This window comes from Shewanella sp. BJSY2023SW005, from assembly GCF_047314585.1.
Lineage (GTDB): Bacteria > Pseudomonadota > Gammaproteobacteria > Enterobacterales > Shewanellaceae > Shewanella > Shewanella algae.
This window is the reverse complement of record NZ_JBKORJ010000038.1, coordinates 1-100,407: the sequence shown is the minus strand read 5'-3', so window position 1 is coordinate 100,407 and position 100,407 is coordinate 1. Positions and strand designations below refer to the sequence as shown.

The 100,407-nt window shown below is 52.7% G+C and carries 91 protein-coding genes and 3 pseudogenes; 53 read left to right on the top strand and 41 right to left on the bottom strand.

The features are described from left to right. Positions 1-174, top strand: a pseudogene (locus ACMHXI_RS12435) (alpha-amylase family glycosyl hydrolase); the annotation flags it as partial. Between the two features lie 346 nt (positions 175-520). Here ACMHXI_RS12435 and ACMHXI_RS12430 read toward each other — a convergent pair. From ACMHXI_RS12430 to hutI, 3 genes and pseudogenes are all read right to left on the bottom strand, one after another. Next, a complete protein-coding gene (locus ACMHXI_RS12430; protein ID WP_109248582.1) occupies positions 521-2,569 on the bottom strand; it encodes a UvrD-helicase domain-containing protein in 2,049 nt (682 codons plus the stop codon). Positions 2,570-2,630: 61 nt separating this feature from the next. Further along, positions 2,631-2,729 (bottom strand): annotated as a pseudogene (locus ACMHXI_RS12425) (integrase core domain-containing protein); the annotation flags it as partial. A gap of 13 nt (positions 2,730-2,742) precedes the next feature. Further along, the gene (hutI, locus tag ACMHXI_RS12420) at positions 2,743-3,969 is read right to left on the bottom strand and encodes an imidazolonepropionase (protein ID WP_145839843.1); all 1,227 of its coding nucleotides are present in this window, start codon (positions 3,967-3,969) and stop codon (positions 2,743-2,745) included. Positions 3,970-4,115: 146 nt separating this feature from the next. Between hutI and hutC the strand changes: the two genes are divergently transcribed. From hutC to hutH, 3 genes are read left to right on the top strand one after another with little or no spacing between them, the layout of a single operon-like run. Next, positions 4,116-4,838 (top strand): histidine utilization repressor, encoded by a 723-nt coding sequence (gene hutC / locus ACMHXI_RS12415; protein WP_107111050.1) that lies wholly within the window; start codon positions 4,116-4,118, stop codon positions 4,836-4,838. 47 nt (positions 4,839-4,885) lie between these two features. Next, on the top strand, positions 4,886-6,556 hold the full coding sequence (gene hutU / locus ACMHXI_RS12410) for a urocanate hydratase (protein ID WP_413735071.1): 1,671 nt from the start codon (positions 4,886-4,888) through the stop codon (positions 6,554-6,556). Continuing rightward, positions 6,556-8,097 carry a histidine ammonia-lyase gene (hutH, locus tag ACMHXI_RS12405; protein ID WP_413735069.1) on the top strand — a complete coding sequence of 514 codons (1,542 nt, stop codon included), beginning with the start codon at positions 6,556-6,558 and terminating at the stop codon, positions 8,095-8,097. Before hutU ends, hutH begins: the two co-directional genes overlap by 1 nt. Before the next feature lie 124 nt (positions 8,098-8,221). Here the strand turns inward: hutH and ACMHXI_RS12400 are convergent, their stop codons facing one another. Beyond that, positions 8,222-8,905 carry a DUF3157 family protein gene (locus ACMHXI_RS12400; RefSeq protein ID WP_045283904.1) on the bottom strand — a complete coding sequence of 228 codons (684 nt, stop codon included), beginning with the start codon at positions 8,903-8,905 and terminating at the stop codon, positions 8,222-8,224. Between the two features lie 511 nt (positions 8,906-9,416). Between ACMHXI_RS12400 and ACMHXI_RS12395 the strand changes: the two genes are divergently transcribed. Continuing rightward, entirely contained in the window at positions 9,417-9,851 is a 435-nt protein-coding gene (locus ACMHXI_RS12395) for a hypothetical protein (protein WP_054745069.1), read from the top strand. A 129-nt stretch (positions 9,852-9,980) separates the two neighbouring features. Further along, on the top strand, positions 9,981-11,261 hold the full coding sequence (locus tag ACMHXI_RS12390; protein ID WP_025889546.1) for a mechanosensitive ion channel family protein: 1,281 nt from the start codon (positions 9,981-9,983) through the stop codon (positions 11,259-11,261). A 30-nt stretch (positions 11,262-11,291) separates the two neighbouring features. Here the strand turns inward: ACMHXI_RS12390 and ACMHXI_RS12385 are convergent, their stop codons facing one another. Then, positions 11,292-11,912, bottom strand: a complete 621-nt coding sequence (locus ACMHXI_RS12385; RefSeq protein ID WP_044733408.1) for a LysE family translocator — start codon at positions 11,910-11,912, stop codon at positions 11,292-11,294. A 64-nt stretch (positions 11,913-11,976) separates the two neighbouring features. Further along, positions 11,977-12,534: a lysophospholipid acyltransferase family protein gene (locus ACMHXI_RS12380; RefSeq protein WP_025889547.1), complete on the bottom strand. Its 558-nt coding sequence runs from the start codon at positions 12,532-12,534 to the stop codon at positions 11,977-11,979. Between the two features lie 443 nt (positions 12,535-12,977). On the opposite strand from ACMHXI_RS12380, the gene ACMHXI_RS12375 reads away from it, so the two are divergent. Together ACMHXI_RS12375 and ACMHXI_RS12370 are read left to right on the top strand one after the other, a co-directional pair. Next, entirely contained in the window at positions 12,978-13,403 is a 426-nt protein-coding gene (locus ACMHXI_RS12375) for a YybH family protein (protein WP_109248577.1), read from the top strand. Between the two features lie 62 nt (positions 13,404-13,465). After that, a complete protein-coding gene (locus tag ACMHXI_RS12370) occupies positions 13,466-14,035 on the top strand; it encodes a DUF3365 domain-containing protein (protein ID WP_208135207.1) in 570 nt (189 codons plus the stop codon). Here ACMHXI_RS12370 and ACMHXI_RS12365 read toward each other — a convergent pair. Both ACMHXI_RS12365 and ACMHXI_RS12360 read right to left on the bottom strand, forming a co-directional pair. Next, a complete protein-coding gene (locus ACMHXI_RS12365; RefSeq protein WP_107353014.1) occupies positions 13,998-14,777 on the bottom strand; it encodes an NRDE family protein in 780 nt (259 codons plus the stop codon). The genes ACMHXI_RS12370 and ACMHXI_RS12365 overlap by 38 nt on opposite strands. A 78-nt stretch (positions 14,778-14,855) precedes the next feature. Continuing rightward, entirely contained in the window at positions 14,856-16,505 is a 1,650-nt protein-coding gene (locus tag ACMHXI_RS12360; RefSeq protein WP_144165295.1) for a metal transporter, read from the bottom strand. A gap of 186 nt (positions 16,506-16,691) precedes the next feature. Here ACMHXI_RS12360 and ACMHXI_RS12355 point away from each other — a divergent pair, with 186 nt between their 5' ends. From ACMHXI_RS12355 to ACMHXI_RS12340, 4 genes are all read left to right on the top strand, one after another. After that, the gene (locus ACMHXI_RS12355) at positions 16,692-17,279 is read left to right on the top strand and encodes a YhgN family NAAT transporter (protein ID WP_028780556.1); all 588 of its coding nucleotides are present in this window, start codon (positions 16,692-16,694) and stop codon (positions 17,277-17,279) included. 32 nt (positions 17,280-17,311) lie between these two features. Continuing rightward, complete coding sequence (locus tag ACMHXI_RS12350) at positions 17,312-19,441, top strand: MGH1-like glycoside hydrolase domain-containing protein (protein ID WP_413735064.1); 2,130 nt, start codon at positions 17,312-17,314, stop codon at positions 19,439-19,441. A gap of 99 nt (positions 19,442-19,540) precedes the next feature. Beyond that, positions 19,541-19,828, top strand: coding sequence for a hypothetical protein (locus ACMHXI_RS12345; protein WP_096142432.1), 288 nt, complete (start codon positions 19,541-19,543; stop codon positions 19,826-19,828). Continuing rightward, on the top strand, positions 19,825-22,644 hold the full coding sequence (locus tag ACMHXI_RS12340; RefSeq protein ID WP_413735062.1) for an immune inhibitor A domain-containing protein: 2,820 nt from the start codon (positions 19,825-19,827) through the stop codon (positions 22,642-22,644). Before ACMHXI_RS12345 ends, ACMHXI_RS12340 begins: the two co-directional genes overlap by 4 nt. 62 nt (positions 22,645-22,706) lie before the next feature. Here ACMHXI_RS12340 and ACMHXI_RS12335 read toward each other — a convergent pair whose 3' ends face one another. Next, positions 22,707-23,285: a chorismate--pyruvate lyase family protein gene (locus ACMHXI_RS12335; RefSeq protein WP_107353018.1), complete on the bottom strand. Its 579-nt coding sequence runs from the start codon at positions 23,283-23,285 to the stop codon at positions 22,707-22,709. Between the two features lie 105 nt (positions 23,286-23,390). Here ACMHXI_RS12335 and ACMHXI_RS12330 point away from each other — a divergent pair, with 105 nt between their 5' ends. Both ACMHXI_RS12330 and rlmF read left to right on the top strand, forming a co-directional pair. After that, positions 23,391-23,798 carry a flagellar basal body-associated protein FliL gene (locus ACMHXI_RS12330; RefSeq protein WP_025010605.1) on the top strand — a complete coding sequence of 136 codons (408 nt, stop codon included), beginning with the start codon at positions 23,391-23,393 and terminating at the stop codon, positions 23,796-23,798. Next, complete coding sequence (gene rlmF, locus ACMHXI_RS12325) at positions 23,791-24,870, top strand: 23S rRNA (adenine(1618)-N(6))-methyltransferase RlmF (RefSeq protein WP_101060190.1); 1,080 nt, start codon at positions 23,791-23,793, stop codon at positions 24,868-24,870. The genes ACMHXI_RS12330 and rlmF overlap by 8 nt, the downstream gene beginning before the upstream one ends. Positions 24,871-24,912: 42 nt before the next feature. Here rlmF and ACMHXI_RS12320 read toward each other — a convergent pair whose 3' ends face one another. Together ACMHXI_RS12320 and ACMHXI_RS12315 are read right to left on the bottom strand one after the other, a co-directional pair. After that, a complete protein-coding gene (locus ACMHXI_RS12320) occupies positions 24,913-25,818 on the bottom strand; it encodes a helix-turn-helix transcriptional regulator (protein WP_025010607.1) in 906 nt (301 codons plus the stop codon). Between the two features lie 24 nt (positions 25,819-25,842). Then, positions 25,843-26,673, bottom strand: coding sequence for a formate dehydrogenase accessory sulfurtransferase FdhD (locus tag ACMHXI_RS12315; protein ID WP_037474977.1), 831 nt, complete (start codon positions 26,671-26,673; stop codon positions 25,843-25,845). 278 nt (positions 26,674-26,951) lie between these two features. Between ACMHXI_RS12315 and ACMHXI_RS12310 the strand changes: the two genes are divergently transcribed. From ACMHXI_RS12310 to ACMHXI_RS12245, 14 genes are all read left to right on the top strand, one after another. Further along, entirely contained in the window at positions 26,952-27,410 is a 459-nt protein-coding gene (locus ACMHXI_RS12310) for a DUF3305 domain-containing protein (RefSeq protein WP_025010609.1), read from the top strand. After that, positions 27,410-28,036 (top strand): DUF3306 domain-containing protein, encoded by a 627-nt coding sequence (locus ACMHXI_RS12305; RefSeq protein WP_096142436.1) that lies wholly within the window; start codon positions 27,410-27,412, stop codon positions 28,034-28,036. The genes ACMHXI_RS12310 and ACMHXI_RS12305 overlap by 1 nt, the downstream gene beginning before the upstream one ends. A 150-nt stretch (positions 28,037-28,186) precedes the next feature. Next, positions 28,187-29,851, top strand: a complete 1,665-nt coding sequence (locus ACMHXI_RS12300; protein WP_107006038.1) for a 4Fe-4S binding protein — start codon at positions 28,187-28,189, stop codon at positions 29,849-29,851. Between the two features lie 10 nt (positions 29,852-29,861). After that, on the top strand, positions 29,862-30,518 hold the full coding sequence (locus ACMHXI_RS12295; protein WP_025889566.1) for a molecular chaperone: 657 nt from the start codon (positions 29,862-29,864) through the stop codon (positions 30,516-30,518). A gap of 75 nt (positions 30,519-30,593) precedes the next feature. Then, the gene (locus tag ACMHXI_RS12290) at positions 30,594-30,791 is read left to right on the top strand and encodes a twin-arginine translocation signal domain-containing protein (protein WP_025010612.1); all 198 of its coding nucleotides are present in this window, start codon (positions 30,594-30,596) and stop codon (positions 30,789-30,791) included. An 18-nt stretch (positions 30,792-30,809) separates the two neighbouring features. Beyond that, positions 30,810-33,659 (top strand): molybdopterin-dependent oxidoreductase, encoded by a 2,850-nt coding sequence (locus ACMHXI_RS12285; RefSeq protein WP_044733399.1) that lies wholly within the window; start codon positions 30,810-30,812, stop codon positions 33,657-33,659. Positions 33,660-33,686: 27 nt separating this feature from the next. Next, entirely contained in the window at positions 33,687-34,283 is a 597-nt protein-coding gene (fdh3B, locus tag ACMHXI_RS12280) for a formate dehydrogenase FDH3 subunit beta (protein ID WP_025010613.1), read from the top strand. A gap of 45 nt (positions 34,284-34,328) precedes the next feature. Further along, on the top strand, positions 34,329-35,333 hold the full coding sequence (locus ACMHXI_RS12275) for a formate dehydrogenase subunit gamma (protein ID WP_044733398.1): 1,005 nt from the start codon (positions 34,329-34,331) through the stop codon (positions 35,331-35,333). 372 nt (positions 35,334-35,705) lie between these two features. Continuing rightward, on the top strand, positions 35,706-35,903 hold the full coding sequence (locus ACMHXI_RS12270; protein ID WP_025010614.1) for a twin-arginine translocation signal domain-containing protein: 198 nt from the start codon (positions 35,706-35,708) through the stop codon (positions 35,901-35,903). Positions 35,904-35,921: 18 nt separating this feature from the next. Further along, positions 35,922-38,774, top strand: a complete 2,853-nt coding sequence (locus tag ACMHXI_RS12265; protein ID WP_025889567.1) for a molybdopterin-dependent oxidoreductase — start codon at positions 35,922-35,924, stop codon at positions 38,772-38,774. Between the two features lie 29 nt (positions 38,775-38,803). Next, positions 38,804-39,373 carry a formate dehydrogenase FDH3 subunit beta gene (gene fdh3B / locus ACMHXI_RS12260; protein WP_025010615.1) on the top strand — a complete coding sequence of 190 codons (570 nt, stop codon included), beginning with the start codon at positions 38,804-38,806 and terminating at the stop codon, positions 39,371-39,373. Between the two features lie 53 nt (positions 39,374-39,426). Continuing rightward, the gene (locus tag ACMHXI_RS12255) at positions 39,427-40,407 is read left to right on the top strand and encodes a formate dehydrogenase subunit gamma (protein WP_044733397.1); all 981 of its coding nucleotides are present in this window, start codon (positions 39,427-39,429) and stop codon (positions 40,405-40,407) included. Between the two features lie 428 nt (positions 40,408-40,835). Beyond that, the gene (locus ACMHXI_RS12250) at positions 40,836-42,422 is read left to right on the top strand and encodes a methyl-accepting chemotaxis protein (protein ID WP_144165311.1); all 1,587 of its coding nucleotides are present in this window, start codon (positions 40,836-40,838) and stop codon (positions 42,420-42,422) included. 257 nt (positions 42,423-42,679) lie between these two features. Further along, positions 42,680-44,017: a coproporphyrinogen III oxidase family protein gene (locus ACMHXI_RS12245; protein WP_413735056.1), complete on the top strand. Its 1,338-nt coding sequence runs from the start codon at positions 42,680-42,682 to the stop codon at positions 44,015-44,017. 75 nt (positions 44,018-44,092) lie between these two features. Here ACMHXI_RS12245 and ACMHXI_RS12240 read toward each other — a convergent pair whose 3' ends face one another. Together ACMHXI_RS12240 and ACMHXI_RS12235 are read right to left on the bottom strand one after the other, a co-directional pair. Then, the gene (locus tag ACMHXI_RS12240) at positions 44,093-44,509 is read right to left on the bottom strand and encodes a GFA family protein (protein ID WP_144165313.1); all 417 of its coding nucleotides are present in this window, start codon (positions 44,507-44,509) and stop codon (positions 44,093-44,095) included. Positions 44,510-44,541: 32 nt separating this feature from the next. Then, positions 44,542-46,362: a M14 family metallopeptidase gene (locus ACMHXI_RS12235; RefSeq protein WP_413735053.1), complete on the bottom strand. Its 1,821-nt coding sequence runs from the start codon at positions 46,360-46,362 to the stop codon at positions 44,542-44,544. A 443-nt stretch (positions 46,363-46,805) separates the two neighbouring features. Between ACMHXI_RS12235 and ACMHXI_RS12230 the strand changes: the two genes are divergently transcribed. Beyond that, entirely contained in the window at positions 46,806-48,458 is a 1,653-nt protein-coding gene (locus ACMHXI_RS12230) for an HAL/PAL/TAL family ammonia-lyase (protein ID WP_107111847.1), read from the top strand. 67 nt (positions 48,459-48,525) lie between these two features. Here ACMHXI_RS12230 and ACMHXI_RS12225 read toward each other — a convergent pair whose 3' ends face one another. Further along, a complete protein-coding gene (locus tag ACMHXI_RS12225) occupies positions 48,526-49,221 on the bottom strand; it encodes a hypothetical protein (protein ID WP_101060204.1) in 696 nt (231 codons plus the stop codon). Between the two features lie 343 nt (positions 49,222-49,564). On the opposite strand from ACMHXI_RS12225, the gene ACMHXI_RS12220 reads away from it, so the two are divergent. The 5 genes from ACMHXI_RS12220 to urdA all read left to right on the top strand — a co-directional run bounded on the left by ACMHXI_RS12220 (position 49,565) and on the right by urdA (position 55,023). After that, positions 49,565-50,305 carry a helix-turn-helix transcriptional regulator gene (locus tag ACMHXI_RS12220; protein ID WP_025010620.1) on the top strand — a complete coding sequence of 247 codons (741 nt, stop codon included), beginning with the start codon at positions 49,565-49,567 and terminating at the stop codon, positions 50,303-50,305. 1 nt (position 50,306) lies between these two features. Further along, complete coding sequence (locus ACMHXI_RS12215; RefSeq protein WP_025010621.1) at positions 50,307-50,969, top strand: response regulator transcription factor; 663 nt, start codon at positions 50,307-50,309, stop codon at positions 50,967-50,969. A gap of 2 nt (positions 50,970-50,971) precedes the next feature. Beyond that, the gene (locus tag ACMHXI_RS12210; RefSeq protein ID WP_109248451.1) at positions 50,972-52,183 is read left to right on the top strand and encodes a sensor histidine kinase; all 1,212 of its coding nucleotides are present in this window, start codon (positions 50,972-50,974) and stop codon (positions 52,181-52,183) included. Between the two features lie 278 nt (positions 52,184-52,461). Further along, positions 52,462-53,226 (top strand): outer membrane protein OmpK, encoded by a 765-nt coding sequence (locus ACMHXI_RS12205; protein WP_109248452.1) that lies wholly within the window; start codon positions 52,462-52,464, stop codon positions 53,224-53,226. Positions 53,227-53,268: 42 nt separating this feature from the next. Continuing rightward, positions 53,269-55,023, top strand: a complete 1,755-nt coding sequence (urdA, locus tag ACMHXI_RS12200; RefSeq protein WP_025010623.1) for a urocanate reductase — start codon at positions 53,269-53,271, stop codon at positions 55,021-55,023. A 62-nt stretch (positions 55,024-55,085) separates the two neighbouring features. Here the strand turns inward: urdA and ACMHXI_RS12195 are convergent, their stop codons facing one another. The 21 genes from ACMHXI_RS12195 to hslR form a co-directional block, all read right to left on the bottom strand. Then, on the bottom strand, positions 55,086-55,427 hold the full coding sequence (locus ACMHXI_RS12195) for a DUF5713 family protein (protein ID WP_028780574.1): 342 nt from the start codon (positions 55,425-55,427) through the stop codon (positions 55,086-55,088). A gap of 20 nt (positions 55,428-55,447) precedes the next feature. Beyond that, the gene (locus ACMHXI_RS12190) at positions 55,448-57,187 is read right to left on the bottom strand and encodes a hypothetical protein (RefSeq protein ID WP_413735049.1); all 1,740 of its coding nucleotides are present in this window, start codon (positions 57,185-57,187) and stop codon (positions 55,448-55,450) included. Between the two features lie 36 nt (positions 57,188-57,223). Further along, a complete protein-coding gene (locus tag ACMHXI_RS12185) occupies positions 57,224-57,637 on the bottom strand; it encodes a hypothetical protein (protein ID WP_025010627.1) in 414 nt (137 codons plus the stop codon). Positions 57,638-57,686: 49 nt separating this feature from the next. Beyond that, positions 57,687-61,679 (bottom strand): IPT/TIG domain-containing protein, encoded by a 3,993-nt coding sequence (locus ACMHXI_RS12180; protein ID WP_345875272.1) that lies wholly within the window; start codon positions 61,677-61,679, stop codon positions 57,687-57,689. Between the two features lie 66 nt (positions 61,680-61,745). Further along, complete coding sequence (locus ACMHXI_RS12175) at positions 61,746-62,426, bottom strand: TadE family protein (protein ID WP_028780577.1); 681 nt, start codon at positions 62,424-62,426, stop codon at positions 61,746-61,748. Next, complete coding sequence (locus ACMHXI_RS12170) at positions 62,423-62,890, bottom strand: tetratricopeptide repeat protein (RefSeq protein ID WP_025010629.1); 468 nt, start codon at positions 62,888-62,890, stop codon at positions 62,423-62,425. The genes ACMHXI_RS12175 and ACMHXI_RS12170 overlap by 4 nt, the downstream gene beginning before the upstream one ends. Continuing rightward, positions 62,875-63,228 carry a DUF192 domain-containing protein gene (locus ACMHXI_RS12165; RefSeq protein WP_025010630.1) on the bottom strand — a complete coding sequence of 118 codons (354 nt, stop codon included), beginning with the start codon at positions 63,226-63,228 and terminating at the stop codon, positions 62,875-62,877. The genes ACMHXI_RS12170 and ACMHXI_RS12165 overlap by 16 nt, the downstream gene beginning before the upstream one ends. After that, the gene (locus tag ACMHXI_RS12160) at positions 63,225-64,088 is read right to left on the bottom strand and encodes a type II secretion system F family protein (RefSeq protein ID WP_044733386.1); all 864 of its coding nucleotides are present in this window, start codon (positions 64,086-64,088) and stop codon (positions 63,225-63,227) included. The genes ACMHXI_RS12165 and ACMHXI_RS12160 overlap by 4 nt, the downstream gene beginning before the upstream one ends. Before the next feature lie 14 nt (positions 64,089-64,102). After that, positions 64,103-64,954 (bottom strand): type II secretion system F family protein, encoded by an 852-nt coding sequence (locus tag ACMHXI_RS12155; RefSeq protein WP_025010632.1) that lies wholly within the window; start codon positions 64,952-64,954, stop codon positions 64,103-64,105. Then, a complete protein-coding gene (locus ACMHXI_RS12150; RefSeq protein WP_025010633.1) occupies positions 64,947-66,653 on the bottom strand; it encodes an ATPase, T2SS/T4P/T4SS family in 1,707 nt (568 codons plus the stop codon). Before ACMHXI_RS12150 ends, ACMHXI_RS12155 begins: the two co-directional genes overlap by 8 nt. A 9-nt stretch (positions 66,654-66,662) precedes the next feature. Next, on the bottom strand, positions 66,663-67,964 hold the full coding sequence (locus ACMHXI_RS12145) for a type II and III secretion system protein family protein (RefSeq protein WP_025010634.1): 1,302 nt from the start codon (positions 67,962-67,964) through the stop codon (positions 66,663-66,665). Then, on the bottom strand, positions 67,961-68,869 hold the full coding sequence (gene cpaB / locus ACMHXI_RS12140; protein ID WP_028780580.1) for a Flp pilus assembly protein CpaB: 909 nt from the start codon (positions 68,867-68,869) through the stop codon (positions 67,961-67,963). Before cpaB ends, ACMHXI_RS12145 begins: the two co-directional genes overlap by 4 nt. 14 nt (positions 68,870-68,883) lie before the next feature. Further along, positions 68,884-69,075, bottom strand: coding sequence for a hypothetical protein (locus tag ACMHXI_RS12135; RefSeq protein WP_025010636.1), 192 nt, complete (start codon positions 69,073-69,075; stop codon positions 68,884-68,886). Between the two features lies 1 nt (position 69,076). Beyond that, positions 69,077-69,733, bottom strand: a complete 657-nt coding sequence (locus ACMHXI_RS12130; protein WP_025010637.1) for a hypothetical protein — start codon at positions 69,731-69,733, stop codon at positions 69,077-69,079. A 2-nt stretch (positions 69,734-69,735) separates the two neighbouring features. Continuing rightward, positions 69,736-70,584, bottom strand: a complete 849-nt coding sequence (locus ACMHXI_RS12125; protein ID WP_159352703.1) for a hypothetical protein — start codon at positions 70,582-70,584, stop codon at positions 69,736-69,738. Continuing rightward, entirely contained in the window at positions 70,584-71,969 is a 1,386-nt protein-coding gene (locus tag ACMHXI_RS12120; protein ID WP_037474985.1) for a Tad domain-containing protein, read from the bottom strand. The genes ACMHXI_RS12125 and ACMHXI_RS12120 overlap by 1 nt, the downstream gene beginning before the upstream one ends. 38 nt (positions 71,970-72,007) lie before the next feature. Continuing rightward, positions 72,008-72,310 carry a Flp family type IVb pilin gene (locus ACMHXI_RS12115; protein WP_025010639.1) on the bottom strand — a complete coding sequence of 101 codons (303 nt, stop codon included), beginning with the start codon at positions 72,308-72,310 and terminating at the stop codon, positions 72,008-72,010. 70 nt (positions 72,311-72,380) lie between these two features. Then, entirely contained in the window at positions 72,381-72,677 is a 297-nt protein-coding gene (locus ACMHXI_RS12110; protein ID WP_025010640.1) for a Flp family type IVb pilin, read from the bottom strand. A 362-nt stretch (positions 72,678-73,039) separates the two neighbouring features. Then, positions 73,040-74,581 carry a phosphoenolpyruvate carboxykinase gene (locus tag ACMHXI_RS12105; protein WP_071238907.1) on the bottom strand — a complete coding sequence of 514 codons (1,542 nt, stop codon included), beginning with the start codon at positions 74,579-74,581 and terminating at the stop codon, positions 73,040-73,042. Between the two features lie 166 nt (positions 74,582-74,747). After that, a complete protein-coding gene (hslO, locus tag ACMHXI_RS12100; RefSeq protein WP_025010642.1) occupies positions 74,748-75,611 on the bottom strand; it encodes an Hsp33 family molecular chaperone HslO in 864 nt (287 codons plus the stop codon). A 19-nt stretch (positions 75,612-75,630) separates the two neighbouring features. Next, the gene (gene hslR / locus ACMHXI_RS12095; RefSeq protein ID WP_093981838.1) at positions 75,631-76,029 is read right to left on the bottom strand and encodes a ribosome-associated heat shock protein Hsp15; all 399 of its coding nucleotides are present in this window, start codon (positions 76,027-76,029) and stop codon (positions 75,631-75,633) included. Between the two features lie 258 nt (positions 76,030-76,287). Between hslR and gspC the strand changes: the two genes are divergently transcribed. The 17 genes from gspC to ACMHXI_RS12010 all read left to right on the top strand — a co-directional run bounded on the left by gspC (position 76,288) and on the right by ACMHXI_RS12010 (position 92,652). Beyond that, positions 76,288-77,202, top strand: a complete 915-nt coding sequence (gspC, locus tag ACMHXI_RS12090) for a type II secretion system protein GspC (RefSeq protein WP_025010644.1) — start codon at positions 76,288-76,290, stop codon at positions 77,200-77,202. Positions 77,203-77,227: 25 nt separating this feature from the next. After that, positions 77,228-79,351, top strand: coding sequence for a type II secretion system secretin GspD (gene gspD, locus ACMHXI_RS12085; RefSeq protein WP_025010645.1), 2,124 nt, complete (start codon positions 77,228-77,230; stop codon positions 79,349-79,351). Then, entirely contained in the window at positions 79,344-80,909 is a 1,566-nt protein-coding gene (gspE, locus tag ACMHXI_RS12080; RefSeq protein ID WP_044733376.1) for a type II secretion system ATPase GspE, read from the top strand. The genes gspD and gspE overlap by 8 nt, the downstream gene beginning before the upstream one ends. 3 nt (positions 80,910-80,912) lie before the next feature. Further along, entirely contained in the window at positions 80,913-82,136 is a 1,224-nt protein-coding gene (gene gspF / locus ACMHXI_RS12075; protein WP_025010646.1) for a type II secretion system inner membrane protein GspF, read from the top strand. Between the two features lie 49 nt (positions 82,137-82,185). Further along, on the top strand, positions 82,186-82,620 hold the full coding sequence (gene gspG / locus ACMHXI_RS12070) for a type II secretion system major pseudopilin GspG (protein ID WP_025010647.1): 435 nt from the start codon (positions 82,186-82,188) through the stop codon (positions 82,618-82,620). A 1-nt stretch (position 82,621) separates the two neighbouring features. Further along, positions 82,622-83,197, top strand: a complete 576-nt coding sequence (gene gspH, locus ACMHXI_RS12065; RefSeq protein WP_115389591.1) for a type II secretion system minor pseudopilin GspH — start codon at positions 82,622-82,624, stop codon at positions 83,195-83,197. Further along, positions 83,184-83,567 (top strand): type II secretion system minor pseudopilin GspI, encoded by a 384-nt coding sequence (gene gspI / locus ACMHXI_RS12060; RefSeq protein ID WP_037467875.1) that lies wholly within the window; start codon positions 83,184-83,186, stop codon positions 83,565-83,567. Before gspH ends, gspI begins: the two co-directional genes overlap by 14 nt. Continuing rightward, a complete protein-coding gene (gene gspJ, locus ACMHXI_RS12055; protein ID WP_025889490.1) occupies positions 83,548-84,285 on the top strand; it encodes a type II secretion system minor pseudopilin GspJ in 738 nt (245 codons plus the stop codon). The genes gspI and gspJ overlap by 20 nt, the downstream gene beginning before the upstream one ends. Further along, positions 84,285-85,277: a type II secretion system minor pseudopilin GspK gene (gene gspK / locus ACMHXI_RS12050; protein WP_071238911.1), complete on the top strand. Its 993-nt coding sequence runs from the start codon at positions 84,285-84,287 to the stop codon at positions 85,275-85,277. The genes gspJ and gspK overlap by 1 nt, the downstream gene beginning before the upstream one ends. 48 nt (positions 85,278-85,325) lie before the next feature. Next, complete coding sequence (gene gspL, locus ACMHXI_RS12045; protein WP_123115493.1) at positions 85,326-86,516, top strand: type II secretion system protein GspL; 1,191 nt, start codon at positions 85,326-85,328, stop codon at positions 86,514-86,516. Continuing rightward, the gene (locus ACMHXI_RS12040; protein ID WP_025010651.1) at positions 86,517-86,996 is read left to right on the top strand and encodes a type II secretion system protein M; all 480 of its coding nucleotides are present in this window, start codon (positions 86,517-86,519) and stop codon (positions 86,994-86,996) included. It begins immediately after the preceding gene. Between the two features lie 9 nt (positions 86,997-87,005). Continuing rightward, the gene (locus tag ACMHXI_RS12035; protein ID WP_071238913.1) at positions 87,006-87,767 is read left to right on the top strand and encodes a type II secretion system protein N; all 762 of its coding nucleotides are present in this window, start codon (positions 87,006-87,008) and stop codon (positions 87,765-87,767) included. Positions 87,768-87,982: 215 nt separating this feature from the next. Continuing rightward, positions 87,983-88,546 carry an ADP compounds hydrolase NudE gene (gene nudE / locus ACMHXI_RS12030; protein WP_342206026.1) on the top strand — a complete coding sequence of 188 codons (564 nt, stop codon included), beginning with the start codon at positions 87,983-87,985 and terminating at the stop codon, positions 88,544-88,546. 61 nt (positions 88,547-88,607) lie between these two features. Beyond that, positions 88,608-89,420 carry a 3'(2'),5'-bisphosphate nucleotidase CysQ gene (gene cysQ / locus ACMHXI_RS12025; protein WP_342206025.1) on the top strand — a complete coding sequence of 271 codons (813 nt, stop codon included), beginning with the start codon at positions 88,608-88,610 and terminating at the stop codon, positions 89,418-89,420. Positions 89,421-89,424: 4 nt separating this feature from the next. Next, positions 89,425-89,862, top strand: a complete 438-nt coding sequence (locus ACMHXI_RS12020) for an N-acetyltransferase (protein WP_342206024.1) — start codon at positions 89,425-89,427, stop codon at positions 89,860-89,862. 313 nt (positions 89,863-90,175) lie between these two features. Next, positions 90,176-90,790: a TetR-like C-terminal domain-containing protein gene (locus ACMHXI_RS12015; RefSeq protein WP_342206023.1), complete on the top strand. Its 615-nt coding sequence runs from the start codon at positions 90,176-90,178 to the stop codon at positions 90,788-90,790. Continuing rightward, the gene (locus tag ACMHXI_RS12010) at positions 90,781-92,652 is read left to right on the top strand and encodes an MFS transporter (RefSeq protein WP_115389596.1); all 1,872 of its coding nucleotides are present in this window, start codon (positions 90,781-90,783) and stop codon (positions 92,650-92,652) included. Before ACMHXI_RS12015 ends, ACMHXI_RS12010 begins: the two co-directional genes overlap by 10 nt. Before the next feature lie 89 nt (positions 92,653-92,741). On the opposite strand, the gene mnmH is transcribed toward ACMHXI_RS12010, so the two are convergent. The 3 genes from mnmH to ACMHXI_RS11995 all read right to left on the bottom strand — a co-directional run bounded on the left by mnmH (position 92,742) and on the right by ACMHXI_RS11995 (position 96,136). Beyond that, entirely contained in the window at positions 92,742-93,857 is a 1,116-nt protein-coding gene (gene mnmH / locus ACMHXI_RS12005; RefSeq protein WP_071238917.1) for a tRNA 2-selenouridine(34) synthase MnmH, read from the bottom strand. Continuing rightward, the gene (gene selD, locus ACMHXI_RS12000; protein WP_045283933.1) at positions 93,854-94,897 is read right to left on the bottom strand and encodes a selenide, water dikinase SelD; all 1,044 of its coding nucleotides are present in this window, start codon (positions 94,895-94,897) and stop codon (positions 93,854-93,856) included. The genes mnmH and selD overlap by 4 nt, the downstream gene beginning before the upstream one ends. A gap of 132 nt (positions 94,898-95,029) precedes the next feature. Then, positions 95,030-96,136 carry an acyl-CoA desaturase gene (locus tag ACMHXI_RS11995; RefSeq protein WP_044733367.1) on the bottom strand — a complete coding sequence of 369 codons (1,107 nt, stop codon included), beginning with the start codon at positions 96,134-96,136 and terminating at the stop codon, positions 95,030-95,032. A gap of 143 nt (positions 96,137-96,279) precedes the next feature. Between ACMHXI_RS11995 and fabR the strand changes: the two genes are divergently transcribed. Continuing rightward, complete coding sequence (gene fabR, locus ACMHXI_RS11990; RefSeq protein ID WP_025010659.1) at positions 96,280-96,894, top strand: HTH-type transcriptional repressor FabR; 615 nt, start codon at positions 96,280-96,282, stop codon at positions 96,892-96,894. Here the strand turns inward: fabR and ACMHXI_RS11985 are convergent. Together ACMHXI_RS11985 and trmA are read right to left on the bottom strand one after the other, a co-directional pair. After that, a pseudogene (locus ACMHXI_RS11985) lies at positions 96,834-97,172 on the bottom strand (transposase); the annotation flags it as partial. The gene fabR and the pseudogene ACMHXI_RS11985 sit on opposite strands and share 61 nt — an antisense overlap. Positions 97,173-97,401: 229 nt before the next feature. Continuing rightward, positions 97,402-98,505, bottom strand: coding sequence for a tRNA (uridine(54)-C5)-methyltransferase TrmA (gene trmA, locus ACMHXI_RS11980; RefSeq protein ID WP_190534186.1), 1,104 nt, complete (start codon positions 98,503-98,505; stop codon positions 97,402-97,404). Positions 98,506-98,670: 165 nt separating this feature from the next. Between trmA and murI the strand changes: the two genes are divergently transcribed. Further along, positions 98,671-99,474 (top strand): glutamate racemase, encoded by an 804-nt coding sequence (gene murI, locus ACMHXI_RS11975; RefSeq protein WP_107111710.1) that lies wholly within the window; start codon positions 98,671-98,673, stop codon positions 99,472-99,474. Between the two features lie 5 nt (positions 99,475-99,479). On the opposite strand, the gene ACMHXI_RS11970 is transcribed toward murI, so the two are convergent. Continuing rightward, positions 99,480-99,929, bottom strand: coding sequence for an RNA recognition motif domain-containing protein (locus ACMHXI_RS11970; RefSeq protein WP_413735034.1), 450 nt, complete (start codon positions 99,927-99,929; stop codon positions 99,480-99,482). Positions 99,930-100,407: the final 478 nt, after the last annotated feature.

Sequence of the window (100,407 nt, the reverse complement as noted above, 5' to 3'; positions counted from 1 at the left end):
CTACTGCTTGAGCTTGGTATCAGTGACGATGCCTGGATAACTTCCGCCAAGGAGTTTCGCCGTCAGTACAGTGGCATGAGTGGCCGATGGGATGCAATGTGTGCCATGAAGGCCAAATATGGCGGTAAATGGTGCCGGGGTAAGCAACAAAGCCAAGCAATACATCCCCATTAACCTTAACCCCTTGGTGATTTTGCATAAGCAGGCTTAAGCCTGCCGTTGGCCTGCCTGGCAATCGTAGTTTTTGTATGAAGCATGCAGATTACTCGCCTCAGAGAGCCTACTTCCCCAAATACGTCGTTATTTATCAGAGACTGCCGCCCTGCAACGTGCTTCCTTGCGGCTCAGAAAGTGTTTTGGATGTCCTGTATGTTTTGTTGCAGCTCGTAAAGTGTTTAGGATGTCCTGTATGTTTGGTATGTTTGTAAAGTGTTTAGGATGTCCTGTATGTTTGTCTAAATTATCTCTGTTAATCAAACATGCAATATTTTGGCTATACCTTGTTTTATTTGTTTTAAATTCATTTGTTAATTAAACCATGTTGGCACAGCAGCAATATGTATGGGTCTATAGTTTTTCCCGCACCTGTGAAAAACGTCAAATCAAATTTGGCTCGACTCAACATAATATAAATTGTGTTAGCGCTAGTGGATTCAGTCAGAGGGGCAAGAACCACTGGGAACTCTCGCCCAGCGATTTCCCAGATATTTACAAATAAAATATCGCTTGCATACTCCAAGTTCTCATCATTGCATATGGTGAAATTTTCCCCTTGTAGTAGCGTTTTGAATCGCTGAAGGCTCGACGAATTCTCATAAAAAATAACTAAAGGAAATGAACTGGAAAACGTCTCCTTAATGTAATCAATTCGGGCCTTTACCAAGTGAACAAAGTCTTCTTCCGCTGATATAAGTCTTAAGCTTGGCTTATTAAAGCCAATTTGATCCTCGAAATAATCTGACTTTATATCTTCAATGCCTCGCCCAAGTATAAGCTGACGATAATTATAACTGACGTTCCCTAGTTCATAGGTTTGTCTGAAGTTATGCCTAAGTTGATAAATATTCAGGTTATCGTTTTTAGTAAAAGTATTTTCAATTGCAAGGTTGTCCCACAAACCAATACCATCAGGGTTTTCAGTTTGAGACTCATCTCCAGCCAAAATACTGTTTTGCGTGCAAAGCCTTATTAACTCAATATCAACTGATGAAACATCCTGAGCTTCATCAACAATAATTGTGTGGAATGGATAATTTCCGAAAAGATTTTTATTGAAGTAAAGTCTTAATATTTCCGCTTCATTTCGATCTCTTGTGGTTTTTACAACAGCTTTAACGAATACCTCTTTGATACTCTCAAGTTCCTTGACTAAAGACTGTTCTGCCAAATGAATCTGCTCATCGAAACGTAACTTAAATTTTTCTATAACTTCCTGATGCCTGTTTTTATATTTACTAAGTTGCTCTCGAATATTAGCCTCGTCACCTAATGACAAAGCGGATTCATTACTTGTTGCATTAAAACCAATTCTTTTGCCCAACCTTCTTAACAAGGACTTTTCGTTTTTCTTAATTATGGCTCTGGTAAGTTTTTCTTTTTCAATAGCTGTATTTTTTCTAAGCTCAGCCTGCTTGTCAGCAATACTTTTTGAATTAACTTTTTTACTTTCTCTTACTTCTTCGGCTTTTTCTAGAAAACTCTTAGCAGCAGAAATAAAGGATGTGTCATTTTTCGTAACCTCACACATTTGATCCCAATAGTTTTGGTTAAGTTGATAACCTAAAGCAAAAAGAGTTTTCGTATCAAAAACGAAATTGAGAATGTCGGAAGCGTTAACAGCTAATTTATTAAGAAAAGATAATTCATCAACGCCCACGCTTGGTGTATTTGAATAGTTTCTTGCGATAAAATCACCAACTGGCAATATAGAAATATCGAAAATATCAATTGCAGCTAATAACTCTTTGAATCGAGGCACCACTTTAGAGTTTTTCACAATCACTTGTATTCTTGTAGGATTTATCTTTTCTTGAACCTCTAGTAACTTGATTTTTTGTAGTACAGTAGTTGATTTACCAGTACCCGCAGGCCCATCTATAATGTAGTCGCCATCGCCATAAATAGCTTTACCTTGCGCTCCTGTTGGTATTATTTCCTTCATTTTCATGAAGTTTTCAGCGTCAACCTTTTCGGAGCTTTCTTCTTCAATATTCTTGCCCTCTAGCTCTGCGAGCGCACTTTTAAAGTATGCTTTACCCTCACCAGAGACATACTTAACATCTCTTAAATCGTCTTTCAAGGGAGTGAAACTACCTATTACACTTGCAATACCCAACGCTGGGCTTTCTTGTCCTAGTTCAAAACCAAGAAACGCTTTTGCTCTAGCATCTGACCAAGAAAAAAGTCTATAGTTCCCAAAATGATTCTTGCCCGTATTAGGTATACCACTTTCATAGAAAAATGATTTGGTTAGATAAATACTGGTTTCATCAAATTTTATTTTATGAAATACAGGCGTATCACTTTTTTGTGAAAAGGTTTCAAAATCTACGGCTAATTCTTTTTTCATTTACAACACCTTGTGACCTTTCCCCGAGATTAGTACCAATCTCTTGATGAGATTTTCCAGCTTATGCTGCTTGCTTGGCATACGCAACAGGCGGCATATAGTTCAGTGAACTATGAGGGCGAACATGGTTGTAGTGTTCACGCCATAGCTCGATTTCGTATCACTGGCCAAACTTATTGATGAATAAGTTTGCCCCCTTTGATGACATCCACCAATGGATTCACGCCGTAGCTGTAGGCGAGTTCCGCTGGGGTTGAGATCCGCCACAGGCAGAAGTCGGCATCCATTCCCTGGCGCAGCATGCCTATGTGCTGTTCGCGGCCCAGAGCGCGGGCGGCGTTGCGGGTGACACCGGCCAAGGCCTCTTCCGGCGTCAGGCGGAACAGGGTGCAGCCCAGGTTGAGCATCAACAGGGTTGAGCAGATGGGAGAAGTCCCCGGGTTGAAGTCGCTGGCCAGCACCATGGGCACCTGATATTGGCGCAGCAAGGCTATCGGTGGCAGCTGGGTTTCCCGCAGGAAGTAAAAGGCGCCGGGCAACAAGGTGGCGCAGGTGCCGCTCTCGGCCAGAGCCTTGACCCCGGCTTCATCCAGATATTCGATATGATCCACAGACTTGGCCCCCAGACGAGCGGCCAGTATTGAGCCGCCCATGTTGGAGAGCTGCTCGGCGTGCAACTTGATATCCAGCCCTTTGGCCTTGGCGGCGCTGAGAATGGCTTCTGTCTGCTGCAGGTCGAAGGCGATATTTTCACAAAACACATCCACGGCATCGGCGAGATCTTCCGCCAATATCTGAGGCAGCATCTCCTCGATTACCAGTTGCACATATTCCTGCTCCCGGCCTTGATATTCTGGTGGGAAGGCGTGGGCGCCCAGGAAGGTGGTGACCACATCCACATGGTGGTGTTTGCCCAGCTCGCGGGCGACCCTGAGCAACTTGAGTTCGGTGGCGGTTTCCAGCCCGTAGCCCGATTTTATCTCCACCGTAGTAACCCCTTCTTTGGCCAGGGCGTTGAGGCGGCGGCGAGCCTCGTCGAACAGTTCGGCCTCGCTGGCCTCACGGCAGGCCTTAACCGTGCTGATAATGCCGCCACCGGCACGGGCGATTTCTTCATAGCTGGCGCCCTTGAGACGCAGCTCGAACTCGTTGGCGCGGTTACCGGCAAACACCAGATGGGTATGGGCATCTATCAACCCGGGGGTCAGCCAGCCGCCTTTGCCCTTGTAAACCGGAGTTGCCAGCACGTCGAAGGCAGGCAGTTCGCTGCGCTTGCCAATCCAGGCTATTTTGCCATCTTTTACTGCCAGGGCCGCGTCGGTGATGGCGCCATAAGCCTCTGATACAGAGGGGTCCATAGTGGCAATATTGATATCTATCCAAACCTGATCCCAGGACATGCTTGCTCCTTGTTGTTTGCCTTAAAGCCGGCCGCGGTGGCGGCAACTGCCGTGATTTTGTGAGCTAACTTGTATTTACTTGTATATACAAGCTAGGATTATAGCCGAGTTTTTCAGCAGATTGAAACCAACACAGAGTCGATTCGATGAGCACAGCCAAGTTCGCCCGCATTAAACAGTACATCTCAGACCGCATTGAGTCAGGCGAATGGGTGGAGCACTCCAGGGTGCCTTCCGAAAACCAACTGGCGGAGCTGTTTGAGTGCAGCCGGATGACGGCCAGACGGGCATTGACCGAGCTGGTGGACAACGGCGTGCTGGAGCGCAGTCAGGGGCTGGGTACCTTTGTGGCCGAGTTCAAGTCGCAGTCATCCATGTTGTCTATCCGTAATATCGCCGATGAGATCAAGGCCCGCGGCCATGGTTACAGCGTGCAGGTGTTGGAGCTGACCGCCATAGAGGCCCTGGCGCCTATCGCCATCGCCCTGGGGTTGGAGACCGGCAGCCGGGTGTTTTACTCGGTGCTGGTGCATTGTGAAGAGGGGTTGCCGCTACAGCTCGAAGAGCGCTTCGTGAATCCCCAGTTAATCCCCGACTATCTGCAGCAGGATTTCAATTTGCAGACCCCTCATGAATATCTGTCGCAGGTGGCGCCTTTGACCGAAGCACGCCACACCATAGAGGCGATAGTCGCCAATGAACAGATACGCGCCCGTTTGACGATTCCCGCCAGCGAGCCCTGTTTACAGATACTGCGCCGCACCTGGTCACGCCAGGGCGTGGTGAGTTTTGCCCGGCTGATCCATCCCGGCAGCCGCTTCCGTCTCGGAGGGCATTTGACCTTCAGAGGCGAACATAAACCTAAATAAAAACAACAAAATAAACCACAAGACAAGCAACAGAGGAATGGAAGTTTATGGATAAGAGACATGATCCGGCGCGCAAAATCATTGCGCCGACCGGCACCACTCTGAACTGTAAGAGCTGGCAGACCGAAGCGCCGCTCAGAATGCTGATGAACAACCTGCATCCGGATGTGGCCGAGCGCCCCGAGGATCTGGTGGTTTACGGCGGCATAGGCCGCGCCGCCCGCGATTGGCAGTGTTTCGACAAAATCGTCGAGGTGCTCAAGCGTCTGGAAGAGGATGAAACCTTGCTGGTGCAATCCGGCAAGCCGGTGGGAGTATTCAAGACCCATAGCGATGCCCCCAGGGTGCTGATCGCCAACTCCAACCTGGTACCCCACTGGGCCAACTGGGAACACTTCAACGAGTTGGACAAGCAAGGGTTGGCTATGTACGGCCAGATGACCGCCGGCTCCTGGATCTACATAGGCACCCAAGGCATAGTCCAGGGCACCTACGAAACCTTTGTGGCCGTGGCCAAGCAGCATTTCGATGGTGAAGCCAAGGGCCGCTGGATCCTGACCGGTGGCCTGGGCGGTATGGGCGGTGCCCAGCCTCTGGCCGGTACCATGGCCGGTTTCTCTGTGCTGGCCTGTGAAGTGGACGAGACCCGTATCGATTTTCGTCTGCGTACCCGTTATCTGGACAAGAAGGCCCATAGCCTGGACGAGGCACTGGCGATGCTGGAAGCCGCCAAGGCCGAGGGCAAGCCGGTTTCCGTCGGTTTGCTGGGCAATGTCGCCGATATCTTCAGTGAGCTGGTTGAGCGCGGCATTACTCCGGATGTAGTGACAGACCAAACTTCGGCGCACGATCCGCTGAATGGCTATCTGCCTCAGGGGTGGACGCTGGAGCAGGCCAAGGAGATGCGCCTCAAAGACGAGGCCGCTGTGGTCAAGGCCGCCAAGGCTTCCATGGCGGTGCAGGTTCAGGCCATGTTGGCGCTACAAAGCCGCGGCGCCGCGACCTTGGACTATGGCAATAACATCCGCCAGATGGCGTTTGACGAAGGCGTGGCCAACGCCTTCGATTTCCCCGGTTTTGTTCCCGCCTATATCAGACCGCTGTTCTGTGAAGGCATTGGCCCGTTCCGCTGGGCGGCGCTCAGTGGTGACCCTGAGGATATCTACAAGACAGATCAGAAGGTGAAAGAGCTGATCCCGGACGACCCACACCTGCACAACTGGCTGGATATGGCTCGTGAACGTATCGCCTTCCAGGGGCTGCCGGCCCGTATTTGCTGGGTTGGCCTCAAAGATCGCGCCCGTCTGGCGCTGGCCTTCAACGAAATGGTGAAAAACGGCGAGCTGTCGGCGCCTGTGGTCATAGGTCGAGATCATCTGGATTCTGGCTCTGTGGCCAGTCCCAACCGGGAAACCGAATCCATGCTCGACGGCTCGGATGCCGTCTCCGACTGGCCGCTGCTTAATGCGCTGCTCAATACTGCCGGTGGCGCCACCTGGGTGTCGCTGCACCATGGTGGGGGTGTCGGCATGGGCTTCAGTCAGCACTCTGGGGTTGTGATCCTCTGTGACGGCAGCGACGCTGCCGCCAAGCGGGTATCCCGGGTATTGTGGAACGATCCGGCCACGGGCGTGATGCGTCACGCCGATGCCGGCTATGAGATTGCCAAGCACTGTGCCAAAGAGCAGGGCCTGGATCTGCCTATGTTGGAGGACTGATGATGACCACTCAAATCACTCTGACACCGGGAAGCCTGACACTGTCTGAACTGCGCAGCATCAGCCGCGCGCCAACCCGGCTGCAATTGCATCCGGAATCGCTGGCAGCTATCAACAGCAGCGCCGCCGTGGTGCAAAAAGTCTTGGATGAGGGCCGAACGGTTTACGGCATCAACACCGGCTTTGGCCTGTTGGCCAACACCAAGATTGCCCCGGCGGACCTGGAACTGCTGCAGCGCTCTATCGTGTTGTCCCACGCCGCCGGTACCGGCCAATTGATGCGGGATGAAACCGTGCGGCTGATGATGGTGTTGAAGATCAACTCACTGTCCCGCGGTTTTTCCGGGATCCGTCTCGAGGTGATCAACTTCCTGATCGCCCTGGTCAATGCCGGTGTCTACCCTTGCGTACCCGAGAAGGGCTCAGTGGGCGCCTCGGGCGACTTGGCGCCGCTGTCGCACATGTGTCTGCCGATCATAGGCGAGGGCGAAGTGCGTTATCAGGGGCGCATCATGCCCGCCATCGAGGGCTTGAGTATCGCCGGTCTGAAACCGATTGAATTGGCTGCCAAAGAGGGCCTGGCCCTGCTCAACGGCACCCAGGCATCGACGGCGCTGGCGCTGGAAGGTTTGTTCCACGCCGAGGATCTGTTTGCCGCTGGCTCTGTGGTCGGCGCCATGAGTGTCGAGGCGGCCATGGGCAGTCGCAGCCCGTTCGACCCGAGAATTCATGCGGTGCGCGGTCAAAAGGGCCAGATAGACTCGGCGGCAGTATTCCGTCATCTGCTGGGGAGCGGCTCTGAGATTGCCGAGTCACACGCCAATTGTGAAAAGGTGCAGGACCCTTACTCCCTGCGCTGTCAGCCACAGGTGATGGGCGCTTGCCTGACGCAGATCCGTCAGGCGGCCGAAGTGCTGGAAATTGAAGCCAACGGCGTGACAGATAACCCGCTGGTGTTTGAAGATACCGGCGAGATCATCTCAGGCGGTAACTTCCATGCCGAACCCGTGGCCATGGCGGCGGATAATCTGGCGCTGGCCATTGCCGAGCTGGGGGCCATCAGTGAGCGCCGTATTGCGCTGCTGATCGATTCCAATCTTTCCAAGCTGCCGCCATTCTTGGTGGAAAACGGTGGAGTTAACTCGGGCTTTATGATTGCCCAGGTGACAGCTGCGGCGCTGGCCAGTGAAAACAAGACCTTTGCTCATCCGGCCTCTGTCGACAGCTTGCCGACCTCGGCCAACCAGGAAGATCATGTTTCCATGGCGACCTTTGCCGCCCGCAGGCTCAGGGATATGGCGGAAAACACCCGCGGAGTGCTGGCAGTGGAACTGCTGGCCGCGGCCCAAGGGCTGGATTTCCGGGCACCGCTGCAGCCAAGCCCGGCGGTAGCCAAGGCCAAGGCTGAACTGCGCGAGCGGGTTACCTTCTATGACAAGGACAGGTACTTCGGTCCGGACATCACCAAGGCCACTGAGCTGCTGGCGAGTGGGCGCTATAACGCCTATCTGCCAAAGGAACTGCTGCCAAGCAGTCTCTGAGCCGGGAAGCGCCGAAAGGGCCAGCAGGCCCTTTGGCATCTGACGGTAAAAGAGTCCGTATAAGAAACACAAAGAGCGCCATTTGGCGCTCTTTGTTTATTGAAAAAAGACAATATACCCGGCGCTACCAGGTATCCAATTCTGTGATCTTCAGATTCAGCAGCTGCTTCTGCCACTGGTTTTTATCTACTCCTTCAACCCAGATCACCGAGGATTGCCGCTGCTGGCCCTTGCGCAGATAGGTTTCCGGCATACGTTTGATGGCACGCCAGACCTGCAGCTCCTCTTCTTTCATCTTGCGGCCCTGATCGTTATAGAAGCTGGCACTGATCAGGACTTCGACCATATCTTCACTGCTGTTGCTGTCAAGCTCGAAGGTCAGGCCCAGTTTGTCGCCTTGCCACTGCACTTGCTGCAGTGAAACGCTGATCCCTTCTCTGGCTGTCTTGCCGAGCAGTCCGGGAGTGGTCATGGCGCTCTGGGTCAGTTGCTCGACCACGGCGGTTTTGCTTGGATCTGGTTTGGCGGCCATTTCCACTGCTGCCGCTGTGGCGGCTGTGGTATGGGCAGCCGTATTCGGCATCTCGGCAACCACTTCTTCAGTGGTCGTTTCGGGTTCGGCGGCGCTGATCACCGCCTCCGTGAGCACATACTCCCAGGTGAAGTCATCTTTGAGTATGACTCTGGCGCCGTTTTCAAGAGTGACTTCGGCCACCTGGGCCGGCTCGGCGATGGCAAAGCTTGAGCTCAGTATCAGTGCCAGGGCGCTGACGGCAAAGCTGGGTTTGAAAAGATTTTGTTTCGACATGAAAAAATTCGCTTGGCTGAATCCTGCGTCAACAATAACCGGGCTAACCTGGGCTGGCAATGACGAAAAACACAAACTTGGTTGCTTGGCATACAGTAAGCTGGGACTGTATGTTCGAGTGCCTGTGCTTGGGGAAGGTGCGAACAAGCCCCATGTGTGCTCTGCGTTGGCTTACCGGCTTGGATACAAGGCGTGGTTCGCAGCAAATGACCTAGTCCTTAGCAATAAGGTGAGGTTGTTGCCCGCTAATGTGTCAGCCTTGACTGCAAAGAGTGTCAGAATTGTCTTGCCGGCGACTTTGGCTCTGGGTATGCCTGAAGGGTAAGGGCATTATGATCTCTTATACTTTGGCTGCGGTAGAGAGTCCTATGACACATCCACCCGGCTTTGTGGCGAATTAAACCATTCAATGAAACAATCGCCAAGTTTGTAACTCTTTGGTCAGCGTTTACTTACAGCATACCCCCCTATATGATCCCGCTCTTAGTCTATTTGATAGTTTGGAGAGGGTATGCCGTCGAATACCAAGGCCTGGTTGTCGAAGGCTCTGCAATTTGGCGGGGGATGCTTTTACCTGTTGCTGGCCTCATGGAGTCTATTCCATGTGGCAGGTTGGGTGGGCACGCTACCTGACCATAGCGAGCACTGTCAGGAATCGATACTGCTGAGTAGTTGGTCGCCGGATAAAGATTGGCAGGCCGACATCAGTTTTTCCAACTGCAGCCTGCACGGGCACGGACATTGGCAGAGCCATCTGGACTTGACTGATCTTGAGTCGGGTGAGCATTTTCCGAGTTTGCTGGTGGTATCCGGTCGCCACGATGAGCTGAAGCTCGACTGGCACAATCACAGAGAGTTATTGATTTCCGGGCTTCCCATAGATCACCTGGAGCACTTCCAGCAGCCATTGGGTGCCGAAGTGGTGCTCGCCTTAAAAGGTGATTGAGCGCACGTTTTCCTGTGCGGACGGGATCGACTGTTCAGCCAAAGTTAACACCTGTATGTTACTCTGCAACCTGACTCAGGTTTGAGTCGGGATGAGTGATTTTTCTCTGAGAGGTTAATTTTGGATAACTTGGACAAAGACTTGAGATTCGAACTGTCACACTGGTTATCGCAGCTGGGTATCGATAGCCAGCCAGCCGACGGTTTGTCCACTTCGCTCATGGTGCTTGCCTGCCTGTTGTTGGCGGGACTGGCTTATTTCATTGTTCGTCGCGGTGTGGTGCGGGCGATGAACCTGGTGATTCAACGTTCCAAGGTCACCTGGGACGACATCTTTATGCGCCACAGAGTGTTGGAAAAGCTGGCCATGCTGGTGCCGGCCCTCGTGCTCAACCTGCTGATCCCCATAGCACTGACAGACCATAAACTGCTGGCCAGTCTGGTCGACAGGCTGCTGAGTGTCTGGCTGGTCGTCTTGCTGATCCGCGCTGCCTATTCGGCATTGGATGCGGTAAACGAGGTGGCGGATGTTAAGCTGATTAGCCGTCGTCTACCGGTGAAGAGCTTTGTGCAGTTGATAAAGCTGTTCCTGTTCTTCGTTGCCATCATTATTTCCATCTCTGTGCTCGCCAACCAGTCTCCTGTCTACTTCCTCAGCGGCTTGGGTGTCGCCACAGGTTTGGTGATGTTGGTGTTCAAGGACACCATTCTGGGGTTTGTTGCCGGTATTCAGCTGGCGGCTAACCGCATGGTCAGCACCGGCGACTGGATCCAGATGGATAAATACGGCGCCGATGGCGCGGTGGAAGAGGTGTCGCTGACAACGGTCAAGGTTCGCAACTGGGACAAGACCATCACAATGATCCCGGCCTATGCGCTGGTATCAGACGCCTTCCGTAACTGGCGTGGTATGTCTGAGTCCGGCGGCCGCCGAATCAAGCGCTCGGTCAACATAGATATCAACAGCATACGTTTCCTGACCGAAGAGGACAGGAAGAAGCTGGAGAAGATTAACCTGTTGAAAGAGTACCTGCCGAAGAAGATCCATGAGATCACTGAATGTAATGCCAAGGTGTCGGATATCGAAATGCCGGTCAATGGCCGCAGGCTGACCAATGTGGGAACCTTCAGAGCCTATCTGCTGGAGTATCTCAAGCACCACGACAAGGTGCATAAGGAGATGACCCTGATGGTGCGGCAGTTGGCACCCACCACCGAAGGTCTGCCGATCGAACTGTATATCTTCACCAATGATACCCGCTGGGCATATTATGAAGATATTCAGTCAGATATCTTCGATCATATCTTTGCCATCTTGCCACAATTCGATCTGCGTGCTTTCCAGGGCCCAACCGGCAATGATATTCGCAGCTTAAAAGATAATGGAGCCGGTGCAAATAAACCCACTTAGGCTTATTTACACCTTCCCTAAAGCCCTTCCTTAATCTTTAACGGCCAATACAGTGGCGAGGGTGACAAACACCCCGCCACTGACGCGATCCAACCAATGCAGCCGTTGGCTGCGCTTAAGCCATGAGGCCAGCACACTGGCCATAGAGGCGTAAATCATCACAAAGCTGAAGTCTACCAAGGCCCAGGTGGAAGCCAATACTGCCAACTGAGGTCCCTGGGGTGCGCTTACATCGATAAACTGTGGAAACAGGGCGGCGAAAAACAGCAGATCCTTGGGATTGCTGATCCCCACCAGAAACGCCTGCCTAAACAGACTGAGAGGATGGCCGTGTCCCTTGGGGCCAACACTTTGCTCGGCCGCATGGGGCTTGGTGAGCAGCAGTTTAATCCCCAGATACATAAGGTAAGCGGCACCGCACCATTTGAGCAGGGTAAAGCCGTATTCGCTGGCATGCAGCAGGGCGCTCAGTCCGGCGATGGAAGCCAACATCAACAGCAAGGCCGCACTGACACTCCCCAAGGCCGTGGCCAGACTGCGGCGTTTACCAAAATGGATCCCGTGAGAGATAGATAACATGGCGATCGGGCCAGGGGAGATGGCTATCAGTAAGATCGCAAACAGGTACAGCAGGAAGGTCTGGTGATCCATAATTTTGTATACAAAGTTTCCGGGTAAGCGTCACTATAGTCCGGTGACGCCTGCCGGACAAGACTCACTTGTCCGCTGAATAGTCCGGAATTGTTTTGGGGAAGCGGCCGCGAATACCGCGGTAGAAGGCGATAAGCTGATCCATGTCTTGCTGCATGTCCGCACTCGGTATCAAAGGCTGATTTATCACTACCGCCTTCTGGCTGAAGTCCAACCCCACGGCCACAATCGGTACCCCTGCCTTGGAGGCGATATGGTAGAAGCCTGTCTTCCAACGTTTCACCGGGCTGCGGGTGCCTTCCGGGGCCAGCGCCAGCTTGAAGTTGGGATCCTGACGATACAACTCGCTGACCGCATCGACCAGATTGTTGTTTTTGCGTCTGTCTACCGGGCTGCCGCCTATGGCTCTGAAAAACCAGCCCCAGGGAGGAATGAAGAGTTGATGCTTGCCGAGAAAGTGGATCTTGGCCGCCAGAGCCCCACGGGCGAGCACACCGAGAATAAAATCCCAGTTACTGGTGTGAGGGGCCACTATCACCAGATATTGCGGGGAGTCGGGCAGTTGTCCGCGAATTTGCCAGCCGAACAGAGAAAGCAGCCATTGGCAGATTTTTTTAAACATAGAGAGATGCCAAACCTTGGGTTGATTAAAGGTATAGTCCAAAAGTGGTCAGGGAGACGTCAGTCCTGTGCTTGGCGAAGACTTTCATTGACTTAACATAAACCTTCACTTAAGCAGTGGCCGAGGGAAAACATGATTTCAGCATTATCCCGTTTGTGCAAGCCTGGGTTCTTCTTCCTGAACACAGCCTGGCCGTCCACATCATACCAAGACAATGATTTACCCAGATCTGTCCCTATCGTACAAGGTAAGATGCGAACGAATCTCATATGTGCTCTGCGTCGGCTTACAGGACTGGATGCAAGGCATGGTTCGTAGCAAATGGCCCTGGTCCTTTGCAAGAAGCACTTCCCAAACAGATAGGTTAGTATCATACATAGAAGCCCAGTGATTGTGGCGACACAGTTTCCGGGTCTTGTTCAGGGAGGTGCAAAGGAGGGAGTATGAAAAAATTAATCTTTGGGCTCCTGTCTGTACTGCTGCTTGCGATCGCCCCGGCCAAAGCGGTACCGACAGATGAAATTACCGAGTTGCTTAATCGTCAGCAACAAGCCTGGAATCAAGGCGACATCAATGCCTATATGTTGGGCTACTGGCACGATCCCAAGCTGAGATTTGTCTCCAAAGGCGAGTTCAGATATGGCTGGGACAAGATGCTGGCCGCCTATCAGCGCAGCTATCCGGATCGCGCGACTATGGGCCAGCTCAAGCTGGAGCTCAAGGATGTGCAGATGTTGAGTAACTATTCCGCCTTGGTGGCCGGTCGTTGGGTACTGCTAAGGCAAAAGGACAGCCCATCCGGGGTCTTTACCCTGTTGCTGGAGAAGAAAGACGACCACTGGGTAATCACTCACGATCACTCATCATGACTTGCATAGGGAATTAGATTTATCTAATATCTATCCATTAAAAAAATCTAATGGAGTGCCCTATGTTGAAACCTACACTTATCGCCTTGCTGGCTTTCGCCGTGGTGAATCAAGCCATCGCCGAGCCGGCAACGGCAGAATTTAAAACCGAGGCAGCCTCGCTGGCCAAGCGCTTTGCCCAAACACTCAAGCCGCAACTGCAGCAAGCTCTGGCCGAAGGTGGCCCGGTGGCAGCCATCGAGGTTTGTTCCCATAAGGCGCCGGAAATTGCCCGCCAGCTCTCGGCCGAGAGTGGTTGGCAGGTGAAACGTGTCAGTCTGAAACCCCGTAATCCGGCGGCCGAGCCGGAGGCTTGGCAGCGACAGGTTTTGCTGTCATTTGATACGCGGGCCGCAGCCGGTGAAGACCCGCAGACTCTGAGCCAGGTTGCCCAGACAGAGTCACAGCTGCGTTTTATGAAGGCCCAGGGCGTAGCACCGCTTTGCCTCACCTGTCATGGCAGCCAATTGGCGCCCGAGGTCAAAACTGCATTGGATGAGCACTACCCGAATGACAGCGCCAGAGGTTATCAGCCGGGGCAGATCCGCGGCGCTATCAGCATAGTGGCTCCGCGTTTGTCAGCGCAAAACTGAACTGCTCCAACCCCAATTGCCGCCCCTTGCCATCATACCTGGCTTCGTAAAAGTTCAGCTGACCCTCGCGGGAGAGGAATATCAGGCTGGTGGCCCGGGTGCCGTATTCCGGGTGGCGAATATAGATGGACGACAGACGCCGCTCCCATTCCAGGCTGACACCTGTGGTTGGCAGGCTGGTGTCCGGCGCCGGGGTCTCATCACGCATTATTGCCAGCAGCTTATCTATATCCGGCTTGGCCGATTGGCTTATCAATCGCTCCAACGCCTGCTCGCCGCGGGCCATCTTGGGCCAGATATCATCCAAGGCACCATTGCTGATGGCGTGAAAGCCCCTGTTCAAGCGGCGCAATGACTTATCCGGGCTGTGATAACACCAAAAGTGCTTGCCCTGGCCGAAAACCAGATTGAAAGGATTATAGTTGTCGCTGTGCTCGCTGAGCCATTGCGGCTCTATTGGCGTTTGGCTATCGAGCGCCTTGAGTACCAACTCCCCGCGGCTGCGCATACCATCCGGCTGAGTGATCGGCTGACGGATATTGGTGAGGCCGGCCACCGTTCCCAGGCGATTACAGCCAAGCCAGGTACCCCCGGCCTGCAGATCCTTACCCGCCAGCAGTTGCTGCTGTGGTGGCCAAAAGTGTGCCGGGGCCGTGGGCCTGTGATGAAACTCATCGCGATTGGCGCAGAGGATCAGCGGATAATCCGGGTGCTGATCCAACGCCAGAAACAGAATGCACATGGGCTGTCCTTATGCCTGGTCTAAATGCGGGCTTATCCCACAAGTTAGCCAACAAAGGCGCCAATTGACAGGGTTAAATCAGTGAGAGCCTTTGTCTTGATGCTCATGGCCATTCTGGTGAGCATGGCTGTGTGAGTCATGGCTGCTCGAACCGTGGCTATGTGAACCATGACTATGTGAACCATGGTTGTGGCCTGAGTCATTGTGTTGTCCCGAGCCATGATCATGGCTGTGGCCTTTGGCCAGCCACATCCCCCGTAAAAACTTGCGTGGCCCCTGACGCAGCAAGCTGCTGGAGTAGAGCAGACACAGCAGCGTCAGCGCCGGGTAGCTTATCTCTTTCGGCAGATCGCCCAGCTCACGCCACTGTGGTTGCCACCAGGCAATGCCGCTAAGCAAAATGAGTAACAGCAACAACATACCGAGCCGTTGGCTCCAGCTCATCAACTTGAGTTGTGACAGGTTAAGCACAGGTGCGGCTATCAGGGTCAATGCTACCGCCAAGGGGCTCCAGCCGCTGTAGGCCAGCGACATCGCCAACACGGCGGCGCCCAGATTACAAAAACGCAGCGGCAGAAACAGCAAGGCCAGCACCAGCACTTGCGCCACCGGATGCGACAGCGGCACTGACGGATGGCCTATCAGATTGGCGAGGATCAGACTGAGCAAGATCCAGGGCGCGCTTCTATCCACCAGATGGGTGAAACCGAAATGCCAGGCCGACTGCGGCACCTTGGCGTGGGGATCGGTCAATTCGACGTGGGCACGGCTCAAAAACAGTCCCAACGCGACAAGAGCGAGTGCTTGCAGCAGGGCAAACTGCCAGCCCAGCAGTACCAAGGTCAGCAACAAGGCTTCGGGGCCGGCGAGACGCTGCAGCCAGCGCCCCGGTAGCGAGGCTTGAGTAGGTGACAGCCCCGCGGCAAAACGTATGCTGGCCAGGGCGTAGGCCGCCAGTAATACCGGGGCCAGTAACAACAGCCAGTGCAGCAGTTGATCTGTGCTGTGGTCATGATGAGCGTGTTGGTGGCCGCCGGAATCCATCATCAGCAGCAATGCCAGCAGGCCTATCCCCAGCAGGCTGCCTATGCCGGCATGGTATTCATATTTGCTGCTTGGGGTCTGCTGCCCATGGCCATGGGGCTGATGCAACACCACATGCAAAATAGAACCTGTGACAAAGGCTTGCAGGTAAACGGTATTATCCAGGCTGAGATGGCTGAGCAGCTGCTCACCGGCGAAGTAGCCCACAGAAGTCAGCGCCATCATGGCCAACAAAACCAGGCTGGCCCAACGAGTGCCGACCTGGGGTTTGAGTAACCACCAAATCGCCAGGCCCACAGGCAGCCTGTGCATGATTACCCCAAGTGCCAACAGGCTGGAGTTGCCTTCCTGTTGTGCCAGCACCATGGCGCCACCATCTGTGATGGTGTGCAGCAACAAGCCGCCGATCCCCAGCGTGAGGGTCAGGTTATGGGTGATCTCTGAATAGCGATGAAACAACTTCTCGCTGGCACTCGGGCCCCAAAGGCCAAGGATTACGAAGATGATCGCCAGTATGCCGCCGTGTTCCAGCAGTTCCGGCAGGATATGGATCAGTACCAGGCCGCCGAGGGAAACAAAAATAAAGCCGTCCAGACCCTTCTGCAAACCGCTTCCTGAAGAGAAGTAGCGATAAAACAGTGGACCCAGGAGCAGGGCGATACAACTGGCGACGAGATAGAGCATGAATTTCACGGCTGAAGTTTAGAGAACGCCATAGTATACCAGCAGCTGCGCAAATGAGCAGTGCCGTTACCTGGAATTTACCTTGAAGGATTTTCCACCCGAGACCAAGGATAAAAGTCCACTGCCGGTGACCAAAAAGTTATACAATAGTCGACTCTATGTTGTTTTGTTGGTGAATGGATATTTATGGATACTCTGTCGGCTGCCGTAATGCTGTTTCTCATTATGGATCCCTTGGGCAACTTGCCTATCTTTGCCTCTATATTGCGTCATATAGAGCCCAAGAAACGCCGCCGAGTGCTGATCAGAGAGCTGATTTTTGCCTTGTTGATCATGCTGTTGTTTCTTTACGCCGGTGAAGCCATCCTGAGTTTCCTCAATCTCAAGTCAGAATCGGTCAGTATTGCCGGTGGCATTATCCTGTTCCTGATAGCCATCAGGATGATCTTCCCTCAACCAGGTGGGGTGGTGGGCCTGGCCGCCGGTGAAGAGCCTTTCATTGTGCCTATGGCGATTCCCTTGATGGCGGGCCCTTCGATTCTGGCGGCGCTGATACTGCTGGCCCATACGGATAGCAGCCGTATGACGGACTGGACCATAGCCTTGGTAGCGGCTTGGGGCGCCAGTGTGGTTATCCTGATGTTCTATAAGCTATTTACCCGGGTGTTGGGTGACAAGGGGCTCACGGCGGTCGAGCGCTTGATGGGCATGGTGCTGGTGATGATTTCGGTGCAGATGTTCCTCGATGGCGTCTCCCGATATTTGAATCCCTGAGTTGTTAACCGTTTTGTTGAGTCGAGGTAGAAGTGCTTAGTTGTGCCCTGATCTGTGCTTTGAGTCTGGCCGCCGGAGATTATGACAATCTCTTGCCCTATCAAGGCACGCCGCAACAAGCACAGGAGCGGGATGTCGCCGGGAATCTGAAGATCCCCGCTGTCTACATGGATATGGGCGCCTGGCATGGGTATCACCTGCCGGATGATCCTGCATTTTATGGCAGCTTCACCGGCCCCTTGATCATCGCTCAGGAATACAGCCTGCATCTGGCGCCCAGCTTGCAGCACCTCAGTGTATTGGAGTTGAGCACAGGGCAGGCTAAGAGTTTTGCCGAAGCGGAGAGACGCCTGTTCAGTCGCCCGGATGGCCTGTATCAGGAATATCGCTGGAAAGATCTCAGCCTCAGCACCAGGCTCTATTTTGCCGATGAGCGCAGCTCACTGATTGAGACTGTGCTGGAAAATACTGGCTCCCAAGCCGGTCAGTGGCAATTGCAGTGGCAGGGAGAGCCCTTCGACAAGGCGGTAGGCAAGCCCTGGATTGCCGGCAGACAATTTGCGACCAATCAACTGGAGTGGCAGTTTCGGCCACTGAGAAAAACCTGGTCGCTGCTGCTCGATGATGCCAAATTCCGCATAAGCTTCCGAGAACCCACCTTCCTGGAAGAGCGGGGGGCTCGGGGGTACCGAGCCAGTTCTGAAGTGCTGAACCTGGCACCCTCTGAGCGACGCAGTTTTCTCAGTGCCCAGCAATATTTTCACACCGCAGCTGAGGCAAAGCCGCTGCAGTGGCCTAAGTTGTTGCAGAGCGCCGAGCGCAACCATAGTCGCTGGGGTTGGCGTCTGGCCAAGTTAGCCGATGGCGACTTGGGACAAAAGCGCATGGCGGCCAGGGCCATCAGCACCCTGGCACATAACTGGCGCAGCCCGGCCGGGGCCCTGCGTCACCACGGGGTAACGCCTTCGGTCACCTATCAATGGTTCAATGGTCTCTGGGCCTGGGATAGCTGGAAACAGGCGGTGGCCTTGGCGCGAGTCGAGCCCTGGCTTGCCAAATCCAATGTGCGGGCGATGTTTGACTATCAATTTGATGAGCAGGATCCCGTCAGGCCCCAGGATGCCGGCAGCATGCCGGATGCGGTGTTTTACAACCAAGATGCGGCCCGCGGCGGTGACGGCGGCAACTGGAATGAGCGGAATGGCAAACCGCCGCTGGCGGCCTGGGCCGTATGGGAGATTTACCTTCAGGACGGTGACAAGGCATTTGTCGCCGAGCTTTACCCAAGACTGATGGCCCTGCATGCCTGGTGGTATCGCAACCGGGATCATGACGGCAATGGCCTGGCGGAATATGGTGCCAATCTGCATCCGTTGCACGGTGAGCCCGGGGCGCTTAATCGTGATGCCATCATTCAGGCGGCAGCCTGGGAGTCCGGGATGGACAATGCGCCTAGATTCGATGCCGATAACAGCCTGCAGGTACTGGAAAACCGCGACGCCAAGGGGCGTTTGCTCGGCTACTCACTCAATCAGGAGAGTGTCGATCTCAATGCATTTCTCTATGCCGATAAGCAGTATCTGGCGCAAATGGCCAGTCTGCTGGGGCGGGAAGCCGAAGCAATGCAACTGCGGCAACAGGCCCAGCGACTGGGACAAGCGATTCGGCAGACGTTTTACGACCCTGCCAGCGGTTTCTTCTACGATGTACGCTTCGATGCCGAGGGCAAGCGGCGATTGCTCAGCGACAATAAGGGCACTGAAGGTTGGATCCCGCTGTGGGCCAGTGTCGCTTCGCCTGAGCAGGCCGAAGCGCTGGTAAAGCGGCAACTTAGGCCAGAAAGCTTCGGCACCCAGGTGCCGTTTCCGACCGTGAGCCGCGACAGCCCAGAGTTTGCCCCCGACAGATACTGGCGCGGGCCGGTATGGCTGGATCAGGCCTTCTTTGCCATCAAGGGGTTGCAGCATTACGGTTACCGGCAACAGGCAAGTGCAATGTCGCGGCGTTTGCTGGCGGCCACTGCCGCCGATAGCCGGGATCTGCCGATACGGGAAAATTACCATCCGCTCAGTGGAGAAGGACTGCATTGCACCAACTTCAGCTGGTCAGCTTCGGTCTTGTTGTTGCTTTATAGTGAAGGTTTGTTGTCTGAGGCTGAATAATCCCTGAATGAGGCGAATTGGTCGCGACTTTCTGCTGTGCAATCTCATGTGCTGCTGTTAATCTTCTGTACTATCTCTGTTAACGATAAGGTGCGACCGGTGCGACTGCCATCAACTCTTGCTATCTGTTTGTTTCTGGGTGCCTGTCAGGCCGGGGACGGCACGGGAACCGACGTCGTTCAGGAAGGAAACCGAGAGGTTAAACCTTTGTTGCCCTGTGGCAGTGGGGCACCTGTAGTAAATCGGGCTAAAATTAAAGCCAGTCTGATAGAGCGCAACATCATCACTCCGCAAATGAGTGAGCAAGAGGCCGAAGCCAAGGTCTCTGAGTATATCCAGCAGCGCAATCAGAAGTTTGAAAAGTGTATTAAGGAGCCCAAGTCATGAGTTTGAAGTCGTTACTGGCCCTGGCCTTGGGGGCATCTTGCCTATTTGGGGCAACGAATGTTTTAGCCGCTACGGCTCCGGCGGATCCTGGAGTGATTAATAAAGAGCAGATCCTCTATTGGCTGGTGAAACGCGGTGAACTCGATGCCGAGGCCTCTGAAGAGGAACGGCAGCAGGCGCTGGCGGCTTATACGGCCAAATCTACCGGTGCAGGCAGCAAGGCCGCACAAGTGCTCAAGGCCAGAGAACAGCAACTGCTGCAACAGGCACGAAGTAATAGCCTGCGTCAAAGCAAGTTAATGCGGGCACAGTCGCGGGTGGCCGATACCGATGTAACCAAGCGGGTCAAGGTGTTGGCCGTGCTGGTGGATTTTCCCGACTTGCCCTATAACAACAATCGCCTGAGTCCAGGCGATACCGAGATGTATTACGCCAACTACTCGGTAGCCCATTACCGTGGTCTGTTGTTTTCCGATGCAGGTTTCCCTGGGCCCCAGGGGCAAACACTGCCCTCAGCCTATCAGTACTATCAAGCGGTTTCCGGCCAGAGCTTTTTCTTCAACGGTGATGTGAAAGGTTGGTTCAGAGCCAGCCAGAATGCCGCCTACTATGGTGCCAACGACCCGAATAACAACAATGACGACAAGGCTGCCACCGAATTGGTGGAAGAGGCGGTCGCGGCTGCAGTTGCTACCATGAGCGCCGCTGAGCTGGCGCAGTATGATATTGAAGATCCTTATGATATCGACGGCGACGGCAACCTGGATGAACCCGATGGGATTTTGGATCATGTGATGATCTTCCATTCCAGCATAGGTGAAGAGGCCGGTGGCGGCGTGCTCGGTGATGATGCCATCTGGTCACACAGATTCTTTGTTCCCTCGGCGCCAGGTCAATATGGCCAGGCTATCCCGGGCAGCAATATGCGTCTGTTCGGTTACACCATTCAGCCGCTGGATGCCGGAACCGGCGTCTGTACCCATGAGTTTGGTCACGACCTCGGTTTACCGGATGAGTATGACACCAGTACCGAAGCCAGCGATGGCTCGCCTGTGGGCCTCTGGTCTCTGATGTCCGGCGGCAGCTGGGCAGGTTCTCCGAGAGGTTCGCAGCCAAGTGGTTTCAGCCCCTATGCCCGTTCATTCCTGCAGGACAGATACAAGGGCCGCTGGGTCAACGAACAATCCCTGGATTATCAGGCGCTGGATAGCAACGGTACTCAAGCGACGCTGGAGCATGCCAATAGCAGTGGCGTAAACCAGTTGGCCATCAAGCTGCCGTCTGATTCCATCGCCTTCACCCCTGCCTATCAGGGGCAATACCAGTACTATTCGAATCAGGGCGATCAGCTCAACAATGCATTGTCGTTCGAGTTGCAACTACCCATGAGTACCAGTTTGACGCTGAAGATGAAGGCCCATTGGCAGATAGAGCAGGACTACGACTATGTGCAGCTGCTGGTGGATGGGGTGCCATTGGCGGGAAGCCATACCAAGAGCAGCAACAGCATCAACAATGCCGCCAATATTATCAGTGGTGACTCGGCGGCCTTGTCCGGTGGTGAGGGGGAACAGGGCTGGCAGGAGATAAGCTTTGATCTCAGCGCCTATGCCGGTATGAGCAAGCAGATAAGCCTGGTGTATCGTACCGATGAGGCGGTCGGTGGCTATGGCTTTGCTGTCGACGATATACGTCTCGAGAGTGACGGCAGTCTGGTCTACAGCGATGATGCCGAGACGGCTCTGGAGACTGTGGTGCTTTCCGGTTTTGTTCGCACCGACGATACTCGCCCAGGCGCGCCGCGGCGTTATCTGCTGCAACTGCGCAACTATCAGGGCGTTGATGCCGGACTGCAGCAGGATAGCTATGAGCCGGGGCTCTTGGTTTGGTATGAAAACTTGGCCTACAGCGATAACAAGGTGGCCGAGCATCCTGGATACGGCCTCATTGGGGTGGTAGATGCGGATCAAAACCTGATAGGTAACCGGGACTCTGAGGTGCAGGTCCGTGATGCCAGTTTCAGTCTCTATCCACAGTCGGCTTTCTTCGGTGATACCCATCTTGGTAACAATAGTCTGTTTGATGACAGCGATGACTATAGTGCACCACTCAAGCCACAGGCTGGCCTGGTGCTGCCCAAGCTGGGTCTTATGGTGCAGCTGCTGACCCAGGAGCAAGACAGCAGCCAGGCGCAGGTGTTGGTGAGTAAACGCGGCGACAGCAACGGCACAGAACTCAGCGCCAGCATTTCGGCCCAGCAGGAAGGTGGCGATGTCAGTTTCAGCGCCAATCTCAGTGGCGGTACTGCACCTTACACTTATCAGTGGGACTTTGGTGTCGGCGGCGTTGGCAGTACCCAAGCGACGCCTCAATACAGCTACAGTGAGTCCGGCATCTACACAGTCACACTGACGGTGACAGACGCCAATAACCGGCAGACCGTGACCAGCTTGCAACTGACTGTCGGCATTCCTCTGTCGGCGCTGTTCGATATCAGTGGTACAGGTTTAACCGTGCAGTTCAATAACCTCAGCCGCGGTGGCAGCGGAGAACTCAGTTATCAATGGGACTTTGGTGATGGCCAGAGCAGCACAGTTGCTTCTCCCTCGCATACCTACAGTGCGGCGGGCAGTTACAGTGTGCGCTTGGTTGTGACTGACTCACAGAATAATCAGAGCAGTAATAGTCGCACCTTGGTGGTCTCCAACCCGGTTGTGCCCAATACTACACAAAGCAGTTCCGGCGGTAGTGGTGGCAGTCTCGGTGGCCTGAGCCTATTGGGGCTGGCACTGATCGCCTGGCGGCGCAGGCGTTGACAGAATAAGGGACGCCTTGGCGTCCCTTATGTTTTGGGGAGTTCAGCAAAGGCTTTGTTTGATTAGGGGGCTAGTGGGCCTTGGTTAATGGCGGCAACCGCCGCCGGCAGGAAAACTTCACCGACAATCAGCTGTTGCTCATGGAAGTGAAAATAACGTCTTCTGCCCCATATTGCCTCAGTGGTGGGTTGTGACAGTGAGTCGGCGAGGGAGGCGATCCTGGATTGGCTGTCGAAACTGGCGACTTCTATGGCGCCGGGTTCAAAGCCGATATCGCCGAACAACAACTCTCCCAGGGGGCGGGTGCCCAACTTGCCCAGTCTCTGCTGTTGCTCCAGCAGCTTTGCCGGGATCAGGGTGCGGCCAAAGACCCAGGGAGTACCGTCCAGGCAGAGCAATACTTCCCTGATCCAGATGGCTTTATGTTCCTTACCCTGCCACTCCCGAGTGGATGAGGGCAGCATGGCTTCGCCGAGCAGTTTGACCTCAAAGTGGTTGCAGCAACTCTTGAGTCTCTTGGTGAGACTGCCGGTCGCCAGCAGCCAATCGTGCAATGGCGCTGCGGGAAGTCGCTGTGATTGCTCTGGCGAAAACCACTGAATTGATTCACCATAAGGAAAGCTTAAACTGGTCACACTCATCGGATACCCGGTACAATATTACAACCCGGGAGTCTATCACGCTTGCCCACAGGCAGATAGATCGCAAGGGGCGTCGGCACAAGTCACGGGAGCTTGATACTCAATATGAAACGCGTTTTGACACTGTTGTTTTTTATGCTGGCAGGCATGTTGCAGCCTGTGATGGCGGCCGATGAAAAGCCCGCCGAAGATACTTATGCTTACTATGGCTTCGAGCCTGAAATAGTGACCAACTATATCTCCAACCGGAAGAAGTTGGGGTTTGTGCGCATCAGTGTTGAGCTTATGGTGAAAGACCCCCAGGACCTGGTGGCCTTGCAACACCATGATCCCCTGCTGCGGGCCGCGATAGTGGAGATTCTCGGTAACCAACCCGAGGACAGGGTCAAGTCGCTTACCGGTAGAGAAGAGATCCGCCGTGAATGTTACGACACAGTCAATCGTTTGCTGGAGCAGGAAACCGGTCGGGCGCTGGTGGTGAATCTGCTGTTTACCAAATACCTGTATGACTGAGGTAAAAAAGCATCGGCTCAACGCCTCGAAAGGCAAGGCCAGGGCCGAGATAAAGGTTAGGACAAGAGTAAAGAAAAAGACCCAAGAGACGACGGTCGGCAAAACCTCGGTTAAAACGGGCGGAAAAGCCAAGGACAAGGGCCTCCATCCGCGCAACCTGCACCGCCAAGGCTATGATTTTACCGCCCTGGCCGCCAGTTATCCTACGCTTGCGCCTCACCTTATCACCACAGACTATGGCCAGGTTTCGATTCCCTTTGCCGAGCCGCAAGCTGTCTTGGCCCTCAATGCCGCCTTGTTGCAGCACCATTATCATATCCAGGATTGGCAGTTGCCCGAGGGCTATCTGTGCCCGCCCATCCCGGGGCGGGTGGACTATCTGCATCATATCGCCGACCTGCTGGCCGAAGGCGGTAAAATTCCCCAAGGCCGGCGTATTCGCGGCCTGGATATAGGCACGGGAGCCAACGGCGTCTACCCCTTGCTTGGCTCAAGTGTCTATGGCTGGCAGTTTGTCGGGGCCGATATCAACCCTGTGGCGCTGGATAATGTCGCCGGCGTTTTACAGCACAACCCCAAGTTGGTCAGCGCCATTGAACTGCGGCTACAGCCCGAACCGGATCAGATATTTCATGGTCTTTTGCAGACGGGAGAGTGTTTTGATTTCAGCCTCTGTAACCCGCCGTTTCATGCCTCGGCCGCCGATGCCCTTAGCGGCAGTGAACGCAAACAGCGCAATTTGGCGGCAAGTCGCGGTGAGCAACATCAGCATCAGGAGCACAAGCTGAACTTCGGCGGTTGTCAGGCCGAGCTTTGGTGCGATGGCGGTGAGCTGGGGTTCCTGCTGCGGATGATTCACGAAAGCCGCGACTATGGCGGACAAGTGCTGTGGTTTTCTTCGCTGGTGTCCAAGGGTGACAACCTCAAACCTTGTCAGCAGGCGTTAAAGCAACTTGGCACCAAAGAGGTCAAGATACTGGAGATGCAGCAGGGCAATAAGCAGACCCGGGTATTGGCCTGGAGTTTCTTTGATGCCGCCGCCAGACGCCAATGGTGGAAGTTCAAGGCTTGAGGCCCACCGCTGGCAGACCTCAAAGTGGATTGAAAATCCGAGTTACTCCGGACTCCAAAGCAGCTGACCACAGTCGGTGAGGTCATAGCCGCCAAGCAGGGCGGCCATCTGCCGGGTGTGGCTGCCGCCGAGCATCTTGAACAGTTGCTGCAACTGGCGGCGGAAGTAGATCCCCTGTGGCATGACGAAGTCGAAAGACTCAGTCACCAAGGGCACAAAGCTCAGGCCGCTTTCCATGGCGACAGCCTGACAGCCGAAACCTATATCGGCATCGCCTCGGGCAATATAACCCGCCAGTTCCCGCTCACTGAAGGCGGTGAGTACTGAGTTGAGCTGCTCAAGCTTGGCGCCCTGTTTCAACAGCCAATGTTCCAGATGTTGCTGGCTACCGGCGCCGCCTTGGCGGGTAACCCAACGCCAGGAGAGTTGCAGTACCTTGCTTTCTTCCTGACACCTGTGGTGCATATCCGGCCGCACAATTAGCCCCTGCTGGCGGTTATAGCCGTGAACCATGATCCATTGCTGGTGGTTGGGATACCCCTTCAGCAACGCCGTATGGCGGATATTGCGCTCTTCCAAACTGCCCCAATGCAAGGTACAGACATCGGCGTAGCCCTTGGACAAGAGCTCCAGCCCCAGGCGGGAACCTGTGGCGCTGTAGCTGATCAGTTCTCGACTGCCTACCTGGGCCATCAACCTGGCCACCTGCATCGACAGCAAGGGGTCATCACTGCCGGTGATCAACAGTCGGTCGGTTAACATGCCACTGTGGCAGGAGTCCATGATCCAACGGTCGATTAATATTTTTGGAAACAGCCATTTACCTGTGATTTTGGTCGCCGGCAGCATACGCTCGTTGGCCATGGCATAGACCTTCTTTTCGTTGAGGTCCAGATACTCGGCCACCTGCTTGGCGCTCATATAGACAAGTTCGCTGGGCTCCGTCATCACATCTCCTTGGTATCTTGGGTATCAGCGTGGATTGCTGGCATCAAACTCGATATTGTCGGCACCATTGTACACCAGGAAATGGCGCCCTTTAGCGCGGGCGACCATGGTGATCCCCAGCTTTTGTGCCAGTTCCAGGCCCATTTGGGTGACACCGCTGCGGGACAAGAGCACAGGGATCCCCATCTTGGCAACCTTGATAACCATCTCGGAAGTGAGCCGCCCCGTGGTGTAGAAAATCTTGTTGTCGCCTCTGTCCTGCTCCAGCCACATCTCACCAGCCAGGGTATCCACCGCATTGTGGCGGCCAACATCTTCGACAAAGGACTTTATCTTATCCGCTTCACACAGACCACAGCCGTGAACTGCGCCGGCATTCTTGTAGGTTTGGTTGTATTCACTGATGTTTTTCAACAGGGAGTAGAGCATGCTCTGCTTCAATTTCGGTTGCGGCAGGACTATGTCGTCCAATCCTTCCATAAAGCCGCCGAAGACAGTGCCCTGGCCACAGCCTGTGGTGACTGTCTTGTCGGCCAGCTTAGCGTCCAGATCCTCAGTCTGCTCACGGGTGATCACGGCAGCGGAAGCCACGTCCCAGTCGACAATCACAGATTCCAGTTGCGATACATCATTGATAAAGCCTTGATTCTTCAGGTAACCCAGTGCCAGGGCCTCGGCTCTTGCACCCAAGGTCATCAGGGTGACTATCGGTCGCCAGTTGAGGTAGACAGTCAGCGGTCTTTCACAGGCGACATACTTCTCCTGCAGTTGGCCATTTTCATCGACCGCAGTCACGGCAATGGTCAAAGGCACCTGGGTATTGGTCTTGATCAATTGGGGTTTGGCACTGGTCATTATCGAACCTTCACAGAGAGCATGGGCCACAGCATAGCAATATTTATACCGTCACAGGATTCAGGCTGCAAAATGCGTGATCCGCAGCAAGTGCCGGCGGCACTCAGGTCATGAATGTCCCAAACCAGATTGCATATTGGACAAAATGTCCTATTTTTAGCCTTAAATAGATGATCAAGTTCAAACTTATTTCTCAAATGGCAACTGGCACTAAAATTGCAAAGTCTTGGGGATCTTACTTATGCCCGAAAATAATCCCATCGGGAGGGAGAGTCAGTATGCAACATTCCGAAAGCGTATGGCCCATGTACGTTTCACTGAAAAAAGTGGAGAAACAGGTCGGTCGTTGGACATCCATCAGCTGGGAGCTGGACCAAATCGTGCCCGCCACCCATGAGGCGCCTCCGGGAGCCAAGCTGGTCCTGTTGGAGTTGTTTCGTGATGAGCGTGCCAGTTACCGCCTTAATCTGGATATGGACAATCCCATGCTTTACATAGTTTGCGACGAAGATGTCGAGGGCAACTGGATCCCAGCCGCCATCTCCGCCGACCAAAATGTCGCAGCCGGTTGTCTCGAAGGGGATACCCCAGTACTGAACATGCCGATGCCGGAGGCGATTGCCTGCTGGATTGAAGCCTTCATTACCCGCCACGGTGAAGTGGAAATCACCGCCCACAGACGTAAACATGTTAACCGCCGCAAGGAATTGGCCGAAGACAACATTCGGAGGCACTGATGGCCGAAAAGAGTGGATTCCTCAGCCGCTGGGCACTGCGTAAGCAGCAAGTACAGGACGGTGAAACCCCTATCGATGAACCGCTGCAAGACGTTCCTCCCCAAGCGGAAGTTGTTGCAGAGGCAGAGCCGGAAACTCAGGCCGCGCTCGAAACTCTGCCAGAGACTGAGTCGCAGGAAGAAAAACTGCTGACTGCCGAAGACTTGCCCGACCCCAGCGGTATCGAGGTTGGCGGCAGTTTCGCCAGCTTTATGGCCAAGAATGTCGACCCGGCAGTCAAGACCGCTGCCCTGCGTACCCTGTGGAAACAACCTCACTTCAATGAAATCGACGGCTTACTCGAGTACGCACTCGATTACAGCAACCAACCCAAGCTAACCGCTGAAGCTTCAGCGGAATTGGCCAAGAAAGTTTTCCGTCACGTACTGGAAAAAGAGGAGCCGGAAGAGACTGAGGAAGCACTGGCCGAAATCGACGCTTCCCTAGGGGATGCCGAGGCCGATGCGCCACAGTTAGCCGAGCAATCTGCGCCACAGTCGCCAACGGACAATTTGGACGGGGATGTGACTGCAGAGGCCCAAAATGCCACAGATGCAGTGGCCGAAACTCATAAGCCGGTTGTTTGACGTCAGTTTAACAGCCTTTAATGCCCATAATTTTGGTATGTGAATTGCTGTGTTCAGGCTATAGCAAGCTGTAAATCAATAATAAAAGCAGCAAGATAAAGAATACGGCCACCGCCATAAACTGTTCAGGAACGCAAAGTGAACAATAGTGTGAGCAATAATCCCGCCCAGCAAGCGCTGCGGCAGGTGCGTCGTGAGGTCAGCCAGCAGACTCAGATTCTGCAAAACCTGATCCCGCCGACCGTAAGTTACACCACAGAGGGGAATGTCCTGGTAATAGGCCCCGAGGATCTGGCTCGGCTGGCGGCAGACAAACTGTCTGCCATGGCCGGTAGAGTGATCTTGGCCAACGAGCCTATCACCAGCCAGGAAGAGGCCCATCTCGAAGCCGTAATGGCTGCCGCCGAAGATGTCGAGAGCTACTACAACAAGCTGATTGGTATCAAAGGCTTCCTCGGTCAATTCCAGGTGAGTGTCGAACATGACAATGGCGCCGCCGAGCTCAGTGTGGTTGCACTGCGCAAGCCGCATTTTGACCTGATCCTCGACCTGAGCCGCGAGCCGCAAATTCAGCTGGAAATGCTGCCACCCGGCTATTTCTATGTGGGTCAGGACCCGGAGAAACTGGCCGAAGCCTTGCAAGAGTTGCCCCAGATGATCGGCCAGTTTGACAAGCCTCGCTATGTCAAGGTCAACGCCGATCTCTGTGCCCATAATCGCAACGGCAATAATGGTTGTAACCGCTGCCTCAACTTCTGTCCGGCCGATGCTATCAAGAGCGTGGCCAAGCAGATTGAGATAGACCCCTATCTGTGCCACGGCGCCGGCAGCTGTACCAATGCCTGTCCAACCGGGGCCATTGCCTATGACCAGCCAACCCCTCAGGCGCTGCATTCATACCTGAACAAGTTGATTTCCCGCTTCCGCGAGCAGGCCCAAACCGCGCCTGTGGTGCTGTTCCATGACATGGGACAGGGCGGCGCCCTGATCAACGACGAGTTGCCGGGCGAGGTTCTGCCGGTAGCACTTGAAGAAGTCACAGTGGCCAGCATGGATCATTGGATGGCTTCTTTGGCCTGGGGTGCGCGCCAGGTGTTGATCCTCAACACCAGTGCCACAGCACCGACTCTGACTCAGATGCTCAAGGGTGAACTGGGATTGGCCAATGCCATTTTGGATGAGATGGGGCAGCCACAAAGGATTCGGGTTATCGACGAAGCCGAGCTTGCCAATCTCTGGCCTATACTGGATGTAAGTCTGGACTGGCCTGTGATAGTGCCTGCGGCGCTCACTGAGGGTAACAAGCGCACCCAGCTGTATGCTGCTATCGATCACCTCAATGAGCAGGCAGCCAATGTTGATACCCAACTGACCATGGGCAATGTTCCTTATGGCCTGGTTAATATCAATGCCGACAAGTGCACCTTGTGTATGTCTTGTGTCGCGACCTGTCCTACCCAGGCGCTGACCGACGGTGGCGACACTCCGGCACTGTATTTTGTCGAGCAGGATTGTGTGCAGTGTGGTCTGTGTGAGGCCGCCTGTCCGGAGAAGGTGATCAGCCTGACTCCTCAGGTCAATCTGGATAAGGCTGCACGGCAGCAGCGCCGGATCCTGAAAGAAGAAGCTCCGTTCGAATGTATTCGTTGTGGAGCGCCGTTCGCGACCCAGTCTATGGTGCACCGGATGCTGGATATGGTCGGAAGCCACAGCGCCTTCAGCGCCAACATTGAGCGTTTGAAGATGTGTGGTGATTGCCGGGTTAAGGATATGTTTGAAGACATACTCCAGGATCCGGAAAAGCAACTGAGATAAGAGATCCGCTATGACCGAAACAGTAAGAGAAGTATCAGAAAACGATCAGCTTAGAGCAGATATCTATCAGCTGCTGGCGGCGCTGCTGAGGCGCCACCCCAGCCCGGAATTGCTGAGTTTTCTTGGCGACCTCGAAGTCGACGCCAATGACGACAGTGATATGACCAAGGCCTGGTTGGCGCTCAAGTTGGCGGCCGTCCAGTTCGACAGTAACCAGCTGGAAGATGAGTATTTCAACATCTTCCTCGGCGTGGGCTCGGGGGAAATCCTGCCCTATGGCAGCTGGTTTATGACAGGTTCGCTGATGGACAAGCCCTTGGCTTTGCTGCGTCAGGACCTGATGCAGCTGGGCTTCGAGCGCGAAGAAAACGTCAAGGAGCCGGAAGATCATGTTGCCGCCCTGTGCGAGGTGATGAGCGTATTGCTGCTGGAGGCTCCGGCCCATCAGCAACTGGCCTTCTACCGTCGCCATATCGGCAGCTGGATCATACGTTTCTTCGATACCTTGTCCCGTTGTCCCTCCGCCGCGTTTTACGCCGTGGTGGCACAACTCGGCCGGGCCTTCTTTGAAACCGAAATCAATGAGTTTGAACAGCTGGTGCTGAGCACGCCCGTGGTGGAAACCCCGGCGGTACAGATCCAGCCCAAGGCCAGCGAGTTGGCCTGAGAATTTGCCCGTGGCAACACGGGCTAAAGCATGCGGGGGAGTTTCCCCCGTCTACCTTCAACACGAGGAGACACTATGAAGAAGCAAGCTTCCGACATGGGTCGTCGTCAACTGCTCAAGGCATTGGCGATCGGCAGTGCGGCAGGCGCGGTTGCGACTGTCAGTGGTCAAGCCTTGGCGGCCAAGCCTGAAGCACCAGAAGTGCCAAAGGGTGAGGGCTACCGTGAGACTGACCATGTGCGCAATTATTACGCCTCACTGCGTAACAAATAACGATAAGGAGAGTGTGTGATGCGATTAACCCGCAAAACAGACCAGGTCGCAGTGGCTGAAAAGCCCGCTCTGGGTCTGAATCGTCGTCAGTTCCTTAAGTCTGCCGGTTTGGCTACCGGTGGGATTGCCGCAGCATCTATGCTGGGCGCAGGAATGATGCGTAAAGCCGAAGCCAAAGATGTTCCTCACGATGCACCCACTGAAGTGAAGCGTACTATCTGCTCTCACTGCTCAGTAGGTTGTGGTATCTACGCCGAAGTGCAAAACGGTGTTTGGACCGGGCAGGAGCCTGCCGTGGACCATCCATTCAACCGCGGTGGTCACTGTGCCAAGGGCGCGTCACTGCGTGAGCACGGCCATGGTGAGAAACGTCTCAAGTATCCAATGAAACTCGAAGGCGGTAAGTGGAAGCGTCTCAGCTGGGAGCAGGCTATCAATGAAGTCGGCGACAAGATGCTGAAGATCCGCGAAGAATCTGGCCCTGACTCTGTGTACTTCATGGGTAGTGCCAAGTTCTCCAACGAGCAGTCTTACCTGTACCGCAAACTCGCAGCCATGTGGGGCACCAACAACGTCGACCACTCGGCGCGTATTTGTCACTCTACCACTGTAGCCGGTGTGGCCAACACCTGGGGCTATGGTGCGCAAACCAACTCCTTCAACGATATGCACAATGCCAAGTGCATGCTGTTTATCGGCTCCAACCCCAGTGAAGCTCACCCTGTGGCGATGCAACACATTCTGGTAGGTAAAGAGCGCGGTGCCAAAGTCATAGTGGTTGATCCACGTTTCACCCGTACTGCAGCCAAGTCTGACGAGTACGTGCATATCCGTCCCGGTACCGACATTCCTTTCATCTACGGTCTGCTGTGGCATATCTTCGAAAATGGCTGGGAAGATCAGAGCTTTATCGATCAGCGTGTGTACGGCATGGAACGTATCCGCGAAGAGGTGAAGAAGTACAATCCTGCCGAGGTTGAGCATGTTGCCGGTGTCGGTGAGGCTCAAATGCGTCGCGTCGCCAAGATGATGGCCGAGCACAAGCCCGGCACTATCGTTTGGTGTATGGGTGGTACTCAGCACCACGTAGGTAACGCCAATACCCGTGCTTACTGTATCCTGCAGTTGGCCCTGGGTAACATGGGTGTTTCCGGTGGTGGTACCAACATCTTCCGTGGTCACGACAACGTACAGGGCGCCACTGACTTTGGTCTGCTGTTCGATAACCTGCCTGGTTACTATGGTCTGACTTCCGGCGCCTGGGCGCACTGGAGCAATGTGTGGGATCTGGATCCTGCCTGGGTCAGCAGCCGTTTCGACCAAGGCGAGTATCTGGGCCAGAAGCCACAGACTTCAGCCGGTATCCCTTGTTCCCGCTGGCACGACGGTGTGCTGGAAGACAAGAACAAGATTGCCCAGAAAGACAATATCCGTCTGGCCTTCTTCTGGGGTCAGTCTGTCAACACCGAAACCCGTGGCCGTGAGGTGCGTGAAGCACTGAACAAGATGGACACTGTGGTCGTCGTTGACCCATTCCCAACCATGGCCGGTGTTATGCACCAGCGTAAAGATGGCGTTTACCTGCTGCCGGCAGCGACTCAGTTCGAAACCTATGGTTCTGTGTCAGCTTCCAACCGTTCACTGCAGTGGCGTTCTCAGGTCATCGACCCGCTGTTCGAATCGCTGCCTGACCATGTGATCATGTACAAGCTGGCCAAGAAATGGGGCGTTGAGAAAGAGTTCTGTAAGCACATCAAGGTCAACGGTGAAGAGCCGCTGGTTGAAGATGTCACCCGCGAGTTCAACCGCGGTATGTGGACCATAGGTTACACAGGTCAGAGCCCTGAGCGTCTGAAGATGCACCAGGAAAACTGGGGTACCTTCGACTTTGATACCCTCGAAGCACCCGGCGGCCCAGCCAAGGGTGAAACTTATGGTCTGCCATGGCCATGTTGGGGCACGCCTGAGATGAAACATCCAGGTACCCAAATCCTCTATCGTACCGACCGTGAAGTCCGCTACGGCGGTGGTAACTTCCGTGCCCGTTACGGTGTTGAGCACAATGGCAACAACATACTTGCCGAAGGTTCCTTCTCCAAAGGCAGTGAGATTCAGGATGGTTACCCTGAGTTTACCGACAAGATGCTCAAGCAGCTGGGTTGGTGGGATGACCTGACCGAAGAAGAGAAGAAACACGCCGAAGGCAAAAACTGGAAAACCGATATTTCCGGTGGTATTCAGCGTGTGGCCATAGCTCACGGCTGTATCCCTTATGGTAACGCCAAGGCCCGTTGTATCGTATGGAACTTCCCGGACGACATTCCGTTGCACCGTGAACCTCTGTACACGCCTCGTCGTGACCTGGTCGCCAAGTACCCCACCTACGAAGACCGTATGGTGGCGCGTCTGCCGACCCTGTACAAGTCAATTCAGGACAAAGACTTCGCCAAAGACTTCCCGCTGGCACTGACCTCTGGTCGTCTGGTGGAATATGAAGGCGGCGGTGAAGAAACCCGTTCCAACCCCTGGCTGGCCGAGTTGCAGCAGGAGATGTTTATTGAGATCAGCCCAGGCGATGCAGCCGACCGCGGTCTACGCGATGGCGACGATGTTTGGGTACACAGCCCAGAAGGCGCCAAGATCAAGGTCAAGGCCATGGTAACGCCAAGGGTGATCAACGGTGAATGTTTCATGCCGTACCACTTCGCCGGTATCTTCGAAGGCGAGAGCCTGGTGAAGAACTATCCGGAAGGTACTGTACCTTACGTTCAGGGTGAATCGGCCAACACGGTTCTGACTTACGGCTATGATGTGGTGACACAGATGCAGGAAACCAAATCCAGCCTGTGCCAGATCACCAAAGCCTAACCGTACTTGATGAGGAGATAAGCCATTATGGCAGTCATGAAATTCTTATGTGACACCAAGCGCTGCATCGAGTGTAACGGTTGCGTCACAGCCTGTAAAAACGAAAACGACTCCGCGCTCGAGTGGGGTATCCAGCGTCGCCGCGTGGTGACCATCAATGATGGTCAGCCCGGTGAAGCGTCCATTTCAGTTGCCTGTATGCACTGTACCGACGCGCCTTGTATGGCCGTTTGTCCTGCAGACTGTTTCTACCGCACTGACGATGGCATAGTGCTGCACAACAAAGATACCTGTATCGGTTGTGGCTACTGCTTCTATGCCTGTCCTTTCGGGGCGCCTCAGTTCCCGAAAAAGACCGCCTTCGGCAGTCGCGGCAAGATGGATAAGTGTACTTTCTGTGCCGGTGGTCCAGAGGAAAACTTCTCTGAAGCCGAGCGTAAGAAGTACGGTGCCAACCGTATCGCCGAAGGTAAGTTGCCTATGTGTGCCGAGCTTTGCTCCACCAAGGCACTGCTGGCCGGTGACGCGGAAGTGGTATCCAACATCTATCGTGAGCGGATGGCCGCCCGGGGTAACCCCAATGTGATTTGGGGCTACAATCCCAAGACCGGTGAGATCAACTGAGACAGAGCGGGGGTGGGCTAAGGCCCACCCTGACGAGGAGTGACTATGTTAATCAAATCACTGCGCAGTCTGTTCGCTCTGCTGGTATTGGTTGCCGGGCTGGGGTTTGCTTCCACAGCCATGGCCGCCGATGAACAGTCGAGCCAGCAACAGGCGCAGGCGCAAACCAGTGAGGCCGATCTTTGGCGCGCGGTAAAATCCGGTGAATCCGGCTATACCACGGCCAAGGGGGTTGAAACCGGCGTGCTGATCAACGTGGCCGGTAATCAGGGCAAGGAGCTGCGCAATCAGTACCTGACACCCATTATGGCGATTGCCGTAGTCGGCGTGTTTGGGGCGTTCGTGCTCTTTTACCTGGTGAATGGACCATCCAAGCTGCACCACGGTTTTTCCGGCAAGTTGGTGTTCCGTTGGAGTAAGGCGGACCTGATCATCCACTGGGTAGTGGCAATCAGTTGTCTTATCCTGATCTTCACCGGGCTCAACATCATGTTGGGCAAGCATGTGCTGCAACCCTATGTCAGTGGCGATATTTGGGCGGCACTGATCTATGGCTCCAAGACGATCCACGATTGGGTCGGGCCACTGTTCATCGCCTCCTGGGCGGTACTGGTGGTGAAATGGATGCCGGATCAGCTGTTCAAGAGCTATGACCTCAAGTGGTTCATGCTGGTGGGTGGCTACATCAACTTCGGCCCCTTCAAGGGTAAGCACCCGGATTCGGGGTTTGCCAACGCCGGTGAGAAGATGTGGTTCTGGACCCTGGCCATTTTCGGTCTGTTTATCAGCATTTCCGGCATCATGATGGTGTTGCCCAACCTGGATTTGCCCCGTGAAGCCTCAATGGCGGCGTTGTTGGTGCATGGTGTCAGTGCCACGCTCATTATCGCCTTCACCATAGTGCATATCTGGATGGCAACCGTACTGTCCGAGGGCGGTATGGAGTGTATGAAGTCCGGTTACTGTGATGAGAACTGGGCGATGCAGCATCACAATGTCTGGTATGACGAAATCAAGGCCAACGGTACGCTCAAATATCGAGATAATTGAGCCCCTGAGCTGATTAAAGACTGCAAACACCCCGGCCTGCCGGGGTGTTTTTTTATGATCTGTTTTTTAACATTGTTTACTTCAAAATCCGCGCGTCACTGATACTTTCGCTATTTTCCTTTTATTGAAAGTTTGAAGCAGTTAACGCTTTGAACAGCCGCTCCCATGGGGCTTACATTCAAACTGTCCCAGATCAAAATCCATCCAGTTGCAAAGCCTTATATTGCCCACGCTTATAGAAGGACTCTATTCATATGTAACGGAGTTTTTACCTTTTTTGTACATGAGTGCAGCTTGAGTTGTTAAAGGGCTGGAGTGCACAAAAGAGAGTCGTGTCACCCGCAACGCGGGTGAAAATTATCAGGAGCGAAGATGAAAGACCAGAAGCCAGATCTGAACCGCAGATCCCTGCTGAAGGCTATCACCATAGGCAGTGCCGCGGGTGCCGCGATTGCTGCTACAGGGGTGAGTGCCGCTCAGGCCAATGAGCCTGTTGAAGCGAAGTCCGCAAAAAAGGGCTATCACGAAACAGCGCATATCCGCAGCTATTACAACAGCCTGCGTAGCTAATCCAGGAGATCTCAAGCGATGAAGTTAACTCGCACATCCAATGTCGCCCCTAAGGCTGACAAACCAAAACTGGGGATCAGCCGTCGTCAGTTTATGAAGAATGCCGGTATTACTGCCGGTGGTATCGCTGCCGCCTCTATGCTGGGTGCCGGCATGATGCGTCGTGCCGAAGCCAAAGATGTACCTCATGATGCGCCTATCGAAGTCAAGCGTACTATTTGTAGTGCCTGTGCCGTAGGTTGTGGTCTGTATGCCGAAGTACAAAACGGTGTTTGGACTGGTCAGGAGCCTGCCTTCGATCACCCATTCAACGCCGGTGGTCACTGTGCCAAAGGTGCTGCACTGCGCGAGCACGGCCATGGTGAGAAGCGTCTCAAGTATCCAATGAAGCTTGAAGGCGGTAAGTGGAAGCGTATCAGCTGGGATCAGGCCATCAACGAAGTTGGTGACAAGATGCTGAAGATCCGCCAGGAATCGGGTCCGGATTCTGTTTACTTTATGGGTAGTGCCAAGTTCTCCAACGAAGGCTGCTACATGTATCGTAAGCTGGCCGCCATGTGGGGTACCAACAACGTCGACCACTCTGCCCGTATTTGTCACTCTACCACTGTAGCCGGTGTGGCCAACACCTGGGGCTATGGTGCGCAAACCAACTCTTTCAACGACATTCAGAATGCCCGCGCCATCTTCTTCATTGGTGCCAACCCTGCAGAAGCGCACCCTGTTTCCATGCAGCACATTCTGATCGCCAAAGAGAAGAACAATGCCAAGCTGATCGTGGTTGATCCACGTTTCTCCCGCACCGCGGCTCATGCCGATCTGCATTGCTCTATCCGTCCGGGTACCGACATTCCATTTATCTACGGTATGTTGTGGCATATCTTCGAAAACGGCTGGGAAGACAAGACTTTCATCAAAGAACGTGTGTTCGAGATGGAAACCATCCGTGCAGAAGCCAAGAAGTTCCCACCTAAAGAAGTGGCCAACATCACTGGCTGTAGCGAAGAGTACCTGTACCAGGCCGCCAAGATGATGGCCGATAACCGTCCAGGCACTGTGGTTTGGTGTATGGGTGGTACCCAGCACCACGTAGGTAATGCCAACACCCGTGCTTACTGTATCCTGCAGTTGGCTCTGGGTAACATGGGTGTTTCCGGTGGTGGTACCAACATCTTCCGTGGTCACGATAACGTACAGGGCGCTACCGACCTGGGTCTGCTGTTCGATAACCTGCCAGGTTACTACGGCCTGACCTCTGCGGCATGGCAACACTGGACCCACGTATGGGATCTGGATATGGAGTGGATGAAGAGCCGCTTCGACCAGGGTACCTACCTGGGCCGCGAACCTATGACGACTCCGGGTATTCCTTGTTCCCGTTGGCACGACGGTGTGTTGGAAGACAAGCAGAAGCTGGCACAGAAAGACAACGTGCGTCTGGCCTTCTTCTGGGGTCAGTCTGTCAACACTGAAACCCGTCAGCGCGACGTGCGAGATGCACTGGACAAGATGGATACAGTTGTTGTTGTTGACCCATTCCCAACTATGGCCGGTGTTATGCACCGTCGTAAGGATGGCGTCTACCTGCTGCCTGCCGCGACTCAGTTTGAGACCCGTGGTTCCATCTCCAACTCAGGCCGTTCTATCCAATGGCGTGAGCAGGTTATCGAGCCGCTGTTTGAGTCCAAGACAGATATCGAAATCATGTATCGTCTGGCACAGAAACTGGGCTTCGCCGAGCAGTACACCAAGCGTATCAAGAAAGAGAATGGTCTGCCTCTGATCGAAGACATCACTCGCGAAATCAACCGCGGTATGTGGACTATCGGTATGTCCGGCCAAAGCCCTGAGCGTTTGAAGCAACACACCATGAACTGGGGCACTTTCTCCAACAAGACTCTGGAAGCCGAAGGTGGCCCATGCAAGGGCGAAACCTATGGTCTGCCTTGGCCATGTTGGGGTACACCTGAGATGAAGCATCCAGGTACCCAGATCCTCTATAACACAAGCAAGCACGTCAAAGACGGTGGCGGTAACTTCCGTGCCCGTTACGGTGTGGAATATCAAGGCAAGAACCTGCTGGCCGAAGGCTCCTTCTCCAAAGGTGCTGAAATCCAGGACGGTTATCCTGAGTTCTCCGACAAGCTGCTCAAGCAATTGGGCTGGTGGGACGAGCTGACTGCTGAAGAGAAAGCCGAAGCCGAAGGCAAGAACTGGAAGACCGACCTTTCAGGCGGTATTGTCCGGGTTGCCATTAAGCACGGTTGTATCCCATTCGGTAACGCCAAGGCCCGTTGTATCGTGTGGACCTTCCCTGATCAGGTGCCAGTACACCGCGAGCCGCTGTACACAGCCCGTCGCGATCTGGTAGCCAAGTACCCAACTTATGACGACATGCAAGTACATCGTCTGCCGACTCTGTACAAGTCTATCCAGGAGAAAGATGTCAGTGGCAAGTACCCACTGGTACTGACTTCCGGTCGTCTGGTGGAATACGAGGGTGGTGGTGAAGAATCACGTTCCAACCCATGGCTGGCCGAGCTGCAGCAGGAGATGTTCGTTGAGATCAACCCTGGTGATGCTGCCGACCGCGGTATCCGTGACGGTGAGAAGGTATGGCTGGAAGGCGCCGAAGGCGGCCGAATTCTGGTTCAAGCCATGGTGACCCCAAGGGTTAAACCAGGTGTGACCTGGATGCCTTACCACTTTGCCGGGATCATGCACGGCGAGAGCCTGGAACCCAACTATCCGGAAGGCACAGTGCCTTACGTATTGGGTGAATCCTGTAACACTGCGCTGACCTATGGTTATGACCCAGTGACTCAGATGCAGGAAACCAAGGCGTCGCTTTGTCAGATCGTCAAAGCATAAGTGCAGCTTAAGCGAGGAGAATTGCCACTATGGCTACAATGAAATTTCTGTGTGATACCAAGCGCTGCATTGAATGTAATGGCTGTGTCACCGCTTGTAAAAACGAAAACGACTCCGCTCTCGAGTGGGGTATCCAACGTCGCCGCGTAGTGACCATCAAAGATGGTCAGCCCGGCGAGGCCTCTATCTCTGTGGCTTGTATGCATTGCAGCGACGCGCCTTGTATGGCCGTGTGTCCTGCCAACTGCTTTTACCGTACCGAAGATGGCATAGTGCTGCACAACAAAGATACCTGTATCGGTTGTGGTTACTGTCTCTATGCCTGTCCATTCGGCGCACCTCAGTTCCCGAAATCAGGTGCCTTCGGCTCCCGCGGCAAGATGGACAAATGTACCTTCTGTGCCGGTGGTCCTGAAGAAAACCATTCGGATGCCGAGCGTCAGAAATACGGTGCCAACCGTATTGCAGAAGGCAAGCTGCCTATGTGTGCCGAACTCTGTGCAACCAAGGCCCTGCTGGCCGGTGATGCGGAAGTGGTTTCCGGCATCTACCGCGAGCGTGTGGCTTATCGCGGTGCCGAAAACGGCGCCTGGAAGTAACAGACGGCACGAATATCCGACCCGGTACTACCGGGTCGGTGAGAGAGGTTAATATGAACAAATGGTTCAAACACATAGGCTTGGCTATTGCGCTCTTGTTCAGTGCGGTTTGCTTTGCCAATGGTGCCGATGCACCTGTGGAACCACAAGCGAGCGACGCCCAGATCTGGGCACAACTCAAGGATGGGGCAACGGGTTACACCACGTCCCAGAGCCAGTTCCACAACCAGCCGATCAACACCTATGATCTGCGGGTACTGGAACTGCGCAGCGACTGGCTGGCCCCCGGGTTGATGCTGGCCCTGTTCGGCATGATCATCATTTTTGCCCTGTTTATCATGGTTAACGGTATTTCCAAACTGCACCATGGTTTCTCCGGCAAGATGGTACATCGCTGGTCCAAGTTTGATGTGAGCATTCACTGGCTGGGGGCGATTCCCTGCTTGCTGCTGATCCTCACCGGCTTGGTGCTGCTGGCCGGGCGTTTCTTCTTCCAGCCTTATCTGGGTGAAGGCTTCTGGGCATCCATGGTCAATGGTGCCAAACAAGTGCACGACGTGATGGCGATTCCCTTCATGTTCGGCTGGGCGCTGATGACTCTGTTGTGGGCCAAGAACCAGTTACCCAAGATGTATGACGTCAAGTGGTTTATGGTCGTGGGCGGGTACATCAACTTCGGTCCTTTCAAGGGCAAACACCCTGATGCCGGCTTTGCCAACGCCGGTGAGAAGATGTGGTTCTGGGCCTTTGCCTTCTTTGGACTGATCATCTCTGCCTCAGGCATGCTGCTGCTGTTCCCCAACCTGTTTGAACCTAGCCGTACCCTGAGCCTGATAGCTCTGGTGTTGCACTCAATCAGTGCCATCATCATATGTGCCTTCTCCATAGTGCATATCTTTATGGCAACTGTTATGTCTGAAGGTGGTATGGAGTGTATGGTTTCCGGTTACTGTGATGAAAACTGGGCAACTCAACACCACAACCTGTGGTATGACGAGATCAAGGCCAACGGTACTCTGAAATACAGAGACTGAGGCCAGCCCTTTGCAGAAAAGCCGTGTCAGTCGACACGGCTTTTTTATCAATAATGAAAAATAAAGCGGTGATTATTTTATTTATGGCACTTATACCTCTAAATAGGTGGTCAAAGTGCCATTTTCTTGAGTGATTGGCATTAATTAACTGTTTTTAATCATTAAATTATTTTAATCCTTAGCTTAATTCTTCTGCTGTTTAACTGTTTTTGTAACAAAATTTCCGATTTGATCCATAAAATAGTTAACGATTTGACTGTTAAAGTGTAAAAAATGCAATTCAAATAAAACAACATTATGTTTATTAAGGATTATTTCAATTTTTAATGACATTATGATGGATTGCTTATTTAATCGCCAATATGTAAAATGGTTCTACAAACGTAACAAAGTTACGCGTATTTTTCTTCATTCAATCAGATACCATCATGATCAACAATACCAGAACCAGTGTGTTATCCATGCTGCCGTCTTTGCTGTCCAGTGTGCTACTGATAGTGATCGGCATCTTTGCTTATCGTGCTTTTTTCCAACTCAATGACGTCAGCGAACGTCTGGTGAATAACAACAATCTGACCGAGACTTTCGCCGGGATCCGCGAAGAGTTCTATCAACTGCGGCTGGCTTCCCTGGTGCACAACACTCAAGGGGTACGCCAGCATCAGGACAGAGTGCATGACCTGATAGCCCGCCTGAGTAAATTCGACACAGCCTTTATGAAGAATGGTGGTGCGCGAATCGCCGTTCTCAAACCCGGAATCGACAGATACACCCGTCTCTACTTCGATGAGCTGGCGCTGGCCGAGCGAACCGGTACAGAGCCGGTACTCACTCCGGTAAGACGAGATCTGGGCCCTGAGGTGAGTGCCGAGATCAATCTGCTGGTGGCGCAGATAACCGAGCGTAACCAGGAATTGGGGCAGATGACGGTTTCCGAGGTGGATAATGCCGAAGTCATTCTGCTTGGTTTGATCCTGTTTGCCATAGTGGCTTCCTTGCTGATGGCACTCCTTATGAGCCGCCATCTGGTGGCCATTGTCAGCCGGATCCAACAATCTGTCGCCAAGCTGGCGGTCGGCGACCTGACCCACAAGATAGGGATCCAGGGCAAGAATGAACTCTGCACTCTGGCGGCCGATCTGGATCAGCTCAGCGACAGATTACAAGTCATGATCCGTGAAATCGCCCAAGCCTCGGAACATATGGCGCAGCAGGTCGGTGAGCTCAATGTTCAGTCTGAGTCCAACTCGGCCGCATTGCAGGCCCACGCCTTGGAAACCGACCAGGTAGTCACCGCGGTTGAAGAGATGAGCGCTACCGCTCAAGGGGTTGCCAACGATGCTGCCTCCGCCGCACAGTTGACCGATAAGGCCAGAGCTCAAGGGGATGAGTCCCGTCAGGCGGTCGAACAGGCTTCCAACAATGTGATGGCGCTGGTCAGCGAAGTCGACAGTGCCTCCCAGACCATTGCCGAGATGGATGAGAGCACCCGTAGAATTGCCGGTGTGCTGGATGTGATAGGTGAGATTGCCGAACAAACCAACCTGCTGGCGCTGAATGCGGCCATCGAAGCGGCCCGCGCCGGTGAGCAGGGACGTGGCTTTGCTGTGGTGGCCGACGAAGTCAGGGCGTTGGCGGCACGCACCCAGGCCAGCACTTCAGAGATCAACAATATGTTGGAACAGCTGCGTCAGGGAGCCGATTCGGCGGTGAATGCCATGAATCGTACTCGCCAGAGCTGTCAGGCAACGGCCGATACCACGACTCTGGTGGCCGAAAGTTTGCAGGGGCTGACCGAGCATGTATTTGATATCAATGGCCTCAGTAGCCAGATAGCCACGGCTGCCGAAGAGCAGAGCTCGGTTTCTGAAGAGATTACCCGCAACCTCAGTGTCATTCGCGAAATGGTGGAAGAGCTAAATCAGAGTGGCAAGGCGACACTCGGCAGCACCGCGGCACTGGCCGCTGCCAAAGATCAGCTCTCCAGCGTGGTCAGACAGTTTAAGCTCAGCTGAAAATAAGGGGTCTGCGGACCCCTTTTTGCTGCCTGGTGTAAAGGCACCCCTCGAAAGGTTGATTTTTCATCCGTTAATACTAAAACATGATCTGCTTAACAAAACGCCACTCTCGATGCTGATAGGTATTGTTAACTTCTAGCCAGTTCACGTTTTGACTCCTGTGCAGGAGGTAGTCTACAAACAGCTGGCAGTACCTTGGAAATCACCTAACTGTTTGTGGTATCTAGGGATTAGCAAAACTAACAGGAAGCCTTATGTCATCAATTATCCAAACTCTCGATCGCCAACTGGTCACTCCATACCAAGCCAATATTACAGTACCCAACTGGATGCTGGGGGCCATGGAGCGGGTGATGCAGTACTATGTTGACAAGAACCTGAGGCTGGACACTATTTCTGCTGATGTGATGCCGGCTCCGGTAGAGGGCAAGAAATACATGCTCTATGCCCATGTGCCTTTCTGCCACACGCTTTGCTCTTACTGTACCTTCCACCGCTTCCTGTTCAAGGAAGACAAGGCCCGTGCCTATTTTGTGGCGCTGCGTAAAGAGATGGATATGGTCAAGCAGTTGGGCTATGACTTCGAGTCCATGTACATAGGCGGCGGCACTACGACTGTGCTGGAAGATGAACTGGCGCGCACTATTGAGTATGCCAAGACCCTGTTCCCTTCCATCAAGGAAGTCTCCTGTGAATCGGATCCCCAACACTTGGACAGCCCGGGCTTTAAACAGCTCAAGGGATTGGTTGACCGCATGTCCATCGGGGTGCAGAGCTTTAATGATGACATCCTCAAGATGACAGACAGGTTGGAAAAGTTTGGCACCGGCCAGCAAACATTCGACAAGATCATGGCTGCCAAAGAGCTGTTTCCTATTATCAATGTCGATTTGATCTTCGGTTTCCGCGGTCAGACAGACGAAGTGATCCAGCATGACTTGGATATGGCTTCCAGACTGGATCCGCGCCAGATCACCACTTATCCCCTGATGATCACCCACCAGACCCGCAAGAGCGTCAAAGGGAAACTGGCTGCGCCTCAGGCCGATATGGCCAACCAGTACCGGATGATCCTCAATACCCTCAATGGCCAGTACAACCAGTTGTCGGCCTGGGCCTTTGGTAAGGCCAACGATGAAGGCTTTGACGAGTACGTTATCGATTACGACGAATACTTGGGTGTGGGTTCAGGCTCATTCAGTTTCCTCAACGATACCCTGCATGTGAATACTTTCTCGCTGCGCAAGTATCAGGAGCGGATCGCCAGCGGCAAGATGGGTGTTGAGCAGCAAAAGCAGTACAGCAAGAAAGATGTAATGCAGTATCGTTTCCTTCTGGGGATGTTCTCCGGTCGTCTGTCGCGCAAGTATTTTTGCGATACCTTCGGCGTGAATCTGGACACAGCCCTGTTCAAAGAGATGAGCTCGATGAAGCTGATTGGCGCCATCAAGAATGATCCCAGCAACCCGGATGAGCTGATCATTACAGACAACGGCAAGATGATGGGCCTGCTGATGATGAAAGAGTTTTATGCCGGTATGGATAATGTCCGGGCGCAGCTGCGTAAGCCGCTGAAGCCTTGTGATATGTAATCTTTGGTTCAATGAATGACAAAAAATCCGCCACAGGGCGGATTTTTTATTGCGCAATAACGCTTCTGCCGACGGCTAGTCGCCTTGACTGCGATTAGCGGGATAACGGGGGCCGTCGTCGCTAATCTCCAGCCAGGCGGGTTTGTTGGCGCAGTAGATATGATATCTGGGTGCCACCCTGTCTGGGTCATCCAAAGAAGCAATACTCAAGCTGATAAATTCTGGATAGTCGAGACTGCGATAACTCAGGCTGGTGCCACAGTTTGGGCAAAAGCCGCGGCGGATCTTGGCCGAAGAGGCATATTCCCGCACGGCTTCACCCTGCCAAGTGAGTTGCTCCAGTTTGACGTCCATCCAACTGCCCACTACAGCCCCTGTGCTCTTACGGCATTGACTGCAGTAACAGTGGTCGACATCGAACGGTTCACCCTCGAGGCGATAACGTATGGCGCCGCACAGGCAGCCTCCCTGTAACTCATCCTGCTGCTTCATCGCTCGACTCCTGGATAGCTTATTGTCAGGGCCTATCTGGCGCGATAGACGGGATAAGCCTGGTAAGCCTTGTCATAGTAAGGGCTGCGTTCGTAGAACCAACGCAACCTGGCCTTGGCATCGGCGGCAAAGGCCGGGTCTTTGAGCGCCTGGTCAAATTCGGCCTGGAGCGCTTTGGAGTTGGCCAGCATCTGTTGTGCCAAAGGTTCAACCGCGTAGTCCTCAATATACTCGGTACGGGTGAATATGGTGTTGAACAGGCCCCACTGTAGCAGTGAGTCGGGCGATTGTGGTTCCAGCAGTATCATCGCCAGATCGCCAAGCGGCTGCTCAGTGCTTATTTTGACGGTACCGGCGGGTAAGGTGAGTTCAACCTTTTCCAGTTTGGCTTTGGCACTGACTCTCTGGCGGCCTTCATAGTCACTGGCGGCAAACTGGGGTTCGCTGAGGCGATACTGTTGCAGCTTCAGTGTTTGAGGTTGCTCCAGGCGGCTCATACGAATGCCGTGTAGCGATAGCTTGGCAATCACCTCTTGCCACTGGGGCGGAATATAGTAAGCGGCCGGGCGGCTGACCCGGATATCCGCCTCTGTGTTGCCTATTACCGGCAGGTTGGGATAAAGCTTGGGCTCGCCGGTCCAGCGCACCACTTGTTTGCCCGAAATAGGGCTCTGTTCCAGTTGATAGTCTATGCCTTTGAAATCCCAGCCCTGCTCCTGCTTTTGTGACTTCCAGGTCAGGGTCACCAGCCGTGGATAGCGGTACTTGTCTTTCTCTATCGCTGCGCGCAGCTTGGTCGCTTTGGCCCCCACAGTCTTGAGGGTTTGCTCCAGCATCACATAAGTGCCCAGTACCCGTTGCCGAAACGGCTTGAGGCTGTGGTTTTCAATCAATATGGTCGGCAGGTGTCTGGCATCGCCGTAACCGTTGGAGTAGCGGGCCGAGGCATTCCACAGTGACATACCCTTGCTCAAATCGGTATTGTCCAAGGCGAAGACCAGAGGCCCCGGGATATGACCTGCCTGGGTCAGCGCCTGTTCTATCGCCGGGCGATATTCCTGCTGCAGCCAGTTGTAGCCGGCGGGGCTCAGCCCCTGAGACAGGTTGTAACCAAAGGTCACATCATATTGGTAGTCGATACCGTCGGTGACATGCACATCAATATACAGCTGCGGCTGCCAGTCGTTGATGGCGGTCAGCATGTGTTGAATCTCCATGCTGTCGGCCTTGGCGTAGTCACGATTGAGGTTGATGTTTTGGCTGGTGGTTCGCCAGCCCATGTTCAGTGGGCCGCGTTGGTTAACTCGGTTGCTTTGGCTGGAGCGCTCGTGCGCATCGACACTGAAAATCGGCACAAACAGCAGGTTGACCTGTTCCAACAGCTCGGCCTTGTCGCCGACTATGATATCCCGCAATAACATCATGCCGGCATCTTTGCCGTCAATTTCACCCGAGTGGATCCCGGCTTGCACCAGAACATTGGGCTTGTGGTTACGTCTCAGCTGTGCCGGGGTGGCAGCACCTTCGGCGCTGGCCACTATCATCCAGATATCCCGCCCCTGGGGGCTCTTGCCCAGACTCACCTTGTTAAGCTTGTTGCTTTGGGTCATCAGCCTATCCAGCCAGGCAAAGGTCTGCTGATAGCTTGGGCTTTCAATACCGCCGGATTGCTCAAAAGGCGTGGCCCAGCTGTCGTCGGCTGCACGCATTAAGGCCTCGCTGGCACCACTCCAGGGGTTGAGCGGCGGCAAAATGGCATCATTGATATAGGTGTTGGCTTGGGTGGCTGGTTCGGCAAGTGCGGCGCCGGGTAACGTCGCGACAGCGAGCCAGAGCAGGGACAGCATGCGCATGAAAGGCTCCGGGTACAGGATAATTGTTATTGTTGAAGCGCTCTATCTTTCACCAATTTGTCGAGCCCTGCAAGTCACCCGGAGTGACTCTCCCTTTCTGTTGTGGTTATAGCAATGAAAGCAAACTGCACCTCCCTAAATTTTGTTTTGTCAAAGTAATGTCAAAAAACGGCACTCAAGGGCAGTAATTTACATATTTGCAATCCAGTCTGAATAAATACCCAATCTCGCTTTTTAAGTTATTTTCTGTGTTGTAATTTCCTAACTGAGTTAATTAAAAAAGAATTTTATATTTATACCAGTTTTTATTAGCTGCTGGATAAATAACTTATATAAGTAAAGTAGTGCTTTAATGTGGCAGCCATTTAAATTATCAATAGTGCTTTTGGCGTTCACATTAATAAGTTCTGATTAAGTCGTTTTATTCTTGGAGAACAGTGTTGATGAGAGGCTTATCCAATATATTGATAGTTTCGGCAGTGGCTTTACCCCTGGGGTGCGCTTCTGCGGCAGAGGTGATTACCCTGGATGGTCAGTCACTCAAGATAGAGCAGCTACTGCAGCTGAAAGATAAACAAGTGCAGGTGGCTCTCAGCAAAGAAGCGCAAAAGACAATTCATGCAAGCCATGAACTCCTGATAGATTCTGCCCGTAAAGGCACTCCCGTATACGGGCTCACCGTTGGGGTGGGCAAGAACAAGGATACCCCGGTATTTGGTAAAGACGGTTCTTTGAGTGCCGAAGCCCGCAAACTGTCGGAAGATTTTAACCGCAATATGCTGTTTACCCACTCGGCGGCCAGTGGCCAACCCATAGCGCCGGAAACCGTGAAAATGGCGATGACGATCCGCCTGAATCAGATAGCCACGGGGCATGTGGGTGTGCAGCCGGACGTGGCCCGCATTTACCAGGAGTTTATCAACGAAGACATTATCCCCGTGGTGCCGGAAGATGGCTCTGTGGGGTTGAGTGATATCCTGTTGGCCTCACACATAGGCGCCGCCATGATGGGCGAGTGGGATGTGTTCTACAAAGGCCAGCGGATGTCTGCCGCCAAGGCGATGAAGCAGGCCGGGATCAAGCCGCTGGTGCCCTTTGGCAAGGACTCACTCTCGATTCTGTCCAACAACGCCCTGGCAACGGCACAGGTGGTCAACGCCATTGGTGATGCCCGCCAGATCATTCAATTCTCTCCCAGACTCATTGCCGCGGCCCTTGAAGGGATCAACGGCAATATCAGCCCTCTGCTACCTCATACCCTGGCGGCCAGACCTATGCCGAATGTCGAGAAGGTAGGTCAAGAGATTTTGACCAATCTGGAGGGGGGATATCTATTCCAGCGTGACGAGAAGCGGCCGTTGCAGGATGCGCTATCCTATCGCGGTGCTCACTGGCCTGTGGCCCATGCCATGTCGCAGCTGCAGCAGTTGGAAACCTTGGTGAATATTCAGATTAACAGCTCTGATGATAATCCTACGGTTTACATCAATGCCAAACCCGGACGTTACGCCGAAGCCCCTCAAGTGGCACAGTATTTTACCCAAGGGCCGGTATCTGGGGCGATTAACTCCTCGGCCAACTTCGATACCATCCAATTGGCGTCCCAGACCGAAGCCTTTATCAATGCCATGGCGCAGTTGGGCAAATACTCCAGTAATCGCCAGATCAAGTTGATTGACCCTTACTTCACAGGTTTGCCAAGAGCCTTGGTCGACCCTGATGATGCCAATGGTCAGGCTTTCTATACCCTGCAGAATGGCTTCACCGCCCTGTTTGTCGAGATAGCCCATGCGGCCAATCCCGTGTCCTTCTATGGTATAGCCAACCAAGGCGGTATCGAGGATAACTTCAGCAACTACTTCCAGGCCGGCAAGAATCTCAGCAAGGTGGTGGATGGCGTGGCACGCATCTATGGCTTTGAGCTGATGCAGGTGGCCCAGGCGATGGACCTGCAGAAGAAAGTGAACCACAGGCAGTTGTCACCCCAGAATGAACAACTGTTAAAGGCGCTGCGCAAACAGGTGGCTTACTACGACAAGGACAGGTTGTTTACCCCGGATGTCGAGGCCTCGACTCAGTTCCTGATGAAGTTCTAAGGAAACCAAGCCCCGGTAGGATTAACCACCGGGGCTCTTTGTTTAGGGAATCGGGAATAGCCTTTGCTCACTGGGTTTTCGAGCCACATTCGCGGCTTGGACACACCGTCTCGGCGGAAATGCTCCAGGCTCCGGAGAAGTCATTGTAGATAAATCTCTGCTCTGAACCGCGGGCGCTGAAGTGCACCACGAACGGAGTGAATTGGGGCACACCTGCCTGCGCCGCCAGTTGAGTAATGGCCAACTGGGCTATAGGTGAGTCTGGCTCTCCCAATTCAGCCAGCTGTTCTGTACTGAGTTCCAGATGTCTGGGGCTGTCACTGAGTGAGGCGTTTTGAACTACCTTGGCAATGGGGATCTCATGCAGCCTGGCATTCAGCCGTGAATAGGCAGCATATTGCGCAACCCTCTGTTGCAGCGCCGCTTCGCTCACCCCCAGGCTCTTGGCCATATTGGCTCTACGCGCCTGAACCAGCTCCCTGAGTTCGCTTCGTTGCTGACTGGAAAGAGCCGAGAAGGCCATTCCGGCCCCCAGAGTTTGGCTGTAAGTGGTTGAAGACAGTATCGGCTCGCCCAGTGTCTTGTCACCGGCCATCAGCCGGTTCAGTTCGGCGGAGAAGTGAAGGTAGGCTTGCGGATCTTGAAAGCCAAAATATTCCGCATGGGCTTCAATGCGTTGCAGCGTACCCGAGACAGGTTCTGCGATTGCGGTAGATGAAGTATAACCTGCTGAAAAGCATGCTAATAATATCCATTTGTTCATCTTGTATATCCTTATACTTTACTGAGTACGAATATAATTAACAGCCTTGGCTTTCAGGGTCAACGGTTTCATTGTTCGGAAATTCAACAGCAAACAGACAGGGGTTCAGTGAGCTCGAGGCCACTATCGCTGCCATTGGCGGCAGGCATGCGCTATAAACAGCGGCTCGAAGCTGGCCTTATCAGCATAGTGGAGGTGACGTGAAAATAACGTCAAAAACTCCGTAGTTTTTACATGGGGTTACATTTTTGCAGCCTATTCTAAATATCTGTTTCAACTGTCTTTGTTCAATTCGTAGCCTGAGTTATGTTGGCTTTGATTCTTATTCTTGAGGAGTAATCGCATGAGTACAGTATTGAATCAGGCTGCACTCACGGAAGCACAGAGCAGTTTCAGACAAGTACTGCAAACCGTCGGCCCGCTGATCGCCAGGCTGGGGTTCCAGGGGTTCTGGTTTCAGGGGCTGCCAAGCAATGCCAGGGAGTATTTGGAACACCCGGAAAATCAAGGCTTGTTCGCCCCTGTGTGGCTGCGAAGGCCAATAGCCTCACTGGCTTCCTCCGGTAGGATAGCGACCCTGCAACAGTACTATCTGGAACATTTTGCCCGCAGCGACAGTAACTTTGCCGAGTCTTTAAGCGCAGATAAAGCCTGGCGGTATCGCTGGCAAGAGCACGACCCGGTAAAAACTTTGTTTGCCAAACATGGTTACGACACTGTTCTGAGCTTTCCTGTCCCCAGCTATGCCAACCCGACCTGGTTTGGTCGTTTCATATTGCTGGCATCGGGCCGTCCCGAGCCGGATCCGGAACGGGTACAGCAGACCTTGATCTTGGTGCAAAGTCTGCTGTTTGAACATGACAGGCAGAGGTTCAACCCCTTTCTGCAGAGCCGGATCTTCAAGGCCAATGCCAGAAAAGTGCTGCGAATGGCCGCAACCGGACTACAAAATCATGAGATCTCTGATCGACTGCACATTAGTGTTCGTGGGGTTGAATACCATATGGAGTCAATGCGCAAGAAACTGGGTGCCAGCAACAGGGCAAATCTGATCCATCTGGCCCATCAATTTGAGTTGATCTGACATGTTAATTCTGCTGGTCGAAGATAATCGTCTGTTGGCAAACAATATTATTCAGTACCTGGCGATAAAAGGCATTGAATGTGACTATGCCGAAACCCTGGCTCAGGCCAATGAACTGCTGAGACAGCAGCATTTCGATGTGGTGGTGCTGGATCTCAACTTGCCCGACGGGGACGGTGTTCGAGCATGCCAGGGCTGGAAGGCCCAGTGTATGACCACGCCGGTGATCATGCTGACCGCCCGCAGCGGTTTGGATGACAGGTTGAGCGGCTTCGATGCCGGCGCCGATGATTATCTGATCAAACCCTTCGCCATGGAGGAGCTGGTGGCCCGCCTAAGAGTCGTGGCTCAGCGCCGTCCGGCACCACCAAGATTACAACTGGGTGAGCTGGAGATGGACTTTGGCAAACACGAGGCCTATCGCCAAGGGCAGTTGTTGTCCCTGAGCCGCACCGGCTGGCAGATACTGGCCTTGCTGGCTCGCCGCAGCCCGGAAACCGTGGAGCGGGAAGAGATAGAGCGTATGCTCTGGCCCGACTGCCCACCTGACAGCGACAGCCTGCGCAGCCATCTGCATCTGTTGCGGCGGGTGGTGGATAAGCCGTTCGACAGTCAACTGATCCACACCATTCGCGGAGTAGGACTCTGCCTGAGGAGTGACTGAAGATGATGCCCAAGTTCAGCCTCAAGCGCAGCTATCAAATTTACGGGCTTATTTTTCTGGCGGTCACTCTGGCCATCAATAGCATCATCCCCCTTTGCATGATGTGCACCGGCATGTTTTCCATGCATGAGATCACTCTGCGTAACGCAGGGCAGGCGGCTGAAGCGGTGTTCCTTCAGGGCAGCACAGAGCTGGATACCGACAACATCAGCGTGTTTGCCGACTGGCAGCGGGTGCCGGATAAGATCAAAGCTATCAATGACTTTCAGCCTCCCACTGCAGAAACGGGTATTCGTTATCAGCATCTTGATGGCCCCTATATCGATGCCCTGAGTGTGCATTACACGGCTTCAGGCCAGCCGCTGTATCTGTGGCTGCATTATGATGCCACCCATGATCTTGTTTTTGCGCCCAAGAACATGACCGCCATTTTATTGCTGATAGTGATGACCTTCGGGGTGGTGGCCAGCCTGGCGTTTCATATGCAAAAGCAAGTGATCACCCCGGTGCACAAAATCAGTCAGGCGATCAAACAGCACGACTGGCAAAGCATGAATGGCTTCAGTTTTCCCAAACAAGGCTATGCCGAGCTGCAATCGATAGTGGATGCGCTCAATACTTCGCTGCAGCAGCTACAAAAGGCCCAGCAGCGGGAACTCAACTTCCTGCGTTTTGCCAGCCACGAACTGCGCACTCCTGTGGCTATCTGCCAGTCATCCTTTGAGCTGCTCACCTTGCAAAAGGGCAAGTTGACCGGACCAGTACTTGCTGCCAGCCAGGCGACGGCGCAGATGAAGTCCATCATAGAAACCCTGTTGTGGCTCACCAACAAGAGCAGCACCAGGCTGGAGAAACAGCGCTTGGCTCCGGCCGAGTTGTTGCAGCAGCTGGCAACTGAGCAGGAGCACGCCCAGGGCAAGCAGGGGGTTATTCAATTGGATTGTGACGATACCCAACTACTGGTGCTGAAAGAGCCTCTGTGCATCATGCTCAATAATCTGCTGCGCAATGCGCTCGAGCATGGCACTGGCGAGGTCAAGGTGGAGCAGCGGGGCAAGTGTATCCGAGTCAGCAACTCAAGCTTACAGGATGGCATGGGAGGTTTTGGTCTGGGGCTGATGTTGGTCAAGCGACTGGCGAAACAGCTGGGTTGGCAGTTCAAGGAATATCGGCCACCGCAGATGTTTATTGCCGAGATAGAAATTACAGATTAAAGGAATGTGTGAGCTTAGGCTTATATTTATAGATTGGCTATTAATATTTTAAAAAGAGATAGCTTGGTCTGTCTCTTTTTAATTTGTTTGACGGAATTTTCACTTAACTTGTGGTCTCCTGTTATCTACTTCCTTAAACCACAGAGTTTATTTTTTTAAGGATTGTAATCGACCAAGATCACAGCTGCTATTGGTGGCAATTAATTATTATTTTCTCGTCCAATTCATGTGTTTAAAGTTTTCAATTACTTGGCATTGTATTTGTCTGAGGAAATATTATGAGCTCAAAATGGTTGTTGAGTGGGGTGGTACTGGCTATGGCATTTTCTGCCAATGTGCAGGCCGATGTAACCAAAACAAGTCTGGATCTTGGTTATAAGTTTTATACCAGTGATACCAAGGATGATAACCCTGGCGTCTTTAACCAACCCTTTCTCAAGCTGAATCATTTGGGTTTGGCCGATTGGGGCAGTTATTTCGCCAATATCAAGCTGGAAAACCCGGGTGAAGTCGCGGAAAACCAGAAGAATGAAGATGGTAAAACCACTTTAAAATCATTGGCAATCATAGAGCATAAGCTGGGTGAAAGCGGTTTTAACTTTTGGGCCCAGAACTTTATCTCTGCCAGTGAGACTCTGGTCGAAGACAACCTGTATCTGGGGGTTACGCACAACAGTAAGTTTGGCGATTTGGCGCTGAACTACGGGGTTGGTTTTAACTATACCTTTGGTCATTTCTCACCAACAGATGAGAACTTCAATGACATTTCAGGTTATGCCCTGGTGCTCAATGCCAAATACCCGCTGAGTTTTGCCGGATTGAAGCACAACTTGTCCGTCAACTACGAAGCGCAGATAGACAGGGATGAAGACCACCAAAAGCTGTTCAGTTACGACAGCTATGGGCACCAGATCATTCTGGGTTGGCAGACCCAATTTACCGATGCCTTCTACGGCAAGTTGCACCTGACTCAGTACGACAGTTGGGGTGCACAGTACAACGACGGTATCGAGTATGGGTTGGCTTTTGGATACCAGTTTTAACAATGGAGCCAGGCTCCCTTTTTTAATCGACAGGAACTGAATATGCAGTTGAACAAATCCGTTTTGGGCGTGGCCGTATCCACTGCCGTGGTGATTACCGGCTGTCAGGTGACCCATGAGATCATCAAGAGTCAGGGGACTGCCCAGGGCAAGCATGGTGAGATCCAGGTAGAAACCAGCATTCAGGATGGCCGTATTGTGGCTATCGATGTGCTGAAGCAGAAAGAAAACCCTGTGTTGGCCGCCGCCGCATTCAAAGATGTGAAACAGGCCATCATAGACAACAACTCTGTAGATGTTGACGGGGTTTCCGGTGCGACCGTGACTTCCAATGCCCTCAAAAAAGCCGTGGCTGCCAGTGTTGAAGCCGCAGGTGTGACTCTGGTTGCCGCCACGGCCACCGCCAAGCATGGTGAAGCCCTGACGCCGGCCGAATACACCTATGATGTGGTTGTGATAGGTTCTGGTGGTGCCGGTTTCAGTGCCGGTCTGGAGGCCATGGAAGCTGGTGCTTCTGCCGTCATCATCGAAAAGATGCCCATCATAGGTGGTAACTCGCTGATCTCCGGCGCCGAGATGAACGTAGCCGGTAGCTGGGTACAGAAGAGCATGGGAATTACCGACTCCAAAGAGCTGTTTATCCAGGACACACTCAAAGGGGGCGACTTCAAGGGTGATCCTGAGATGGTCAAGGTGATGGTAGACAATGCCGTCGATGCCGCCGAATGGCTGCGTGACTATGTCAAGGTTGAGTACTATCCCAACCAGCTGTTCCAGTTTGGTGGTCACAGCGTCAAGCGCGCCCTGATCCCCAAAGGCCACACGGGTGCCGAAGTGATTGGCAAATTTGCCAAGAAGGCCGAAGAAGTCGGTCTGCCTATTCACACCAACACTACCGCCGAGCGTCTGCTGATGGACAACAATGGTCGGGTCGTCGGTGTTGAAGCGACCAAAAACGGCAAGAAGATCACTTATCATGCCAAGCGCGGTGTTGTTGTCGCTACCGGTGGTTTCTCTGCCAACGTGGCCATGCGTAAGCAATACAACCCAGAGCTGGATGAGCGTTACGGTACTACGGGTATTGCAGGTGGCACAGGTGACGGTATTGTCATGGGTGAGAAGATCCACGCCGACACCCGCAACCTGGGCTATATCCAAACCTATCCTATCTGTAACCCAGAGACTGGCGCAATTGCCCTGATCGCCGACTCCCGTTTCTTCGGTGCGATTCTGGTTAACCAAAACGGTGAGCGCTTTGTGGAAGAGCTGGAACGTCGCGATGTGATCTCCCATGCGATTCTGGAACAACCCGGTCGTTACACCTATGTGCTGTGGAACAAGGACATCGACGATGTGGCCGGTACCATTGGTATGCACCAAGGTGAATACAAAGACTTCACCAGCCGTGGTCTGATGTATGAAGTGAATAGCATTGAAGAAGCCGCCAAGGTGTTCAACATTCCGCTGGAAAACCTCAAGAAGACCATCAAAGATGTGAACCACTATGCGAAAACCGGTAAGGATGAAGCCTTCAATCACAGAGCCGGGCTGGTGGACTTGAGCAAGGGCCCATACTGGATCCTGAAAGCTACGCCATCGGTACACCACACCATGGGTGGTCTGGTAACAGATACCAAGACCCACGTACTGAATGAACAAGGCAAGGTGATCCCAGGTCTGTTTGCCGCCGGTGAAGTGACAGGTTTGACTCACGGTACCAACCGCCTGGGTGGCAACGCCTATACAGACATCATTGTCTTTGGCCGTATCGCCGGTCAGCAGGCTGCCGCCAACTAAGCCTTCGAGCTACTCATAATCTCCCCTGAAAACAAAAACGGCCCGCAAGGGCCGTTTTTTTATCACCAATCTCTGGGGGAGATGGCTTGTTCGATATCCAGACTATCGAAGCCATAAGCACGGCTGATGATGTAAAACTCATCGGCGATGCAATCCCGGGCGACTGTCTCCAGTTCACTGCCGTTGGCTTCAAACTCATCTTGCAGCTCATTGATGGCCAGGGTAGCGGCGTGAGTCAGTTGCAGCAAGGCGCCTTCATCCTCGGGCTTAAGGGCTTCTATCTCGCTGCACAGTTGCAGCAATACGTCTTTGAGTTTATCGACCAGAAAATCCGGAAAATAGCCGTCCAGATACATAGGCGCCAACAATTGCCGCTGCTGGATGACGGGGTTGGTAACAGACATTAGTCTTCCTCATTACTTGCTCAATTGGCCTGCGCCAGTTGTTTCAGATGTTGATACAGGGAATCGCTGAAGCTTTGCTCGTAGGTGAGTCGCAATTGCTGCCTGCCGGCATCGAAATCAAAGGCGCGGTAAATATTCACTTCAATGAGTTGGTCACCTTGGATCAGATATTGGCTGGGCAGAACCTTGTCGGCCAGCTCTGGATTGTCCAGCAGCTCTGTGATCTGCAACAAAGGCGCACCACTCGGGCTTTGGATTAGCTGCCACTCGTAGCTTTCAGGGGTATCGCCAAAGTTCAGCGTGAAACGCTGCTCGCCATCCAGGGTAATTTCATCCTCTGTTGCTATAGGCCAGAAGAGGGTAATCAGCGCCCTGGAGTCGAGATCTTCGGCGTTGGCAACCGGCATCTCCCAGGAAACAAACTCTTCATTCCGGCACATTACATCGGCTTGCTGCGCCGTCCAGATGCGGTAAACCTGCCCAGGCCATTCTAGCTTGGCCAACTGCAGCGCGGCCGGGGTACCTGCCAGCAAGGTTTGCCAGTCTTCGGCGCCGGCCTGGTACTTGTCCACCTGCATAGTGATTGGTACCTGAGTACCATCATAGAAGGTATGTAGTTGATTGCCTTCGATAACCGGCGCGCTTGGGCTATAGCCCTGATCCTTGCGATCGGCATTTATCCAGCGCTCCATTTGAGTATTCCAGCACTCGTTGGCGACCTCATCTCCCAGAGTGACATCCTGGGCCAGGACCTTGCCTTGGTTGACACTTCCGGTCAGAAACTTGGAGGGGTCGCCATATTGCAGGGTGAACACCTCCGATCCGCCAGTCAGCCCCAGATCAAGCAGATGAGCTTGCTCATCATCTTCCATCAAGCCATTGAGTACTATCACCCAATCATTGTCGTTCATGGTTTTGTCATCAATAGGTTCCAGGTAACCCAGGGCAACCATGGCGTTGTTTACCTTGTTACGCACCTCTTGGGGATCTGTGGCCAGGAATGTCTCCGCTGTTTGACCACTGGCGGCGATCAACTGCCGCAGCTCATTCAGGGTCATGGCGAGGGTCTGCTCGGCCGCCAGAATGGCCTCATGATTGCCTTCACCGAGTAGCTTTTCTATCTGAGCTTCAGTCAAAGCGTGAATGTGCTGCAGTAACCAAAATGCCTCGGCAAAGGCCGGCGCAGCTGTGACTTCGGCAGCAAGCTGGTAAGGATTCTCGCTCTCCGGGGCGAACAGCTGGGAATATAGCTGCCTGAGTTCCTGAAGCAGGTTATCGCGCTGGGCGTCACCAATGCCCGCTTGCAACATCTGCTGTAAACGACTGAATTCCAAATGGGTCACTAGGTTGATGGCACCCGTATGCTGGTTCAGGGCAAAGAGCTCCAGACTACCGTCATCAGCAGTCTGGGCAGCGACACTCTGCTTGTTGTGTTGCTGTTTGGCTGAGGTATTGTCACTGGCCTGCGGTAACCAGCTGGCCAGCAGATAATAGTCGGGCGTTGGGTCATCGCTGCGCCAATCGAGCTGATACTTGCCATCGTTGTCGGTAGTTGTTGTGGGCTCATCAGCATCGCAAGACAGGTTACGATTGAGATCGGCGCAGACATCGGCCCCCGGCACAGCACCCAAATAACTAACCTGGCCCTGAACACTAATATCAGTCGTAACAGGTGGTTGATTGTCATCTGAATCGGAGCCGCCACAGGCAGAGAGCAGCGTAGCACTGAGTGCTACCGACAGGAGGGAAAGTTTACGCATATTGATTCATCCTTGAGTTAAGTTCGTCAAAACGGGTTAAGGCAACTTGGAAAGAAACCAGCCTTTATCGGTTTGGAGAAATTTGCAGCTGACAGAAGAACGGTAGTTTTCTCCTTCTATCAGTAGCTTAACCCGCGCTTCCTGAAGCGCACCTTTCTGTTGCTTGCTTTTGCTGGGTTCGCTGTAACTCACATCTTGGGGCGTAATGGTGCCGAGAGTCTTATCTTGATACCAACGCTTGTGTGAACGGGCCAGTATTTGGGCTGCATGCTCTTGTTCCTTGGCACTCGCTTCGTAGGGCATTAGTGCCACAAAGGCTTGTACATCCTGGTTTTTGATGATTTCAAAACTATCCAAGCACTGTTGAGTCAGCTTCTCATTTGGTTTGGCCGCCACTGGCAGCGTGAAAAGGGTTACTCCAAGTGAAAGATATGCAAATGGAATTTTCATTATTCAACTCCTTGAAACAGGGAAGAGCCTTACGGCTCTTCCCTTGATTTTATTCCTGCTGCAGATTGCGCAACGGCTGATATTGACTACGAGCCTTCTGTTGGGGAGTTCCGACTTCGACCTGGAATTGTTTGACGCTATCTTTCAATAGGTCACGGCCTTCCAATTCATCCCCCGAGACAGAGAGAACATCGCCTTCAAACTGGATGTAATAGGTGCCTATCTCATCTTCAGCCCGGATCCCTACCAGTTTTACTGTGTGGGTGCCTGAGGTAAGCGGTATTGATAAGGGGCCAACCTGGCGTTGCGGGCTACTGCCATCGGTCAGTACTTTATCATCGACAACCAGTTTAAAGATATCGTCGTTGAAGTTGCCGTTATCACCGAAAGTGATTTCCAGTAGATGGGGTACTTCAAACTTGAGTCCATTGCTGAGCTCGTTATCTACTTCCACAGTGACATTACCCGAGACAACATTATTGGGGACTTTCACCGTTAGTTTCCCTGGCTCGACCTTGTTGATAAAGGCAACGATACGTTCACCATTCTTACCGGCGAATGTGACTCTATTATCTGCTTTGGTTTGGCTGAATCCCAAGCCTTCGATGACGACTAAGTCACCGGGTTGGCCGCTACTTGCTTTCAAACGTATGATCTCAAGGCCATCACCAATCTTGATTTTTACAGGTGACTCAGCGCGCTGCCCTCTGTGCTCAACAGCAACGGCGATAGGACCGACAGCGTTTTTCAACATAGAGCCTGGAACGCTTATTTTCAGCAGAGTGCCATCCTCGGAGACAGATTCATATTCACGCTCTTCATAAGCATTGTTGCCCTCATCTTTCAGTTCGGTTAAGGGTTCTTCATCAAACCAATACCAACGTTCGTTAATGCCAAACCCTGTGCCGATGATAGACAACGGCTTGTCTATAGGCTCTGCTTTCATAATGGCAGGGTCTATGTCGACAATTTGCATCCCCCAAGTGAGGGTAAAGTCAGACTTCACCGGTACGCCGACCATATCTGTAATGGTCTTGAGCTGGTCGATCAATATGTCTGCTACCTGGGCGCCAGTTTTTATCGCTTCCATTTGGCCAATAAAAGGAGCCCATTTGCGTAACGCGGCTCCGGCAGCCAAGGCTGCCAGGTCTTCGGGCTTTACTCCCATACTTTGCAGCACTGCTGTAGTGATGGGGCCCAATTTGCCTCTATTGGCAGGATCGTAGAAGACTTCTATTTCATTTTTATAGAATTCTATCGCAAGCTGTTCCAGGAAGTTGGCAAGGTCAGTTCCAGTAACATTGTCATCCTTATAAAGTTTTTCAGTTTCCTCTATCAGCTTGGGTGAGTACTGGATCACTAACTTGGTGATGACCACGGGGTCGAATCCTGCCGGTTCATAACCTACCCCGATTAAAATAAGGTCAAAAAACTTAAGCAAGATACCGTCTATGACGGTGCGAATTGCCAAGTATTGGCGAGCTTTGAGGTTGGCCTCATCATAGGCAGACTGATTACGAAAGCTAAATGGTGAAGGCCCCAAAGGAGTATCTACACCCGGAGCGAGAACTTGGTAAAGGCAATCTTGATAGGGACAAACATTGTAGTACTGATCTTTGGACCAAAACTCCAGACCAAAGTATGTTCCAGATTGCGGTCCTATTATATTGCCATCCCAAGCTGATTGAGCGTGCTTGCGCAGCGGACTATCCAGCTTGGACTCATCATACTGTCCATTTTCACCCAGAGGGATAATCATGGTACTCAAATAAAGCCGGGTACGATTTTGCAGCTCTGAGCAGCCATCGTACTGGAGTTTGTTTTTCTGTTCTTTGGTGATCTCGCTGTTATTGGGACAGCTTGGATCCGACGGTAGCCAATTATCGAGGAAGTTAGTGGCCGCAAGACTATAGTCAAAGTAAGCCGTACCATAATTGGTGATGTTTGGTTTAATGCTTCCGGTTGCTGAAGCTCGCTTGACCATGGCCATAGCCATTGGAGAAGCATTGAATGACTGGGCTTTGGCTGTGTTGCCAACCTGGTTCTGACTATAGCGCTGATATATCTTGTTGCTGTTGCTTATTAGCAACAGGTTTGTTGCTTGAGATAATTGCTCCAGTGCCATTGGAGAACTTTGCAGCATGCCAGCGAAGTGTTCCTGCAGTTCTATGAACTCAGGATAAGTCACTATGGTGTCGCGAAAATTAGCCAACGAAGCCTGTGGGATCTTGTCAACGCCAATAAAGTCCAGCACGTACTTAAAAGTCGTACTGTTTATATCCAATGTCAGTTGTTGTTCGCCTGGTAACAAGTAACTGTTTAGATAAACATATCCCTGACTATTATCTGCAGTAGGAACAAAGGCTGTGACAGGAGTCAGCCGATTCTTAAAGACTTTAATGTTTGCCCGACCGTTGTAATCCAGTGTCGTTGTGGTATTCAGCAGTGTTTCTACACGTACACCTAAGGGATCAACACCGCCTACAGAGGTGAGGGTAACTTCTGCTTCTTTGAGTACATAGTATTGTACTTGGTTGCTCTGTCCCTGGGCGTTGTTGATTTGCAGCGTACCGTCGACAAGTCCTGTTGGGACGTTCACTCTCGCAGAATGGGCTGTATTTGAAATGACCTCCAAAGGTATTCCATTGGCTGTCACTGTGATATTGCCATTTAGGCTGTCACCATAGAGAGTCACCTGGGCGTTTTCGTCAAGCATCACTGCGCCGGCTGTGCTGATAACCGGGGTGCCTGCAGGCTGAAGTTTCAAAGCTCTCGCATTGGTGCGCAGAGCACCATCAGAGACAAAAACTTCACTGGCACCTTTGGGCAGTACTGTAGTGATAAGACCTGAGGCTTGAGTTAAAGGTAAGTTGATTGGAGGTAAGCCTTCCCGGGTGATAACCAAAAAGTGTTGACCGGCAGATAAGGGAGAATCCAATTCTACGTTCAGTGTATCGCCTTCGCGGAAAAACCTGACTTTGGTATCGTTATGGACTGTATAGGCCTGCCCCAGGATAGCTACGGAGCTGATACTGACGGCGGTCAGCCTGTCCTGATCATTGATATCCAGGACGCCATCATTGTCATCGTCCAAGTCCAGAAAATCAGGGACTCCATCAAGATCTCTGTCCAAAGGGTGCTTGGGATTGTCGCCGGCCTCAATGGCATCAGCGATGCCATTGCCATCGGAATCCAAATCGAGGAAGTTACCCTGACCATCGCCGTCTGCATCGGCGCCACCCTCAAATCCATCACTCAGGCCATCACCATCACTATCTGTGTCATACCAGTTGGGAATACCATCGCCATCTGGATCAAAGTCATCGGCTGCTAAACCATACAGATACTCCAGAGTATCGGGTATCCCATCTTGGTCTGAGTCATCACTCTCTGGATCCATGCCCAATGCCAGTTCTTGCTGGTCATAAACTCCATCACTGTCACGATCAGCAAAAATACGGGCGCTGTAGCTGAAGCTAGGACGGCCATCAAAGTTAATATCGTTGACGCCAATGTGATAAAGGCCATCTTTGAGAATTTCAACGCTGATAGCGACTTTCTTGAGCACAGGATCTATTTCCAACTCACCAAAGTTGAGTGCATTACCCTGAGCATCAGAAAAGTAGATATTGGGTTTGAAATCCGGATCCTCATAGCTGAGCATCAAGGTATAGAATTGACCGGCTTCTCCTTCAAAGGAAAACAGATCGCCATTGTCTGATTTTTGAGAAATGGCTCCTCGCACCGTAAATGGGGGAGCCATTCCTGCCTGGGTTGCGATTGAGGGGTTATCGTTGGGTTCTTGCTCAATAATTTGAGGAAATTGATGTTTTGTTGGATCAAAAGGGTAATCATCCCTCTCATCCAGAATACCGTCATTGTCCTCATCACGTATTTCCCAGCTACCTTCATGGCTGGGTGGGTCAACCGGGTCTGGGTCAGTTGGATCCGTCGGGTCGGTTGGATCTGTTGGGTCAGTTGGAACTTCCTGACCCGGGCCTTCATCTGGCTCTAGCTCACCATTACAACCACCGGTCAGCATTATCCCGGCTATCAGCAGAGCCAGGTAAGTTTTTTTGGACATGATTTACTTCCCTATAAGTGTTGGTTACATCCTGAAAGGAGTTTGCATACGCATAAGGCCATCAGAGACCATAGCAAGATAAATATCCCCGGTAGCTCGGCTGAGCAGATTGCACTCCAGTTGCTCCTTGCTGGGCATGTATAGTGGCGAACTGACAATCTCTCTGAGTACATAGTTGGCAAAGGGAACGATTAACTTTTGGCACCAGCGAACTTCTATTTGTAGAAGATTCGCATCCTGGATGTTCAGTTGTCGGTTATTCCCAAGGTTTTGTAACGCCGGATTACGGTACATAAGATTATTGTTGGGGATTTCATAGAGGCTCTTGCCCTGGTAGGTGGACCTTACTTTAAAGCGATCGAAGACCTTCTTATCCGGGCTGAGAATGGTTATCTTGGCTTGGGTTGTCACCGCAATCCTGGCTTTGGCTAACGCTCCCAAGGTACCTGTCAGGCTGGGATCCTGATTGTAAAGGGGCATCATACCTTCGCTCAGCCCTTTACGTATGGCACTCAAACTACCGTGATTGAGGGCTCCTGAGCGCACGGCTTTGACGGTTGCAGCATCCAAGGTGCTCTTGGCGGAATAGATAAATCCCCATTGAACGAGCAACATCATGGCAACCAATACCAGTGGCATCAGAAAGGGCAGAGCGAGGTTAAACTCCATCATCGCTTGGCCTGTTTGCGATGTTAACCGTTTCATCTCGCGGCCTGCTCCGGGCTGGGTTCACGTTGCAGTTCGTAGATGGCTTGGAGCAACGCTTTTATTTGCCTATGAACCACAGAACTAGTGTCACCATGCTGTTGGGCTATTTCCAATACCTGAGCAGATTGTTTCAAGCGTACCAGGCTCATGTTATACCAAGCTTTTTGATTGTCTGGCTCAAGCTCAATGCAACGTTGATAGGCCGCTATGGCAGCATCTTGACGTCCGGTTCGGGTATAGATGTTGCCCAGACGAAACCAACCGGGAGCGTAATTGGGAACAGATCTCAACACTTCGAGGTACAGACTTTCGGCCTGATCCATCATCGCCAGCTTGTAGGCATGTTCAGCTCTGGCTTGTATCTCCATGATAGCCTGGTTGCCCTGGTGCTGTGTTTGAGAAGCGCACCCTTGCATAATCAACATCAGGGTGCACATAAGCGTGATTAGGAACTTTTCCATCTGAGTGTTTCTCCTTCATGGATTTGGGCCTTGGCTGCTGTTCCATTTACCAGCTCAAGTGTGTGATGGGCGCCATGGCAAAAACTGCTGCGCCAGGGTTTGAGTTCGGAAACCACTTTGAGGACTGTGTGCTGGGCATCCAGATACACTATGTCCAGCGGATAACGCATTCCTATAGTGTGTACCGAGCTGCAGGGGCTGATTAACATTCCCTGAGAAGGTGTTAATTTTGGCCTTCCCAGTAACCCTCTTAGACGCAGCCAGGGATTGTTGGCCAGAAACACTTGCCCTAATTCATAGCCTGAGGCTGTAATAAGTGTCTTGGTTTCCATCTTCATAGCTCGTACATAAACTTCATAACTATCGGGAAAAGAAGAATCATGAAGGTGACAGGGAAGATGAACACTATGAGTGGGAATACCAGCTTTACTGGAGCCTCCAGGGCTTTCTTTTCGGCACGTTGGAAACGTTCTACTCGGCGCTGGTCTGCTTGAATTCTAAGTGTTTTACCCAGGCTTGCTCCGGTTCTTTCTGCTTGAGCCAAGGCACTTACCAAGCTGTTGATTTCGGTTATTTGTACCCGTTCGGCCATATTCCTAAAAGACTGAGCTCTGGACATCCCGGCGCGCATATCGCGGATAACCTTTTCAATTTCAATTTTTAAAGGCCCTTCTGGACCGCGTTCAACCGCTTGGGTCAGCGCACCAGTCATATTCAAACCGGCTTCGATGGACATGGTCAGATAGTCCAGATACACAGGCAGCACTTTAACAATGTCTAGCTGACGCTTCTTACGCAGATCGTTCAGTGTCATCACGGGGAGGAAATAACCAACAATGGCAGCAAAGAGCAGGTAGCGGCTGTTGACCTCTCCCAGCATCGCGGTTGCTGCCAGCATCAGTCCCACTGCAAATAGCGTGCTGAGGATCCTGATGGCGAAGTATTGCTCGGCGCTCATGATGTATGACAGGCCGGATATCTGTAGTTTCTTGGAAACCCGTTCCAGATAGTCGACACTGAGCTTCTCACTGATGTAGAAAGCCAATACTTGCACCAGTGGCCAAATTATTTTTAACCCAGGTGAAAGCGGATCCATGAACTCCCTGTTATCGGGAGGAACCCGGCGATAAATCCTTGCGCAACTGATAATGGTGAAGCCCAAAGCACAGGCGTAGCAGAGGATGATCAGATTAACCATGATTGCGGCTCCTACTACACATCGATAGTGACTATCTTACGAATGGATATGTAACCGCAGAACAGCATCAATACGACGACTGCGATGGTGAGCCAGCCCAAGGGCTCGGTAAAAATGCGTCCCATGGCATCCGGCTCCATGTGATTGAGTACTACCCCGATAAACACTGGTAGCAAGGTCATCACTAATCCCTGAAGCTTACCTTGTGATGTTAGCGCGTCTATCTTGCCTTCCATCTCCAGCTTTTTTCGCAGTGTACTGGACAGCCTTGACAGTACTTCAGCCAGGTTTCCCCCTACTTCTCGGGATATTTGCATACCGGCAATCACTAACTGAAATTCGGGTTCAGGAATTCGAGCATACATGTTGTTCAGAGCGGTATTGAACTCTACCCCCAAGCGTTGCTCCCGCAGAAACAACTGAAATTCCTGCCGTATGGGGGCATCCATTTCCTCAGCCATAAATTCAATGGCTGAGGTGGTATTGGCGCCGGACTGCATTGAAGAGGCGATCATATTAAGTGCATCAGGCAACTGTTCGACAAACTTACGTTGGCGACGCTTACGTAGATAGCGATATGCAAAGCGTGGCAGCAGAGCCAATATTATGCTGAGGACAATACCCAGTATCAAAGAACCAAACAGCAACCAAACTAGAAATGGCACTGATACCAAAGTAATAATGTTCATCAAAAACAGTTGCTGCGGTTCGATGAACATGAACATATCGGCAAGGTTTGTACTGGCTGATGTGGTGAATTTGTCCTGATATTCTCTGGCCCAATTAGACGACAGGTGCCTCAATGACCACACCAGCAGCACCGCACTGATACCAATGCAACCTATGATGAACAACGGACTACTCATGGCGAGACTCCCGCTCAAAAATATCCAGTTTGACCTTGATACCTTGTTGCCTTAAGCGCTCATAAAACTCCGGGACAGAACCGGTTGCCGTATAGTAACCCTGTACTTTGCCGTGCTCGTTGAAACCCGTCTGTTGAAAACGGAATATCTCCGAGAGTTGCACTATGGAGCCTTCAATGCCGGTGACCTCGCAAATGCTGGTAACGCGACGAGAACCATCGGCGAAACGTGATTGCTGGACTATGATATTGACGGCTGAAGATATCTGTTCACGAATGGCTTGTACCGGTAATTCCATGCCAGCCATCATCACCATGACTTCCAGCCTTGAGATACAGTCTCGTGGTGAGTTTGAGTGGGCTGTAGTCAGCGAGCCGTCATGCCCCGTATTCATGGCCTGAAGCATGTCCAGTGCCTCACCTCCACGGCATTCACCGATAACGACTCTGTCAGGACGCATCCGAAGACAGTTTTTGACCAGATCACGGATCTCTATGGCGCCTTTACCTTCCTGGTTGGCTGGACGAGCTTCCAGTGAAACCAGATTTGGTTGATAGAGTTGCAACTCGGCGGCATCTTCAACTGTGATAATGCGTTCGCTTTCCGGAATAAAGTTGGAGAGAACATTCAACAGGGTTGTTTTCCCTGAACCTGTACCACCAGAGATAACGACATTTCGCTTCTGCTTAACTGCAATTTCCAGAAAGTCAGCCATTGCCTGACTCATAGAACCAAAGCGCACCAGATCACTACAGTTCAGTCGCTGCTGCATAAATTTACGTATGGTGATGCATGGGCCTTTAAGAGCCAAAGGTGGTATTACTGCATTAACCCGGGAACCATCTTTAAGACGCGCATCCACCATGGGTGAGCTTTCATCTATGCGTCTGCCTATTGGTGTAACTATTCGCTCTATGGCGCCCAATACGGCCTGATCATCTGAAAAGGCAACGTCTGAAAGAAACAGCTGGCCGGCTTTTTCATAAAAGATCTGATCATGACTATTAACCATGATTTCAGACACTTCAGGGTCTGCAACCAAGCCTTCCAAGGGGCCAAGCCCTATGGTTTCATCCAGAACTTCTTCTATTAGAGAGTTGACTTCAATCTCTGCAGGAAGCTGCATTTGGCTAATGATTTGCTGGATAAGAGACTCACTCTGCTGGCGTAGCTCCTGGTCGCTCATCTCGTTGACGTTGACCCTGCGAAGATCCATCTGTTTCAGCAGTTCTCTGTGTACCCGTCGGCGCCACTCATTTCTGAATTGAATATGATCCAGCTTGGCATTGGTCATAGCCAGTGGTTTCATGTTCCTAGTGCTTTCAACGTCTGCAACCTGCTTGTCAGCAGGATTCTCCGGTGGGCATTCTGCTGACGAATCTTTATTGTCGAACTGGTATTCGGGATCTTGATTAATCACGCGAAGCTGATAATCCCCTACCTGTATCCTGTCTGTTGTCTTGAGTGGACCGAAACGCTGCCGCTTTTCGTCATTCACCCTGATACCGGTGCGGCTCTTGTTGTCTTCCACGAAGATGCCTTCTTCATCCTGTATGAGCGTGGCGTGCAAGCGTGAAACTTTGAATCCTCTCAAGACGATAAGGTTGTCTGGATCTTTGCCTATTTGGCACTGGGAATGAATACATTGAAACTCACCGACCCGGGTACCTTTATTGGTGCTCACCATAATACTGAACATATACCGCTCCTAGTCCAGGATGTAGAAGGCTTCTAGCTGGTCAGCTTCTGCCGCCAGTTCTTTACCCCGGGCCAACTGTGCTTCGTGCTCTTCATGACCCGGATAAACTATTGTAGGGGTAACGAAAATAACCAGTTCGGTCTTGTTTTCCCTAAAATTACGTGACTTGAATAGTTCTCCCAGGATGGGAATATCACCAAGCAGTGGAAAACGGGAAACGGACTTTGACATTTCGCTGTTGACCAGCCCTGAAATCACCATGGTTTCTTTGTTTTTGACGTTGATTACGGACTCTGCTTTACGGGTGAGTAGGCCGGGAACATCATCAATAGCAACTGAAGGGTCAATCGCACTGACTTCGGCTCGCACTCGGCTAATGATATTTTGATGTTCGTCCACCTCAGGTTCGATATCCAACTTGATCCCATATTCCTTGAATTCTACGGTGACGACGCCCAGGGCTGAGGTCATAGGGATGGGGAACTCGCCTCCGGCCAGGAAGCTGGCAGCCTCACCACTTCGAGTGGTGAGGTTGGGTTGCGCCAGCATGCGGGCATCCCCCTTTTCGGCCATCAACTGAATCTTGGATCCAATTCCGGTAACTATGCCGAAATAACTCCATCCTCTGGTATCCAGAACACCAATGCTGTCTGAAATAGCCTCATTGATGGTGCCGACATAATTGCCAGGAGATGTCACACTGAAAATGGGGTTGGCAGTAAAGGCTTTAGCTGCACCAAAGGCTGGGCCTGACATAACTGAATCCCATTGAATACCAATGTTGTTAAGACGAGATTTATTGAACTCGACTATCTGCACCTGCATTTTCACCATGGGAACCATGTCCGGGGCATATTGTTTGAACTCAACAAGTGAAATCAGGTTTGGGTGACTGGCCAGTATTTTTTCAACGACGCCTTTATGTTTCTCATCGACTTCTCCCTGAACGACCAGTAGCTCATTGGATTGAGTCACGCTTAGCTTGGGGAAAGAAGCCAGTAGATGCTGGATATTCTGGATGCTGGTCAGTTGGTTTTTGGCATAAACAGTGACACTGCGCTTGATGAGTTTCCCATTTTTTTGCCACAGCTGAAGGTCTGAGACACCTTCAGACTCACCTATTAACAATACTCCTTTATCATCAATGACTTTGGCACTGAGAATTGCACCATTTCCGACCACAACGCGTTCAACATTGTTGACCTTATAGAGCTCCACTGCGCCGACATAAAGCGAGAGAGGAGGGTTGTTATGGGCAAAGGTCTGCCATGGCAACAGCAAGGCTGCCAGAAAGAGGATGAAACTTCTCATAATGCGGTTCTTGTCTCTTGTTGGGTGATTTGCAGCTTAGGCTCGGCTGCATCTGGATTTGGGTATTCTTGATATTGGGTTTGAACGCCGCCGCCACCGACAATAATCTCTACCAGGCGACTATTGTCAGAAGCTGATTTTTCAAATATTTCATCCTGATACAGGGAAGCAAACTCCAGTGGCAAAGTTTCCTGTTGATTACGCAATAGAGTGACAAATGAACCTTTGTTGCGGGCCAAGGACACCCTGGCTGCATCATCCACGGATAAAGCCAAGGTCACAGTATTGTAGGAGGCGGGATCTTCAAATAGGGTGTCTGCCAGTTCATCAGGTACTTCCTGGCTGCGTCTGCCTGTTGCCAATACAGTGACGTCTTCCAGAAGTAGCTGTAACTTCTTGCGATTGTTGTTGTTGTCACCCAGCGGTTCGTCATACGCCAACAATAGATCGATATGATCAGATGGAACCAACATTCCGGCCGTTGAGTTAATGACATCAATCTCGATAGTCACTGCACGTTGGCCTTCATCAAGCATGTCGGAAAATTTACTGACACCATGGCCGGGTACATAAGCAGTAAGCAGGGGTCTGCCGGGAGCCATCGGGTGTAATAGCATCTTGCCGACCACCTCACCGAATTGACTGGGATGGTAGGCTTCCAAGGGGACTATATCGGCTCGTATTTGCCGTACGGTCATATTCTGCTCAGAAATGATCATACCTTTTTCAAGAGGTTGATTGGCTACAAGCACGTCAGCCATCACGACATCACTGTCACTGAGTTCAGCTCTGAGCTCGGCTTCCCGCTGCTCGAAATATGATTTGGTTGCAAAGGCTGCGACACCACCCAAGGCGATGGCAACCAGCAGCAGGATCCAGTTAAAGTCTATCGATTTCAGTTTCATCTTTTGTCTCAATACTAAAGAGGTAATGCAGGCAGTGATTTGGCATAGGCGAATGCGGTATACCAAGCTCTGAGAGCCTCCAGGCACAGCTCGACCACATTCTGGTCGCCTTGAGATTCTATTGGGGTCAAGAGTGCGGCGACCAAGGCACCGCACACCACGAGATACTCAAAGCTTGCTTGTCCTTTTTGGTTTTTGTTTAACACCTTAAATCCCTTCCATAACTTGGTTAGCGACCACGTAAACCAAGCCATTTTTTCGGTTTATGCTAATGTCCAGAGTGTTGCTTCCCTGGGTGAGCATCAGGGTGCCGATTTCGCTATCCAGATAGGTACCAACTTCGCTCCAACCCTGACGTTGAAAGTGACGTTGGTAGTAATGGAAGGTATCTGCCAGTGTGCGGTTGCTGTTGAAAACCAAGGTTCGGCCACTCTTGAAGAGATCCTTTGAACTGACATCAGACAACACAGTGCTACCGCTCGGCATTGGAAATGCCAACTTACTATGGACTGGGCTACCGGGATCTTTACTTATGCCTATGTAAGCTAGAACACCATCAAAGTCTTTCCTTATTCGGGCGGTTAACAGGAAAGGTGGTTGCAAGCTATTGATGATGTAGTCTTGGCCAAACATCTGTTCATCAAAGCGTTCACTTTTGCCCTGCCATTGGCGTTTGAAGAAGGCTGCGGTCATCATCTGATTGCTTTTATCCCGCATCACCCAAGTTGCCATGGGAGTGCCTTGATAAACCATTTCTTCAGCTACCACTTCCACGGTGGCGGAATCGGGAAACTGTATTTCAGGCCATTCAGCGGCCAGCAGAGGAAGGCTGAGAAACCAACAGCCCAAAAGGAGTTGTTTCATAGTTAACCTCCACATCCTTTAGAACCATAATTACAAAGACGGTTTGCAGGCAGTACTTCAGTTTCCACATGGCCCAGCTTCAGGGAGTTGGGGTGCAGTTCTTTACCAAAGGGAATGAAGCTGGCAACCTTTTGGGCGGTTCTCACCCAACTGACATCTGCGTAGTTGGTTGGTACCAGGCGTTCGGCTCTACGACGCAGATGTTCAGGGCCAGCTGCATTCCATCCTGAGGCGAGTAAGGCGCTGTTGCCCTTATAAGTCAGCTGCATACTGTCGAATGGCTCGAGGTGCATCTGTACCAGATCAGTTTCCACGCGAGTGCGGTAGAACTGATCTTGCTCAAGGGAGAAGCCGGTATAGGCCAGCACCCCAAGTGCTTTGCTTATCAAAGAGTTCACCGTACCCGGTATCTTGGAGCTCGGCTCGGCGAAGCTTAGACGGTTCTTTCCTTCCCCCTTATCCTTGATCAAGCCAGATAGAGAACCATCATGGCGAGTCTGGTGTTTCAGCAAGGGGTGAACATTCTGTTCCCAGTTCCATTGCTTAGGTGGACGACTATCTATTACCTGGCCTTTTCCTTGATAAAAGCGCCATGGGAGTTGGGCTGATAACTGTTGTTCCGTTTTTTTTGCCAGGAAAATTCCCTTGCCAGTGACCATGCGTGAAGGTGCCTGCTCCTTCCATACCGTGCGTTCCCAAGCAGCATATTGAGCCGCCTGATTAGCCCTGTGTTGGACCCCGGTTATTTTTGAGACGAAAGGTAGCAACAGTAGCAATGGGATTATCACAAAGCTCATCCCTATGATTGATTCAGCCAGGGCCTGGCCCCGTTGTCGATGAATGAACTGCATTAGAGTAACCTTGTCAGAGCCTGAACTGCGGCCCTCTCCCCTTGAGTAGATTGGCTCAGGCGCACTTGCCAGAATGGGTTATAGAGGTTGCCGTACTCATGCTTACTATCTTTTCTGGCCCAGGCAGAACCTGATTTCATCAGATCTCTCGGCCGCGAGTAGTAGACTTGTGCCGCGGCCAATGCGGTCATTCTGTCACCCAGCATTTTTTCATTGGTCGCAGGGTCAACCATGTCCCCTCCGAGAGGTACGCTGTTGCTGGTTCTCACTTTGTCTTGTTTTTTGGATACCACGACCAGAATATTGCTGGTTTCACTTTTCCCTTTTGCGGAATTCGACAGGGAATAGAAAGGTTGTACGCCATCATAGCTGCCACGGGTCACTTGATCGGCGGCTGCAAAGTTGGATGCGCTTCTATTATGTCCTCTGCTGCTTCCCCAGTAAGTTCTATCGTTCAACCTGCTGAGAATGGCTCTATTGTCGGATACGGTTCCACCCCAACCGGCAGGAATTTCTCTGGTACGCCATTTGCAGCGCCAACGTTTACATCTGAACTTGGAAAAGTGCACACTCAAGGTATCCATGGATGTCCATGATTCTGGACGATTCCCGTTGCTGACAAGCTCGCTGCCGCCGGCTTTATAAGTCTTGGCTTTGATCGGAAAAAAGTGGAATGACCAAGGGAAAGGCAGTTTATAGGTGCGTTTGTTGCTGAAAGGATCTCGGGATTTAAGAGTGACACCTATAAAGTCCTTATACTGACTGCCACCCTTATTTCTGTTTTGTCTTTTTTGAAGAGTTTGAAAGTCTACCCATACATTCTTTAGATCTTGTATCAATAGCGGGTTTTGCATCAAATCCATACGAGCATTTGGATCATTGGCTTTGACAATATCGCCAGCGCTATCGAACGCTGCTGTTACCCCTGCATAGTGCATGGATTGCTGAGCGATACTTATGGCTTTAAGTACGGTATTTTCTACATTGACCAGTACTTTGATGGCAGGCTGCACACCTTGATTCAGCCCCTTTACCACTTGCGCGATACCGTTGACCACTTGGCCAACGTAGGGAACTGCACACAATACCCGGCAAGCATTCTGTGAAAATACTTCAGCCATATTGAACCAAGATGAAAGGCCAACGAGTTGGGCTACTGCTACCTGATTGGCAACCGCAGCTCTATTGGTGTACGCCTTGAAATTCATGTCCCTGGCAGCAAGAGTGGCAACACTGTAGGCTGTATTATCTGCGGTATTTTGTAATTTAGTGCCCTTGATATTCAGTTGGGACACATTGAAACTAAAGAGGATTACCATTAGTGCAAATGCCATAAGAATCAATGACATTATCATGGCTTGCCCCTGTTGACGGGAAGGCATCATTCCTTTGCTCCTGCCTGCTCTCTGGTCTTGGTATTGGTTTAGTCGATTCCGCTGTCGCCACCGCCTTGACCTGAACCACCGGCAGCCTTATTGGCCCCTTCGTTATAGTTGCTCAGGTTGTAGTTGCTATCGGCTGTATTGCTGGCATCGTCGGCAGCTGTCTTGGCATTGGATATTTGTCCAGAGGAGTCTTGCCCCGAAACTTCACTTGAAAGTCCGGCCACTTGGTTGCGTATTGTTTTTCCAAAAAAACTGTATACGCCAATTGCAGTAATCGCGATCAGAGCCACTATGATGATATATTCCGTCATCCCTTGGCCCATCTGTTTATTAGATGCCATGAGTTAATCCTTTAACGAATGAGAAGGGGAATCACCAGACGTATTCCCCATTTTATAGGTAAGAGAGGTATTAATTACCGCCTGAACCACCAGAAGAACCACCAGCCGCAGCCTTATTTGCAGCAGCGTTATAGTTACCCAAGTTATAATCACCGTTGGCAACAGTAGAGGTTGTCCCCGCAGCAGTTTTGGCAGCACCAATCTGAGCTGACGAATCAACACCGGACATCTCTGTTGCCAGACCCGCCACTTGATTTCGAATGGTTTTACCGAAGAAGCTGTATACGCCAATGGCGGAGACAGCAATAAGCGCTACTATAATGATGTATTCGGTCATACCTTGACCGCGAATTTTACCCTTGTACATTATCACTCCTTGATGCATTTGCTTGAGACAAAATTGTCGCGTAATTTTCCCGTTACATATTAGTCATAACAATTACCCAAAAGTGTATATTTGTATCGTCGTACGGTAACTGGTTATACCCTTATTTTTATATGGGAATTGTTTAATGATTAATCAGGAGTGAGCAATTTAAAGTATATATATGACAGTAATAAGACAGGCTGATTAACTTGATAACTCAACTTATGCTAATACTAAGTTAATGCCTAATGGATGATGAAACGATTAATGTATTGTGGCTCTTAGGTTTGGTATTGAACATATAATTCTCGGAAAAGAAAACGGCTCCTTAATGGAGCCGTTTTCATCATCAACTGTCGTTATCAGGCTTTAGGGCCAGCGGCCTTGATGGCATCAGACACCTGATACTTGGCGAAGTTGCTCTGGAAGGATTCTGCCAGCTGCTTGGCGTACTTGGCATATTCTTCCTTATCGGCCCAAGTGTTGACCGGGTTCAGCAGCGTGCTGTCGACGCCGGGGACGGCAACCGGGATATCCAGGTTCAACTGCTCGATATGTTCGGTCGGCACTTCTTTGAGTTCACCGCTGACGATGGCATCAACAATGGCGCGGGTGACAGGAATGTCGAAACGCTTACCCACGCCGTAAGGGCCACCGGTCCAGCCTGTGTTCACCAGGTAAACCTGGCTGCCGAAGGCTTGGATACGCTTCATCAGCAGTTCGGCGTATACCCCGGCAGGGCGAGGGAAGAAGGGAGCACCGAAACAGGTTGAGAAAGTTGACTGAATCGCGGCGGTTGAGCCCACTTCGGTGGAACCCACCTTGGCGGTATAACCTGAGAGGAAGTGATAGGCCGCTTGCTCCTTGCTGAGTTTGGCTACCGGGGGCAGGACACCGGAAACGTCGCAGGTGAGGAACACCACGGCGTGTGGCTCGTTGCCACGGTTGTCTTCCTTGCGCTGGGCGATGTGCTCCAGTGGGTAAGCGGCACGGGTGTTCTCGGTCAGGCTGGCATCCTTGTAGTCGGGCACGCGCTGCGCGTCCAGTACCACGTTTTCCAGCACAGTACCGAAGCGAATGGCATCCCAGATCACCGGCTCATTCTTCTGGCTGAGATCGATACACTTGGCATAACAGCCACCTTCAATATTGAAGACGCCGCCTTCGGCCCAGCCGTGCTCGTCATCACCGATAAGGAAGCGCTTGGGATCGGCAGACAGTGTGGTCTTGCCTGTGCCTGAGAGGCCGAAGAAGAGGGTAGTGTCACCATCTTTACCGACGTTGGCCGAGCAGTGCATCGGCAGTACGTCTTTAGCCGGCAGCAGGAAGTTTTGTACCGAGAACATGGATTTTTTCATTTCACCGGCATAGCGCATACCGGCCAGCAGTACCTTACGCTCGGCGAAGTTGATGATAACTGTGCCGTCTGAGTTGGTGCCATCACGCTCGGGTGAGCAGACAAATCCTGGGGCATTGATAATCTGCCACTCGGGTTTCTGGCTCTGGTTATAGTGCTCTGGCACGATAAACAGGTTACGGGCAAACAATTGGTGCCAAGCGTATTCAGTTGTGACTCTGATAGGCAGGTAGTGATCGGCGTCGGCGCCGACTTCCAGCTCAGAGACAAATACTTGCTTGTCGGCTAGATAGGCCTCGACCCTTTCCCATAGGGCAGCAAATTTTTGAGGTTCAAACGCTTGGTTGACCGCGCCCCACTCGATATCGGCCTCGGTACCCGGCTCCTTGACAATAAAACGGTCGGCGGGTGAACGGCCGGTGCGCTCGCCGGTCTGGGCCACCAGGGCGCCGTTGGCTGTCAGAGTGCCTTCGCCGCGCAGAATAGCCTGCTCGACCAGTTGGGCACTGTTGAGATTGAGTTGGATGCGGTTTGCTTCTGCCGCCATAGGTAAGGTCTCCATCTATTGTGAGGTCTGGTATGGTCCCGGTCTGCTGCCGGGTTGGCGCGATTGTAACTTAAGCGCTGGCTGAAGTGTGAGCAAGATCTGGAAAATGGTGAAAAAAAGAGGGCGATCACTCGCCCTCTTGAAAAACGACAGATTTATCGCCCCATTATTGGGGAGTATCCGGTGCCTGAGCGTTGGCAAAGATGGCTTCGATATCGATAGCGTCGAAGCGATAGTGGCTGTTGCAGTATTCACAGCCCATCTCTACCAGGCCTTTTTCCTGGATGATGGCGTCTATCTCTTCTTTTGCCAGGGTGCGGATGGCTGCAGCGCTGCGCTCACGGGAGCAGGTACACTTGAAGCTGACGCTCACCGGATCGAACAGTCGCACCTGCTCCTGATGGTAGAGGCGATGCAAGACTTCGGTGGCCGGCAGGCTGAACAGTTCTTCAGCCTTAATAGTCGCAGTCAGCTGAGTCAGGTGTTCAAACTCGGTATTTTCACTCTGCTCACTCGGCAATACTTGCAGCAGCATACCGGCGGCATGTTCGCCATCGGCAAATAACCAGATGCCAGTGGGCAATTGCTCAGATTGGGCAAAGTAGCTCTCCAGACATTCGGCGATGCTGGGCTTATCCAGAGCCACTACGCCCTGGTAACGCTCGCCTTCTGTCGGGGTAAGGGTGATAACCATATAGCCTTGACCAAAGAGCTGTTCCAGTGGCGTATCGGCAGCAATCTCGCCCTGCCAACGGGCAACGCCCCTCAATTCCTGGCGGTTGTTACCATTGATCACTGCCAGTGACACGGGGCCACCCTGACCCTGGAGTTGCACACTGATATCTCCTTCAAATTTCAGGGTGGCTGTCAGCAACGAGGTGGCGGCCAGCAATTCACCCAGCAGTACCTTAAGGCGCTCCGGGTAATCGTGGGTGTTAACTATCTGGCGGTAGCTATCACTGAGCTGGGCCAGTTCACCCCTTACATCGGCGTTATCAAACAGATAGCGATGGAGAGTATCTTGGTTCATTGGGTTTCTCACTGTTAATTCAGGTCTCGCGGAAGCGGATGATTTGCCGCCGCTGTTTCTTGTCCGGCTTGGTATCGGGCGCCGGATTATGCAGTATGTTGAGCCTTCTGGCTTCTGCATTACTTTCCCGCTTTTGTATGCTCTGCGGTGTTTCTTCGTACAGGCTCTGGGCGATAACCGCCCCCTGACGGACACCGGAAACTTTTTTTATGACGATCTCTTTTTCGTCATATCCCTGGCGTAACCTAATGCGCGCACCGACTTCTGCCAGTTTGCTGGATTTGGTCCTTTGGCCGTTGTAATGTACTTTACCGCCGTTGATCATCTCTTTGGCCAGGGCGCGGGTCTTGTAAAAACGCGCTGCCCAGAGCCATTTATCGAGCCGGATCGCCTCGGCGTTGTCATTGCTATTGGCCATGGATACTCCTGTCATAAATGAAAAAGGGGATGAGCTCACAACTCGGGGATAAATTCCTTGTCCAAGCCGTCGATACGGGGTTAAACAGTGGAGCGCTTCACACCCTTTCCAGGCGCGCAAAGGTAGCATAATCGTACAATTTTCGCCAATCTACTCCCTGTTATGGTCTTGTTGCAAACAAGAGTGTGGGTTAGCATGGCGAAGGGTTCAGTCACTATCATAATCAGAACAGAGACCTGATTAGAGGGTCCGGAAAATATGGATTTATTGGATAAGATTATCGCCAAGACGGGCAGCATACCGCAAAAACCCGCCAGCTCTGCCGTGTTTTGGCTACTGATGCTGTTGGTTCTGTATTTGATGGCACAGATCAGCTGGAAGCTGATCCCAACAGGCAAACCGACAGCCAACTGGACACCAACCCCGGTTTCTGGCACCCAATCCCAGAATGTCGATATCGGCACTATCAACGGCTTGGCACTGTTCGGCAAGAAAGATGCCAGCAGCACCAAGCCCAAGTCTGAGCCAGCCGCCGAAATGATCACAGATGCCCCAAAAACTTCACTGTCGATTTTGTTGACCGGGGTGGTGGCATCCAGTGCCGAGCAGAAAGGCCTGGCTATCATCGAGTCTCAAGGCAGTCAGGAAACCTACAGCCTGGGCGACAAGATTAAGGGTACCTCGGCATCGCTGAAAGAGGTGTATGCCGACCGCATCATTATTACCAATGCCGGCCGTTACGAGACTCTGATGCTCGACGGCCTGCAATATACCACTCAGTCACAAGCCAACGCCCAGCTGCAACAGGCCCGCAGCGGTGGTGATGTGACCAAGGTTGACCGCCGTGATGCCGACATCGGCCGCGAGTTGGTGGCCTCCCGCGATGAGTTGCTGGCCGATCCCAGCAAGATTACCGATTACCTGGCGATCTCTCCGGTACAAAAGGATGGTGAAGTACAAGGGTACAGACTCAACCCGGGTAAAGATGCCGGATTATTCAAGGATGCCGGGTTCCAGCCCAATGACCTGGCAAAATCCATCAATGGTTATGATTTAACTGATATGAGCCAGGCGCTGGAGGTGATGGGCCAGCTGCCGGATCTGACCGAGGTCTCTGTGATGGTAGAGCGCGAAGGTCAGTTGGTTGAAATCATGTTCAGTTTGCCGCAATAAAGCAGGTTTAGGGGAAAGTACAATAATGAACAACAAACGGATTCGAACCAAGCTTATCGCTGGTCTGGTAGCCACAGCGGCCTTGCTGACCCAACAAAGCGCTTGGTCTGAGCAATATGCGGCGAACTTTAAAGGCACTGATATTCAGGAGTTTATCAACATAGTTGGTAAGAACCTCAATAAGACCATCATTGTCGATCCTACTATTCGCGGCAAAATCAATGTCCGCAGCTATGACATGCTCAACGATGAGCAGTATTACCAGTTCTTCCTCAACGTGTTGCAGGTCTACGGTTATGCCGTGGTCGAGCTGGAAAACAATGTCATCAAGGTAATTAAAGACAAAGACGCCAAGACCTCTTCCATTCGGGTTGCCGATGACAATACCCCGGGACTTGGCGATGAGATGGTGACCCGCATTGTGGCGCTGTACAACACAGAAGCCAAACAGTTGGCGCCTTTGCTGCGTCAGCTCAATGACAACGCCGGTGGCGGCAACGTGGTCAACTATGATCCTTCCAACGTTTTGATGATCACCGGCCGCGCCAATGTGGTCAACAAGCTGGTGGAGATTGTACGTCGGGTGGACAAACAGGGTGACACCGAAGTGCAGGTGGTGCCTTTGGAATACGCCTCTGCCGGTGAAATGGTACGTATTATAGATACCCTCTATCGCGCCAGTGCCAACCAGGCACAACTGCCGGGCCAGGCGCCCAAAGTGGTGGCCGACGAGCGTATCAACGCCGTGGTGGTCAGTGGCGATGAACGCAGCCGTCAGCGGGTGGTGGAGCTTATTCATCGTCTCGACGCCGAGCAGGCCAGCACAGGTAACACCAAGGTTCGCTACTTGCGTTATGCCAAGGCCGAAGACCTGGTGGAGGTGCTGACCGGCTTTGCCCAAAAACTGGAAGGTAAAGATGGTGCCGCACCAGCCCCCGGCAGCGCCGGAGGCAAACGCCGCAACGAAATCAATATCATGGCCCATGAAGACACCAATGCTTTGGTGATCAGCGCCGAGCCGGATCAGATGCGCACCCTGGAGAGTGTGATCAACCAGTTGGATATCCGCCGAGCCCAGGTGCTGGTGGAAGCCATCATAGTCGAGGTAGCTGAAGGGGATGACGTGGGCTTCGGCATTCAGTGGGCCACCGAGGCAGGTGGCGGTACTCAGTTCAATAACCTTGGCCCCACCATAGGTGAAATTGGCGCGGGTATCTGGGCGGCGCAGGATCAGAAGGCTTCCCAGACCTGTACCGGTTCGGGTGACAACCTGACCTGTACCCAAAACCCTGACACCAAGGGTGATATCACCCTGTTGGCTCAGGCGCTCGGTAAGGTGAACGGTATGGCCTGGGGCGTGACCATGGGCGACTTTGGCGCCCTGGTGCAGGCTGTGTCCAGCGATACCAACTCCAACGTGTTGGCGACTCCTTCTATTACCACCCTGGATAACCAGGAAGCCTCCTTCATTGTTGGTGACGAAGTGCCTATCCTCACAGGTGCGCAAAACTCTACCAATGGCAACAGTAACCCGTTCCAAACCGTTGAACGTAAGGAAGTCGGGGTCAAGCTCAAGGTGGTGCCACAGATCAACGAAGGCAACGCGGTCAAGCTCACCATTGAGCAGGAAGTGTCCGGTATCAACGGCAAGACCAATGTGGACGTGACCTTTGCCACCCGTCGTCTGACCACTACTGTGATGGCCGACTCGGGCCAAATCGTGGTGCTGGGTGGACTGATCAATGAAGAGGTGCAGGAGAGCGTACAGAAAGTGCCTTTCCTGGGGGATATTCCAATTCTGGGGCATTTGTTCAAATCGTCCAGCAGCGGCAAGAAGAAAAAGAACCTGATGGTGTTTATCAAGCCGACCATTATCCGTGACGGTGTCACCATGGAAGGCATTGCCGGCCGTAAGTATAACTACTTCCGTGCCTTGCAGCTGGAGCAACAGAAGCGCGGCATTAACCTTATGCCAAACACCAATGTGCCTATGTTGGAAGAATGGAGCCAGGAAGAGTATCTGCCACCCGAGGTCAATGAGATCCTCGAGCGCTATAAGCAAGGTAAGGGGCTGGATACCAAGATGCGCAAGACGGACTCCACCCTGAAGACATTGGATGAGAACAAACAGGGCGAAGCCGATGAGTGAAGTCCAGCCGCCAACAGAAGAGCTGGCTCAGGTTTCCAGTGAGCTGGCGCTGGTCGCCGAGGCCGAGAGTGACGAGCTGTTTCATTCAAACAGCCGTGAGCGGCTGCCGTTTGCCTTTGCCCACAGATACAACCTGGTGCTCAGCAAAGACCCGGAGGAACGGCTGACTCTGTATTACACCCAGGCAACACCTTTGTCTGTGCTGTTTGAGGTGCGTCGTTATGCCGGTCAGGAGCTACCGCTGCACAAGCTGGAAGCCAATGAGTTTGAGCGCTACCTGACCCAGGCCTATCAGAGTAACTCTTCCGAGGCGCAGCAGCTGATGGAAGACATAGGCAATGAGATGGATCTCTTTACCCTGGCAGAAGAGATGCCGCAGACCGAAGATCTGCTGGAAGGGGAAGATGATGCACCTATCATCAAGCTGATCAACGCCTTATTGTCTGAAGCCATCAAAGAAGAGGCTTCGGATATTCATATTGAAACCTACGAGAAGCAGCTGGTGGTGCGTTTCCGGGTCGATGGTGTGCTCAAGGAAGTACTCAAGCCGAACCGTAAGCTTTCCTCACTCCTGGTATCGCGGATCAAGGTAATGGCTCGTTTGGATATCGCCGAGAAGCGGGTGCCGCAGGACGGCCGGATCTCGCTGCGTATTGGTGGCCGCGCCGTGGATGTGCGGGTATCGACCATGCCGTCGAGCCACGGCGAGCGGGTCGTGCTGCGTCTGTTGGACAAGAACGCCGGTAATCTGGACTTGGCACAGCTGGGGATGAAAGACAGCATCCGCCGCCAGTTTGATGAGCTGATCCGTAAACCTCACGGCATTATTCTGGTTACCGGCCCTACAGGTTCGGGCAAGAGTACTACCCTCTATGCCGGTCTGACCGAAATCAATCACAACGACATCAACATACTCACAGTTGAAGACCCGATTGAATACGAACTGGAAGGCATAGGCCAGACCCAGGTCAACACCAAGGTGGACATGACCTTTGCCCGCGGTTTGCGGGCCATTCTGCGTCAGGATCCTGATGTGGTGATGATAGGGGAAATCCGTGACCTGGAAACAGCCCAGATCGCGGTGCAGGCCTCACTCACAGGCCACCTGGTGATCTCCACCTTGCACACCAACACGGCTTCCGGCGCCATTACCCGTTTGCAGGACATGGGCGTTGAGCCTTTCCTGGTGTCTTCCAGTCTGCTGGGGGTGCTGGCCCAGCGCCTGGTGCGGACTCTATGCAACGAGTGTAAGGAGGCCCACGCCCCGGATGCCCGCGAACGTGAGCTCCTGGGCATAGGCGATGAAGAAGCAGTGATCTATCGCGCCAAGGGCTGCAAGAGCTGTGGCCATAACGGCTATCGTGGCCGTACCGGGATCCATGAACTGCTGCTGGTGGACGACAACGTCCGCGAACTCATTCACGGCGGCCGTGGCGAACTGGCGATTGAAAAATATATTCGTCAGCACAGCCCCAGCATTCGCCATGACGGCATGGTCAAGGTGCTGGCGGGGATCACTACCCTGGAAGAAGTGCTGCGCGTGACCCGCGAGGAGTAATTCATGGCGGCATTCGAGTACAAGGCGCTCAATCAAGCCGGTAAGCAGGTCAAAGGGGTTATCGAAGCCGATACCGCCAGACAGGCCCGCAGTCAGCTGCGTGAACAGAAGCTGATGCCGTTGGATATCGCCCCGGTTACCGAAAAGGAAGCCAAGGCCAGTAGTGGCAGTTGGTTGAACCGGCGCAAGAAGATCTCCGTGGCCGAATTGGCACTGATCACCCGCCAGATAGCGACCCTGGTCGCTGCCGGTTTGCCGGTGGAAGAGGCCCTCAAGGCCGTGGGCCAACAGTGCGAAAAAGACCGTCTCGCCTCCATGGTGATGGCGGTGCGCTCGCGGGTGGTGGAAGGCTACTCGCTGGCCGACTCCATGGCTGAGTTTCCCCATGTGTTTGATGATCTCTACCGTGCCATGGTGGCCTCGGGCGAAAAGTCCGGCCATCTGGAAATCGTACTCAATCGCCTGGCGGACTACACGGAGCGGCGCCAACAACTCAAGACCAAGCTGACCCAGGCGATGATCTATCCCATAGTGCTGACCACAGTGGCTATCGGTGTTATCGCCGTGCTGCTGGCGGCCGTGGTGCCCAAGGTGGTTGGCCAATTTGAACACATGGGCCAGGAGTTACCCGGTACCACTCAGTTTTTGATCGCCGCCTCTGACTTTGTTCAGCATTACGGCTTGTTCGTCCTGGGCGCCATAGTATTGCTGGCACTGCTGTTTCAGAAGATGCTCACCAAGCCCGCCTTCAAACTCAAGTATCACAAGCTGTTGCTGCGTTTGCCTGTGGTCGGCAAGGTCAGCAAGGGGCTGAATACGTCACGCTTTGCCCGAACCTTGAGTATCCTCAGTGCCAGTTCAGTGCCGCTGCTCGATGGCATGCGGATTGCCAGTGAGGTCTTGCTGAATGTACGGGTGCGTCAGGCGGTGGAAGAGGCCACGGCCAGAGTGCGTGAGGGAACCAGTCTGGGGGCGGCACTGACTAATACCAAGCTGTTCCCGCCCATGATGTTGTATATGATAGCCTCGGGCGAGAAGAGTGGTGAGCTGGAGCAGATGCTCGAGCGCGCCGCAGATAACCAGGACAGGGAGTTCGAGTCCAACGTCAATATCGCCTTGGGGGTGTTTGAACCCCTGTTGGTGGTGAGTATGGCCGGGATAGTGTTGTTTATTGTTCTGGCGATTTTGCAACCGATATTGGCGCTCAACAATATGATTAGTGGCTGAGTCTCATTTCACCGCAGCCATTTGAGGTTTTTTAGGAGGAAGTAAGTTAATGCAAAGCAACAACAGACAGAAAGGTTTTACCCTGCTGGAAGTGATGGTGGTGATAGTGATCCTGGGGATCCTGGCCTCCATGGTGGTGCCCAATCTGATGGGTAACAAGGACAAGGCCGACCAGCAAAAGGCGGTGTCTGACATAGTCGCGCTGGAAAACCAGCTGGATATGTACAAGCTGGACAACAGCGTGTACCCCACAACCGAACAGGGGCTGGAAGCTCTGGTCGAGAAGCCCAATATTTCTCCTGAGCCACGCAACTATCGTGACGGTGGTTACGTTAAGCGCTTGCCTATGGATCCCTGGGGCAACCCTTACCTGCTGATGAGCCCGGGTGAACACGGCAAGATCGACGTCTTCAGCTCAGGCCCTGACGGCCAACCCGGCACAGAAGACGACATAGGCAACTGGAATCTGCAAGACTTCCAATAAGATGCAAATCAGGCACTCGCGGGGTTTTACCCTGCTGGAAGTGATGTTGGTGGTGCTGCTGATGGGGCTGGCAGCTACGGCTGTGACCATGACCATGGGTAATAGTGGCCCCAAGCAGCAGTTAACTCGTGAGGCGCAGGGGTTTATGGCGGCCACCGAGACAGTGCTGGATGAAACTGTGCTCAGTGGTCAGTTTATCGGCATAGTGGTGGACAAGGACAAGTACCACTTCGTGCTGTTTAAAGAGAACAAATGGCAACCGCTGGAACAGGACCGACTGCTGGCCGAAAAGCAGTTGCCGGAAGGCATCTCGTTGTCGGTCGAGCTCGAAGGCCTGCCTTTGGTGCAGGAAGATGAAGAGCAGGACTCCTGGTTCGACGAGCCCTTTATTGAGGAATCGGACGCGGACAAAAAGAAGTTTCCCGAGCCGCAGATCATGCTGTTGCCAAGTGGCGAAATGACCGCTTTCGAGCTGAGCTTTATCGCCCGCGATAGCCAAGGCGAAACCGTAGAGGTACTGGTCAGCGGTGATAGCCTGGGTCGCCTCAAACTGGGGAGGTTCGATGATTTTGAATAAACCTGCCCGGCAAAAGGGGATGACGCTGCTGGAAGTCATAGTCGCCTTGGCGGTGTTTGCCATTGCGGCCGTGGCAATTACCAAAAGCATAGGCGATCAGATTGCCAATATGCCGATACTGGAAGAACGCACCCTGGCGCAGTGGGTAGCAGATAACCAGATGGTAGATGCCAGGTTGGAAAAGGGTTTTCCGGCCCTTGGGCGTAAAGATGGTCGCAGCGAACTGGCCGGCCAAACCTGGTATTGGCGCAAAGAAGTGGTCAAGACCACAGATGATAATTTTCGGATGATCCGTATCAGTGTCAGTGATGATGACAGATTCGGGCGGATCATCGCTCAGGTGAATTCATATGTACTCAAGCAGGAATAGCGGTTTTACCCTGCTGGAGATGCTGATCGCCATAGCGATCTTCGCCATGCTGGGCCTGGCGGCTAACGCCGTATTGCAAACTGTGCTGAAAAATGACGAGGTCACCCGCGACTTTTCAAAACAGCTCAAGTACCTGCAGCAGGGCTTTGGGGTGTTGGAGCGGGATCTGGGGCAGATGGTTGCCCGTACTCCCAGGCTGTTGGAAGGCGGCCGCGGCAGCACAGTGTTTCAGACCGGGACAGATATTCTGGACTCTGAGTCCGAGGCGCTGGTGTTTTTTCGCCTGGGGTGGCTCAATCCGGGTGGCTTGCTGCCAAGAGGCAGTCTGCAGTCTGTGGCCTATGTAGTGCAGGAGGGGCGGCTCGAGCGTTGGTACTACCCTTACCCCGAGCCGGAGTTTGGTGCCGAACCGATTAAAACCGTATTGATGGACAAGGTGTTATCGGTCAAGTACGCGTTTTTTGTCGAGGACAAGTGGCAACGCAAGGTTGAGGCCAGCAAGTTGCCCAAGGCGATCGCCATAGAGATAGAGACAGAGGACAGAGGCATTATCACCCGCAAATTCCTGTTGCCTGTCGGGGCACCTGCGGCCGACAAACAGGACGACAATGGTGGCGACACCAACAAGGGTGACAACAACGGCAATCAGAACGACGACAAGCAGGACTCCGACGGCCAGGACGGCAATAACTCAGGCCAAGGCAAGGAGGAGTTCTGATGGGAGGCAAGCAAAGAGGCGTCGCCCTGATAGTGGTATTGCTGATAGTGGCGATTGTGGCCGTGCTGGCTACCAGTATTACCGGGCGCAACCAGTTGTCGGTGCGCAGAACCTTGAATCTGGCGCAGTATGACCAGGCTTACTGGTACGCTATTTCGGCCGAAGAATTGGCGCGTAAGGTATTGAAGCAGGATTTGGATGACTCGGAAGGTCGGGTGCATCTGCAGCAATACTGGGCCATGGCGGATGTGGTTTTTCCGGCGGAGAACGGCGAGATTGGTGGCACCATTTCCGACCTTCGCAGCTGCTTTAACCTCAATGCCTTGAGTGTCAGCAGCAAAGAGGCGGCAGATGGTCAGCCGCAAAAGATGCCGCTGGCCGTCAGACAGTTCAAGGGATTGTTGGAATCCTTGGGGATGGATGAGTTCGGCGCCGAGCGTCTGACCCATACCTTGAAAGATTATCTGGACGAGGACTCGATAGCCTCGCCCTTCGGTGCCGAAGATGCCGAGTATGAAGCAAGGGTGGTCCCTTATCGGGCGGCCAATACCTTAATGAGTCACAGCAGTGAGTTACGGGCCGTTTTTGGCTTTAACCAAGAGACTTATCGCATTTTAAGGCCCTATGTTTGCGCCATACCGGGAAATGACCGACAGTTGCTGAACGTCAACACCATCAAGGTCGAGCAGGCAGCACTGCTGGCGGGAATGCTGGAAAATCAAATCTCGGTAGGCGAGGCCGAAAGTATTATTAACCAGCGCCCTGCGGGGGGCTTCGACAAGATAGAAGATTTCTGGGCGCTGGGATCGCTGACCACTATTGCCAGTAAGAATGATCAGCTCAAGTCCAGTTTCGTGGTCGACAGTAAGTTTTTCAAACTGGAGGCCAAGGCCAGGGTGGATGATGCCCTGTTCCGATTGGAGAGCATGCTGCACATAGTGGGTGGTAATCAGCTCGAAGTGTTGACCCGGCAATATGGCGGACAAGAATAACAGGACAAGCCCCTAAGCCACCAAGGCCAGGGATTGTGGAGAACAATAGTGAGTGAACGCTTATTTATCCGTTTAGGCAAAAACCTGGGCTCGCCCTGCGCCTGGGTCGTATGGTCTGAGCAGGAACAGGAGATTATTGCCTCGGGAGAGCTGGCTGATGCGCGGTCACTGGAGACTCTGGCGCAGCGAGCCGGTAATCGCCCGGTCGACGTACTGGTGCCGGCCAGTGCCCTTCAGCTCACTTCGGTTAATCTGCCGGAGAAGGGGCAACGCCAGGCTCTAAAGGCATTGCCTTTCCTGCTTGAAGACACCCTGGCCCAAAATGTTGATGAACTGCACTTTGTGGTTGGTCCCCGCGATGGCGAGAGCCTGAGTGTGGCTGTGGTTGCTCATGAGCAGATGCAAAACTGGCTCTCCTGGTTGGATGAGGCCGGGCTCAAGGTGCGTAAAATGGTGCCGGATTGTCTGGCACTGGAACGGGAATACTGTGACTGGGCCCTGATGGCCTATGAAGATCAGCTGTTGCTGCGTACCGGCGAAGGCATGGGTATGAGTATGCCCAAGGACTGGCTGCAGCCCTTGCTGCCCGGGTTGCTCGAAGAGCAGCAAACGGCGCCGAGTCTGGCCTGCTATACCGAATTTCAATGGCCAGAGCTTGAGTGTCGGCAGATGCCACTGGAGATGCCCATGCTGGTGTTGGCCAAGGGGCTACACAAGTCGCCTATCAATCTGCTGTCCGGCCCCTATGTTCCCAAGCGTGAATACAGCAAGCACCTGCTGCTATGGAAGCGAGTGGCTATCGTCGCCGCCATTGCCCTGCTGCTTGGTCTGGTCAACAAGGGGCTGAACATACATCAGATGCAGACAGAGGCCGATGAACTGAGGGCCCAGAGCGAAAGTATTTATCGTCAGGTGGTTCCCGGTAGTTCGCGGATAGTTAACTTGCGCTCGCAGCTGGAATCTCAACTCAGAACCCTGCAGGGCAGTGGTTCGGGTGGTGAGTTCTTTGCCATGCTGGATGGGCTCGAAGGTGCTTTCAAACAAGTGCCGGATCTCAAGCCCAACAGCCTGAGGTTTGATGCCGGACGCAGTGAAATTCGTATGCAGGTGACGGCCAAGAGCTATGCCCAGATAGAGCAGTTTAAAGAGCTGGCCGGGCGTAAATTCCGTCTCGAGGGCGGGGCGATGAACAGTACTGAAAATGCGGTCACCAGTACCCTGACCCTAAGGAGCAAATAAATGGAAAATTTGCGTAACTGGTGGGAATCACTGGCACAGAGGGAGCAACAGCTGGTCGCTGCCATGGCGGTGATAGTGGCTGTTGGCATCCTTTACTGGGGGATCTGGACACCGATAAGCAATGCCGAGCAGAAGGCGCAGAATAGCCTCAATGCTCAGACCCAGATGCTCAGCTTTGTGAAACAGACGGCCAATAAGATTGCCGGTATCAAACAGAGCGGTAATAGACCGGCTCTCAAGGGGAGTCTCAGTACTGTGGTGACCCAGAGCGCCGCCAGCTATGACCTGGAGATCACCCGCATGGCACCGCAGGGAAAACAGATCCAGATCTGGATGGATGAAGTGCCCTTCGATAGCCTGATCTCCTATCTTGGTGATCTGGTACAGAAACAGGGCTTGTCGCTGGATAGCCTGGATCTGGCCGAAGGTGATAGCCCTGGCATGGTGAAAGTCAGACGAATCCAGTTATCTCAGTCGTAAGGTGTTGTCTTGAAACTGATTAGTAAAATAATACTCTGTGTGCTGATCTACCTGGCGTTTATGCTGGCACTCTTCCCTGCACGCTTGGCTGTTTCGCTGGCCCCGCTGCCGGCCAATTTGCAGCTTGGCGGTGTCAGCGGCACCATCTGGAGTGGCAGTATCGATGTGATTAAATTGCAGCAACGTCAGTTGGAGCAACTGAGTTGGGAGCTCAGCCCCTGGGCGCTGCTGACCGGCAGAGCCAAACTGGACTTCCAATTGGGCAGCCGCGCCAGTGCCGTCAATGCCAAGGGCCAAGTCACCTTGGCTGCCGGCGGTATCAGCGCCGAGAAGCTGCGTTTTGAAGCTCCGGCCGAGTTTTTAATGGCCGGCAGTCGTCTGCCATTTCGCACTCAGGTAAGCGGTGATATCTCAGTGTTGCTCGACACTCTGGCGCAGGGGCAGCCTTGGTGTGAGGCGCTCAGCGGCAAAGTCTTTCTCAACCGAGTCGGCATCAGGAATCAGTTTGGCCAGTATCCTTTGGGAGACATAGAACTCGGCCTGCAGTGTGTTGCCGGTCAGGTGCAACTGGCGACTGATGAAGAGAAAAACGCCATAGGCGTGGCTGGCACCTTGCTGCTCAAGGCTAATGAACAACTTGAGGTCAAGGCCCGCATTCGTGAGACTCAGGCTCAGTCTGAAGATCTAAAAAAAGCTTTGCCATTTCTGGGCAAGCGAGATGCCCAGGGATATTTCCCTATCAATTACAACGGCAAGATCCCGGGCCTTTAAAGAGGCTGGCAGCCGGGTTTCTCTCGGCTGCCGTTTGTTCAGTTGAGCTTTCCCATTTAAAACCCCTGCGGTAACCCGCCAGCGCTTGCATCCAAGTCGACTAATCTGAAAATTCCCACCGCCCAGACAAACTCTGTGGCTCTGTTATTTCGTGTGAATTGGTATAACATTGTAGCCTGAGTCACATTTTCAGTTTGTCAGCGTCAGAGGCCTCTATGACAGAGCGGCAGAAGAAGCCGGAAATATTGCACACCGAAGTTGTTGCCCGCAGTCGTCTGTTTCAAATAGAACAGGTACATCTGCGTTTCTCCAATCAAGAGGAACGCCACTACGAACGGATGAAAGGTGCCAGCCGCGGCGCCGTGATGGTGGTGCCGGTTCTCAATGGTGAATGGTTACTGCTGGGCAGCGAGTATGCCGCGGGTACCCATAACTATGAGCTGGGATTCCCCAAGGGACTGATCGACCCGGGAGAGACAGCCGCCGAAGCCGCCAACCGTGAATTGCAGGAAGAGATAGGCTATGGCGCCCGCAAATTGACTAAACTGAAAGAGTTAAGCCTGGCTCCCGGGTATTTCGCCAGTAAGATGCAGATTTTCCTGGCCGAAGATCTCTACGAGAGTCGCCTGGAAGGCGATGAACCTGAACCGATAGAACTGGTTCCCTGGCCCCTGGAGCGTTGGCAAGAGCTGCTGGAGATGAATGATTTTTCAGAAGGACGCAGCGTCAGCGCCTTGTTTTTGGCGATGAAACGGCTGAAACTGACTGAGTCACCCTAAAAAATTGGCCACACCCGGCCACTGACTTTTGCTTATCCGATGGAAGGCGTTTGGAGTAGTTATGAAGCCAGAAGAGTTGATAGATCACGTTATTGTCATTGCAACGGAAGCGGGACAGAAAATTCGCCAGATCTACCAACAAGGCAGTTTCAGCAAGGAAACCAAGGAAGACAACACCCCTGTCACTTCGGCCGACATCGCGGCCCATGAGATTATCTGCAGCAGCTTAAAGGCGCTGACCCCGGAGATCCCGGTTTTGTCCGAGGAAGCCGCCGATATTCCCCTCTCTGAGCGTAGCCAGTGGCGCCGCTACTGGCTGGTAGATCCCTTGGATGGTACCGGAGAGTTCATCGCCGGCAGCGGCGACTTCTCGGTCATCATTGCCCTGGTTGAGCATAACCGCCCCATTATGGGTGTGGTTTATGTGCCCATGACTGAAGTATGTTACTACGCCATAGCAGGTCTTGGCGCTTACAAACGTACCCTCCAGGCAGAGCTGAGAATTCACAGTAAGCAGTTGCCGAAAGAGCAGGACAATTCGTTGCGCCTGGCGGTCAGTCGGCGTCAGGACCCTCAGTCTGTGCTCAAGCTGTTCAACCAACCCAAGCATTGTGAACTCGTGGTGCTCGGCGGTGCGGCACTCAAGAGCTGCCTGGTCGCAGAGGGCAGGGCAGATTGCTATGTGCGGGTGGGCCCCACGGGTGAATGGGACACAGGGGCGGCGCAGATTATCATAGAAGAATCCGGTGGCCAGTTGATGGATACCGAGCTGCAGCCCTTGACCTACAACGAGCGCGAATCGCTGGAAAACCCCAACTTTATCGTGGTCGGCTCCCCTAACCTCGAGTGGGACAAGATACTGGCCGGAGATTAATCGGATGCAGATAAGACCAATATCCAGAGCCGATCTGGATGCCGTATTGGCCTTGGAGTTGGCAACCTTCGGTGAGCACTGCTACCCGGACTTCTTCTTCCGTCAAGCACTGGATGCCTGGCCCACAGGTTTTCTGGGGGCCTTTTTCGACGGGAAACTGGCCGGTTATCTGCTGCGGGTGAGCGCTGAACAGCCGGGGCGACACTGGTTGCTGTCACTGGCCGTGTCTCCTACGCAGCAGGGCCGAGGGATAGGCAAAAGCTTGCTCAGTACGTGCCTGGAAGACTGCCGCCATGGTGTCGATGAACTGCTACTGACGGTAGCGCCGGATAATCCCGCCCGCCATCTCTACAGCCGCATGGGGTTTGAAAACCTGGGGCTGGAAGCCGACTATTTTGGCGTCGGTGAGCACAGGTTGCTGCTGCGCTGGCAAGGTCAATAGGCGCTGGCATTTGTGGTTTGAGTGAACACGCCTGGGCCGTGGTTGAAAACGCCCTTCGATTCAATATAGAGCCATATTCCCGAACCTTTGAATCTGTTTTGCACAGTGTGCCTTTGTGCCGGAGCCCTGATACGCTTGGGGCTCTTATGCTCCAGAGGCTGATCGCCCGATTTTCGTTAGCTTTTTTGAAGATATTTTCCAAGGTTAATTAATGGTATTCAGCACGGGTGTCTAAAAAATATCATATTGTGAACATTGTTTTTTATTTTGAAGGCTGTTAGTCTGCTGCCATCTCTTCTCAGGAATGGACACTATGGCAAGACGCAAGGAACACAGTCATCAAGAGATCCGCCTCATGGCACTGGATGCCGTTGAACAGTTGTTGACGCAGGAGGAATATACCAGCCTGAGTCTTAGGCGGATCGCCTCCCAAGTGGGCTATGCCCCCAGTACCCTAATCAACCTCTTTGGTAGCTATAACTATCTGCTCTTGAGTGTATCCGCCAGGGTCTTGGGGCGTCTGCTTGAACAAATGCAGTTGGTGTGCGGACAAACATTCACCTCCGGTGAGCAGAAGCTGTTGGCGTTAGGTAAGGCCTATGCTGAGTTTGCCCATATCCAACCACAGGCATTTCGCTTGGTGTTTGCCTTACATCTGGGGCCGGAAGAACCTCTGCCCGAATCGCAACAACAGTTGATTGCCGAGCTGATAGGCTTACTCGAGCAGCAACTCGGTGACTTGTTGCCAAACTTGTCCTCATCCAAACTGGCACTCGCCAGTCGCAGCTTCTGGAGCAGTATCCATGGGCTGACTGGCCTGGCGCTGGACGATAAGCTTTTCAGTCAGGCTTCTTGGTTGCAGTTACTGACATTTCAGGTGCACTTGTGGTGGACGGCAATGCGACAGGAGGAGGGAGCATGTTCCTGAGCAAACGATTTTTACCCTATTTTGCCACTCAATGTTTGGGGGCGCTCAACGACAACATCTACAAGAATGTGTTGCTGTTGCTGGTGACCTACAGCCAGGTCGATAACCTGCCGATGAGTGTCGATCTGTTTGTTAATCTGGCGGCAGGGATCTTCATCCTGCCTTTCTTTCTGTTTTCCGCCCATGCGGGCATGGTGGCCGACAATATGGACAAGGCGCTGATGATCCGCAGGTTAAAGCTGCTGGAGCTTATCATCATGTCCTGCGCCGCCGCGGCGATTATGGCGCAAAGCTATCTGTTGATGTTGCTGCTGCTGTTTCTTACCGGCACCCAATCGGCCTACTTTGGTCCGGTAAAATACTCGCTGCTGCCGCAGGCGCTTAGAGAGGATGAGTTGGTAACCGGTAATGCATGGGTGGAAATGGGCACCTTCCTGTCTATTTTGATAGGCACCCTGAGTGCCGGGCTGCTGGTAACCAGTGACAACGGCCTGATGTGGGCGGCGATAACTGTATGTATGCTGGCCTTGGCCGGTTTCCTCTCCAGCCGGGCGATTCCATCACTGCCGGCGCCGTTGCCGATAGACAAGGTACGCTTTGCCCCCCTGTCCGGTACTTTGGCCAGTATCAAGCGGGTACGGCAAACGCCGTCAATCTGGATGGCGATTCTGGCGATCAGCTGGTTCTGGTTTTTGGGTGCCACCTACCTGACCCAGTTCCCCAATTTTGCCAGAGGCTCGCTGCACTCGGACGCCACTGTGGTGTCGCTGCTATTGGCGCTGTTTTCCATAGGTATTGCGGTCGGCTCCTTTGTCTGCGAACGCTTCTCCTTTGGCCATGTAGAGCTGGGGTTGCTGCCTTTCGGGGTAGCAGGGTTAACCTTCTTTGGCTTGGATCTGCTGTGGGCCATTCCTGACTACAGCCAACTGCCGGCGGGATATCTCTACGACATAGCCGAGTTTGTCGGCCGCAGTGAACACTTCAGGCTGATGTTCGCACTGTTTATGGTAGGGGTCAGTGGCGGCCTGTTTATTGTGCCTCTGTATGCCTTTATTCAGTCGCGCTCGGCCCCCGGTGAATGTGCCCAGGCCATAGCCGCCAATAATATAGTCAATGCCCTGTTTATGGTGTGCTCGGCGATATTGTCGATAATATTGCTGGAGCTGGTCGGCCTGTCGATTCCTCAGTTATTTACTCTGCTGGCGGTATTCAACGCCGTGGTGGCGTTGTATGTCTATAGCCAGGTGCCTGAGTTTACTCTGAGGTTTATCAGTTACTTGCTGAGCCATTTGTTGTATCGTCTCAAGGTGGAAGGCCGGGAAAACATTCCCAAGCAAGGGGCCGCCGTGCTGGTGTGTAACCATGTCAGTTACGTCGATGCCTTGGTGCTGCTGGGCGCATCCACTCGCCCGGTGCGCTTTGTGATGGACAAGAGCATAAGTGAAATGCCCTTGCTCAAGTATCTGTTCCGCCACGCCGGGGTGATCCCTATCTGCTCACCGAAAAAGTGCATTGATACCTATACCCGGGCCTTTGAGCGTATCCACCAGGCGCTGGCCAATGAAGAGTTGGTGTGTATTTTCCCTGAGGGCAGGTTGTCTCCCGATGGTGAGTTGCATGAGTTTCGGCCCGGTATCGAACAGATACTGGCAAAGGATCCTGTGCCTGTGGTGCCTATGGCGCTCAAAGGTTTGTGGGGATCTTTCTTTAGCCACAAAGATGGACATGCCCTGACGACCCGACCAAGACGTTTCTGGTCAAGGCTTAAGGTCAATATCGCATCTCAGGTACCCGGCACGGAGGAGAGCCGTCACTCACTGCAGCAGCGGGTAGCCGATCTGCTGGCCAAACCCGACAGCTGAGCGGTATTGCTGTTGAGGAAGGTAGGAGATAACGGACAGAGCCCGGCAGTTGCCGGGCTCTTCGGATTGAATCTCTCTTGCTTTTGAATTCATTCGGAGCGGTTTGACCGCCTCTCATCCAGCCACTGATGAATGGCCTGGCGGTCACCGCGGAAGATGATCCGCTCGGCCTTTTTCTCCAGCTGGTACTGATACATGGGGTCGTAATACTTCTCCAGCAGCAGTGAGATCCACTCCAGATGTTGCTCTGTAGTGTTGCGCTGCAGCTGGGTCTGCAAGCTTGAGTCGACCAACTGCAACAGTTGATCAGTTTGCTGGTGCCCAAGGCGCTTACGTATGCCCTCGACACTCTGACGCAGATAGGCGCCGAACACCGCCATGCCTTCTTCGGTGCCATAATGCTGTTCAAAACCTCGCTGCATCTTGTGCACATACTCATCCAGAAGGCGAGGGAGTCTGGCCTCCAATGGCTCTTCCAGCACCAATACCTGGGCCTGTTGCATGGCACTGAAGAAGACTTTGGGTATGGCGCGGCGGCCAATCAGGAAGCTTTCATCTTCCAGCAGCAGGCAGGACTCTTGCCTCTCTTGATGCCTCAACAGTTCCCGAGCCAAGCTGTTTTCAAAATTGATCTGACTGGGCTGCGGCGTGACATTCTTGCCAAAGCTCGACCCTCTGTGATTGGCAGTGCCCTCCAGATCCACTGACTCGCTGCGACTGAGAATAAACTCTGTCTTGCCTGAGCCGGTAATACCGCTGAGGATCAACAGCTGTTGCTGCTGCGGGGTGTTATCTATGGTATCGATAAGGTATTGGCGCATCGCCTTGTAGCCGCCCTGAATATAGGGCACTTCAAGACCGGCCTCGCGGATCCATTGCTGGGTCAGCTGAGATCTCAGACCACCCCGAAAACAGTAGAGGTTGGCATCAGGGTGGGCGCTGAAGAAATCCAGCCAGGCTTGAATACGTGCGGCCTTGATCTTGCCTTTGACCAGCGAATGGCCGAGCTCTATGGCGGCAGCCTGTCCATGCTCTTTATAACAGGTGCCCACCTTCTGCCTTTCGCTGTCGTTCATCAATGGCAGGTTGGTGCTGGCAGGAAAGGCACCCTTGGCAAACTCAACCGGCGCCCGCAGATCGACCAGGGGACGATCGGATAGGAAGATCTCCCGGTACTCTGCAGGCGCGATTATCTGTCGACTCATATAAGCTCCACCCACTGCTGACTATCGTCGCGGCAGTCGAGCGCACCTATGCAGTGTAGCTCCAGCCCTTGACCGGTCAGCAGTTGCTGCAGTTCTGCCTCACCCTCGGCGCCGACGGCGATAAGTAAGCCGCCGCTGGTTTGCGGATCGCACAGTAAGGCTTTTTGTTGCTCGGAAACCTCGGGGAGGTGCTCACCGTAGCTGTCAAAGTTTCTGTGGGTGCCGCCCGGGATACAGCCCATAGCCAGATACTCGGAGGCTTTTTCCAGCAACGGCAGTTTGGCAGTATCTATGCTGGCCTTGAGGTTGGAACCCTGACACATTTCCAGCAGGTGGCCTGCCAGACCAAAGCCCGTCACATCTGTCATGGCGTGAACCGCGCTTATCTTGGCGACTTCGGCACCTATCTTATTGAGTTGGCACATAGCTTCGGGGGCGATATTGACGTCCTGTGGCGCCAGCTTCTTCTGCTTTTGTGCCGTGGTCAGTATGCCAATTCCCAGAGGTTTGGTGAGATAGAGCTTGTCACCCGCCTTGGCGGTATCGTTCTGCTTGAGGTGCTCCAGCGCCACTGTGCCGGTGACTGCCAGGCCGAAAATAGGCTCAGGCGCGTCTATGCTATGGCCTCCGGCCAGCATGATCCCGGCATCCATGCAGGCTTGGCGTCCGCCATCCACTACCTGCTGGGCAATCTCGGGTGACAGCTTGTTCACCGGCCAGCCGAGAATGGCAATTGCCATAATAGGCTTGCCGCCCATGGCATAGATATCGCTGATGGCATTGGTGGCAGCGATACGGCCGAAAGTGAAAGGGTCATCGACTATCGGCATAAAGAAGTCTGTGGTGCTGATAATGCCCGTGTGATCATCCAACTGATACACGGCCGCATCATCCCGGCTCTGGTTGCCGACCAACAGGCGGGGATCTTTAAAGTCCGGCAGTTGAGACGCCAAAATGGTGCTGAGGACTTTGGGAGAAATCTTGCAACCGCAACCTGCGCCGTGGCTGTATTCCGTGAGTTTTACTGACTGATCTGACATAGCCGGGTCCCTGAGTGATTGAAATAACCCCTGATCATAAACAGAAACGGCCGCAGTACAAGCCGACCGTTTCACAACTCAGGTAAATTCTGTTAAGCCGATCGCCAGGCCTTGGGAGGCTACGACAAGGTTTTAGGCTATGCTGGCTCGCAGTTGGCGCCATTGTTTTCGTTGGGCGCGAAAACGTAAACGCATTTCCGCCACCTGAGACAGCAGATGCTTATCCGCCAACTGCTGCTTGCGGGCCTCAAGCAGCGCCTTCTTGGCTTCAAAGTAGGCCAGCAAGTGGCTCTTCAATTCCTCGTATTCTGCCTGCAGCTTTTCCAGGATTTCCTCGCAATTGGGCAGATGGGCCACCTTATTCTGGGCGCGCTTGAGTTGCATCTGCAGTTTGGCGGCTTCGATGCGCTCCTGAGGGCTCTTGCGCAGGTCTTTGGTCAGGCCAAACCAGGACAGGAAACGGATCAACCACTTGGTGGGGTCGTAATGCCACCAGTGGATACCATTGCGGTAATCGTTTTCAAAGATATGGTGGAAGTTATGGTAACCCTCACCATAAGTAAACAGTGCCAGCACACCGTTGTCTCGGGCGGTGTTACGGTCTGTATAGGGTTGCTTACCCCAGATATGCGCCAACGAGTTGATAAAAAAGGTGCAGTGATGCACTACCACCAAGCGGAGCAGCCCAGCCAGCAGCAACATCGACAGGATATCGCCGTTCAACCAACCAAGCAGAGCGGGGAGGCCCACATTCATCAATAGCGCCAGCAGCAGATAATGCTTATGCTGCCACATGACTATGGCATCGTTTTGCAGGTCTCTGACGTTGTTATAGTCGTGATAACGTTGTGCCTGATATTCCCTGAGCATCCAACCAATATGGCTGTACCAGAAACCCATGTTCGCTGAGTAGGGATCCTTGTCATTGTCATCCACATGCTTGTGATGGATACGGTGATCCGAAGCCCAATGCAAGGCACTGTTCTGCAACGCCAGCGCACCGCCCAAGGCAAACAGGAAACGCACGGCCGGGTGAGCCTTATAAGCCTTATGTGACCACAACCTATGGTAACCGGCGGTGATAGACAAACCACTGGCGAAGGCCAACAGTACGAAGGTGAACCACTCGCTGAGCTCAAAGCCATGGCTGATGCCTCGCCAAGGCACCAGAATACAGGCACCGGCAAACGTCAGCAGGAAGAGGATCAGGTTGGTCCAGATGAGGGGAGGTTTTTTCATTATGATGACTTCCAAAACGCTTTAAGCTAACAAGTGTACGCTAAGTTGCTATTGGAGCACAATCACAGTGACACCAGCCGAGGATGTGATTATTGAGTAAAGCCTGTATTATTTGCGCAACAGATCCAGTGAATGGAATAAAGATGGGTATCAGAGCACAGCAGAAAGAGAAAACCCGCCGCGCCTTGGTGGATGCAGCATTCAATCAACTGAGTGCCGAGCGCAGTTTTTCCAGCCTGAGTCTTAGGGAAGTGGCCAGGGAAGCCAATATAGCGCCAACTTCTTTCTACCGTCATTTCAAGGATATGAATGAACTGGGGCTGACCATGGTCGATGAAGGTGGCCTGACGCTGAGACAGATGATGCGTAAGGGACGTCAGCGCGCCGAAGCCGGCGGCAGTGTTATCCGTATCTCGGTCGACACCTTTATGGAAGTACTGGAATCCAATCCCAACGTATTCAGGATCCTGCTGCATGAGCGCTCAGGCACCTCGGCCGCCTTTCGTGCCGCCGTGGCGCGGGAGATTGAACACTTTATCTCGGAACTGGCGCACTACACCGAGGACACAGCCGGCCGCAGCCCTGAGTTGGCCAGGGCACAGGCCGAGGCATTGGTGACTCTGGTGTTCAATGCCGGCGCCGCCGCCCTGGATATGAAACGTGCCGATCGCAAGATTCTGGCCGACCGACTGGTGACTCAGCTGCGAATGGTGGCAACGGGCGCAGAAGCGTTGCAGCAAAAGCGTGATAGCCGCTGATAAACATTTGCCAAAACAAAAGGGCCTTTCGGGGCCCTTTTGTTTGGTTCATCGCGGATCTCTGGGGAATGCCACTCTGACTTCCAGAAAGGAGTATTCGGTATCCCGGTAGCCATAGCCCATTCGCTTCCGTAGTTTGATTTGTTGTTCATACCTTCCAGTTGGCAGGTGTGTAACGGATGAACCGCAGAAGCAACTATGCCATGAAGATGGTTTTTAAGACACTGGCCAAATTGGAGTAACGGCCTGATACCGCTCTTTCTGACTTGTTGCCTCCAGAGGTTCCATTGAGCTAGGCGTCAGCTTCATCTGTGCTGTCCCACATCTCTTTGAGTTGCTTTGGTAGTCCTCCCCTATTTAACTGCAGTTAAAAAGGAGAGGAGAACTGGAAGGTGACGCTTATGTAGAGCCAGCAAAGCCGTTTTGCTAGTAGCTTTGCAGGTTCTGGAGTCTTTTTTCCTATCGGTTAGTGTCTTATTGGGCTTGCTACACCAGTCTCATCCTAATCTATAGGCTTTTCCTGGAAAGCAATACGCCCGCTTCCATGTGGTCGGTATAAGGGAACTGATCAAACAGGGCAAAGCGTTTGATCTCGTGAGTTTGACTCAACTGTTCGAGATTGTCGGCCAGGGTTTGCGGGTTGCAGGAAATATAGAGAATGGACTCATAGCCCTGCACCAGATTGACTGTATCGGGATCCAAGCCGGCTCGCGGTGGATCAACGAAGATGGTGTTGCAGTCGTAACTCTTGAGGTCAATTCCTTCCAGACGCCTGAAGCTACGCTCCCCCGTCATGGCCTGGGTAAACTCCTCCGCCGACATACGAATGATCTGCAGGTTCTCAGTGCCATTTTGCTCAATATTGTATTGAGCGGAATCGACCGAGGGTTTAGCTAACTCGGTTGCCAGCACCTTGTTGAAGTTTTGTGCTAGGGCGATAGAGAAGTTACCGTTGCCACAATAAAGCTCAAGCAGATCGCCACTACTGTGACGGGTACAGTCTATCGCCCACTCCAACATCTTGGTTGCCACTTGGGCATTGGGCTGGGTGAAGCTGTTTTCCACTTGTTTATAGATGTATTCCTGCTGGTTGACTTGCAGACGTTCGATGACGAAATCTCTGTCCAACACAAACTTTTGCTTGCGGGCTCGACCTATGATGTCGACCTTGAACTCTTTCTCGAGTCTCTGTTTCAACGCCTTGGCTTCATTGAGCCAGTTATCATCCAACTGCTTGTGATACAGCAGTGACACCAAAATCTCGCCAGACAGAGTAGAGAGGAAGTCTACTTGAAACAGCTTGTGTCTCAGTATGCTGTTGGGGCGCAGCTCGGCCATCAGTGCCGGCATCATCTGATTGATTAAAGCGCTGGCGGGCAGAAACTGATCGCAACGAACCTTGGCTTTTTGCTGTTGGTCAAACATATAGTAGTAGAGATCATCCCCGTCATGCCAAACCCGAAATTCTGCTCTCATGCGGTAGTGTTGCTGCGCTGAGGGAAACACTTCGAGTGCCGGTGGAGTGAAGCGGGCAAAGGCCTGTTCCAGTTTGAGGCGCTTTTGTTCCAGCTGCGCATCATATTGACTTGGGTCCATTGCTTCTAAATTCATAATATTCACTCTTGGCTTCAAACGGGGCGCAAATATTATACTACGTGGCGCTGATGTCCAGTTTCGCACCTTTGTGCTTTTGTCCAAGCTATGAAAAAATAGCGTTTCATCCGCCGTTGTGGCTTCAAGCCACGACACCCTTTGTATATCGCTTAGAGGCACAATTTGTCGCGACCCATATTGGTTTTTGACTCAGGCATAGGTGGCTTGTCTGTGCTTGGGGAGATCCGCAAGCTATTACCACAGAGAAAGTATTGCTATCTGTTTGATAACGCGCGCTTGCCTTATGGTGAGTTGGCGGAAGCCGAGTTGATAAGCGGATGCGTGGATTTAGTTGTGACCATGGCCAAGCAGATAGATGCCGCGATAGTGGTCATTGCCTGTAATACAGCCAGTACCTTGGTACTTCCCGAGTTGAGAGCTCAGCTGACAATCCCGGTTGTAGGTGTTGTCCCGGCTATTAAACCGGCGGCAGCCATCTCCAAACGCAAGCATATAGGTTTGTTGGCCACACCTGGCACGGTCAAAAGGGCTTACACCAAAGAGTTGATCAACCACTTTGCCTGTGATTGCCAGGTAGAGCTCTTTGGCTGTTCTGAACTGGTGCTGCTTGCGGAGGCTAAGGCGGCTGGGCTGGCTATAGATGTCGCAGCAATAAAGAAGTTACTGCAACCTGTTATCTACAGTGAACTGGATGTGCTTGTGCTTGGTTGTACGCACTTCCCTATGCTGAAGCCTGAGCTACAACAAATACTGGGTGATGATGTTGAACTATTGGACTCCGGCGAGGCGATAGCGAAACGGGTAAAGAGTCTGCTGCAATATCAGCAGGAGCCGACTGCCTCACAACAAGCAGATAGTGAGTGGGCCTTTTACACCAGTGAGAAAATTACCGAAGGATTGAAATCAACGCTGGCCGAGTATGGTTTTACTCAAACGGCCAAGGCCTCGACCAGCGTGATGACATAGAACTATTATTCCTGCTTATCTGAATCTTGTGATTTAGCTTCACGAACTTTCAGGGTGCGCTCCTGAAAGATGAAGTCATTCAATTTGGTCATCGCTTTTTGAGCGCCGGACTCTGACATTTCCACAAAACCAAATCCTTTACGTCTGCCGGTCTTGCGATCTCTGACCAAGCGAACCGAATTCACCGGGCCATATTCCTCAAACAATGACTTAACTTCAGTATCGTGAGCTCTATAAGGCAGATTACCTACATAGAGAGTAATGGTTGGGCCATTGTAAGCTTCTTGTGTTTTAGCTTGAACCTGACTTGGGCTGGATGTGAAGGCATAAACTGCAGCGGCAAGGAGTGCGCCAACAGGGAAGGCCAAAAATGCAGGCAGTTGAGGCATGAGCTGATATATCGCAAGCGCGCCCAGAATGGCGATACCCAGCACAATCAAAAATGACTTTTGCATAAAAATGTTCTCTGTGAAGAAGAATTGATAAATTACTGTTAACAGCGGCAACTATGGTAATGAATTATTTACCTTTAAACCAGACTGATGCCGAAAAAATGACCTTTGCTCTCATTTTTCAACATAAGCAGGGCCTTTAAAGCAAGTTTTTAATGGGAAAAGACCAGTAAATAGCCGCTACGGTTAAAAGGTGGACGCTTGGCGCCGAAGCTGTCAAAAAGCACTTGCGCTATCGGCTGGCCTCCCTATAATGCGCATCCACTGACCGGGACGATGGAAGTTAACTCCCAGATAATCCAAGGTTGGCGTCAAAATGGTGATAAAAAACTTCTTGACGAACTTAAGGGAAAGCGTAGAATACGCAGCCCTGACCCGATGGGCTCCATCGCGGTCCTGCTCTTTAACAATCTATCAAGCAATCTGTGTGGACACTCACAGGCATTGAGAAATCGACAAAACGATTTAACTCGATGAAGAG

Excerpts from the sequence above, each read along its gene's own strand:
- ACMHXI_RS12430 (WP_109248582.1), bottom strand. The coding sequence starts at position 2,569 with ATGAAAAAAGAATTAGCCGTAGATTTTGAAACCTTTTCACAAAAAAGT.
- hutI (WP_145839843.1), bottom strand. The coding sequence starts at position 3,969 with ATGTCCTGGGATCAGGTTTGGATAGATATCAATATTGCCACTATGGAC.
- hutC (WP_107111050.1), top strand. The coding sequence starts at position 4,116 with ATGAGCACAGCCAAGTTCGCCCGCATTAAACAGTACATCTCAGACCGC.
- hutU (WP_413735071.1), top strand. The coding sequence starts at position 4,886 with ATGGATAAGAGACATGATCCGGCGCGCAAAATCATTGCGCCGACCGGC.
- hutH (WP_413735069.1), top strand. The coding sequence starts at position 6,556 with ATGATGACCACTCAAATCACTCTGACACCGGGAAGCCTGACACTGTCT.
- ACMHXI_RS12400 (WP_045283904.1), bottom strand. The coding sequence starts at position 8,905 with ATGTCGAAACAAAATCTTTTCAAACCCAGCTTTGCCGTCAGCGCCCTG.
- ACMHXI_RS12395 (WP_054745069.1), top strand. The coding sequence starts at position 9,417 with ATGCCGTCGAATACCAAGGCCTGGTTGTCGAAGGCTCTGCAATTTGGC.
- ACMHXI_RS12385 (WP_044733408.1), bottom strand. The coding sequence starts at position 11,912 with ATGGATCACCAGACCTTCCTGCTGTACCTGTTTGCGATCTTACTGATA.
- ACMHXI_RS12380 (WP_025889547.1), bottom strand. The coding sequence starts at position 12,534 with ATGTTTAAAAAAATCTGCCAATGGCTGCTTTCTCTGTTCGGCTGGCAA.
- ACMHXI_RS12375 (WP_109248577.1), top strand. The coding sequence starts at position 12,978 with ATGAAAAAATTAATCTTTGGGCTCCTGTCTGTACTGCTGCTTGCGATC.
- ACMHXI_RS12370 (WP_208135207.1), top strand. The coding sequence starts at position 13,466 with ATGTTGAAACCTACACTTATCGCCTTGCTGGCTTTCGCCGTGGTGAAT.
- ACMHXI_RS12365 (WP_107353014.1), bottom strand. The coding sequence starts at position 14,777 with ATGTGCATTCTGTTTCTGGCGTTGGATCAGCACCCGGATTATCCGCTG.
- ACMHXI_RS12360 (WP_144165295.1), bottom strand. The coding sequence starts at position 16,505 with ATGCTCTATCTCGTCGCCAGTTGTATCGCCCTGCTCCTGGGTCCACTG.
- ACMHXI_RS12355 (WP_028780556.1), top strand. The coding sequence starts at position 16,692 with ATGGATACTCTGTCGGCTGCCGTAATGCTGTTTCTCATTATGGATCCC.
- ACMHXI_RS12340 (WP_413735062.1), top strand. The coding sequence starts at position 19,825 with ATGAGTTTGAAGTCGTTACTGGCCCTGGCCTTGGGGGCATCTTGCCTA.
- ACMHXI_RS12335 (WP_107353018.1), bottom strand. The coding sequence starts at position 23,285 with ATGAGTGTGACCAGTTTAAGCTTTCCTTATGGTGAATCAATTCAGTGG.
- ACMHXI_RS12330 (WP_025010605.1), top strand. The coding sequence starts at position 23,391 with ATGAAACGCGTTTTGACACTGTTGTTTTTTATGCTGGCAGGCATGTTG.
- rlmF (WP_101060190.1), top strand. The coding sequence starts at position 23,791 with ATGACTGAGGTAAAAAAGCATCGGCTCAACGCCTCGAAAGGCAAGGCC.
- ACMHXI_RS12320 (WP_025010607.1), bottom strand. The coding sequence starts at position 25,818 with ATGACGGAGCCCAGCGAACTTGTCTATATGAGCGCCAAGCAGGTGGCC.
- ACMHXI_RS12315 (WP_037474977.1), bottom strand. The coding sequence starts at position 26,673 with ATGACCAGTGCCAAACCCCAATTGATCAAGACCAATACCCAGGTGCCT.
- ACMHXI_RS12310 (WP_025010609.1), top strand. The coding sequence starts at position 26,952 with ATGCAACATTCCGAAAGCGTATGGCCCATGTACGTTTCACTGAAAAAA.
- ACMHXI_RS12305 (WP_096142436.1), top strand. The coding sequence starts at position 27,410 with ATGGCCGAAAAGAGTGGATTCCTCAGCCGCTGGGCACTGCGTAAGCAG.
- ACMHXI_RS12295 (WP_025889566.1), top strand. The coding sequence starts at position 29,862 with ATGACCGAAACAGTAAGAGAAGTATCAGAAAACGATCAGCTTAGAGCA.
- ACMHXI_RS12290 (WP_025010612.1), top strand. The coding sequence starts at position 30,594 with ATGAAGAAGCAAGCTTCCGACATGGGTCGTCGTCAACTGCTCAAGGCA.
- ACMHXI_RS12285 (WP_044733399.1), top strand. The coding sequence starts at position 30,810 with ATGCGATTAACCCGCAAAACAGACCAGGTCGCAGTGGCTGAAAAGCCC.
- fdh3B (WP_025010613.1), top strand. The coding sequence starts at position 33,687 with ATGGCAGTCATGAAATTCTTATGTGACACCAAGCGCTGCATCGAGTGT.
- ACMHXI_RS12275 (WP_044733398.1), top strand. The coding sequence starts at position 34,329 with ATGTTAATCAAATCACTGCGCAGTCTGTTCGCTCTGCTGGTATTGGTT.
- ACMHXI_RS12270 (WP_025010614.1), top strand. The coding sequence starts at position 35,706 with ATGAAAGACCAGAAGCCAGATCTGAACCGCAGATCCCTGCTGAAGGCT.
- ACMHXI_RS12265 (WP_025889567.1), top strand. The coding sequence starts at position 35,922 with ATGAAGTTAACTCGCACATCCAATGTCGCCCCTAAGGCTGACAAACCA.
- fdh3B (WP_025010615.1), top strand. The coding sequence starts at position 38,804 with ATGGCTACAATGAAATTTCTGTGTGATACCAAGCGCTGCATTGAATGT.
- ACMHXI_RS12255 (WP_044733397.1), top strand. The coding sequence starts at position 39,427 with ATGAACAAATGGTTCAAACACATAGGCTTGGCTATTGCGCTCTTGTTC.
- ACMHXI_RS12250 (WP_144165311.1), top strand. The coding sequence starts at position 40,836 with ATGATCAACAATACCAGAACCAGTGTGTTATCCATGCTGCCGTCTTTG.
- ACMHXI_RS12245 (WP_413735056.1), top strand. The coding sequence starts at position 42,680 with ATGTCATCAATTATCCAAACTCTCGATCGCCAACTGGTCACTCCATAC.
- ACMHXI_RS12240 (WP_144165313.1), bottom strand. The coding sequence starts at position 44,509 with ATGAAGCAGCAGGATGAGTTACAGGGAGGCTGCCTGTGCGGCGCCATA.
- ACMHXI_RS12235 (WP_413735053.1), bottom strand. The coding sequence starts at position 46,362 with ATGCGCATGCTGTCCCTGCTCTGGCTCGCTGTCGCGACGTTACCCGGC.
- ACMHXI_RS12230 (WP_107111847.1), top strand. The coding sequence starts at position 46,806 with ATGAGAGGCTTATCCAATATATTGATAGTTTCGGCAGTGGCTTTACCC.
- ACMHXI_RS12225 (WP_101060204.1), bottom strand. The coding sequence starts at position 49,221 with ATGAACAAATGGATATTATTAGCATGCTTTTCAGCAGGTTATACTTCA.
- ACMHXI_RS12220 (WP_025010620.1), top strand. The coding sequence starts at position 49,565 with ATGAGTACAGTATTGAATCAGGCTGCACTCACGGAAGCACAGAGCAGT.
- ACMHXI_RS12215 (WP_025010621.1), top strand. The coding sequence starts at position 50,307 with ATGTTAATTCTGCTGGTCGAAGATAATCGTCTGTTGGCAAACAATATT.
- ACMHXI_RS12210 (WP_109248451.1), top strand. The coding sequence starts at position 50,972 with ATGATGCCCAAGTTCAGCCTCAAGCGCAGCTATCAAATTTACGGGCTT.
- ACMHXI_RS12205 (WP_109248452.1), top strand. The coding sequence starts at position 52,462 with ATGAGCTCAAAATGGTTGTTGAGTGGGGTGGTACTGGCTATGGCATTT.
- urdA (WP_025010623.1), top strand. The coding sequence starts at position 53,269 with ATGCAGTTGAACAAATCCGTTTTGGGCGTGGCCGTATCCACTGCCGTG.
- ACMHXI_RS12195 (WP_028780574.1), bottom strand. The coding sequence starts at position 55,427 with ATGTCTGTTACCAACCCCGTCATCCAGCAGCGGCAATTGTTGGCGCCT.
- ACMHXI_RS12190 (WP_413735049.1), bottom strand. The coding sequence starts at position 57,187 with ATGCGTAAACTTTCCCTCCTGTCGGTAGCACTCAGTGCTACGCTGCTC.
- ACMHXI_RS12185 (WP_025010627.1), bottom strand. The coding sequence starts at position 57,637 with ATGAAAATTCCATTTGCATATCTTTCACTTGGAGTAACCCTTTTCACG.
- ACMHXI_RS12180 (WP_345875272.1), bottom strand. The coding sequence starts at position 61,679 with ATGCTGACCGGTGGTTGTAATGGTGAGCTAGAGCCAGATGAAGGCCCG.
- ACMHXI_RS12175 (WP_028780577.1), bottom strand. The coding sequence starts at position 62,426 with ATGAAACGGTTAACATCGCAAACAGGCCAAGCGATGATGGAGTTTAAC.
- ACMHXI_RS12170 (WP_025010629.1), bottom strand. The coding sequence starts at position 62,890 with ATGGAAAAGTTCCTAATCACGCTTATGTGCACCCTGATGTTGATTATG.
- ACMHXI_RS12165 (WP_025010630.1), bottom strand. The coding sequence starts at position 63,228 with ATGAAGATGGAAACCAAGACACTTATTACAGCCTCAGGCTATGAATTA.
- ACMHXI_RS12160 (WP_044733386.1), bottom strand. The coding sequence starts at position 64,088 with ATGGTTAATCTGATCATCCTCTGCTACGCCTGTGCTTTGGGCTTCACC.
- ACMHXI_RS12155 (WP_025010632.1), bottom strand. The coding sequence starts at position 64,954 with ATGAGTAGTCCGTTGTTCATCATAGGTTGCATTGGTATCAGTGCGGTG.
- ACMHXI_RS12150 (WP_025010633.1), bottom strand. The coding sequence starts at position 66,653 with ATGTTCAGTATTATGGTGAGCACCAATAAAGGTACCCGGGTCGGTGAG.
- ACMHXI_RS12145 (WP_025010634.1), bottom strand. The coding sequence starts at position 67,964 with ATGAGAAGTTTCATCCTCTTTCTGGCAGCCTTGCTGTTGCCATGGCAG.
- cpaB (WP_028780580.1), bottom strand. The coding sequence starts at position 68,869 with ATGAAACTGAAATCGATAGACTTTAACTGGATCCTGCTGCTGGTTGCC.
- ACMHXI_RS12130 (WP_025010637.1), bottom strand. The coding sequence starts at position 69,733 with ATGAAACAACTCCTTTTGGGCTGTTGGTTTCTCAGCCTTCCTCTGCTG.
- ACMHXI_RS12125 (WP_159352703.1), bottom strand. The coding sequence starts at position 70,584 with ATGCAGTTCATTCATCGACAACGGGGCCAGGCCCTGGCTGAATCAATC.
- ACMHXI_RS12120 (WP_037474985.1), bottom strand. The coding sequence starts at position 71,969 with ATGATGCCTTCCCGTCAACAGGGGCAAGCCATGATAATGTCATTGATT.
- ACMHXI_RS12115 (WP_025010639.1), bottom strand. The coding sequence starts at position 72,310 with ATGGCATCTAATAAACAGATGGGCCAAGGGATGACGGAATATATCATC.
- ACMHXI_RS12110 (WP_025010640.1), bottom strand. The coding sequence starts at position 72,677 with ATGTACAAGGGTAAAATTCGCGGTCAAGGTATGACCGAATACATCATT.
- ACMHXI_RS12105 (WP_071238907.1), bottom strand. The coding sequence starts at position 74,581 with ATGGCGGCAGAAGCAAACCGCATCCAACTCAATCTCAACAGTGCCCAA.
- hslO (WP_025010642.1), bottom strand. The coding sequence starts at position 75,611 with ATGAACCAAGATACTCTCCATCGCTATCTGTTTGATAACGCCGATGTA.
- hslR (WP_093981838.1), bottom strand. The coding sequence starts at position 76,029 with ATGGCCAATAGCAATGACAACGCCGAGGCGATCCGGCTCGATAAATGG.
- gspC (WP_025010644.1), top strand. The coding sequence starts at position 76,288 with ATGGATTTATTGGATAAGATTATCGCCAAGACGGGCAGCATACCGCAA.
- gspD (WP_025010645.1), top strand. The coding sequence starts at position 77,228 with ATGAACAACAAACGGATTCGAACCAAGCTTATCGCTGGTCTGGTAGCC.
- gspE (WP_044733376.1), top strand. The coding sequence starts at position 79,344 with ATGAGTGAAGTCCAGCCGCCAACAGAAGAGCTGGCTCAGGTTTCCAGT.
- gspF (WP_025010646.1), top strand. The coding sequence starts at position 80,913 with ATGGCGGCATTCGAGTACAAGGCGCTCAATCAAGCCGGTAAGCAGGTC.
- gspG (WP_025010647.1), top strand. The coding sequence starts at position 82,186 with ATGCAAAGCAACAACAGACAGAAAGGTTTTACCCTGCTGGAAGTGATG.
- gspH (WP_115389591.1), top strand. The coding sequence starts at position 82,622 with ATGCAAATCAGGCACTCGCGGGGTTTTACCCTGCTGGAAGTGATGTTG.
- gspI (WP_037467875.1), top strand. The coding sequence starts at position 83,184 with ATGATTTTGAATAAACCTGCCCGGCAAAAGGGGATGACGCTGCTGGAA.
- gspJ (WP_025889490.1), top strand. The coding sequence starts at position 83,548 with ATGTACTCAAGCAGGAATAGCGGTTTTACCCTGCTGGAGATGCTGATC.
- gspK (WP_071238911.1), top strand. The coding sequence starts at position 84,285 with ATGGGAGGCAAGCAAAGAGGCGTCGCCCTGATAGTGGTATTGCTGATA.
- ACMHXI_RS12040 (WP_025010651.1), top strand. The coding sequence starts at position 86,517 with ATGGAAAATTTGCGTAACTGGTGGGAATCACTGGCACAGAGGGAGCAA.
- nudE (WP_342206026.1), top strand. The coding sequence starts at position 87,983 with ATGACAGAGCGGCAGAAGAAGCCGGAAATATTGCACACCGAAGTTGTT.
- cysQ (WP_342206025.1), top strand. The coding sequence starts at position 88,608 with ATGAAGCCAGAAGAGTTGATAGATCACGTTATTGTCATTGCAACGGAA.
- ACMHXI_RS12020 (WP_342206024.1), top strand. The coding sequence starts at position 89,425 with ATGCAGATAAGACCAATATCCAGAGCCGATCTGGATGCCGTATTGGCC.
- ACMHXI_RS12015 (WP_342206023.1), top strand. The coding sequence starts at position 90,176 with ATGGCAAGACGCAAGGAACACAGTCATCAAGAGATCCGCCTCATGGCA.
- ACMHXI_RS12010 (WP_115389596.1), top strand. The coding sequence starts at position 90,781 with ATGTTCCTGAGCAAACGATTTTTACCCTATTTTGCCACTCAATGTTTG.
- mnmH (WP_071238917.1), bottom strand. The coding sequence starts at position 93,857 with ATGAGTCGACAGATAATCGCGCCTGCAGAGTACCGGGAGATCTTCCTA.
- selD (WP_045283933.1), bottom strand. The coding sequence starts at position 94,897 with ATGTCAGATCAGTCAGTAAAACTCACGGAATACAGCCACGGCGCAGGT.
- ACMHXI_RS11995 (WP_044733367.1), bottom strand. The coding sequence starts at position 96,136 with ATGAAAAAACCTCCCCTCATCTGGACCAACCTGATCCTCTTCCTGCTG.
- fabR (WP_025010659.1), top strand. The coding sequence starts at position 96,280 with ATGGGTATCAGAGCACAGCAGAAAGAGAAAACCCGCCGCGCCTTGGTG.
- trmA (WP_190534186.1), bottom strand. The coding sequence starts at position 98,505 with ATGAATTTAGAAGCAATGGACCCAAGTCAATATGATGCGCAGCTGGAA.
- ACMHXI_RS11970 (WP_413735034.1), bottom strand. The coding sequence starts at position 99,929 with ATGCAAAAGTCATTTTTGATTGTGCTGGGTATCGCCATTCTGGGCGCG.